This window comes from Chishuiella sp., assembly GCF_032109125.1.
Classification (GTDB): domain Bacteria; phylum Bacteroidota; class Bacteroidia; order Flavobacteriales; family Weeksellaceae; genus Empedobacter.
In genome coordinates, this window is sequence record NZ_DAMCLZ010000012.1 from 1 (window position 1) to 112,726 (window position 112,726).

Genomic DNA, 112,726 nt, shown 5'->3' on the forward strand with positions numbered 1-112,726 from the left:
TCTGACTGTTAATCAGAGGGTCCTTGGTTCGAGCCCAAGAGGAGGAGCAAAAAAAGACAATCATTAGTTTGATTGTCTTTTTTTTATTTGTAATATCTGTACTATCTTAGTTTCAAAATTGTTTGATTCTAAAAAATGAAGATGGAAAGTACAATTAGTATCGTAATTGGAATAATTTTATTAATAATTGTTTTAAGTATAGTTTTTTATATTTTTTTAAAAAAAAAGAAAACTAATTTAATAGTTATAAATAATGAAGAATTAGATGCGTTAGATGATGTAAAAATAATTAAAGAAGAAAATAAGGTACTTCCTGTTGATAAAAAAAATATTGAAGAGCCTAAAAAACTTCTTAATGAAACTGTTCCTCAAGAGGAAGTTTATCCGACAATTAATATTTCATCTAAAACTGAAAAAGAAATTTTAAGAAAATTAGATTTTTTTGAAAAAAACAAAGGTTTTATAAAAAAGGATGTCAATCTAAACTCTCTTTCTAAACAATTTAATACTAACACAAAATATCTATCTGAAATAATAAAAATTCATAGAAATAAACAGTTTAATTCTTATTTAAATGAATTGAGAATTAGTTATATTACGAATAGATTATTGAATGAACCTAATTACATTAAAACAAAAATTACTTACTTAGCAAGTGATTGTGGTTATTCTTCTCATAGTACGTTTACAACTATATTTACACAGATTATGAATGAATCACCATCTGTTTATATTAAGAGAATAAAAAAAGATGTACATTCGAAATAAGTATTTCATAATATACATCTTTTATAAATTTTAAAGTAGAATTATATTAATAACCTTCTTTTGTTGTTTTACCTTTTATAATGGCTAAAGCAGAAGAAGTTCCAATTCTATGAACTCCTAAAGATATCATTTTTTCAGCTTCTTCTTTTGATTTTACACCACCAGAAGCTTTTACTGGTAGTGGACCTGCATTGTCTAGCATTAATTTGATAACATGCTCATTGGCTCCATTTGGTTCTCCATTCGGAGTGATATAAAAACCTGTAGAAGATTTAACAAATACTTTGGCAGCATTTTCTTCCCCTATTTTATCCAAAACAATATCTCTTATTAATTGTGTAATTTGAATAATTTGTTGGTCTGTTAAAGCTGCAGTTTCAATAATCCATTTAATTATTTTACCTTCACGTAAAACAATAGATGTTGCAGTCTCTACTTCTTCTTTAACAGTTTCTATATTTCCTTTTTTGAAAGCTTCGTAATTGATTACAAAATCTAATTCGTCTGCTCCATCTGCAATTGCTCTCTGAGCTTCTCTTAATTTTTCATTTAAATCAAAAGAACCTTCAGGAAACCCTATAACAGTACCTAAAATTACATCTGATTTCTTTGTATTTAATAATTCGCGTACAGATCGCACATAATCTGGACGAATCATTACAGCATAGATACTATTATCAATAGCCTCTTGAGCTAGCTCGTGTACCAAATCTAATGTATCTGAATTTGAAATACCTGCTTGTTCAGGTGTTTTAAGATACGTTGAATCTAAATATTTATTAATATTCATTTGTATATTAAAGTTTTATTTGTCTAACTATCGGTTGCTCTAAAGATATTATTGTTTCTGTTCGAGTGACTCCTTCAATTTGTTGAATTTTTTGATTTAAAACATTCATTAAATGTAAATTATCTCTACATAATATTTTTAAGAAAATACCATAATTCCCAGTTGTGAAATGAGCTTCTATAACTTCAGGGATTTCCTCTAAAGAATTTAGAACTAATTTATAAGATGATGGTTTGTTCATGAAAACACCAACAAAAGACATTGTAGAATATCCTAAAACATTAGGATTAACAATAACCTTCGTAGAATTGATTACACCAGAAGTTTCTAGTTTCTTAATACGTTGATGAACTGCAGTGTTGGAAATTCCTAAATCTCTTGCTAATTGAGATACAGGAATATTTGCATTTTCCATAAAGGCATTAAGAATCATCTTGTCAATTCCATCAATTTTTATTGGACCATTTTCCTGAGATCTCACTTTTCTAATAAATTATACCGAGTACAAATTTAATATTTTAAAATGGTATAAATGGGAAAATGATCACTATATCCACCGAAATATTTTCTACCAACATATGTTCTATATGGTAAACCATTTGATTTTCCGTTACTATTCTTCAAAAAGCTAGCATCAAAAATTTCTGTTTTTATATATTTTAACGTTGAATTTTGTTTTAAAAAATCATTTGAAAAAAGTTGTTGATCGAATAACATCCATTGTTTTTTAAAAACCAAAGAACCTCTTTTATATGACTGTATATATACCATAGGGTTATACAATTCTTTTCTGTTTACCTCTTCTTGTTTAGATCTTGTGTTTAATTCTTGAATTATATCATCTGTTGTAGGGGAATCATTAAAATCTCCCATAATGATAATTTTTTCAGAAAAATTTTCGGTTAGTATATTATTAATTCTTTTTCTCAGAGAATTTAAGATTGATTGTCTTTTAAATTGGTTGATTTCTTTATCAATTTTTGAAGGTAAGTGTAGGATAAAAAAATGTATCTGTTGATTAAATAACTTTCCTTTTACATATAATACATCTCTAGTATAAGTTTTTATATCATTTTGATCTTTAAAAACAAATCGAATTGGTTCACTTTCTTCAACTTTAAAATGTTCTTCACGATAAATTAACCCTACATTGATCTTGCGTTCATCTAAAGATTCGTAAATAAGTGTTTTATACTTTCCATGTTTCAAATAATCATTATTCACTAAATCTTCTAAAACATCATTATTTTCAATTTCTGCTAATCCAATCACGGAAGGAAGCTCATCAGTTTCAGTTTTTCCAATTTTTGATAAACAAAAAGCGATTTGGTTTACTTTTTTATCGTATCTACTTTCTTTCCATTTATTAAAATTGCTAGGTAGAAACGAATCTTCAGAATATTTTGAGTAAAAATTTTCTACATTATAAAAAACGATGGTTGTCAAATTTTGTTTCAAATTTTTTTTGCTAAAATAAGAAAGTTTATTTTTTTTTGATTTTAAATAACTTCAACATATTTTTTTTAATCAAGATTTAAATCAATTTAGAAATTATCAAATCAATAAATTATCGATTTGAACAATTTTATTTTAAAATATTATCAACTTGTATTTTTATCAAAATTTGTAAATACATATTGGTAAAATTAATGCAAATGATGTACTTGTGTCAGTGTTAAAGTCTATCAAATTTTATATATTTGTAAAGTTTGTAGTTACTGCAAATGATAAATGAAAAATTTATTTTTAATTGGTTATTCATGATGAATAATCTCAAAAAAATTTAAAGCATAATGTCAAAAATTCATTACACACTTACGGATGAAGCTCCGATGTTGGCAACACATTCTTTTTTGCCAATTGTACAAGGATTCACTAAAACAGCTGATATTACAATTGAAGTTCCAGATATTTCTTTAGCTGGACGTATTTTAGCAAACTTTCCTGAATTTTTAAAAGAAGATCAAAGAATTCCTGATGCTTTAGCAGAATTAGGGACATTAGCATCTACTCCAGAAGCTAATATTATAAAATTACCAAATATTTCAGCTTCTGCTCCTCAGTTAGATGCTGCAATTGCTGAATTACAAGCAAAAGGTTTTGCTGTACCAAACTATCCATCTGAACCAAAAACAGAGGAAGAAAAAGAAATTAAAGCTCGTTACGGAAAAGTTTTAGGTTCTGCAGTAAACCCAGTATTACGTGAAGGAAATTCGGATCGTCGTGCTCCAAAAGCTGTTAAAAATTATGCAAAAGCTAATCCTCACAAAATGGGTGCTTGGGCAAAAGACAGTAAAACTGAAGTTGCTTACATGACAAGTGGAGATTTCTACGGTACTGAAACTTCTACAACTTTAGAAAACGCAACTGAATATACAATCAAATTTTACGGAGATAACGGAGAAGAAAAAGTTCTTAAAACTGCTGCTCCATTAAAAGCTGGAGAAGTTATTGATTCTTCTGTAATGAATTTAAATTCATTAAAATCTTTTGTAAAAGAAGCTATTCAAGAAGCAAAAGATAAAAATGTATTATTGTCTGCTCACTTAAAAGCAACAATGATGAAAATATCTGATCCTATTATGTTTGGTGCTATTGTAGAAACTTTCTTCAAAGATGTTTTTGCTAAATATGCAGATACTTTCAAATCGTTAGATATTAATCCAAATAACGGTTTAGCTGGATTATTAGATAAAATTACAGGTCAACCTCAAGAAGCAGAAATCAAAGCTGCAATTGAAACTGCATTAGCAGAAGGACCACGTGTAGCAATGGTAAATTCTGACAAAGGAATTACGAACTTCCATGTACCATCAGACATTATCGTTGATGCTTCTATGGCTGCTTTAGTAAGAAACGGAGGAAAAATGTGGAACAAAGATGGTGCAGAAGAAGATACTGTAGCTATTATTCCAGATCGTTCTTACGCTGGTTTCTACGAAGCTGTTGTAAATGACATGAAAGAAAACGGAACATTAGATCCAACAACTATGGGTTCTGTACCAAACGTTGGTTTAATGGCTCAAAAAGCAGAAGAATATGGTTCTCACGACAAAACTTTCCAAGCTCCAGCAAACGGAACTATCAAAGTGGAAGATGCAAACGGGAATGTATTATTAGAGCAAAAAGTTGAAGCATCTGACATCTTCAGAATGTGTCAAACTAAAGATGCTCCTATTCAAGATTGGGTTAAATTAGCTGTAAACAGAGCTAGATTATCTGATACTCCTGCAATTTTCTGGTTAGACAAAGGAAGAGCTCACGATCAACAAATCATCAAAAAAGTAGAAAAATACTTACAAGATCACGATACAACAGGATTAGATATTCGTATTCTTGATGTAAAAGATGCAATGAAAGAAACATTAAGTCGTGCAAGAGAAGGTAAAGATACTATTTCTGTTTCTGGAAACGTTTTACGTGATTACTTAACAGATTTATTCCCAATTTTAGAATTAGGAACTTCAGCGAAAATGTTATCTATCGTTCCATTAATGAACGGAGGTGGATTATTCGAAACTGGTGCAGGAGGTTCAGCTCCAAAACATATCGAGCAATTTATCGAAGAAGGATACTTACGTTGGGATTCTTTAGGAGAATTCTTAGCATTACAAGCATCTTTAGAGCATTTATCTCAAACACAAGGAAACGCAAAAGCTCAAACTTTAGCAGATGCTTTAGACGAAGCTAATGCAAAATTCTTAGCAACAGATAAATCTCCAGGTCGTAAATTAGGAACAATCGATAACCGTGGTTCTCATTTCTACTTAGCAATGTACTGGGCAGAAGCATTAGCAAATCAAACAAAAGATGCTGATTTAGCTACTAAATTTGCTCCTGTTGCAAAAGCAATGCAAGAAAATGAAGCAAAAATTAACGAAGAGTTAATTGCTGCGCAAGGTCAACCTCAAGAAATTGGTGGTTACTACAAAACAGATTTTGCTAAAACAACTTCTGCAATGCGTCCATCTGCTACATTAAATGCAATTGTTGACGGAATATAAATAACCAATTATTTATAATATTTCAATCCCCGATTTATCGGGGATTTTTTGTTTTATTTTTTTGGCAACTAATATGGCTTTCCACTATATCTTTTGTTCGCTAAATCGCTCGCAAAAGGATGCCGTTGCAATCCATGTTGCAAGTTCAAAATATATATATTCAGGTGATTAATTTTCAGAATTATGTTTTTAGAAATAGCTTAAAACTTTTATATAACGAATTGCGTTAGGGATTGCAGTTAAAATCCTTTTTCCTCAGAAAAAGATTGTAACGAAAAGCCCGACCGAAGGGAACGCCCAACTTAAGGAAATTTAGAAGTACGAATTTTGAATTATGAAGTTAGGAGTACGAAACTAGAAATTAGAAACTAGAACTTGATAATTTTATAAACATAACAACATAATCACTGAAAAACTTTTGTACTGACGTTGAATAACGGTAAAAAATTAAAAGAAAAATTCTAAAATAACTTCTCGTAGCGTTTTTTCTAATTTGTATGTATCTTTGCACAAACAGAACAAAAAAACAATGCAAACTTTAAATGGTATTAAACTAGCAAAAGAAATCAAAGAAGAGATTAAAGAGTTAGTTGAAAGCTACAAGAATCAAGGACAAAGAGTGCCACATTTGGGTGCGATATTAGTAGGAAGTAACGGTGCTTCTCAAACTTATGTAGACAATAAAATAAAAGATTGTCAATTCGTAGGTTATGAATCATCAGAACTTCGCTTGCCAGATACTATTTCTCAAGAAGAATTAATTGCAGAAATAGAAAAATGGAATAATGATGATACATTAGATGGTTTCATCGTGCAATTGCCATTACCAAAGCATATCAATCAGGAGGCAGTTATTAACGCAATTGATCCTAACAAAGATGTTGATGGTTTTCACCCAATGAATTTTGGAAAAATGGCCTTGGAAATGGAAACTTTTTTACCAGCAACTCCATTTGGAATTATGGAAATGTTGGAAAGATATAAAATAGATACTGTTGGGAAACATACGGTAGTTATAGGACGTTCTCGTATTGTTGGTCGCCCTATGAGTATCTTGATGAGTAAAAATGGTAATCCTGGAAACAGTACGGTTACATTGACACACTCGAAAACAGAAAATTTAGAACAATTTACAAAAGAAGCTGATATTGTGATTACAGCATTAGGAGTTCCTGGTTTCTTGAAGGCAGACATGATAAAAGATGGTGCTGTTATTATAGATGTAGGAATTACTCGTGTAGATGATTCATCTAATCCAAGAGGATTTGTACTAGCTGGTGACGTAGATTTTGATAACGTGAAAGAAAAAGCATCTTGGATAACGCCTGTTCCTGGTGGAGTTGGGCCGATGACACGTGCTATGTTGTTAAAAAATACATTATTAGCATACGATAGAAGAAAAAAATAAAAATATTATGATACACATTGCATCTACAACTGCAGAAGAGCAAAGTTTACTAGAAAACGGAAAATTATTACCTGTTATGGAGCATTTCTATACCATTCAAGGGGAAGGAATGTACACAGGTGTTGCATCATATTTTATTCGTTTGGGTGGTTGCGATGTAGGTTGTCATTGGTGCGATGTAAAAGATAGTTGGGATGCTGAAAAGCATCCCTTAACAAATGTTGATGAGTTGGTTGAGCTTGCTACTTCGCAAGCAAAAACCATCATTATTACTGGTGGAGAGCCTTTGATGTGGGATTTGACTTACTTGACTAAAAAATTACACGAAAAAGGTGCTCGTATACACATAGAAACTTCTGGTGCTTACCCATTGAGTGGAGAAATTGATTGGGTATGTTTATCTCCTAAAAAAATGATGTTACCATTGGATGAGGTTTGTGAGGCTGCAAATGAATTGAAATGTATTATTTTTAATAATCATGATTTTAAATTTGCTGAAGAACAAGCTGCACGTGTTGGTGAAGATTGTACTCTTTTCCTACAAACTGAATGGAGTAAACGAGAAAAAAACCTTCCTTTGATTGTAGATTATGTAAAAGAAAATCCGAAATGGAGATATTCTTTACAGACACATAAATACCTTGATATTCCTTAGGAATTTATCAATTTAATAATAAAATATATCTGGCTAAAATCATAGGTATTCTTATTCATTCTAATTTTTTGAGTGATTCAAAATCATTATCTTTATGAAAATATAGATTGATTATGAAAAAACTATTTTTACTTAGTTGCACAGCTCTATTTATTATGAGTTGTGGAGAATCTAAAAAAGCAGACTCAACTCAACCCGAAATTGATTATAGCACAGCTACAGATAGTAACGAAGCTGAAGCTACACCAGCTGTTGCAACAAACAATCATATTGTTTTGAAAGCTGGGGATGATATGCGTTTCGATAAAACGGATTTTACTGTAAAAGCAGGTGAAGAAGTTACATTGATATTTATGAATTCTGGAGAGATGTCTAAAGAAGCAATGGGACATAATTTTGTATTATTAAAACCAGGTTCTGATGCATCTGCATTCGCTAGTGATGCAGTTTCTGCTAAAGCAACGGATTATATTCCTACAGACTTACAAAGTGAAATTATAGCTCATACCAAACTATTAGGTGGTAAAGAGAATGATCAAATAAAATTTACTTTAGAGCCAGGAACTTATGATTTTTTATGTTCTTTCCCGGGACATTTTGGTTCTATGAATGGAAAAATTACAGCTGTTAAATAAAATATTTGTAGATACTGAATGTATTTCCGAAATAATAAACCCTACATTTTGTAGGGTTTTTGTTTTGATTAAATTTGATTGTTAAAAAATAATAGTATATATTTAATTTATTTGCAAGTATTTATGAATATTAGATTTACTGTAATAACAATTATGTTATTCATTTCAACTTTTAAAGTTTACAGTCAAAATACAAATTTTTCTTTGAAATTAAATTTTGAAGAAAAATTTAAAGATGATTCTATATTAATAAGTATTCCTGATGGAAAAAATAACTTTCAGAGTCTTTTTGATATTTCTTTTAAAGAAAGTAAATATGTAAAAATACCTATACCTGAAATATCTATATTAAAGTTAAATAATGAAAATAAGATATTCGGGAACATTTCAAATCCTACACCATTAATAATTATTAAACCTAATACTGAGGTATCATATTTCGTGTCTAATATTTTTTTTGTAGAAGAAGGAAATCAAATTATTAATATTTATAGTAATAATAATTCTCTTACAGTAAAATCTTCAAATAAAAGTAATTTAGAATTTTTAGAACTTAGAAAAGTATTAAATAATAATTTTAATTTTGAATCAATAGAAAATTATATAAAGAAAAATCCTAATTCCTTTGTAGCTTTTTGGGAAATTGCTTTTGATTATAGTAAAAATGGTTATAATGGAACTTATAAAAGCTTGTTGAATTTATTTTCAAAAAAAGTAAAAGAATCTAATTCTTATCAGAAATTAATTGACCTTATTAAGATTGATGAAGAAACAAAAATAGGAAATTATTTTCCTACTATTAATTTAAAAGATATTACCTTAAGTAAGGATTCTTTTAAAGAAAATAAACTAACTCTTATTGATTATTGGTCTACAACTTGTGCTCCGTGTATAAAAAGATTTCCAGAGTTAGTTAATCTATATAGAAAGTTTAATAAAAGTGGTCTAAATATAATAAATATAGCAGATGAAAAAGGAGCTAAAAGACAAGACCTCGCGGTTAAAATCTTAAATGATAATAATATTATTTGGAAAAACTATTTTGATGAAAAAAACGAAATTCTGAATAAGTTAAATATTTATGGATATCCATATTTAATTTTAGTAAATAATAAAGGTGAAATAATTGAAAGAAGTTTTGGAAGTGATCATAAAAAGATAGAAAAATTTATTTTAGAATACTTAAAATAAATTTAATTTTTATTTATTGGTTACCATTATGCTTCTTGTATTCATTATGAGCTAGTCTTATTTATTAATTGAGAAATCCACTAATTTATAGATCTATGTTAATCAATCGATTAACAATTTTTTATATAAATTTTGTAAAGATTTTGTACTGAGTTTTTAACAAGTAAATATTCACTCAGTTAATATGAATAATAATTATTTTAATAAGTTTTTAAATTTATAATGATCTTTAATTAATTTGTCTTTGTGTTTTAAACTTGGAAGACCAATACTTTTTCTATTTGCATTTATTTTCACTGAATCCAAATATGTATCATCCATAAATAGGCGGTATTCACCAAAAATTAACTTATTATTATTTCTTGATTCATATCTATCAATCATTGAGGCGTATATCTCTGGAGGGCAGTCTCCACTTTTTACATATTTATATAAATTTTGTTTTAATAAAGGGTATTCTGTCGATTCAGCCATATGTAAAAATAAAGCGTTCATAACAATTTGATTATTTTTATCTTTTCCAAAGCCTATTTTATAAATAGAAGGATATCCATAATTTTCAAAAGTCCATTTTAATAGATTAGTATTTTTTTTATCTTGTTTAAGAACTTCATCCCAATCTGCATTTTTACCACTTCTATACATTTGATCCCTAATCATAGCATTAGAAAAAGAATCTAAAAGAATGTGATTCTTATTATTTTCCCATTTAAGTAATTGTTTTTTTATATCTATACTATCCATTTTATATTTATTAAAAATTGGGTAATATTGTTTTTCCAAACCAAACATAGAATAAGGAGCTATTAAATCAATTAATTTAATGAGACTTTTTTTCCCACCAAATTTTATATTATTCTTCTAAGATAGAACAATAAAAGTTTCATATTCTCTAAAATATTCAGTACTTTTTGGAGGATATTTCTTAAATAATTTTTTATATTTTTTTACAGCTAATATCGGTTGATTTGCAAACCTATATATACTATCTATCTCATTTACTTTATTATAATAATCAATGTAATTTAATTGAGATTTATTACATGCCAGTAAAATAAATAATGCAAATAAAAATGCAAATACAATTTTCATAGACTTATATATTTTAAAACTTTTATTCATATTATTTTATTTATTTTCATGTATTTATGATAGATATTAAAGATAATAATATAAATATCTCAATTGAAAATAATCAAGTAAAATTTTCTATATTTTTATAAATTTATTTGCAATAAATCAATTTTAATAAAACATAAAAAAACCGTAGTAAATAATATTACTACGGTTTATATATTTCTAAGAATTAATTATTCTTATAAATTAATTGAGAAATCCATTAATTCATGGAATTTTCTTAATCTATTGATTAATCCTTCTCTGTCTAAATTTTGTAAAGATTCTGTACCAAATTTTTCACAAGTAACAGATGCTAAAGCAGAACCATAAACAATAGCTCTTTTCATGTTATCAAAAGAAAAATCGTTTGTCTTTGCTAAGTATCCAGAAAAACCTCCAGCAAATGTATCTCCAGCTCCTGTAGGATCAAATACATCTTCTAATGGTAAAGCTGGTGCAAAGAAAACTTGATCATTTTGGAATAATAAAGCACCATGTTCACCTTTTTTGATGATTACAGTTTTTGGCCCAAAATTCATGATTTTTTTAGCAGCTTTTACTAAGCTATATTCTCCAGATAATTGACGAGCTTCTTCATCATTGATAGAAATTACATCAACATCTTTTATAACGTCCATTAATTCTGGTAAAGCACAATCCATCCAAAAGTTCATTGTGTCTAAAACAACTAATCCTGGACGTTTGTCTAATTGTGTTAAAACTCCTTTTTGTACTAATGGGTGTAAATTACCTAACATTAAAACATCTGGAGATTTACGATTTTGTGGTACAATAGGATTAAAAGTTTCTAAAACATTTAATTCTGTAACTAAAGTATCACGTGTATTTAAATCGTTGTGGTATTTTCCTTCCCAAAAGAATGTTTTCCCTTCTTTTACGATTTCTAAACCATCTAAATTAATTCCTTTAGAAGTTAATAAATCGATATATTCTTGTGGAAAATCTCCTCCTACTACAGAAACAATAGCTGTATCAACGCCTAATAAAGAAGACGCCATTCCGATATATGTAGCGGCACCTCCTAAGATTTTGTCTGTTTTCCCAAATGGAGACTCTAACTTATCAAAGGCAACTGTACCTACTGTTAATAAACTCATTTTATATATTCTAAATTAAATAGTTTGCAAATATATTGAACTTCTTTCAATTATAAGGCATTAGCCAAATCTGAAAATGCAATTTCTGTTTGTTCTCCAGAAATCATATCCTTCACTGTTGCTTTTTGCTCTTCAATTTCTTTTTCTCCTAAAAGAATTACTTTTTTAATTCCTTTTTTATCTGCATATCCCATTTGCTTTTTCATTTTAGCATCATCAGGATATACTTCTGTATTAATACCTTGTGAACGTAATTGTTTTACCAATTTCATAGCTTCTGTAGCTTCTTTGTCTCCAAAGTTGATAAATAAAGCTTGAATGTTTGTTGAATCTTCTAACGCAGGAAAAAGATTATTATCTTCTAAAACAAGATAAATACGATCTAATCCAAAAGAAATTCCAACACCAGAAATATCTTTTAATCCAAAGATTCCAGTTAAATCGTCATAACGACCACCTCCACCAATAGATGAAGAAAATTCTCCGATTTTAGCTTTTACTTCAAAAATAGCACCTGTGTAATAATCAAGTCCACGAGCCAAAGTAAGATTAAGAATTAAATCAGCTGATTGTAATCCTAATTTTTCTGTATTTTCAAAAACGAATTCTAATTCTTCGATTCCTTTTAATCCTGTTTCAGATGATTTTAGAATTTCTTTTAATTGAGAAAATTGTGTTTTATAATCTCCATTCATCGAAAATAAAGGAGATAAAATTTCTATAGCTTGTTCAGAAATACCTTTTCCTCGCATTTCTTCTTTTACAGCTTCTTCACCAATTTTATCTAATTTATCTAAGGCAACAGTAAAATCGATTAATTGTGCAGATATATCTGCAACCTCTGCTAATCCAGATAATATTTTACGGTTGTTGATGTGTATTTCTACAGGAGCGTTTAATTGTGTGAAAACAGAATCATATAATTGTACAAAATCTACTTCTTGCAATAAAGAATCAGAACCTACAACATCTGCATCACATTGAAAAAATTCACGGAAACGTCCTTTTTGTGGACGATCTGCTCTCCAAACGGGTTGAATTTGAAAACGTTTGAAAGGAAATGTTATTTCGTTTTGATGTTGTACAACGTAACGTGCAAAAGGAACAGTTAAATCGTAACGTAAAGCCTTTTCTGAAATTTTTGAAATTACTTTTTGGCTATTTTTTTCTGCCAATAATTGTTCATCAACTTTAGATAAATAATCTCCCGAGTTAAGAATTTTAAAAATTAAACGATCTCCTTCTTCCCCATATTTACCAGTTAAAGTAGATAAGTTTTCGAAAGATGGAGTTTCTATTGGAGAAAAACCAAATAACACAAACTGTTTTTTGATTGTGTTGATGATATATTGACGACGATTAACTTCTAAAGGAGAAAAATCTCTTGTTCCTTTAGGAATCGATGGTTTTTGAATTGCCATTTTGTAAAATTGTATTTTAAATATCAAAAGTTATTTTATAAAAATATTCCGTTGATATAGCTCGATTCGCAATGTAACTTCTCTTTGTGATTATTTGAAAAATGACTTGCTTGATGAATTTCGAGTTTAAAACCTCAACAACAATATTTAATATTGTACAAAAATAAGGCTTTTTAAACTTTTTATAATTTTAAATCTTTAATTTTTGAGTTGTTTTTATAGAGTTGTTAGTAAAAATGAAGTGTTTACAATAAACATCTATACAACGTTTATTTCTCTAAACTAAATATTAAATTGTAAATTTGAGTAAGACCATTTACTTAAAAACGATTATTATGACTAAAATCCTATTTCCAACAGATTTTTCTAAAACAGCAAATAATGCATTCTTATATGCGCTTCATTTAGCAAACGCTTTGAATTTTGAAATAAAATTAGTTTCAATTCATTCAAGTCTTACAAAACATCTTGAAATTATAGAGGAAAACTTTAATTCTCATATAGAAGGTTTAATTAAACTAGCAAAAGATAATGGATTAGAACATGTGAAAATAGAATCTAGTATGATTATTGGAGATTTATTATTAACTATTTTAGAAATTATAGATAGAAATGATATAGATTTTGTTGTGATGGGAACAAACGGGGAAAATAGTTTTGATAAGAAACTATTTGGCTCAAATACTGTGAATGTGATTAATAATTCTCCTGTTCCTGTTCTTGCTGTACCAAGTAATGTTCATTATAAAAAGGAAAGAAATTTTGCATATGCTACACTTTTTAATGAAAAAGAAAATCATGCTATCCAAGAAATGTTGAGATTTACAACAAGAAATGATACAACATTAAAAATTGTGCATGTCGAAAATAAATTATTAACCCAAGATATGCTAGCAACGAAAGAATATTGGGAAAATAATTATCAGGGTATTCAGATTCTAATAGAAAATAGTGAAGATGTAGAAACTGGATTAATAAACTTTTGTAGAAGAAATAAAATTGATGTTTTAGGAATTACACACAGAGAACTATCTTTCTTGAAAAGATTTTTTTCTACGAACCATAGTAATCAATTAATTCAGATAGGAGATATAGCAATAGTAGTTTTTAAGGAACCTTAATACGAAAAGAAAATTGAATAATGACTGAACAAGAAAAAAAGAAAAGTTTACAAAAACATAAAGCAATAGCTACAGGGTTATTTTTATTAATGGCTTGTATTTATTTCTTAATGGTTTATTTAGGTTTACATTCCAATAGAAAATGGATTGGTTATGTAGAGGCTTTTTCCGAAGCTGCAATGGTTGGTGCATTAGCAGATTGGTTTGCTGTAACAGCACTTTTTCGTTATCCTTTAGGACTTAAAATACCACATACTAATCTTATTGAAAATAGTAAAAATGCGATTGGTGATAATTTAGGACAATTTGTAACAGAAAATTTTTTAACTCCATCAACAATTCGTCCTTATATAGAAAAATTAGAAGTTGTAAAATATGCCTCTGATTGGTTGAATAAAACACAGAATCAAGAATTATTACAAAAAGAATTAATTCTATTTGTAAAAAAAATACTGAATGATTTAGATGATAAAACGGTTGTTGATTTTATGACAGTAAAAGGTTACGAAATTCTTCAACAATTCAATTTGTCTGAATTAGTTTCATCAGGATTAGAATATGTATTAGAAAAAGGGAAACATGACGATTTTTTAGAATATATAATCCCTAAAGTAAAAAACTACATTCAAGAAAGCGATATAATTATCAAAGATAAAATCAATGAAAAACATCCTGTTATTTCATTTTTTGCAGGAAAAAAAATATCTAAAGGAGTAATAGATGGAATAATAAGTTTTTTGGATGAAATAGAAACCGATAGAAATCATCCAATCCGTATTAATTTAGAAAATAAGATAAAGGAGAGTATTACTGATATTAAAAATTCGCCTGAATGGAAACAAAAATTAGAAGGAATTCGTGATGAATTTATTACAAAAGAAAAATTAATTGATTATGCTTCCGATTTTTGGAGTTCTATAAAACAAAATCTTAATGATAGTTTTGATAATCATAATTCAACATTACAAGTTTATGTACACAACAATATTTTGAAATTAAGGGATAACCTTAATAATAATCAGGAAATGATTGATAAAATAAACGGTTGGATTAGACATTTTATTTATCGAATGATTTTGAAAAATGTAAAAGAAGTTGAAGAATTGATTAGTGGGACAATTGATAAATGGGAAGGAAAAGAATTAAGTGAAAAATTGGAATTAGAAGTAGGTAAAGATTTACAATTTATTCGAATTAATGGGACATTAGTTGGAGGGTTAGTAGGTCTTGTTATTTATGCAATTACTCATTTGATTTTTCATTAAAATTAATCTATACTTAATGTTTTCTTAAACTAGAAACCAAAGAATAATTGTAGGTTTACAAAAGCATACTCCTCATGTGTTAATCAATTTATTTTTAAAAAAGAAAAAAAATACTTCTCTATTCGGGAAGTATTTTTATATGGTATAGTTTTATAAAAAGAATTTTATTGTTTTATCAAAACAAATTTAGCAGAATCTGCAGTTTCTATCTTTTCTCTATTTTTATTTAATTGAACTATTTTTCCTTTTTCTATAGAAAAACCGTTTGGAACGTTTGCAATCTCAGGTAGTACAATCGTATTACTGTCTTTTTCGTATTCAAAAACTCCAGTTGTTTTCAAAAATTCTTTATCAACTCCTACTCGTTTTGTCGAATAAACATACCCTTGATGAGGAAGTAATTCAACTTCCATTTCTACATCTTTACAATCTTTTTCGAAACAAGGAATTGTTCCCTTGTATTTTCCTTCGTAATTAATAGGTTCGTTTCCTGTTTCTAATTTTATCATTGTAGAGTCAACTACCTCTTGTTCATTTTTTACTTGTTCATTTTTATTTTCACAACTTATTACAGATAAGGAAAAAATTGCAAAGGATGCTAAAATTACTTTTTTCATTATTTAGAATTTGAATTAAAGGTAATGAAATTTTAAAGTAAAAAAAATCCTCTCAAAATTTTTGAGAGGATAAGTTATTTATTTAATATAGTTTTTTACAAAAACTAATTAGAATATTTCTTTTGCAGCAAAATGAAATGCAGCTTCAATAGCAGCGTTTTCATCAGAGTCAGAACCATGTACTGCATTTGCATCAATAGATTCAGCATATTTAGCACGGATTGTTCCTTCAGCAGCTTCAGCTGGGTTTGTAGCACCAATTAAAGTACGGAAATCAGCAACAGCATTATCTTTTTCTAAAACGGCAGCAACGATTGGTCCAGAAGTCATAAATTCAACTAAATCATTGAAAAAAGGACGTTCTTTGTGAATTGCATAAAATGCTTCAGCATCTTGTTTTGCTAATTGAGTCATTTTAGCTGCTTTGATTTTGAAACCAGCGTCTGTAATATCTTTTAAGATATCTCCGATGTGACCTTTTGCAACAGCATCAGGCTTAATCATTGTAAATGTAATGTTTGACATTTTATATAATTGTATTTATTACTAATAAATTCTACTATACAAAATTACGAAATTGAAATATATTATTTACTTATTCGATAAGCTATTTTATGAAACATAATATTATTCATAAAATAGCTTGTAAATCATTAATTTATAATATGATTTCGATAAAAAATAAATGACTTATATTAAATAATACAAGTCATTTATCTGAAATTAATAGTTATTTAGGTGTTTAGTAAACAATTTTAAATTAAGACCAAACTTCTTTCGCTATCTCTTGAATTAGTCGAATTTTTTTCCATTGATCTTCCTCTGTAAGAATATTTCCCTCTTCTGTAGATGCAAAACCACATTGTGGACTTAAACTTAATTGTTCTAAAGGAATGTATTGACTTGCTTCTTTAATTCTTTCTATAATAGATTCCTTGTTTTCTAAAGTAGCACTTTTACTAGTTACTAATCCTAAAACAACATTTTTATTAGCAGGTACATGTCTTAATGGCTCAAAGTTACCTGAACGATCATCATCAAATTCTAAATAAAAATTTCCTACATTTTCTTTTGCAAATAATGTAGAAGCTACAGGCTCATATCCTCCTGAAGTCGCCCATGTAGAATGGTAATTACCTCTACAAACATGAGTAGAAACTCTTAAATCTTCAGGTAAATCTTTTAATGCTTCGTTATTTAATTTTAAATAGATATCTTGTAATTCTTGAGGATCATAATTATCTCCAGCCATGTTTTTCCAAAAATTTTGGTCACATAACATTCCCCATGTACAATCATCTATTTTAATATCTCTACAACCCAATTCATATAGTTTTAAAATTGTATCTCTATACGCTTTAGATATATCTGTAAATAAATCTTCTCTATTTGGGTAAAATTGATTTACTTTTTCTTCGTTTGATTCACGAACTAACTCTGCGTAAAATTGAGCAGGAGCTGGAATACTTTGTCTTGCTTGTACTTTTCCATCAGTAATAGATTTTAAGAATGAAAAAGCTTTTAAATATGGATGGTTTTCAGAAAAAGATACTTTTCCAGTTAAACGAGCTGAATCGTTTCTTGTTTCTTCTCCATGAAATAAATAACCTCTTTCCATTAAATTGTGTTCAACGCCATTAAATCCCCAAAAGAAATCTAAATGCCAGTAACTTTGTCTAAATTCACCATCAGTTACAGCTTCTAATCCAACTTCAATTTGTTTTTCAACAATGTTTTTAATTTCTTCATTCTCTATTTTTTCTAATTCTTCTTTAGAAATTTCATTGTTTTCAAATTTAGTTCTTGCATTTCTTAATTTTTCTGGACGTAAAAAACTACCTACAGTATCTACTTTTAATTTTTGCGTTGTGCACATGTTTTATTAATTGTATTTTGTCTATACAAATTTAATAATTCAAAATATATTGTTGTAAAATTTTAAAAAATAAGATATTTAATCTTTTTTAAATTAATTATTTAGTTTTAATAACTTTTTATAATGCTAAAATTATCTCAATGAAGAATAATATTCTGAATACGATTATTGAAAAAAATGATTATAATAAAAAATTTAATATTAATTCCTAAATTATATTTGTTATCTTAATAATAAGATATATTGTGATTAAATGCCTTTTGGTTTGATAATTGTGATACAAAAAATACTATTACCTAGTTATGAAAAATAAAATCATTGGAATTATTGTTATAGCTTTTTCTTCTTTCTTTTGCGGAATACTTATTTCTATAATGTCTTACATGAATAAATCGCATGTTAATGCTTCGTATTTAGAAAATCCTATTTTTTCATCATGGTGGAAAATGGGTTTAATTTTCTTTATAATACAATTTTTTATTTTTAGTTGTTTTATTTTACTAAAAAATATAAGGCAAAAAGTTTGAAATATAATTGATTAATTGAAAAATGTAGAAAGAGTTGAATTTTAATAAATAAAAAAAGACAATCAAACTAATGATTGTCTTTTTTTTGCTCCTCCTCTTGGGCTCGAACCAAGGACCCTCTGATTAACAGTCAGATGCTCTAACCAACTGAGCTAAGGAGGAATTTGTTTCCTTTATTGTGATGCAAATATAAATGATTTTTTATTACTTCCAAATCTAAAACTTAAAAAAAATACTTTGATTTTATTATTTTATCATCAACTATTTGAAAATGAATAATAAAAAAAATTATCTGTAATGATAAAAAATCCCTTGTTGTGTAGCGGTCCATAAAGGAGCTTTTTGATTTGCGTGTTTTAATGCATTTGCTGCCCATGTATTGCATGTATAAAAAATACTATATGTTCCTTTTGCTTCATAAAAAGAATCATTTTCCCCATATAAAGCATCAGTTTTTATATATCTAACTTTATTATTAGAATCTAAATCAAAAGAATTTTTGATATAATTTACAAGTTGTTTATAATCTTCTTTAGATATTTTAATTTGCTTACAATTTTCCCCTAGATAAATATCATTATAAAAAGTTACATGCATTGCTGTTGATCCAATTCCAAATGCAGCATTAATTGCAGTTGATAATTTTAAATCACTCCATTCAGGAGTATTGAGATAAAATCCTTTGTCTCCCCACCCAAATGCGATATTGTCATAATGTTTTTTAGATTTTGTATCACTATAAGGAATAATTTTGGACCAATCCATAATATCTGTTTTTACAGGAACAATGATATCAGTATGCATTCCATTAGTTAGAATATATATATACATAGAGTCATCCAATTTTTTCCCTTTTTTATTATTTATACCAAAAAGAGGTAAAATAATAATAGCAAAGAGATAAATGATTACTAATGATATTATAGATACTACTACTCTAAATAGTATTAAAATAAATTTTCTCATGTTTATAAATAGGTTATTATTAAACAAAACTAAATTATTAATGAAATATAATAATATTTAAGATTTTTATTCAAATTTTATAGTTAACATAATTTTATGTTAACTTTTTTATAGATTATGTTTATGAAATTTTTATTGAAAAATAATATTTTTCTTAATTAGTATTATTGATTAATTTGTAATTAATTGTTTTTTTGTTATTAGTATTTTTTTTGAAGTATCAATAATTATTTTATTTAAATAATGTAAATTTAATATTTAACATTAAAAAAATTATTTAACATTTTTTTTTCTTAAAAAAAAGTTAGAGTTTTGTTTAAAATGTTATAAAAAAATAAACTATGAGGAGAAGATTAACATCTCTGAGCTTTTTAGCATTCCTAGGATTAGGAACTATTGCTTTTGCTCAAGTTACGGGAGTAGTTAACGATGCGAATAATTTCCCTGAGTCTGATGTAGAAGTTACTGTAAAAGGAACTAATAAAACTGCAATTACAGATGAAAATGGAAATTTCAACATTGATGCTAAAGTTGGGGATACTTTAGTTGTTAATGGAAAAGAATTTAAAGTTACGTCAACTAATTTAGGTGCTTTAAAATTTGGTACAGATGAAAATGTAGATTTAGATGAGGTAGTAGTTACAAGTATATTTGAAGCTCCTCAAAAAGCAGGTCAAACAATTGTAAAAGCAGATCAAATTAAAGATTTCAATCCTAGTTTATCTGTCGATCAAATGCTTGGAGGGAAAGTTTCAGGTTTAGTTTCTCAAGCACAAAATGGTGCACCTGGAAGTACTGCCAATGTTACAATCCGTGGAGCATTAGGATTAAACGGAGGAGTAAAATCTCCATTATATGTTGTTGACGGAACGTATATGACAGCTACGGATGTAAATAGTATAAACCCATCTGATATTGAAGATGTGAAAGTTTTGAAAGAAGCTTCTCAATTAGCTATTTACGGTGCTCGTGGAGCAAATGGAGTAGTAATAATTAAAACAAAGTCTGCTAAAAAAGGTGGTGTTGTAGTTTCTTATTCTGGAAGAATTGGAGTGACATCAATGATGGATTTACCTAACATTGAGTTAATGAATTCAAAAGAATTATTGGGCTATCAAAGAGAATTGTATGATTCAAATAATGCCTTAGGTTTAGCATGGTCTCCTACTCAAATTGAAACTCTATCTAAAACAAATACAAATTGGCAAGATGCAATTTATCGTAATGGTATAATTTCATCTAATTATTTTTCTATATCGAATAATCAAGGAGATTTAAGTCAAAATTTCAGTATTGGTCATGATAAAGATAATGGTGCTGTTAATTTTTATAAAGGTTTTGAAAGAATAACATCATCGTATAATTTTAATGGTAAAGCTTCAGAATCATTTAGATATGGAGGAAATGTGAATGGTGTTTATCAAACATTAGATTCTCCTAGAGATAGATTTAATGGACAATCACCTTTTAATGTTGCATTAATGGGGGCTCCTTATCGAAATATCTATACTCTTGATGCTAACGGTAATGTTCAATATGACGTAGATGGTTATCCTATATATAATCCAAACAATGGTGCTGGTTATCCTGTTTTAGATGAAATGCAAAAATCATACAATAGAACAAGACAATTTAAATTATATGGATCTGGATTCTTAGAATTAGATTTATTTAAAAATGTAACAGCAAGAACTACATTTGGTGCAACTTATGTTCGTTTACAACAAGAAATTTTTAGTAGATCAAATACTTATTTAGCAGGTATTTTAGGATCCCCAGCATCTAAAACAGACAATTCTAGAGATAATTTAAATTATAACTGGAGAAATGAAATTAATTATGTAAATAAATGGGATAAACATAATTTACGCGTTACAGCTGCATCTGAATATCAAAAAGATAATCGTTATAGAATTTTAATGTCTGGAAGAAATTTTCCAAATAATATATTGATGACACAAAATCTTGCTCAACAAATTGTTGGAGAAGGAAGCTCATATACAACTAGACAACAAATTGCTCGATTTGGTTACATTGGAGCATTATCTTACGATTATGATCGTAAATATATGTTAGATGTGTATGTTAGACGCGATGGAACTTCATTAGCAGGATGGGATAACATGTATGGAACTTTCTGGGGAGCTTCTCTTGGTTGGGATTTAGCTAGAGAAGAATTCCTTAAAGGTAATAAAATCATTAATAGTTTAGTTTTAAAAGGATCTTATGGAGAAGTAGGTGATGATTCTGCATTAGATATCTATTCTAATCTTAATTTAATGAAATTAGGTTTCTATAATTCTCAATTTGGAGCTACTCCTAGAGAAGACTTAAATGGAAATAGACTTTATGCTACTCCAAATACTAGTTGGGAAGTAAATAAAAAATTAAATTTAGGCGTTGATTTTGCATTACTGAAAAATACTATTTCAGGATCAGCAGCTTATTTTCAAGATAAACGATCAGACTTTTTATTTGATTTATTCTATTCGCCTACAGCAGGAGGTTATAAAACAACTTTAAATGCAGGACAATTAACAACTAATGGTTTTGAATTTGATTTGAATTATGATGTTTTAAAATCTAAAAACTTTGATTTATCCCTTTATGGAAATTTAACAACGTTAAAATATAAAGTTAATAGCATAAATGACGGTAAAAGTGAATTATTTGTTGATGGAGGATCTAACACTTTTATTCATAGAGTTGGAGACGCTCCGTATCAATTTTATGCTGTAAGATATGCAGGTGTTGACTCACAAACAGGAGATAATTTATACTATGATAAAGATGGGAATATAACAAATGTATATTCATCAGCTGATGCTGTTGCAACTGGAAAAACTCCTTTACCAAAAGTTTTTGGTGGTTTTGGATTAAATGCGAAAGTATATGGGTTTGATGTGAATGCTGATTTTACATATTCAGCAGGAGCGTATTCTTATAATAACGTATACGAATGGTTAGTAGATCCTACTATGAATACACAGAATAGAGATAAGTCAGCAAATAATTATTGGAGAAATCCAGGTGATAATTCTCGATTTGCAAAACCATCAGAAGATGGAATAATGGCTTCAACTCAATTCTTAGAGAAAAGTGATTATGTATTATTTAGAAGCTTATCTGTGGGATATACTTTTGGGCAAGATATCTTAAAATCTACACCTGTGAAATCTTTCCGTATTTATGCTCAGATTCAAAACTTAGGTTTATGGACTAAATACCATGGTAATCCAGTTCAAGGAACAGGGTCTTCAGAAACATCTGCAGTAACTGATGCTGGATATGTTTCAAATTCATTCTCTGGATTTGGATATCCTATGACAAGAACATATTCTATAGGAGTAAATGTTTCACTTTAATATTTAGAAAAAATGAAAAAAAATATATTTTTACTATCATTAGTTGCCATGTCATTTACATTTACTGGAGCTTTAACGAGTTGTAGTGATGATGACATAAAATTAGAATCTCCTAATGATATTGATCAATCAAATTTTTATAAAACTGAATCTGATTTTCAGACAGCAATTTTAGGTGTTTATAATGATTTTAGAACTAATGGACTTTATGGTAATACTGGAAGTTCTAATGATATTGTTATTTTAGGTGATTTATTATCTGATAATTTAATTTTTAATCCTTTTGGACGTAGAGGAAACTTCAATGCTTCGAATTGGATTTATACAGGTAATTCAAATGGAACTTCTTTATATGAAAATTCATATAAAATTGTTTCTGATGCTAATTTTTTATTATCTAAAATAGATAATTTACCATCAGACAGTGATGTTAGAAAAAGAGTTACAGCAGAAGCAATTGCTTTAAGAGCAATTGCACATTTTGAAGTAGCTAAATTATTTGCAAAAATACCAACACAATCCGCAGATGCTTCAACATCACAAGGAATTGCATATTTAACTGAATTTAATTTTACAGCAGAACCTTCTAGAGAAGAAAATATAGGATTGGTATATAGTAAAATTATTGCTGATTTAGAGAAGGCTCTACCAAATTTACCTACAGGATATTCTCCTACAGGAAATGGTATATATAGATTAACACAAAATTCTGTTAGAGGAATTTTAGCTAAAGTTTATTTATTTAATGGTAATTATTCAAAAGTAATTGAATATGCTACTCCAGTCGTAAATAGTGTTTCACCTACAAGTAAAGAAAATTTACAAGATTTTTGGAGAAGTATAACTAATGAAGGAGCTTTATTTGTTTTACCTTTTGCAAAACCTAATGATATTGCTATTGGAGGTAATTATAGTCAAGGATTAACTCCAGCAACTTTTAGAGCTGAATATGTTGTAGATAAAGATTTTGCGGAATCTTTTAATCAAGAAACAGAATTAGAACGTTATAATGCAAGTATTATTACTATTACTCAAGAAAATTATGATGAGGAAGGTCCTGTTTACGCCGTAAAAAAATATATGCAAGGTAAAGACGGATATAATGCTGGAGTAAATGATGGACGTTATTTACGAGTTGAAGATGTTATATTAACATTAGCAGAAGCTCAATATTTATCAGGTAACCAAGCAGATGCTTTAACTACTTTAAATATATTAAGAAATGCTAGATACTCTTCATATACAGGAGGTGAATCAGGTGATAATTTATTTGAAGCAATTATAACAGAAAGACGAAAAGAATTATCTTTTGAAAATGGAGATCGCTTCTTTACTCTTAAACGTCTTTTAGGTGTATCTGGAATCCCTGCTAAATACTCTCAAGGTATTCAACGCTCAGGAGAAGGACACAGAGCTGATGGTTCAGGAAACCCTTCAGTTGTTCAAACTCTTCCTGCTAGTTCAGTGAAATGGCAATTACCTGTAAAACAAACGACTTTAAATTTAGATAAAAACATAGGTCAAACAGACGGTTATTAAAATAACATTGCTAAACACTCCTCAGTTGAGGAGTGTTTTTTTATTGTTACTTTTTTTATTTAACATCAACAATATATTACTATATAAAAAATCAACGTTTTATGAAATATTTTATTATAATTTTAGTCCTCTTTACTAACCTAGAAACTCAAGCTCAAGAAAATACAACTAAGATGACTACAGGTTTTTTTGGCGTTGAAGTAAAAAATCATTTAAAAGAAATAAAAGGTACACCGTATCTTGATGATAACTACTCCATTTATACAATTTCTGGCGCTAAAGTAAATGATATAAAAATGTTGAGATACAATCACTATTCTGATCAAATGGAATATCTAGACAACGGAGTTTTATATGATTTGAATAAAATTAATAAAATGGAAATATTCTTAAAGAAAAGTAATAAGAAATATATTTATGAAAATTACTTTGATGGCTCTACAACAGAATATGGTTTTTTAGAATTATTAGTTTCAGAAAAAAACATAAATTTATATAAAAAGGTACGCGTAGTTTTAAGTGATAGAATTGATAAGAAAGATTTAACTGATGTAGGAAAAGTTATACAAGAATATACTCCATTAAAACCACAGTATTTCTTAAATATAGAAAAAGAAAAAATTATTAGTATCCCTCAGAAAAAAACAGATTTTATTAATTTATTTGATAATCAATTAATAAAAGAATTTATAAAAAAAGAAAAAATACAACCCAACAAAGAAGCAGATTTAGTCAAACTTATTAAATATATTAGTAATTTAAGCTAATTAAAAATACACTATTAGAATTTTTTTTAATAAACAAAAGAAGGTTGTCATTAATGACAACCTTCTTTTGTTTTTAACTAGATTTTTTATTTTCCCAAAAACATATAACTTTCAGATAAATAGTTTGATATATCTGAAGCTATTAAGGAATGTGGGTGAATGTTTTTTATGGCTAAATCTCCAGCTAAACCATGTAAATAAACGCCTAAAATACAAGCTTCGTGAGAAGAATATCCTTGTCCTAAAAGTGATGCTAATATTCCAGAAAGAGTATCTCCAGATCCTGCAGTTGCCATTCCCCAATTACCTGTAGAATTAAAATAACATTCTCCAGTTGAGAGAACACTTGCTGTATATGCACCTTTTATAATGATGTTTATTTGATATTGTTTTGCAATTTCTTTTACTTTTTCAATTTTTTCAAAATCATTATTCCATTTTCCTATTAATCTTTCTAATTCTTTTGGATGTGGAGTTAAGATAGATTCCTTGGGAATAATTGCAAACGGATTTTTCTGTTTTGATAAAATGTTTAATGCATCAGCATCAATAACAAAATTTTTATTTGGAATATTTTTAAAACAATATAAAATTGCATTTTCAGTTTCTGTATTCTGACCAATTCCCATCCCGATTGCAACAGAATTATATAAAGATAAATCAGGAATTTCTGTAATATCATTTTCTGCTTTATCAGTAATACACATAACTTCAATAAGAGTTGATTGTACAATGTTATAGCCACATTTTGGAACATACACAGAAACTAATCCACTTCCTGTTTTCAATGCTGCTTTAGCACTTAAAATTGGAGCCCCGATTTTTCCATAACTTCCCCCAATAATCAACGTATGTCCAAAATTACCTTTGTGAGAAAATTTAGAAATCGGTTTCAAAATGTTTTTGATCATTAATTGATCAGCATAAAAATAATTTGATGAATAGGCTTCTCTAATATCTTTATCCAAATCAATAGTTAAAATGGTAAAGTCCTTTAAGTAGTTTTGAGAAGATGGAAATAGTAAAGCAAGTTTTGGGATTTCAAATGTAAGAACTAAATCAGCTTTTATACATGGAAAATTCTCTTGCATAGCAAAATCGGATAGAAAACCAGAAGGTAAATCTATACTTATAATTTTATAAGGTTTAGATTTTTGTATTTGTAAGAATATATTTTGCCAATCGTCATCTAATTTCTTATTGAAACCTGTACCAAAAATAGCATCTATAATTACACTTTTATTATCAATATCTATTTTATCATGAATGGTAAAAAATGAAATTTTAATTCCTAAATCTTTTAATAATTTTTGATTTTGAAGATTATCAATAGAATAACTTTCAGCTTTTAATAAGAATACTTTTACATTAAATTTTTTCCCGGAAAGTAATCTTGCAATAGCCAAGCCATCACCTCCATTATTTCCTTTTCCACAAAAAATATTAAATGATATATGAGAAGATTCAACGTATGATAAAATATATTCTGTAGCTTTTAAAGAAGCTCTTTCCATAAGATCCCATGATGATATATTTTGTATTGCTATCGTCTTTTGATTTAATTCTCTTATTTGTGCTGAAGAAAGAATTTTCATTGTTTTGATAATTTTTGTCTAAATAAATTTAGTCATTATTACTTAATAAAGATTCTTTTCTAATAGTAGTTAATCGAAATTGTTTAAACTATTTTTTGAATAATCTCTCTATAATTCATTTATTATTAGTCATTCATTTGCAATAGTGATTGAAGCGACATCCTTTTTAGATTGGTCATTCATTTCGATTTTGCTCAATGACCAATCTAAAAAGATATAGCGAGAAAGCACGGTGCGAAGCAATTGCCCAAGAAAAAATAAATATAATTTTAAAAGTTTAAACAGTTTTATTATTAAAAAAATCTAACATAAATGATAAAGCATTTTTATTGTGCATTTTTTCTCCATTATCCAATGATAATTGTGTTATTTTTAAAGATCTTTTTCTCATCTTTATTTCATATTCTTGGAACAAACTATTTTCTGAAATAAGATTTTCGCTTAACTCTAAAGCATCTAACATCGCCATGTTAACTCCTTCTCCTGCAAAAGGAGGTATTACATGAGCAGCATCACCTATAATAGTTAAATTTGGTTGAGTTATCCAATTCTGGTCTAACGGCATATAGCAGATTGGACGAGGAATTATAGGTTGCTTTGCATTGATTAATAACTCTTCCCAAATTTTGAAATTCCAATCCTTATATTCTTTTTTGAACCAATGGGTTAATTGTTCTTTGTCATTAAAATCGATTTTGTGAGAAGAAAAATAATTCTCTTCTATTTTGAGACTTATGTAAAATCCTATTGTATTATTTGCTTTCTGACCTATCATTATATTCTTACCATTTCCAAAAGCCATAATTTTACCACCTTCTAAAAAGGAATTAACAATAGGTGAATTAATAGTTGCATTAGAAATATTACCTTCTAACATTGTTATTCCAGAATAAATAGGTTTAGTAGGTGTTAAATAAGAACGAATTTTTGAATTTGCACCATCAGCACCTATAACAATATCTGCATAAACAGAATCTTTATTTTCGAAATTTAATGACCAACCATTTCCCTGTTTACTCATTGAAAGAAAATGGCTATTCCATACAACTTTATTTTTATTTAAAGAGTTTAATAATATTTCTCTTAATGCTCCTCTATCAATTTCTGGTCTAAAAGATGGATTTTCAAAATTTTCTTCAAGCTTTTTATTATGATCATTAAAATGAATGGTACCGTTTTTACCCATAATTTTTAATCTATCTGCTCCAAGCATATAATTCTTCTTGAATTCCTCTAATAATCCTGCTTGTTTTATTGCAGCCAATCCAGATTCTTCATGTAAATCTAGTGGAGCTCCTTGTGGGCGAATATTTTCATTTAAGTCACGTTCATAAACTTTCACACTTAAACCTTTCACTTGTAATAGTCGCGCAAGAGTTAATCCTCCTGGTCCTCCACCTATGATAGCAACTTTTTTATCCTGTATTTTCATTTTGTTTATTTTATAACAAAATTACTTTAGTGGAATTACTGAAAATTGTATAAATCGGTCGTTTTCATTTTTTTTCAATTCTTTTGGAGAAACACCAGCTAGTTTTTTAACCTCTTTAATAAAATGAGATTGATCTGTGAAATTTTGTTGAGGAAATAATTTTCCTTTTTTTATATGTTCAAATGAAGCTTTAAAACGTAATATTTTATTATATTTTTTCAAAGAAATTCCAAATCTTTGATTAAAGTAACGATTAATTTGCCTCTCACTCCATGATACTTCTTCAGAAAGTTCTTTTATACTTATTTCTCCATTGTTATCATAAATTAATTTAAATAGTTTTTCTTTTCTATTATCGATTTTTTCTGGAAGATGTTCTTTAATTTTAGAAATAGATTTTTTACAAAAAGAATTAAAATCATTTAGATCTTCTTCTTTAAAATTCCAGAAGTTTACTGGAAGATAAGTTGCATCATCTATAATATTAGCTATAGAATCATGAAAAATATATTCTATAGAAAGTAACTTAAAACTAATTGCAAAGATAATTGTATTGGCTTGTAGAGTTACTGTTTGAGGATAGGTTTCTAGACCTGATCGTACAATCCTAAAATTATCTTTAGAAGAGCGAGAAATAGTAAAATCAACTCTTCCATCAGGCATTATAACAATCTCTTTATCTTTAGAAGAATTATTTTTTATGAACCAAAAACTTTCTACAAAATCTGAAATAGATTCATCAGGTTGTTTTATTTCATAATTAATTTCGAGGTTATCCATTAGTAAATCTTTAATTGATAAGGAGCTGATTTTTTTTCTTCATGTTCTAATAACCATTTTTTACGTTCTATTCCTCCACCATAGCCAGTCATCTTTCCATCTTTCCCAATTACTCTATGGCAAGGAATGATAATTGAAATTCTATTATGCCCATTGGCAGAGGCTACAGCTCTTATTGCTTTTGCATTATTTAATTTTTCTGCTTGTGTTTGATAACTTACTGTTTTTCCATAAGGTATATCTTGAAGGATAGTCCAAACAGAATTCTGAAAATCTGTTCCTGGAGTTACAAGTTTTACTGTAAATTCCTTTCTTGTACCATTAAAATATTCATCTAGTTCTTTTTTAGCTAATTTTATATGGTCATTTTCTCCAGTAACAATAACTGCATTCAATTTATTCTGTAGATCTTTAAATTCCGTTTCTAGCATTTTTCTATCAACAAATTCAACTAAACAAATTCCATTTTCTGTCGCACAAATAAACATTGGACCAATTGGAGTTGTGTGTCTACTTATTAAAATTACTGTTTTATCTTCACTATTTTTAGGTGAATTTCCCATAATTTTTTTAAATGTATAACCAAAACCACTTAATGATTCATAACCAGAATCAAACGCTGTATTTGTTGTGTTTTTTCCGTTTTTTAATTCCTGAAATGCACTATTTATTCTATACATTCTCTGGAAAGTTTGATAAGTTATACCATAGTTTTTTTTGAACCATCTTCTTACAACTTCAGGGCTTATACCAATCTCTCGTAATTGATAATCCTTTATTTTTTGCTTTGGATTATCTTTTACTAACTGAATCGCAGTTTCTATTTGTTCAGGTGTTTCATTTGCATTTTCTGTCGGTTTGCAAATTTTACAAGGTCTGTAACCATTATCTAAAGCATCTTTAAAAGAACTAAAAAATTCTACATTTTCTTGCTTAGGTTTCCTAGCTCTACATGTTGCAATACAAAAAACAGATGTTGTTTTTACGCCAACAAAAAAAATACCTACAAAGCTTTGTTCTCTATCCACCAAAGCTTTGTAGTATTCATTTATTTTATGTTTATCTGTTATTAACATTAAAATATAGATTTAAACGATTTGTTTATTAAAACATCATTTTCTAATTCTTTGAAATTCTGGTACATTTTATCAAATAAAAAATTTCCCATACTTATTCTCTTTACACCTAAATTTTTTAAAATTTCGAAATCAGGGAGATTAGGCAAGCACATTACATTAATTGGTAATCTTGTGTAATTTACAATTTCTTGTATATCTTCTAAATTCTCTATACAAGGTACAAAAATTCCATCAGCTCCTGCTTTAGTATATAAATCTATTCTTTTTTTTGTTTCATCTATAACATTAGGAACTCCAAGCAAAAATGTATCTGTACGAACATTCATAAAAACATTTTTATTTTCTGCCCTAAGTATAGTTTTTATTTCTAATAATTGCTGAGCAAATTTTTCTGCATTTATCAGTTCTCTTTTTTCATTTACCTTACTATCTTCTATATTAATTCCAACAATTCCTAAATTAACTAATTTGATAATATTGTTGGCTATAGTATCTGTATCATCAGAATATCCAGATTCGATATCAACAGATAATGGAAGTTGAGTAGTTGCACGAATACGTTTTACCATATATTCTAATTCGGAGAAAGACATATCTTCTCCATCATTATAACCAAAAAGAGATGCTATTGCTGCACTTGATGTTCCTATTGCCTTAAACCCTAATTCCTCTGCAATTTTTGTACTTGGTATATCCCAAACGTTTGCTATAAGTAAAGGGTTATTTTGTTGATGTAATTCTGTAAAGTTCATTTGTTTTATTTTTTTATACAAAAGAACAACTGAACGAGACTATTTAGCAACCGAAAATTGGACGAGTATTTTTTTATTTTATAAAAACTTATTTTCGAATAATTTAAATAGAATAGCAATAATTAAGGCTACTATTAATAAAGGAATATTTTTATTTTTTCGATTAATACGAAACAATTCTCTGAATACTTTTTTTACTTTTTCTTTATCAAAAATCAGTATTATTATAATTAATAATTGGTAATAAATAGCTGTATTTAATGCTTTTATCTCATATAAATAATCTTGTAAAATTATATTAGAAAGTAGAATAGTAAGTAGTATACAACCAAAAATTCTTGTTCTATTAAACAATAAAAATAAACCTCCTATCAATTCGCATATTCCAATAACAATAGGATAAGTTGCAGAATAAGAGTAGAAAGACCACATTAATTTGTGTCCTTCGGATAAACCAGAGTTATTATTTATAGGGAAAGATTCAAATTGAAATGGTTTTAAAATTCCATAGATAATCATAGAACTAGAGGAAATAAAAATTATAATCCAATAGATAATATAAGTTAATTTTTCTTTTATTGTTTTCATTAAAATTTAGTGGATAACCAATTTACAATTAATTTCCTACAATAGTTATTTTGTCATTGGTTTGTATTGTTTCATCTCCCCAATTAGCAATAGCATGTAATAACGGGATTAATGTTTTTCCAAATTCAGTTAATTCATAATCTACTTTTAGAGGAGGTTTTGTTGTATAAACAGTACGTTTAACCAAACCATCCGCTTCCAGCTCTTTTAATTGTAGGCTAAGTGTTCTTTCAGAAATATTAAGACACGTTTTTCTTAGCTCACTGTAACGTTTTTTCTCTATTAAGTGGATTAGAATTACAGCTTTCCATTTTCCCCCAATATACTTCATTGTTATACTTGTACTACAAGGATATGTTTTTTCATCTAAACTATACATCAGCTACTATCATTTATGACCGTTATTGCAAATATATTAAACTTAAATTAGTTTTGTAACTATAAAAATTACAGTATAAAAATAAAATAATAAACGTATGAATTTTTTAGAGTTAGCAAAAAAAAGGTATACAACAAAAAAGTATGCAAGTGATCGTAAAATTTCTGATAAAGAAATTGAAGAATTAAAAGAAATTCTTCAACTTAGTCCATCTTCAATTAACAGTCAACCATGGAAATTTATTTTTGTTTCTGATTATGATATGAAACAAAAATTAGCTGCAGCATCTTCTTTCAATGGAGAAAAAATAAACGATGCAAGTCATGTCGTTGTTTTTAGTGCATTAGATAATATAGAACTATTCGAAAAGCAAATAAAAGAATATTTACCAGAAGGAAATATTAATTATTATTTCACGAATGTGAAAGCAAAAGGGGAAGCATTTACAAAATCTTGGTTACAACACCAAGTCTATCTTTCTTTAGGATATTTTCTTTCTGCTTGTGCAAGCCTTGGTATAGATAGTACTCCAATGGAAGGAATTTCAAATGAAGAATTTGATGAGATTTTAGAATTAAAAGATTATAAAACATTATTTGCTGTGGCTATAGGATATAGAAATCCAGAAGATACTAATCAGCCAAATATTACATCAAAACAACGTTTACCAATAGATCAAGTAATTCAATCCATTTAAAAAATAAAAAACTACATTATTTTAGATAATGTAGTTTTTTTTATAAAATTATTCTGTTAATAATTTTTCAAAACAAATGCTACTTTCTTCAGAAGCATATTGTCCGTAATTCGGAATTACAACAAAATTATTTTTTTTATAAAGTCCAATTGCCTCAATCATTTTATCTCCAGTTTCTAAAACACATTTCTGATAACCTAATTCTTTCGCCCAAACTTGTAATTCTTTTAAAATTTGACCAGCAATTCCTTTTCCTCTACATTCCAATGGAACAAACATTCTCTTAATTTCCATTGTTCCATCTTCATATTCTTTCATTGCACCACAACCAACAACAACATCATTGTCATAAGCGAGTATAACATTTTTGATGAGGTCAATTTTGTTGTACTGAGCAAAAAAATCATTTTTTTCGCCATTTTTTGCAGCTAAATCTTTGTCAAGCTCAATAACTAATTTCTCAAAATCAGGATGATTAGAATCTGTTCTTACTAATTTATTCATTGTTTTTTATTGTTTTGGGCGACCGGGCAGGCTTTTCATTTCAATCTTTTATAAAAATAACTCAGTTATTTTTATAAAAGGATTTCCACTACAATCCTTGTCGCATTTTAAGTTAAATATCTTCTTTTCGTTGCAAAGTAGTATCATATCTCAGTTTTCTGAATACATTGATTAATGTTATAACATCTTTTTCGCAATAATCTTTTATTCTTTCTAAGTTGTTTTCGTTGTAATAAACATGAGCAACCTGTGAGCCATCAATATCATCTTTTGGAGTAGGAATGTCTAAAACATTAGCCAGTAAATCAAGCGATGTATAGTTCTTATAATCACCAAATTTCCACAACTCCATTGTATCTAAATGTTGTATTTCCCATGGTTTTTTACCAAACAATTGTAAAATGGAAGGAATTTCAACTTGGTTAATAATCATTCTTCTTGCGATGTATGGAAAATCAAATTCTTTTCCATTGTGCGCACATAATATATGGTCAGGTTTAAAAAAGTTTTCAATCAAAAGCGTATTAAAACCTTCAAGAATTTTTCGTTCGTCATGTCCGTAAAAACTTTTTATATGTATAAAAGAATCCTTTACAATAATTCCGACAGAAATACATATAATTTTACCAAACTCTGCCATTATTCCAGCACGTTCATGATAAAATTCTTCAGGAGAAATTTCGTTATTATTTCGTTGAAAATTAGTTTTCTTTTCCCACAAAGTTTTTGTTCTATCAGGTAATAGATTCCAATCGTCTGTTTGTGGAACAGTTTCTATATCTAAAAATAAAATTTTATTGTAGGGTATTCGTTGTATCATTTTCTTTATTATTTATTCGCATTGCTTCATCAACCAATCGGTAAATATCTCCATCTTTTAGAGGATTATTTTTTGGTGTGTCATTATGGGTTTCTCCTGTTCTTACAATAACTAAATTTTCATTTGGAACAATTATAATTCGTTGTCCTAAATGTCCTAACATTGCATAAAAAGGCGTTTTGTAGTTATAGTCCATCCAAATAGAGTAACCGTATGTTTTATTCTCGTTTGTAGCAAATGCTTTAGTGTTTGGAGTAATCATTTTTTTCACGAAATCAGCATCAAGAATTTGTTTTCCATACCAACTTCCTCCATTTAGTAAGAGTTGTCCAAGTTTTGCATAATCCCTTGCAGAAGCATTAAAACAACAATATGTTTTTTCCATTCCGTTTGGATTATCTTTTGACCATTGGGCATCTAATTCCATTCCCATTGGTTGCCAAAATTCTTCCTGAAAATATTGTGATAATGATTTATTTTTTATAGCTCGTTGTATAACAATACCGAGTAGTTGTGTGTCACTCGATTGATATTTAAAATGTTGTCCTGGTTTAGAAACAAACTTTCTGTCTAACATTTGTTTTACTATATCATCACCGTAATAAGCTTTTGCAGTTGGGTTTAAAGGGAAATAATAATTTTCATCCCAGTCATATCCAGATGTCATTGCAGATAAATCACCAACAGTACATTCAGCGCCAAATTTATCATCTTTAAATTCAGGTAAAAAATCTATAATTTTTTGATCTAAACTTTTTATGTAACCTTGTTCAATAGCTTTTCCTAAAAGCATTGTCGTGAAACTTTTTGCCATAGAGAAAGAATTGGTAATACTATTTTGTACATAACCGTTAAAATAATATTCACTTAATAGTTGATTGTCTTTTATGATAATAAAGCTAGAAGATTTATAATCATTCATTTCTTTTTCAAAATTTTTTGACAATGGAAATTCATTATAATTGATATGATTCTGCCATATTCGTGGAGCACCTGCCAAAATAACATTATTATCAAAATCTTTATAATCATTAATATTTGCAGTTTTTAAACCTTTAAGATAGGTTAACTTAACTCCTCTAAAAATATAACTATTTCCTGTAGCATAAAGAATTAAGATTATTGTACAGATAAAAATAATGAACCATTTGATGATTTTCCAAGCTATTTTCATTTCTATAATTTTTTAGATTTTACTAAAATAAGATTTTACTATTAAATATTGTTAAAAAATCTATAGCTTCGGAATTATTTTTGCTTAAATATCCGTATATTTATAAAAATAAATAAATCTAAAAAAATAAATATTATGGCTTTTGAATTATCAAAATTACCTTATGCATTTGATGCATTAGAACCTTATATTGACGCAAAAACAATGGAAATTCATCATGATAAACATCATGCTGCTTATACAAATAACTTAAATGCTGCAATTGAAGGAACAGATTTAGAAAATGCTACAATTGAAGAAATTTTAGCTAAAGGAACAGATAAACCAGCTGTACGTAACAACGGAGGTGGTTTTTATAATCACAACTTATTCTGGGAAATTTTAACTCCTGGAGGAAGTAAAGAACCTACAGCAGAAGTAGCAGAAGCTATTAACGCTGCTTATGGATCTTTTGAAGCTTTTAAAGATGAATTTTCTAAAGCTGCTGCAACTCGTTTTGGTTCAGGATGGGCTTGGTTAATCGTAAAAGATGGTAAAGTTGTAGTAACTTCTACTCCAAACCAAGATTCTACATTAATGCCAGTTGCTGATGTACAAGGTTTTCCTATTTTAGGATTAGATGTTTGGGAACATGCTTATTACTTAAACTACCAAAACCGTCGTCCAGATTATATTGAAGCTTTTTTCAGTGTAATTAACTGGGATAAAGTTGCTGAAAGATTTGCATCTGCAAAATAAGAAAGTAATAGACTTTTAAATATAAAAAAATGGATTGAATATTTATTCAATCCATTTTTTTATTGAAGTTGTTTGTATTATCTATTTTAAAAAATCTCTACTCATGGTTTTTAGTATGTAATTTATTTATCCTTCATTTGCAATAGTGATTGAAGCGACATCCTTTTTAGATTGGTTGTATCTAATTGGTTGTATTTGAATTCGATTAATATACAAGTCGAAATACAATGACAAATCTTTAAAATGTAACAACCAATTTAAAAAGATATAGCGAAAAAGCACGGCCTAAAGGGATTGCCCAAAGAAATAAATATAATTTTAAAAAGCTAAAATATTTCTATCATTTATATTTTTGGAATAGCTTCAATAAGTTCTTTGGTATAGCTTGTTTTTGGATGTAAATAAACTTCATCAGCATCATCTAATTCTTTCATTTCCCCATGTTGCATTACTAATAATTGATCACTCATGTATTTTACAACAGCCAAATCATGCGATATAAAAATGTAAGTGAATCCAAATTCAGATTTTAAATCATTCAATAGATTTAAAACTTGTGCCTGTACAGAAACGTCTAATGCAGAAACAGATTCATCACAAATAATAAATTTAGGGTTCAATGCCAAAGCTCTTGCAATTCCTATACGTTGTCTTTGTCCGCCCGAAAACTCATGTGGATATTTTCTAAGATCAAGAGCAGATAATCCAACTTTTTCTAATAAGTCGGAAGCTTTATTTAATCGCTCTTTTTTTGAATTTCCAATTTTATGAACCTCCATTGGTTCTGTGATTATTTGAGCAACTGTTTGTCTTGGATTTAAACTTGAATAAGGGTCTTGAAAAATAATTTGTATTTCTCGTCTTAGTTTTCTTATTTCTTCCTTTTTTAATTTTGTGATATCTATACCATTAAAATATATTTCTCCTTCTGTGGGTTTTTCTAACAGTAAAACAGTTCTGCTTAAAGTTGTTTTCCCTGAACCAGATTCACCAACCAATCCCATTGTTTCTCCTGGATAAACTTTAAATGAAATATCATCAACAGCTTTTACACTTGGCATTGATGATTCTCCAAAAAAAGCAGATGAATAAAAATATTTTTTTAAATTCTTGACTTCTAAAATAGGAGCAGAAGAATAAATTTTTTCATGAAATTTAGTTCTTGCTTCACTTGTATAAATTTTTGTTTTAAAATCAGGATTTTCTAAATAATCTTTTACAGTTGGTAAACGTATAGTTCTTTCATCTAAACGAGGTCTACAAGCAATTAGTCCTTTGGTATAGTTTTCTTTAGGATGGTTAAAAATTGTATCAACATTTCCTTGTTCAACAACGTTTCCTCTAAACATAACAAGAACTTCTTCGCAAATATTTGCAATCACACCTAAATCATGAGAAATAAATAAAACGCTCATGTTGTGTGATTTTTGTAAATCCTTTAGTAAATCTAATGTAGCCTTTTGTACTGTAACATCTAATGCTGTTGTAGGTTCATCGGCAATTAGTAATTTTGGCTCACAAGAAATAGCCATAGCAATCATAACACGTTGTTTTTGACCTCCAGATAATTCATGAGGAAAAGCATTATATATACGTTGCGGATTAGGTAATTTAACTTGCTTGAATAGAGAAATGACTTTTTTTTCGGCATCTTTTTTCGAAAGTTTTAAATGCAAACGAACAGCTTCAGCAACTTGTTCACCACAACGAATACTTGGATTTAGAGATGTCATAGGTTCTTGAAAAATCATTCCAATTTCATTTCCTCTTATTTCCTCTAATTCTGTTTTAGATAGTTTTAATAAATCAATCATTTTATTGTTATGACGAAATAAGATTTCACTTTCTTTATGTATTTTAGCTAAAGGATTTAATAAACCCATTATAGCTAAAGAGGTTAAAGATTTTCCCGAACCAGATTCACCAACAATTCCTAAAGTTTCCCCTTTTATAACATTAAAATTGATAGAATTTAAAACTTTTTTTTCACCAAATGAAATAGAAAGGTTCTTAACTTGTATGATATAATCTAAATTTTGCATTTAATTTCTAAGATTGAAATAGTTTCGAAATTTACTAAAATTTTCAATTCTTTTTTGAAAATCAGTTAATTCTTAAATTTCATATTGATAAATTTTATAATTTTGCATTAAATCAAAGCATTGTATTTTTAAAATTATTTATTAATTTAGATGTAATGATTTACTGGTCATAAAAAAACTTATAACAAAGCCAGTTATTAAATTCAAAGAATGGATACATACTCCCAGATTTCGACATTGTTTTTAGTTGCTAATCACAATGTCGCCGACGAGATATCTGTAGCAAAACTTTTGCTTACAGTATTTCTTGTATTGTTAAATGGTTTTTTTGTTGCAGCTGAGTTTGCAATTGTAAAAGTCCGATCATCTCAAATTGAGGTTAACCAAGATATTAATGAAAGAACATCAAATGCAGCAAAATTAATTGTAACGCATTTAGATTCTTATCTTGCAGCTACACAGTTAGGTATTACATTAGCTTCTTTAGGATTAGGTTGGGTAGGAGAAAGTTCTCTTACTCCTGTAATTGTTAAGCTTTTTGAAGTTATTGGTTTAACTTCTCCATCTTGGGTGACAATTGCCCATAATGTTGCATTTCCTGCAGCATTTGTAATTATAACAATTTTACATATTGTTTTTGGAGAGTTAGCACCTAAATCGCTAGCAATTCAATACCCTACAAAAACTACTTTTACAGTAGCTTGGCCATTACGTATTTTTTATTTCATTTTTAAGCCTCTTATTATGTTGATGAATGGTTTGGCAACTGTAATTCTTCGTGCTTTTGGAGTTCATCCTATTCATGGTGGTGATATTCATACAGAAGAAGAGTTAAAGATGATTATTACTGAAAGTACTGAAGGTGGAGCTATTGGAGAGTCAGAAAGAAATCTAATTCAGAATGTTTTTGAATTTGATGATAGACGAGTAATGAATATTCAAACGCTACGAAAAAATGTTTCTGCGATTAATATTAATACAAAAGTAAAAGACGCTTTAGATTTTGCGATTAACGAAGGTTATTCTCGTTATCCAGTTTATGAAGAAGAGTTTGATAATATTAAAGGAGTTATTTATGCAAAGGATTTAATAAAGCAATTGTTAGAAAATCCTAACCAAACAGATATAGCAGGGTTATTAAGAGAACCAATTTTTATTTCGGAAAATGCACTTATTAAAAATGTAATGAAGCAATTTCAGAAGAAACATATGCAAATTGCTATTGTTACAAATGAAGTTGGAGAAGTTGCAGGGATAGTTTCTATGGAAGATATTTTAGAAGAATTAGTAGGGGAAATTCAAGATGAATATGATAATGAGGATCCTATTGTTTCGAGAATATCAGAAGGGGTTTATAATGTTAATGCACATAATGCTATTAGTGATATTAATAGGCTTATGCCTTTTAAATTTGAAGAAAGTGAACATTATGATACTTTAGCTGGATTAATTTCTGAATATTATCCTGATAAGGAGCTTATGGAAGGGGATTTAATAGATTTAGAGCATTATTCTGGTACAATAATAAAAATGTATCGAAATTCTGTTGAACAAATACAATTAAAGGTAAAAGATGAATTAATTGAGAATTTACTTGATGATTCAGATTTTGCTAAAGAAGATGAAAATTAATTAGGTATCTAAAAAAAATATTTTATAATCCGAAAATTTAAGAATTTTCGGATTTTTTTATTTCGAAAAATAAAAAAGAATAAATAAAAAAAACCTCAAGCATTGCTTGAGGTTTTAGCAGTGGTGCCTCCAGGAATCGAACCAGGGACACAAGGATTTTCAGTCCTTTGCTCTACCAACTGAGCTAAGGCACCGCCTTAATTGTGATGCAAATATAGAACGAAAATTCATATCTCCAAACCTTTTTTTAAATATTTTTTTTAGTAAAATGTTATCTCATTCATTTACCGTGAAATAAAATTGAAAATTCTTTAAAAAAAAGTGTTTTTTATGTTTTAATAGATAATTAACAGCTCATTTTTGTAATCAAATTTTTCCAATTCATAACAAATCATCATATTTGCGTCTTAGAATTCTATTATAACATTCATAATGAAGTGGATTATTTGCAGTTTATCGCTTTTAAGTGTGGTAACAATTAAAGCCCAGAACGTATCAGTATCCCCTTATTCGGCCTACGGATTAGGAGATCAAATGTTTGATAATAATACTGAACAAGGAGGAATGGGAGGAATCTCAACAGTTCCAACAAATCCTTTTGGTCAAAGTGCTAATTTCTCTAACCCAGCAGCGAATCAAAATTTACGCATGACAAATTTTAATGCTAGTGCAAGTGGAGCAAATTATAATTTTAAATCAACATCAGATAAACAAAGCGCTGGTCGATTTAATGTTTCTAATATATCATTAGCATTTCCTGTAGGAAATAAAGGTAGTTTTGGTTTAGGTTTTCAGCCTTACACTGGTTTAGGATATGATATTCAAAATACAAGTGAAAAAAATAATGTTTCACAAACTAGTCAATTAAAAGGTAATGGAGGTCTTAATAGTATTCATGCTTTTTACTCTAGAAACTTAGCAAAAGGCTTTTCTTTAGGTTTACGTGTTAATTATTTATTTGGAGAGTTGACTCGTCATGAGGTATTAGCTATAGATGGAGCTAGTTTAGCAGTAGATTATAGTAATAAATCTAATTATAGAGGTGCTCAATTTACTTTAGGTTCTATGTATGCAAAAAAAATAGGTAAAGTTCATAATCTTAATATTGGAGCAACTTATACAGTAGGAACTAATCTTAGAACAGATTATACTGATTTAACTACTACATATACATATGTAGGAACTACTCAGTCTTCTTTAGATACTATTTCAATTGCTAGAAATAGTAATGCAAAAACAAAGCTGCCTCAAACTTTTGCTTTAGCTACATCTTATTCTAAAGATAATACTTGGTCTATTGCATTTGAAGCGAAGTATAATACTTGGTCAGATTTTAAACAACCTTATTTAAGTAATAATACGACTTCGTTAAGCACTAAGTATAAAAATAATGTAAGATTGGCTCTTGGAGGATATTGGGTTCCAAACTTCAATAGTTATAAAAGTTATTTAGATCGTGTAACATATCGAGGTGGAATATATTATCAATCTGCACAATATTCTATTTATGGTACAGATATAGATTCTTACGGAGCATCAATTGGATTAGGATTACCTGTTGGTAAACAAAATGATGCATCTATGATGAATATTTCATTAGAATACAACGAAAGAGGAAAAACAAAAAATAACTTGATAAAAGAAAATTATATCGGAATCAAGATAGGTTTTGATATTAATGATATTTGGTTTAGAAAAAGAGTTATTGATTAATTTTGGATCAAGAGAATATAAAAAATAAAAAAAAAATGAATAAAAGTGTATTTAAAATATCGAATATGTTTTTCGGTTTTTTATGCATTTTTATTCTTCTTTTTTCTTGTAACAAGGGAAATCCAAATACGTTAAAGAAAAAAGTTGTATTTCCTAACCGAACATTGATTCATGCAAATATAATTACTAAGGACTCTGGTCGAATAACCGCTAATGTACATTCTCCGTTAATTGAGGAATACACAACGGTTGATTCACCTTATACGGTTTTTAGAAAGGGACTTCATCTAAATTTTTACCAAAAGGGACAAGAAAAACCAGGTTATTTTCAGGCAAATTGGGCTAGATTAAGTGATGCTACGGGTATTTATGAGGGGAGAGGAAATGTAATAATAGTAAATGAAAAAGGTGATTCGTTGAAAAGCGAACAAATATTTTGGGATAAAAAAAGAAAAACAGTTTATACATCAAAAGTTGTTTATTTAATAAGTAATAAAGGTGATTCTTTGAAAGCTAGTAATGGTTTGCAAGGGACGGATGATTTAGAAAATTATACTTTATTTAATAATCAAGGTTACATGTATGTTGACGATAAGGATCAAAAATTTTAAAAATCATTAAAAAAAGGTTATTCTTGTTACATCTTCTATTTTATTTTTCAATGTATTGTCGTATTTTCGCCACCTAAATATAGAAATAACATTAAAAAAAAATAATGGCAGTTTTAGGAGAAATTCGTAAAAAAACTTGGCTTGTCTTTGTTGTAATCGGACTTGCAATGTTAGCTTTCGTTGCAGGAGATTTATTCGGAGAAAACTCAAGAATAAAACAATTATTCACAGGAGATCCGTCTGTAGTAGGTAAAGTTAATGGTGAGCCTATTGGTATTGCTGAATATCAAAGTGCATATGATGCTACGCAAAAAATGTACGAAAATCAAGGTCAGTCTGCTACTCCAAATCAGATTGCACAACAGACTTGGAATAGCTTAGTTAGCCAAAAAGTATTAAAACAACACGCTGAAAAATTAGGCTTAAAAGTTGCTGATGATGAATTTTGGAATTATGTTGCACAAAACTTTGGAATGTCTTCTGGTGCTGAAGCTCAACAACAGATAGCTCAATTAGAGGCGAGTGCTGCTACTAATCCTGAAGCTCAACAACAGTTTAGAGGTTGGTTACAAACTTCAGAACAAATAAAATTACAGTTATTGTCTCAAAAGTATTTTAGCTATGTAATGGCAGGAACAGCTGTAACGAATAAAGAAGCTGATATTCAACAAGCATTTAATATTTCTAATGCAAATATTCAATATGCTTTTGTAGATTATGCTAGTTTAGCTAAAAAATTAAATGTAAAAGTTACAGATGATGAAATTTCAGCCTATGAAGCTAAATTTCCAAAGTTATTTAAAGCAGAAGGTCTAGTGAAATTAAGCTATACATATTTTCCTGCAGGAGCATCTGCAGCTGATCAAGCTGTTGCTGATGCTAACATTAGAAAATATTTATCTACACAAATCATTCATGATGATGTTAATAATGTTACTGATACTATACAGGCATTTGGAGCAACGAAAAATGATTCAATTTATGTAACTCAAAATTCAGAAAAACCATTTATATCTAATTATTTTACTAAATCTGAATTAGAGCAAGCTCAATTAGGTCCTGAAGCAACAAATTTCTTAAAGACAGCTGCTATTGGCCAAGTAGGAGGTCCATTTAAAATTGGAAATACGTATCAGTTATATAAGCTTTCTAAAGCTAAAGAAGTTAAAGATTCAGTAAAATCGAGTCATATATTGATTACTTTCCAAGGAAGTAATGCTTCTAATCCTATAAAAAGAACGAAAGAAGAAGCTAAAAAATTAGCAGAGCAAATATTAGCACAAGTAAAGTCAAATCCATCTTCATTTGGTGAATTAGCATCAACAAAATCTGATGATAAGTCTTCAGCAGTTAAAAATGGAAGTATTGGTTGGGTTGGTAAAAACAATCAATTAGATCAAACTTATAATGGATTTATTTTTTCAAAACCAGTAGGTACTGTTGATATGGTAGAATCTCAATTCGGATACCATATTATAAAAGTTGAAGATGCTAAAAATAAGACTGCTTATCAAGTTGCTAACATTGTTAAGACAATAGAACCATCTAAAGAAACAACAGAAAAAGCATTTACAAATGCTAGAACTTATGTTCAAAATGTTGAGAATAAATCATTGAATGATTTTAAAAATATAGCTAAAAAGTCTGGTTATTTAAATAATACAACAGAAGGAATAGAACGCTATGCATCTATAGGACAAGATATTCCTAATGATCAAGATGCAGATATTTTAAAATGGGCATTTGATAAAAAATCAGAAGTTGGAGCAACAAACTTATTTACATCTACTACAGGTGATTATATTGTAGTTCATTTAGTAGAAAAATTTGATAAAGGTTTAGCAAATCCAAGTGTTGTTCGCCAGTATGTAGAACCAGTATTGATGCATGAAAAAGTAGCAAAATTGGTTGATGAACAAGTTGCAAATGGAGGTTTAAACGCTTTCGTATCTAAATATGGAGCTAAAAAAGGTAATGCAACAGTTAATTTTTCTAATTCTAATTTAGATGGAGTAGGTTTAGAACCTAAAGTTGTTGGGGCTGCTTTTGGAGTAAAAGTGAACCAATCATCTAAAGCAATTGCTGGTAATGCAGGTATTTTCTATATTATTCCTGTTGCTCAGCAAATTGAAAAAAATCAGAAAGGAACAATGATATTAGAGAACTTAAACCGTCAATTACAAGGTGAGTTTCAACAGACATTATTACAATCACTGATTCAAGCTGCTGATGTAGTTGATAATCGTGGTAGAGCTTTAAGATAATAGAAAGTTTAATTTCAAAACTATAGCCATCAAAATTAGAATTTTGATGGCTTTTTTATTTATTAATAATTTTTTTACGATGATTTAGTCCCCAATTGGCAATAACTTGTGTTAATTCTTTTAAAGAAGCTCCATATTCTGTAATTTCATATTGTACTGAAATTGGTTTAGATTGAAGTACTTTTCTTTCAATTAAAAGGTTCATTTCTAAATCTTTTAATTCTCGACTTAAAACTTTTCCAGAAATCCCTTTTACCTCTCTTAATAATTCTGAATATCTCATGGACTTATAGCATAAACACGCTATTATAGAAACTTTCCATTTTCCATTTAAAACATCCATCGTGTCGTGAATAGCAAGTATTGTCTGTCCACATTCTTTTATTATATGATTATCTTCATTCATGCTGGTTACCTAAATGTCACTATTACTTTTTGTCACAAAGTTACAAAAGGATATAATAACTAGTTAAATTTGCTGTAACAAAATAAATAAATGATGGATTTAATACAAGATCTTAATTGGAGATATGCAACAAAATCTTACACAAATAAAATTGTTTCAGATGAAAAAATAAATTTTATATTAGAAGCAATAAATTTAACTGCATCATCTTGTGGGCTGCAACCTTATAGAATTTATTCAATTAGTAATAAAGAGTTACAAGAGAAGCTTGGAAATAATTCTTTTAATGAACAAATATCAACATCCTCTCACTTACTTGTTTTTGCAGCTTATAATAAAGTAACAACAGAGCATGTAAAAGACATGATTAATTTGATGGCAAGTGAGAGAAATATTTCTAATGACTCGCTTAAAGGTTTATTTGATATGATGGATTCTTATTTTAAAAGTAAATCAGATGAAGAAAATAGAAATTGGGCAGATAAGCAAGCTTACATTGCATTGGGTACAGCTCTCATTGCTGCTGCCAATCAACGCTTAGATTCAACACCTATGGAAGGATTTGATTCAAAAAATTTTGATAATATATTAGAACTTGATAAACAGGATTTACATACATCTGTTATTCTTTCTGTAGGGTATAGAGATGAAGAAAAGGATTATTTATCAAAGACTAAAAAAGTTAGAATATCAATTGATGAAATGGTAAAGAAAGTTGATTAAAAAGTATTTTCTTTGTAATAATAAAACCTGTTATTATAAAATTGATTTTATAGAATAAGATAAATTCTTTCACTACGTTTTATTATTTGTAAATCTTCTATAGCAAAATTTTTTTTCAAAGAAAAATTAGTTATAATACTATACTAAAGATTCGTAGATGATAGTTTTGGTATTTAAATAATAGTTTTGGTATTGATGGTAAGATGGTATTGAGTTCAAAAAAATCTTTAATTTATATTTTTAGATGCTTTTTTAAGAGTAAAGACTTATTTGAATTAATTACTTTATTGTTTTTATTTACTGTTGAGATTATTGAAATATAAAATTTAAAAAACTTTTATATATAAAAAGAGGTTTACATTTGTAAACCTCTTTTTATATATATTATTGATTGTTAAAATAATTTTGATTTGAATTGCTCTAAGAAACGTTTATCATTCTCCGTATATAATCTGATATCTCCAATTTGATATAATAATAACGCAATACGCTCTATACCCATACCAAATGCATAACCAGAGTATTTCTCCGGATCTATATCAACATTACGTAATACATTAGGATCAACCATTCCACACCCCATAATCTCTAACCATCCAGTTCCTTTTGTCATACGATAATCAGTTTCGGTTTCTAATCCCCAATACACATCAACTTCTGCTGATGGTTCAGTGAATGGAAAATAAGAAGGACGTAAACGTATTTCAGACTTTCCGAATAATTCGGTTGTAAAATAACTTAATGTTTGTTTTAAATCAGCAAAAGAAACACCCTCGTCAATGTAAAGACCTTCTATTTGATGAAACATCATATGAGAACGTGAAGATATTGCTTCGTTACGATAAACTCTTCCTGGTGCTAAAAATCGCATAGGAGGTTTATGAGTTTCCATATGTCGTATTTGTGTAGAAGAAGTATGAGTTCTAAGTACAATATCTGGATCTTTTTCTATGAAAAAAGTATCTTGCATATCACGTGCGGGGTGATATGTAGGTAAGTTTAATGCTGTAAAATTATGCCAATCGTCTTCAATTTCTGGTCCTTCTGATACACTAAAACCAATTCGATTAAATATTTCTATAATTCGATTTTTAGTAATATTAATTGGATGACGAGATCCTAAAGAAAAAGGTTCACCTGGTTTAGTTAAATCTAATGAAGAATCTGAATGACCTTCATTTAAAATATCATTTTTAAGAGTTGCAGATTTTTCTGTTGCTAATGTTTTTAATTCATTTACAACTTGACCAAATTCTTTTTTTTCTTCGTTTGGAACTGATTTGAATTGTGTAAATAAATCAGTTAAAATTCCTTTTTTTCCTAAAAATTTAATTCTGAATTCTTCAATTTCAGACGCATTAGTTGAATGAAAGTTTTTTACTTCCTCAATATATTTTTTGATTTGGTCAATCATAATTTCCGATCAATTTGATTACAAATTTAACAGTTAATAGGCTTATAACAAATTATTCTATGATTTTTATATTCTTATTTTAATTGTTGATAAAAATATAAAGTATAATTAGGGAATAATTCTGGATAAAATATTTTCCCAAGATCATTTAAAACAATATCCGGTCTTATAATTCCTTGTTCAAAATAATCGTTCGAACCTTTAGCATTTATGCGTTTATTGTATGCATAAACATTTCCTTTTTGATAAGCATCAAACCAAGTATAATTAGTATTTGTAGCTTTCATTTCTGATAATGAGTTTACATTTGAAACATTTATCCAATACACCGCATTTTTTGCTTTTTTATATACTTCTTCAAATGTTAAGCTAAAGCTATTTGTACCTTGATAATCATTAAAAATATAATTGCCTTTTGCATCATTAATTAATTTAGCTTGAAGTAAATCTTTCGATGGTAAATACCAAACATCTCCGTACATTGTATTTACAAGTGTTGATACATTTCCTTTTCTATTAATTTGAATGATATTTTTGATAGAGTCATATCTTTCCGTAATTAAATCTACAATTATATTAGCTCTTTCATTTTGATTAAATAATTTTCCAAAAACTTTTAAATATTCAACCTGACCAATAGGTTTTTGTTCTTTGTATTCGTCTAAATATAAAATTTTTATTCCATTTTGTTCTAACTGTTGATGGTATTTAGCTAAAACAGGATTAGAATTTGCTATAATTAGTTGAGGCTTATTTTTAAGAATTAGTTCTATATTTAATTCATTTGAATTTCCTATTTCTAAAATTGATTTGTTATTAATTGCTTGCTGAATTTTAGGATTATATATAAAATTTGCATCTGTAACACCTTTTATAAATTTAAGAAGACCTAATTTATCTAGGTATGTGACAGCTGAAGACGTTTCTACCATTACATTTTTAATGGGTAAATCTTTTTTATCAAATGATAATTCGTTCCCATTTGTAGAAATTGAAATTATTTTTTCACTTTCATTAATTGAGATATTTTTTGCAAAATGAAAAACATCGTTTCGTATGACTTTTTTTTCATTGTTTTCTTTCTTACAACTATTCAATAAACTGATGCAAATAAATAAATAGAGAATTTGTTTTATCATAAACCTAGTAAATTTAATGATTACAAGATAATCATTTTCTGTTTTTTTCAATAAAAATGTTTTTAAATTGTTGATTGTTTGTGTATTATAATTTATTCTGAAAAAATACGTAGAAACAGTAGGAAAATAAATAAAAATAGCTTTATATTTGCATTCGAAAATAAGGAAATATATTTCTTTTTTGAAATGGCCGAGTGGCGCAACTGAATAGCGCACTTGATTACGGCTCAAGAGGTTACAGGTTTGAATCCTGTCTCGGTCACAAAATGCTCAGTGTCTTACGCTGAGCATTTTTTAATGAATATTAAATTCTATTGTTAGTTATTCAATAAAAAAGTCCATCTACATATTGTAAATGGACTTTTTGGTTATTGATTATTTCTTTCTAAAATAAACTTCAATAGGAACACCTTCAAAATTAAATTCCTTTCTTAATTGATTTTCTATAAATCGTTTATAAGGATCTCTAATGTACTGTGGTAAGTTACAGAAAAATGCAAACTGAGGAGTTTTTGTAGGTAATTGTGTTACGTACTTAATTTTTATGTATTTACCTTTTACAGCAGGTGGAGGAGTGATTTCGATAATCGGTAATAAAATTTCGTTTAATTTACTTGTTTTAATACGACGACTACGATTCTCGTATACCTCAATGAAAGTATCTACAGCTTTTAAAACACGTTGTTTTGTTAAAGCAGAGATAAATAAAACAGGAACATCAGTAAATGGAGCAATACGACGAAGAATTTGGTCTTTGTATTCCTTCATAGTATTTGTTTCTTTTTCTAGTAAATCCCATTTATTAATCAAGATAACAACCCCTTTTCTGTTACGTTCAGCAAGATAAAGTATATTTAAATCTTGAGCTTCAATTCCTCTCTCAGCATCAATCATTAATACACAGACATCACATTCTTCAATAGCTCTTACAGAGCGCATAACAGAATAGAATTCTAAATCTTCGCTAACTTTACCTTTCTTACGCATTCCAGCTGTATCAACTAAAACAAACTCATGTCCAAACTTATTATATAAAGTTTCGATTGAATCTCTTGTTGTACCAGCTATATCAGTAACAATGTTACGTTCTTCTCCTAAAAGAGCGTTAATTAAAGTAGATTTTCCAGCATTAGGACGACCTACGATCGTAATTTTAGGTAAACCTTCAAATGGATCAATATGATCTTCTTCAGTGAAAGAATCAACAACATCATCCAGTAATTCACCAGTTCCACTACCACTCATGGCAGCGATTGTGTACATTTTATCGAATCCTAAGTTATAAAACTCATAAGAATCTTCAATGTTTTTGTTGGTATCGACCTTATTAACAACTAAAAATGTAGGCTTTTTAGTGCGTCTTAAAAGGTTGCCAACTTCCTTATCCATATCCGTTAAACCAATTTGGTTATCAACCATAAACAAAATAACATTTGCTTCGTCGATAGCTAACTCAACTTGTTTACGAATTTCTTCTTCAAAGGTATCATCAGAACCAACGACATACCCTCCGGTATCGATAACAGTAAACTCTCTTCCATTCCAATCAGATTTTCCGTAATGACGATCACGTGTAACACCAGAAGTGTCATCTACGATAGCTTGTCTTTTTTGTATTAAACGATTGAAAAAAGTAGATTTACCAACGTTTGGTCTTCCTACAATTGCAACTATATTTGACATTTTGCAAAGGTAAACTATTTGATTAATATTTTTATATTAATTTTTTGATAGTTAAAGTTTTGTAATAATAAAAAAAGAGATTAAACTATTTAATCTCTTTTTTTATTATTTAGCTATTTTTAATAACTCTTTTTCTGCAACAACTTTTCTTAATCCAGAACTAGAAAATCTATGATCTCTGGAATTGTAATAAAGTTCAATACCTTTTTCTTCGCAGTATTTTCGACCAGTAAAATTATGATCTTTATATTCGATTCCTAATATGCGAATATCTATATCAAAAGATCGTAAAACATCTTCCAAATCTTGTTCTGTTGCATATGGAACAATTTCGTCAACAAATTTACATCCTTTTAACTGTATGTATCTTTCTACAACAGTTTGTGTAGGTTTATTTTTTTCCGGTCTATCTAATGTTGGGTCAGTTTGTAGGCCAACAATTAAATAGTCGCAATTTTTTTTGGCGTCTTCAAGCATTTTTACATGACCAGCATGTAATAAATCAAATGCACTAAAAGTTATTCCAATTTTCATAGTATAGTTTTTTTAGTATTTTAGGATTTTTAATCGTTACTATTACGATTGTAATCATCTTCAATTCGAATGATATCATCTTCTCCAAAATACGTACCATATTGAACTTCAATAAAAATTAATGTTTCAGTACCTATATTTTGAATACGATGTTTTGCGTTTAGAGGGATTTGAACAACCTCACCAGCTTTAAATTTAATATCTTCTCCTTCAAGAGTAACTAGAGCTTCACTTTGAACTATTGTCCAAACTTCTGCACGATGTTCATGATATTGGTAAGATAATCTTCCTCCAACATTAACTTCAATTCTCTTTAGTTTATATATATCAGTATCTTCTAATACATAGTAAGAACCCCAAGGTTTATTTCCTATTTCCATATTTATTGCAAATTACTGAATATTTACATTATTGTGATAACGTATATTCAATTAATAAATTGTGATTTTATTTTAAATAAAAAAACCTCAAACATTTTGTTTGAGGTTTTTTAGCAGTGGTGCCTCCAGGAATCGAACCAGGGACACAAGGATTTTCAGTCCTTTGCTCTACCAACTGAGCTAAGGCACCGCCTATTTTGGATTGCAAATATAAGGTAATGTTTGTTGTTTTACCAAATGTTTTTTATTGTTTTTTTTAAAAAAAATAAAAATAAAGTATATCTATTTATTATATAGTGTTTTAAATATTCATTTTTTTGTTAAAAAAAAATATTATTACTTTTGGATAGGTATAAAAAATAGATTTTTTAAATGGATACATTAGATAATATAGATTTAGAACTACTGAGGGTTTTACAAAAGGATTCTAAATTAACTGTTAAAAAAATTGCTGAAATGGTGAATCTTTCTCCATCTCCAGTATTTGAAAGGATAAAAAGATTAGAACAGCAAGGTTATATAAAGAATTATAGAGCAGTTCTTGATGCAGAAAAGTTAAATAAAGGTTTTATTGTTTTTTGTAATATAAAATTAAAACAACATGATAGAAATATAGGGAATAAACTGGTGGAAGATATTATGTTGATTGATGAAGTTGTAGAATGTTATAATATATCTGGAGAATATGATTTTATTTTGAAAGTTCAAGTTTTAGATATGAAACATTATCAAGATTTTGTATTTAATAAATTAGGAGGCTTAGAAAGTATAGGAAGTACACATAGTTCTTTTGTTATGGCAGAGATTAAGAATACTTATGGAATTAATTTTTAATAAATAAAAACCATTAGATTAAATTTCTAATGGTTTTTATTTATTACATATTTTTTGTGATTAAGAGTTTTCTTTTGCTAATCTTTCCATTGCTTTTTCATGAGCAGATTTTACATCATTCTTAATTTTTTTATCTTGAGTTGATTTTCGGATTTTTTCAGCATGATAGGCTAAATCATCTAATGTCATTTTATAACTAATATAAAAACCTCTATTGTATCTAGAATACGATGATAATCCCCAATTAGCAATTAATTGATTTTTTATTTTTTTAGTTTGATATTCATTCAAATATCGTTGTATTTTAGGAGATAATTCATCTTTAGTTATTGATTTAATAGAACCATCCATTCTACTGAACCAATATTTGTTATCTAATTTAATATATGATTTAGTTCCTAAAATACTTTTAAAAGCTAAATCTCCTAATAAAAGTACTTTTTCAAATTCTGTCTTTTCATTATTCATATAATCCCAATACATTTCAGAAGTCATTCCTACCATTGGACTTTTGTTTACAGTAGAATCATATAATTCTTTCCCACTTTGATAAGAAGCAGCAACATTTTTAAATTCAATTCCAAAGTCTTCACATGCTTTCTGGTATCCAGTAAATGATCCAGAATATTTTTCGAAGTTATCTATGAAAACTCTATAAATACAATAATGTGATATATTAATTAAAACTTTTTTAGTATCGTCTAAAAAACCTTCTATTAATTGAATCGGAAAATTGTAATATTCGTACGAACTCATAACAATTGATTGTTCTAAGGTGATATTAATTTTATCGACTAATATAAGGTAGTTTTAATAAAGTAAAAAATCTTAAATAATTAAGATTAAAGAATAAAGGTAAAATAGAATAAAAATCATAAAAAAGAGGTTTAAAAATTAATTTCAAACCTCTTTTATAAATTGTATTAATTAGAAAAAATTATTTCCAATAATTCCAAACTTTTCCATCAAATATAGCAATTGAATTTCGTGTTGAATCATAACATATCATTCCTGGAAAAGGACTTTTTACATTTTTTTCAGGCATATCAATATATGGTAAAACCATAGCTTTATCTTCTGACTCTAAGACTAAAACGCCTTTAGCATTACTAGAATCTGCACCAATGATAACTCCTGTTCCAATTTCATTAGAAGTGTTGTTTAAATTCATATTAGAAATAGAAGAACTATCTCCAGAATCAGATAAATCAATCCAAGAACCATTTTCATACATTTTTACTTTTGAATCTGTTTGATCAAAAATAAATGTACCTCCATTATTTGTAGCATCTAAATCAGCAGGTGTTGTTGTTACAGCTGGTAATATGATTCCATTTGTATTTTTTACATTATTGAAATCGAAAATAGTACTAGCTCCTTCTGATTTTTCTTTGCCTATTGATACTTGACCATAGGAGATAGAGAATGAACTTATTAATAGAGTGCTATATATTATTTTTTTCATATTTTCTTTTTAATTATTACAAGTTTTTTTGATACAATTCCAGTTAGTTCCGTTGTATAATTTTACACAAAGGTCAGTCTTGTCATAAATAACCATTCCTGGTTTAGGTTCTGTTATTTTAGAAGAACTTGTAACTCTTGTAATAACAAAGCCCTTTTGAGATGATTCTAATGCAATAAAACCATTAGGAATTGTAGTAGGCCAATTGTTTAATTTTTTAGATTTTGTAGAAACTCCAATATTTGTAAATGAATCAGCAATTTCTGTATTAGGTTCTTTTGTACATGTACATGGAACAACTTTTAATCCAGATCCGTATCCATCCATAATAGTTGCTCTATCAACAAGTTGTGTTGCTATAATTTCATTTTCTTTGTCGCTATACCAACTAATTGTGTTGAATGTGTTATTAAAAATCTCTAGCTCTTCTAAAATTATTGATGTAGATGTTCTTTTTCCGTATATTTTTATATTACCATCTCCATCAATAATTACACGAATAATAGGAGTAGAGCTTGCATTAGTAGCTTTTGTTGTGCTAACTGATGTTTTGTTGCTATAAAGAGTATAGATTGCAGGGACATTTCCATCTCCCCATTTAGCTCCATCGCTTTTAAATCTTATATTTTGAACTAAACCTTGAGTTCCTTGAAATTGTATTTCATTTTCAGCTAACTTAGTCCCGTTAATCTGAAGATTGAAAGAATTATCTAATTCATATATGTCAAACTGAAAACCATAATCTGCTGCAGGCATATTAAATGTGTGAGAAACAATTGTTCCTTTTGGTTTTGAACCGTTTGGATAGTTCATAGAAAATGTACTTCCGTTAATGTTTTCCGTACATGGATTTTCAGGAATAGAATTTTCATCTATAGTTACATAAACTTTTTCTTTGTTCGATTTATTTCCACTATTATCAGTAAAAAAGTACTCTACAGAAGTAGCTATACCAGTAAAATCAGAGTTTGGTGTAAATATTAATTGTTTATTTGTTGAGTCAATAGTCCAAATACCTTCTCCTTCTATTGTTAATGGTCCACTTGTTTCTAAAAGGTTTGTTGGATTTATTAATGTAATTGATTTTACATTATTTACATTTTCTGCTTTACCATCTGTTCCTAAATCATTTTTTAATACATCAATTTTTAATGGATTTCCTTTTATTCCTGTAACATTATCAGAATTTGCTACAAGATTTCCTTTATATGTAATAGATATTTTCCCTGCATTAGAACTACCATTACTTGAGTTATCAGTTAGTCTATAATATATAGGTGTAGGATTTCCTGTAAAACTACTTAAAGGTACAAATGTAGTACTACCATAATTACCTGAATCTATATTTATAGTCCATGTTCCTTCATTCGGAACTGTTATTACGTATGGGGCGGCATCATAGTATCTTAAACCAATTGAAGATCCAATTGGAACTAGAGGTTTGAAAGATGAATTAGTAGATGTTGGTTTTGTTTTTCCATCAGATAGTAAATCATTATTAAAAATGTTTAATGTAACAGATTTTCCTTTAGTATTTTCTAAATTTTCATCGTCATTTGCTGTAGGTTCAGCAATATTACATTGTATTTGAGTTGCTGTATTTACGTTTACGCCAGATGGTAGAGCATCATATTCTTCAACTAATATATCATCTATAGCAAAATCATTACCTCTATCTGCAGCAATAGCGCTTTGCATAGCAAAAGAAAAATTCTGTTGATCACATGAATTGCTAGCTAAATAAAACCAGTATGTTTGTTCTTGCCAATTATTAAAACCATTGCCAAAAGAAGGACTTTCCTTTAAGGCAACAGTTGTATTTCCTGAGGGTGAAATTACTCTGTGATTTATTTTTACAGTTCCGTTTTCAACAAATAATTTATAAGTTAATTTATAATATTTTCCTGAAGTAAGTATTGAATTCCCCACAACAATATTTGCAAATGTTGTTCCTGCATTAATTATTAATGCACCTCCGTTACCGCTTTGTCCTACAGTTGCATCTCCTAATTTAATAATGTTAGGCCATACATCATAATAATCTGATGGTAAAGGGTAGTCAAGACCTATAGATTTGTAAATATATTTAGGTCCTACTACTGCATAAAAATTATTTTCAATAGCTTTTGCTTCAGAATAATTGTGATTACCAATATTTTTTGCGTTTGGGTCTGCAAAAATAAAGGTATTATAATCAGTCCCCATTAAAGGAAATACTTTTCTAACAGCTGAATTATCAGTTGGTTTAGTTAAACTTGTAGGAGGTACTCCGAAATTTTCCTGAAATAATATCCTTGAAGTTTGGGCGTTTACAGTCATAACCAAAGTTGTCAAGACTAAGGTTACTAATGTTTTAAAATTGTTCATTGTTATTTTTACTATATTATATTTTTGAAAATGTCATATAGTAGTAATTGGTGGTAAGGTATATTTAGATATTAAAAGGTGGCGGACGAGAAAAATTATGTTTAATATCAAATTTATCTATATATTTTTCTTGATACAAAAAGTGTATTGATTCTTTGTAAACAATAAATTTAAATAATTCATTGTATCCGATTATATCGATTTTTTTTAAATTAGATTTAATTTTTTTGCTAGAAGTAATTTCTATAGCTACATTATTTCTGGATTGTAAAACGGAGATTGAACTAGATGAATTATTTTTAGAAATAAAGATTTTAAAAGATGGTTTTAGTTGTTTTTGGATTTGCTTGACAATTTCTACTTTTTTCTTTATTTTAGAAAAGTTTTTTTTATGATTACTTTTCTTTTCAGTTACTTTTTCTGTAGAAGTTTTTTTTACAGCTTTATCTAAAAAATTCGTTTTTGTACCCTCTACTATAAATATTTTAGTATTATTAGTTATATATACAGAATCATTATTGTTACCAAAAACAGTAATGTTGTACATAAAAAAAACAACAAATGTAAATGTATATTTAATAGCGTTCCTCATTAATCTCTCTAGCTTATTTTTGAGATATTTATATATTCTCAAAAATGGGATGCAAATATATAAACTATTTTTATACTGACAATACTATTGTTTGTTTTTCAGTAAATTAATGATTAAAAAATATAAAGTATCTTTTGGCATAGAAATTGTTTATATTAAAGTGTATAAAATTTAGTAGAGTAAATTTTGTCCTCATGTGTTAATTTTAAGCCTGTTTTCTTTGAACAGGCTTTTTTATTTCCTTACTTCTATTTTATGATAATATTAGCATCAATAATGTAATATTTAACATAACTTTGCCCTCAGTTTTTTAATTATTTTTTATATTGTAGTACTAACAATATAAAACTTATGTTATGGGAAAAAATGTTTCAAAACAAATTGTAGAGCTTTTAGAAAAAGCAAGTATAAAAAGGGTTTATGCTGTCACTGGTGATAGTTTAAACTTTTTTAATATTGCAGTAAAAGAGAGCAAAAAAGTTGATTGGGTTCATGTACGTCATGAAGAGGTTGGTGCATTTGCAGCAACTGCAGAATCTGAACTTGAAGGTATAGCATGTTGTGCTGGTAGTTCTGGCCCTGGTCATGTTCATTTAATCAATGGTGTTTATGAAGCACATAAAACAAGAACTCCTCTTTTAGTTATAGCATCAACATTACCTACAACAGAATTTGGGACTGATTATTTTCAAGAAACTAATACAATTAAATTATTTGAAGACTGTAGTTGCTTTAATCAAGTTGTGACTCGTCCAGAACAAGTTTCAAGGATGGTACAAACAGCCATTCAACATGCTATTTCAAAAAAGGATGTAGCAGTTATTGGTCTTCCTGGTGATATAGCTGAGATGGAAGCTGTAGATAATGTACTAACCAATAGCTTCTTTTTTAATGAGCCTGTAATTACTCCAAATCAAGGTGAATTAGACGAAGCAGTTAAATTAATTAATGACGCTCAACGAGTGACATTATTTTGTGGAATTGGAGCTTCTGATGCAAACAAAGAAGTTGTTGAGTTTTCAAAAAAAATAAATGCTCCAGTAGGTTATTCCTTCAAAGGAAAGATGAGTATTCAGCCTAATAATCCAAATGAAGTTGGTATGACTGGTCTTTTAGGTCAACCTTCAGCATATCATGCAATGCATAAATCAGATTTAATTATTTTGGTAGGAACTGATTTTCCTTATAAAGATTTTATTCCAACTGATAAAAAAATAATTCAAATTGACTCAGAAGGTTCTAAATTAGGTCGACGTGCAAAAATAGATTTAGGTTTAATAGGTAATGCTAAAGATACTTTATCTGCTTTAATACCTTTAGTTAATATAAAAGAAAATCGTGATTTTCTTGATAGTCAATTAGATTTATATAAAAAAGTCATTGAAAATAAAATGACTTATGTGCTTGATAAAGGAAAAGAAAATGCAATTCAACCAGAATATGTTGCATATATTTTAGATGAATTGGCGAATAAAGATGCTATTTTCACTGTTGATACAGGTATGTGCTGTGTTTGGGGAGCTCGATATATTACAGGGACAGGAGAACGTAAAATGTTAGGTTCTTTTAATCATGGTTCTATGGCGAATGCAATGCCTCAAGCAATAGGAGCTCAGTTTACTTATCCTGAAAGACAGATTGTAGCAATGTGTGGTGATGGAGGTTTATCTATGTTACTAGGTGATTTAGCAACAATAAAACAATATAATTTACCAATAAAAATAATTGTTTTTAATAATAGAGCTTTAGGAATGGTGAAACTTGAAATGGAAGTGTCAGGTTTACCTGATAACGAAACAGATATGGTGAACCCAGATTTTGCTCTCGTAGGAAAAGCAATGGGAATAGAAAGTGAAGAAGTTCGAAATCCTGAACAAGTGCCAGATGCAATAGGTAGAGCATTTGCGTACAATGGTCCTTATCTTCTAAATATTTTTACAAATCCAAATGCATTAGCTATGCCACCAAAAATTGGTTTAGACCAAATGGTAGGAATGACAAAATCAATGGCAAAATTGATGCTAGGAGGTAAAATGGATGAAGTTATGGAGACAATAAAATCTAATTATAAACATTTGAAAGACTTATAAGTGAAAAATTCAACAGTATCAGTAACTCAAACCAGCAAAAATCTATTTATAATTGCCTGGGTATTAGGCTTAATTTTTTATTTTATTGATTATGTAACCAGGTCGGCGCCATCATTAATGTTGACGGATTTGGCTAATAATTATTCAATCTCTGAAGAAAACTTAGTGTCATTAGTAGGGTCATATTACTATACATATGCAATTTGTGCTCTTATCGCAGGTGTATGTTTAGATAAGTTTGGTGCTAAAAATTCAATGTTTGCAGGTTGTTTTATACTAGGTATTGGTTGTATTATTTTCGTTGTTTCTTCTCAATTTGTTGGAGAAGTAGGTAGATTATTACAAGGGGCAGGTAGTGCGTTTGCTTTTCCAGGTTGTGTGTATTTAGCTTCAAAAGGATTTTCTAAAAAATTCTTAGCTACAGCAATTGGTTTTACACAATGTGTAGGTATGCTTGGAGGGGCAGCAGGACAATTTTTAGTATCGCCTTTATTAGATTCCTTTATGGATTATAAAACATTTTGGGTTGTATCTGGAATTTTATGTATTATTCCTGCAATTGCAATGTTATTAATGATTCCTAAACCAACAAGTGAAGAAACATTAGGTAATGAAAAAGCTTCATATATTGAACCTTTTAAAGTTATATTTAAAAATAAGGATTCTTGGTTAACAGGGTTAATTTCAGGACTTTTATTTGCTCCAACTACAGTTTTTGCAATGACTTGGGCAGTTAAATTCTTTAAAATGGATTTAGGTTACGAAGCTCACGAAGCAGCAATAACAGCATCTATGGCAGCATTAGGTTGGGTAGTAGGTTGCCCGCTAATGGGAATGTTATCAGATAAATTAGGATTAAGAAAACCTGTTATTATTTTAGGTTGTTTGGGAATGATTATTTCTTTATTACAATTAGTTTATTTACCTGATTTATTTAATGCAAAACTTACTTTCTTTTTATTTGGGATATTTTCTGGTGTAGCAATGATTCCTTATTCTGTAATAAAAGAAGCAAATCCAGACAATGTAAAGGGCTCTTCTACAGGAGTTCAAAATTTTATTACGTTTGGAGTTACATCTCTTTCAGCTCCATTGTTTGCATCAATGTATGGTAATGATTTAACATCTATAACTGACAAATTAGGTCACTATCATAACGCAATATGGTTTTGGATTATAGGGATTATAATAGCAATTGTTTTAACATTTTTATTAAAAGAAACAGGAGAAAAAGCAAATAAAACAAGTTAATAGTAAAATTAATTTATCATAAAAAAAATAGTCAGTAGAATTTCTACTGACTATTTTTTTTGAATGAATTGAAATCGATTATATTTAAAATGTGTTTTTTTTGATAGAATATAATTATGGAAATAAAGGTTAGTGTTAAACAATTAGGAAAAAAATACCCTATTCTTGCTGAAAAAAAAATAGAAATTGATTATCATGAAAATACTATTTCAGTCGAAACTTTATTAAAGCTATTTGTAAAAGAACAAGTAGAAAAATTTAATAATAAGTCATTTGAATTGGAAGATGAGGATTATAAAAAAGAACCTCAAAATAATTACCTTAATATTCTAACAGATACAGGGAAAGTAGGTTTTAATAGTATTTATAATGAAAAAAAAGCTGATTTAGATAAGGCACAAAAAAATGCAATACAAGCTTTTGAAGATGGTATTTTTGCGGTGTTTTATGATGATGAACAGTTGGAGCAACTTGTACAAATTATAAGTTTAAATACAGCACATTCTTTTACTTTTATTAGGCTTACTTTTTTAGCAGGAAGTTATTGGTAATATTAATTTATGATAGAATAAAAAAACAATGGAAATAAGTGAAAAATTAAAATCGAAAATAGTTGTCGATTATTATAAAAATTTAAAAAAGGATTTAAAAGAATTTGTTGAAAAAGGATTTGTAGCAAAACTTTTCTCAAAACCTAAACTAAAAAAAGAAGTTGCTGAATTAGGTTTATTATTACTTGGTCCTGATAATTATTATAATGAAATATCATTAGGATCTTCCGAATTTGAAAAAGTCAAGGAACATATAAAAAATAATATTTGGGAGGATAAAAACTATTACGACTTATTAATATACTGTTTTGGAGATAATGCACATTTAGTAAAATATGCATGGGAAAAAATGCCTTATAAAATGTATCAATCGGGATATGAACGTCGTTCTTTTCGAGCTCCAAATAACGAAAATTTTATAGTTCTTAATCAAGTAAATTTAATAAGGCATTTACTTAAACTATCTAGTTATTATTCTTATAATTCGGGGAATTATTTCTATAATCTTTCTTTAGAAGAACAAATTATATATGATACTCAGCTATCAAATAATCCTAGTCAATTTTATATTTGGTCTGCGGCTATAGATACAGGAAATACAAAAATTTATCAATTATTAGAAGACATAATTTATAATAAACATCAAGAAGGTAAAGTATCAAGAAATATTATAAAAGCATTACTTAATAGTAAACAGCAATACTGTTGGGAACTTGTAGAAAAACTTTTACTCGCAGCACAACGTCAAGAAGGTCTTAGACAAACTATTTTTGAATCTTTGGACGAGAGTAGTGTAGAGGCGTTGCAATATATGATTAATGTAATTATAGAGAATAAATTAACTCGTTTCTCATCTGTTTTACGCGCTGTAGATACATGGACAGGTCTCGGTTGGTTGGCAGAAAAAGAAGCTGTAGTCAAAAATATTGTCTCATTAGCAAATGAATATTTTACCAATCCCGAAGAAATTTCTAAAGCTGTAAAAAGTAAGAATAATAACGAAGTTTATATGGCTCTTTGGGTTCAAGGTGTTTTAGATGTAGAAAAAACAGTTCCTTATTTACATCAGCTTCTTGACAAAGGAAGTATTGAAAAAAAATGTCTTGCAATAAAATTTGCAATAGAAACTCAAGATCCTTATATCCAAATGCCATTATATTATAAAGCAATAATTAATGGAGATATACAAGTTTTATCATTTACAGGAAGTGCTATATCAAATCTGCTAAATGCAAACACAAAATCAAAGTTTTACATAGATAATCAAGATTATCCTGATTTGTTTGAAAGGCTTCATGAATTAACTCAAAAAATTGATATTAAAGAAAAGAAATTTGAAGGAAAAGTTTTCTCTTGGCTTGACACAATTTTTAAAAAGAGTGATTTATATGCATCTATGTTTTGGTTAGTTGGTGAGAATACTGAAAAATTAGATTTGGTTCTTTCTTATTTTGAACAATTTGATTTGACTTTAAGAGAAAATTTAACAAGAAATATTTTAGGAGATTTATACCATTATTCATACTCACCTAAAAAAAATAAAAAAGATGTAACTCCTTTTCAAAAAGAATTTGCGTTTAAAATTATTAAAGATAGAGGAGAAACATTGGTTACTTCTGCAATTAATGTTTTACAACAAGATCCATTAAATAAAGAGGAGGTAATGTCTTTCTATGATTTATTTAAGAGAAAAAATGGAAATCTTAGAAAAAAATTAATTGAGTTAGTAGTAAAACAAGAAGATAGTGTATTAACATCATTGGTTGATGAATTAATCACAAAAGGAGATATAGAACAAAGAACAGCTTCTTTAGATATTATAATTCAACTTGAAAAAGAAAAAAGAATTTCAAGTCAAATAAATCAATGGCTTCAAAACTATTCAGAGAGATCAAGGATTTCTGATAGAGAGCAAATTCTGTTAGATCAGTTAAATTCTTCTGAAGATAAAGAGCTTCTTTCTGTACAAAATGGATTTGGATTTTATAAGCCAACTATTATTTCAGAATATAAATTACCAGAAGTTAATACAGATTCATTTTATAAAAAATCTACAAAGAAGGATAAGTACGGTTTTACTCAACCTATCTCTCATATAAAAGAGGAATTAACGAAGTTAAATGATTTATTTTTAGAAAATAAAGACCACGAATATGAGGCAGAAGACTGGAATGGATCTATGATAAAAGTATTATTGGGGAACGATTTTTCACAGATTAAAAGAAATACTGAAGGTTTTTTAGGACAACAATTAGCTGAGAATTATCCTTTGTATGAAATTTGGGAAAAATGGTATAAGGATTCTAACTTACAATCGATAGATTTATTTTTATTGACATTTGCAGATAGTTGTGATCGTAAAAAGTTTAGAGATGTTTTAGAAGATTATGTATTTTATAATAAAAGTTTTATTCCTAATCCTATTACAAATGGTTATTATTGGAATAATCCTATTCGAAAAATTTTAACTTCATTAAACTATAAATTTGTATTTGAAGAATATATCGATTTTTTAATTGATGCTTGTAGTAATTTATTTGTCCACCTTCCAAATGATATAATTAATTATAAAGGAAAACAGGAAGATTATTACTATAGTCGAGACGAAGGAAATGGTTGGCAAAGAGAAGGATTTTTTAATGTCTTTTTAAATGCAATTCCATTAAAAGAATTAAATGATGAGCAGTTTATAAAAGTTTGGAATTTGTATAGATGGATGCAATTTAATGGATTAGAAGAAAATATAAAACACACTGTTCCTAATCTGTATTTATTTTCTAGAGCTTACGAATTAAAAATTATTACAAAGGATGAACTATATGAAGGTATTTTAACAAAGCAAGGAAATATAAGAGAGTTAACAACAATTAAATCGTATAATAATAATGAAAAAAATATCGATACGTTTTCTTTTCTTAGACCAATAATTAATGAGATTAGAGACAAATTTTTAGATATAGAATTAATACGTGGTGATGCGAATACTTCTGTTTCTCATTTTGTACAAGAATTTCAATCTATATACGGAACTAAACGATTTGTACAAATTTTAAAAGGCTTAGGCAAGGTTAAGTTATATGCCAATTATATTTATAGCTATAATGGAGATAATATGACTAAACAAAAACTGTTTTCTTTTCTATTATCCAATTGTTATCCTCTAGAAACAGACACTCAGGAAGAATTTAATAGGATTGTTAAAAAAGAAAAAATAACAGAACTTCGTCTTATTCAAGCTGCTGTATATGCTCCACAATGGCAAAAATTTATTAGTGATTATTTAGGTTGGAAAGGCTTAGATTCTGCTATTTGGTGGATGCATGCACATACTAAAACAAGTTCTTATCAGGTTAAAGATTCTGGATTAGAAAGTGAAGTAGCAAAGTATTCTTCAGTTGATATTCAAGATTTTCAGGATGGAGCTGTAGATAAGGATTGGTTTGCAAAAGCGTATAAAGAGCTTGGTAAAACACGATGGGAAATGTTATATGATTCTGCTAAATATATTTCAGATGGTAATGGTCATCGTAGAGCAAGATTATATTCAGATACATTATCAGGAAATTTAAAAATAAAAGAAGTTTCTACAAGAGTAAAAGAAAAAAGAGATCAGGATTATCTTCGTGTTTATGGATTAGTACCTCTAAGTAAAGCTAATCCACAAAAAGATGTCTTGAATAGATATGAATACATTCAGCAGTTTAAGAAAGAAAGCAAACAGTTTGGTTCAATGAAACAAACGAGCGAGGCTTTGGCAATTCGTGTTGCTTTAGAAAATTTAGCTAGGAATGCTGGTTATCCAGATCCAATTCGATTAACTTGGGCAATGGAAACGAGACAGATTCAGGATATTTTATCTAAGGAAACTCAAATCACAATTGATGGAGTTACTGTAGGCTTAATTATAGATGACAATGGTAAGGCTGAATTAGTAGTTTTTCGAGATGATAAACAACTAAAATCTATTCCTCCAAAAATTAAAAAAGATAAAAGTATTATTGATTTAACTACTACTAGAAAAATAATGCGAGAGCAGTGGACTCGTTCTCGTAAAGGATTAGAAGAAGCAATGATAAGAGGTGATGAGTTTCTTTATGCTGAAATGAAGAATCTTTTTGAGCATCCAATTATTGTAAAACATTTAGAAAAATTAGTCTTTATATCTAATAATAAAATAGGATTTTTTCGAAATGGAAATTTAGTTGATGCAAATGGTGAAATATATGAATTAGATGAAAATAATACAGTAAGAATAGCTCATTGTGTCGATTTACATGATCAATCGGTTTGGAGTGATTTTCAACACTATTGTTTTAAAGAAAAATTAATTCAACCATTTAAACAAGTTTTTAGAGAGTTATATGTTCCTACACCTGATGAATTACAAGAAAAATCAATATCTCGTAGATATGCAGGACATCAAATTCAAACAAAACAAACTTTAGCATTATTAAAGACAAGAGGTTGGAAAGTAGATTACGAAGAAGGACTACAAAAAGTTTATCATAAAGAAGGTTTTCAAGTAAAATTGTATGCAATGGCAGATTGGTTTTCTCCTGCAGATGTAGAAAGTCCAACGCTTGAGACAATTGAATTTCATTCTTTAAAAGATTATAAAAATATTCCTTTTACGGACATTAATCCAAGAATATTTTCTGAAGTAATGCGAGATATAGATTTGGTAGTTTCAGTTGCTCATGTAGGAGATGTAGATCCAGAAGCTAGTCATTCATCTATTGAAATGCGTTCTGTCTTAATGAAGGAAACAGCTAGATTATTTAAAATTGATAACATAAAAATTGAAGGCTCGCATGTTTTAATCAAAGGTGAAATGGCAGATTATAGTGTGCATCTAGGAAGTGCGGTTGTACATCAAGTTCCTGGAAAATATTTATCTATACTTCCTGTTCATTCACAGCATAGAGGAAGATTATTTTTACCTTTTGCTGATGATGATCCTAAATCTGCAGAGGTCTTATCTAAAGTTTTATTATTAGCAAAAGATAATCAAATACAGGATCCAACGATACTTTCACAAATAAGTAGAAAATAATATATAAAATTTTGATATTGTAAGTTGATTCATAAAAAAAATAGTCAGTAGAAACTCTACTGACTATTTTTTTGATTTAATCTTTTTTATTTTTTACATATTTTTCTAACCATTGATCTTGCTCCCAAAGAACATGTAATACATTTTCTTTCGCAGAGTAACCATGAGATTCTTTTGGTAATAAAACAAAACGAGTTGTAGCACCTAAACCTTTAAGAGCATTAAAATATCGTTCAGATTGCATAGGGAAAGTTCCTGTATTATTATCAGCATCTCCGTGAATTAGTAATAAAGGCGTTTTCATTTTGTCAGCATTCATAAAAGGAGACATTGTAATATAAACTTCTGGTGCTTCCCAATAATTTCTTTGTTCAGATTGAAAGCCAAAAGGAGTTAATGTTCTATTATATGCACCAGATCTTGCTATACCTGCAGCAAATAAATTTGAATGAGATAATAAATTAGCGGTCATAAAAGCTCCATAAGAATGTCCACCTACAGCAACTCTTTTCGTATCAATATAACCTAAAGCATTAACAGCGTCAATTGCAGCTTTAGCATTGGCTACTAATTGAGGAATAAATGTATCATTTGGTTCTTCTTTACCTTCTCCAATAATAGGGAATGCAGCATTATCTAAAATAGCATATCCTCTTAAAGCCCAGAAAACAGGTCCTCCATAAGATGGGGATGTAAATTGATTTTCTGATGTAGTAACTTGTCCAGCTGTAGCAGCGTCTTTAAATTCTCTTGGATAAGCCCACATTAACATAGGTAACTTTTCCTTTTTCTTTTTATCGTAATTAGGTGGTAAATATAATGTACCAGATAATTCAACACCATCTGCTCGTTTATAAGTTATTAATTCTTTTGAAACATTGTTCATTGCTTCAAAAGGGTTTTTTCTAAAAGTTACTTGTTTTGGTGCTGATTTCTTTTTATAAATATCTCTAACATATAGATTAGGATAATTTGTTTTTGATTGAACTTGTTCTAAAATAATTCCTTTTTTAGGATCAATAACTCGAACAATAGCTTCTAAATCATTTGATTTTTTTGCTCTCCATAATCGATTAGTTTTTTGAGTTTTTATATCAAATTCATCAACAAATGGTAAAATTCCTTCAGGAGAAATACCTTCTCCAGTTAACATTAATTTATCTTTATTAATGTATAGAACATTATATCCAAATTCATTTTCATTTGTAACAAAATTACCAGGATTATTATAAGCATCTTGGGTATTACGTTCAAAAAAGCGAATAGGTTGTTGTGTGCTATTTGATGGATTAAATAAATAATAACTCTCACTTCTTGAATTATACCAAGAATCACGAACTAATGCAATATCATTATTCCCCCAAATTATACCACGATATCTATCTTTTACCTTTACTAATAATTCACTATTCCCATTAAAAGGAGCATTTAATTGATAAACAGCATCTCTGTATTCTGCTGGTTTATTTGCATCACCTTCATCTAGCGCTTGTACCCAATATAAAGTAGAAGGTTTATCAGCTCTCCAATAAAGGTTTCTTTTTCCTTTTGTTGTAGATGCAAAGCCTTTTGGAACGACTTCTTGTAATTCTTGTTGATCAACTTCTTTAATTAATTTTCCATTACTATCATAAACGGTTTCTGTAGAAGGAAACCTATAGTAAGTTACAATGTAAGAGAAAGGTTTTTTGATTTCGTTAATTAATATATATTTTCCATCAGGTGAAGTAGAAATGTTTGTATACATTCCTTGATCCTTCCATTTACTTTTACTTCCTGTTTCAATATTTATTTTTACTAATTCTGATAATGCTAATTGTTCAAAATTAAATTCATCATTTTTATTTTTTAATAAATCTTGATATGTTCTATTTTGCGCTTCTTTACCATCGGAAACAGAAACAGTAGGACCTGTTGCTACAGCATCAGCTGTATTGATTAATTCTTTTCTTGAAGCTGGGATTACATTTACGATGATTTCATTATCTGATGTCCAACTGTATGGAGATCCTAAATTTGCATTTAATTTATCTTCATAAACTTTTTTTGCAACTAATGTATTTACATCAATTATCCATAATTCAACACCTTTATCCGTTGTATTAGTAACAGCGTATTTAGTTTGATTTTTATTCCAAGATTGATTAGAAAAACGTCCAATTGTAGGTAAACCATTAATTGTTTTTTCTTGAGAAGTTTTTAAGTCGTAAAACGTTATTTTTTCACTAAATAACTCTCTAGAATTAATATTTGTTATAGGATTAATTCTTAAACCGGCTAATTTTAATTCAGGTTCTGATAGTTCTTGAATTGTTTTGTAACGGCTTTTATAAGATAAAAAACTGTTTTCTGCTTTTCGATCTGTCGAAATTACTGGAGGTAATTCTGCATCGGCTAATTGTAGTATTTCTTGTGGTGGAGTTTGGTAAGTAATGTTCTCCTGTGCTTGTAAGGTAGAGCTGAAAGTCATTGCTAAAAATAGTAATGAGTATATTGTTTTTTTCATGAAATGTTAATTTAATACTAAGATATAAAATTAATATTAAGCATATTTATTACTTTCTATGAAATGTTTAATCAATTAATCATTATATTTTATTTTCTGTAATATAGAGTAGAAAAAGAAATATAAAATAATGCAGAGCAAAATAAAATACTATATTTATTTTTTATTTAAAAACACATTAATGAACTCTAGAATTTTGTATTTCATCTTCTGTATTTTATCTATATCTGTTAATGCTCAATCAAGATTAGATTCCGCAATTAAGATTCTTGAAGAAAAATATACACAAGAAAAAGTTTACCTTTTATTTGATAATGAAAACTATACTGCAGGAGATAATATTTGGTTTAAAGCTTTTGTATTCAATGGCTATAAGCCCACACAAATTTCTACAAATTTATTTGTAGAATTATATGATAAAGATAAAAATTTATTAGATAGAAAAATAGTTCCTATTACTGAAGGTCAAAGCGAAGGGACAATAACTATGAAAAAGGATATTTCTGAGGGTGTATATTTTATTCGTTCATATACACCATACATGACTCTTTTTCCTGAAGAATTTCAGTATATTAAAGAGGTTAAAATTTATAATCCGAACTCAAAATTAAAATTAGTAAAAAATGATACGAATAAATGGCAAGCCGAGGTAATTTCAGAAGGTCATAATTTTGTTGAAAATCAAACAACTAAATTTGCTGTAAGATTAAAATCAGATGGAGATTTGCCTAAAAATTGGGAAGGTTTTGTTTTTGAAAAAGACAATCCATCTAATCAATTAGTTTCTTTTAAGAATTTAGATGAAAATGTATCATCTTTTCACTTTAGAGCAGATTCTGATAAAGCATATCAATTGCAAATTGTTGATGATAAAAATAATAAACAAATTATAGATTTACCAAAAGCAGAAAAAAGTGGATTATTATTTAAGGTTGTTAAGAATAATGATGATATTGCTTTACAGTTAAAGGGTGTAAATTTACCTCACCAATTATTAAATTATAAAATTATTGGAACAATTAATAATCAACATGTATTTGATGCTAAGATTGTAAAAGAGGTTGCGTCAATTTCTAACATAATTCCAAAAGATATATTGCAAACATTTAATGGAGTTATAAATTTTACAGTGTTTAATGAAAATGATGAGGTAGTTGCAAATCGTTTACTTTTTATAAATAAAGATAAATTAAGTACGAAACCTGATATAGAGTTAGATATAAATAAAACACCTCGCTCAATTAATTCTATAAAAATAAATAATCAAGATCAAGTACAATTGAGTTCTGTAATTAGAACAGAGTCTGATAATGATAATTTATTGTCATCAATGTGGTTAACAAATGATTTTACATCAAAAATATCAAATCCAGCTCAATATTTTATCAATAATGAAAGTGATGAAGCATTAGATGCTTTATTAATTTCAGAGAATTGGAAAAGATTTAATTGGAATGAATTACTTGAAGGCAAATCCCCTACAATAACAGATTATTATAACCATTATTTGTCATATGTTGGAAAAACATATTTAAATGGAACAGAATTAAGAAATTCTTCATTAAGTATAGTTTTGAAACCTCAAGATTCTGAAAAAGAATTTTTTGTTTCAGAAACAGATTCTGAAGGTAATGTTACATTAGATAACTTGTTTTATTATGGACCAATTGGTTTGAATTATTTTTTAAATGAAAAAAGTTTAGGAAGTGGAAAAAGTTTAGTTTTCTCAATGTTTCCAACTTTTAGAAATTTTAATTATCGTTCAGAATTACCACCAACAAATTATTTATTAAAAGAAATTAAATCATCAGATTTACCAAAAGATATAAAAGATCAAATAACGACAATTGATAATGCGAAACGAATAAATAAAAAAACGATTCAATTAAAAGAAGTTCTTGTTCGATCTGATAGTAAAGCAAAAACAAATAAGTTAAATGACGAATTATCAACAGGAAGATTTAGAAGCTTAAATGAAAAAATTATAGACTTTGTTAATGAGGATCAACCTGTGCAAGCCTATTCCAATATAATTGATTTTTTAGTAGGTAGAGTTCCAGGTCTTACAGCTTCTAAAGGTCAGTCTGGAGAAAGTATACCTATGATTAGAAATTCTGCAGCAGCTGTATATGTTGATGAAATTAATGTTTCTCCTGATAACCTTACTTCTATTAATGTTAACAATATAGCAATGGTAAAAGTTTTTAAGGGATCTGGTTTATTGGGAAATGCTATTGCAATTTATACTAAAAGAGGTTCTGATAGAAAACCTGATCCTATGGATAATTTAATGAGTACAACCAATTATATACAATTACAAGGTTATAATAAAGCATTACCATATTTTAATTTAGATGATTACGAAATGTTTTATTCTGAACTTGATAATGATGTGAGAGATGTACTATATTGGAATACAAATATTGATACTGATAATGATGGAGCAACTATTGAATATTACAATAATGATAAGCCTAAGGATTATAAATTAACTGTAATTGGATTTAAAATTGATGGAACTCCAATTTTTTATGAAGGTAAAATAAATTAAAATTTAACTTAGTTCTTAACTTTATAAAGTTAAAAAAGCATTTCTTCTTATTAAGAAATGCTTTTTTTATTTTTGAAAACGAATCTATTGTTTTATAATTTTTTTTGTTATAACCTCTTTATCAGTTTTTATTTTAATAATATAAACTCCGGATGATAGTGATGATACATTAATTTTTTCTGAATTTGTTGTCGAAATTAATTTTCCCGATATATCAATTAATTGAACTGTTTCAATTTTATCTTCAGTTTTTATATTAACAACATCTTTTGCTAAAGTAGGATAAATTGTTAAAACGTTTTTTGAAACAATAGTTGATTTATCTTCTTGTGCACCAGTAATTAATAGTGTGTAAATTTGATTAGAACTGGTTCCGTTATTATCAACTAATGTATTTTTGTTTGAAATAATAATTTTATATTTTCTTCCTGAAATAGGGGTTTTAATTAATATTTGCTCAATATTATCTACAGTATTATCTCCTTTTATAGCAGCACCAGTTACATTAGATAAATCTAATTTCCATGGTAAATATTCATCATTTGTTTCTGTGTCAATTAGTCGAATATCTAAATCATTAATAAGTTTAGATGAAGTGTCATTAATCAATCCTGTTATCATTTTTTTATAATTGGAAGTAGGAGGGTCTATCCATGTAATTGTAGCCTTTAATTCTTCCCCAACTTTTGAGGAAATTAATTTTTCCTGATTAATTCCCGAAATTTTTTCATTTCTCTCAAAAATTATTTCTTTATTATGCGCTGCTAAAACAACTTCAGCCGCTTTTTTCCCATCTAAAAGTCCCCATCCAAATTTGTTGTCAGGTCCATCAAACTCTCCAGCTTTTTCTGTTGTATGTAATAGTATAGCTCTTACTTCATCTGAGTTAAAGTAATAAGTGTTATCGCCAGTTAATAATCGTTTTAGTTGAGTGATAGCACCAACAACCCCAGTTACTTTTGGAGCAGAGTATGATGTACCACTACCTATATCATAAGCATTGTTTGAACTACTTGTAGGGGATATGACCCTTGTACCAACAGCAACTAAATCAGGTTTTATAGCTCCATCTTTTCTTGGTCCAGCGCTACTATAGCTTGAATGTATAATTTGAGATGGCGATGTAAATTTGAAATTACTAGAAGTAGGTATGTCTACAGAGCCAACTACAATTATATTTTTTGCTAGTGAACCAAAGCTGATACAATATGCACCAGATTGACAATTATCTTCAGGGATTAAATCTCCATCTGTAAACTTAGTGTCATCACTTTTATATAAATTGAAATTATAACGAGCATAACTATTTGGCCCATCTCCGTATTCATTACCAGCAGATTTTACTATAGTATATTTAGGAAAGTTATATCCTATGGCATCATAATTATAGTCATTTGAATAATATGCACCATAAGCACTCTGTTGGGGAGACGTAAATGATGTTGTTGATAGATTATATTTTAAAGCATATCCTAAAGCATTTGTATTATCCTCTATTAATTCCCATCCTAAATTTGTTCCATAAGAATGATTAGAAATGTATTTATCAAAATTTAATAATTTTTCGAAGATAGTTAAATCATTTACCGTTTTAAACCCAGCAGTTGTAACTCTAGCATTAGGTAAAACACCTTTCGCACCATTAGGAAATGTAGCAGTAACAGTACCTGTTACATTATCTGTTTGAGTAATAGTATTAACTCCTTCAGCAGCAATAAAACCAGATACAGCAGTAGAATGATTACTTATACTTTCAGCTCCATTCTCTAAATCTGATACACGACTTTTCCCAGAATTTTCTTTATCGCTAAATTCTACATGTGTTGTTAATGGAGCACCACCATCAAAAATAGTGATTTCCATGTTTTGTCCATTTAGATAGAAATTGCCAATTTGCCCATTTTGTAAATCTTCAATATTAGAGGCAATATTAGCTCTATTATCTAATAATTTATTATAAACAATAAACTCATCTGTAGCTGCAGCAATAGATGAAATTTCTTCATTTTTATTAAGTTTACTTTTTTTACTTTGTTTTCTATTGAATATCGCTTCATTTTGCTGTTTTTCTAATTTAAATTTAGTCAATAATTGTTCTTTATTTTGAGCAAAATTTATATTGCATAATATAGAAAATAGTGCTATAGATAGTAATTTTTTATTCATATTTTTTCATTAATCATTTTTAATAAAATGAACAATAGGTTAATAATTATACTTTGTTTTGAATAAAGTAAACTTAGAAAGTTATTCTTCCACAATACTAAATTTTAAGGAACAATATAACTAAATTATAGTATTATTTTAAATAAATCCTTATCTTTGCACCTCAAATTTGTAAAACGGGACGAGTTCCCTAAATAATTAGTTATAATATGGCTACAAAAATTAGATTACAAAGACATGGTCGTAAAGGAAAACCATTCTTTCACATCGTAGTTGCTGATTCAAGAGCAAAACGTGATGGTCGTTTCATCGAAAAATTAGGTACTTACAACCCTATTACTAACCCTGCAACAGTTGAATTAAACGTTGAAGCAGCAGTAAAATGGTTACAAACAGGTGCTGAACCAACAGATACGGCTAAAGCTTTATTATCTTACAAAGGTGCTTATATGAAAAAACACTTATTAGGTGGTGTTGCTAAAGGAGCATTCTCTGAAGAAGAAGCTGAAAAACGTTTCGCAGCTTGGTTAGAAGCTAAAGATGCTAAAGTTCAAGCTAAAAAAGACGGTTTAACTTCAAACGCTGCTGCTTCTAAAGCTGCTGCATTAGAAGCTGAAAAAGCTGTTAATGCTGCTCGTGTAAAAGCTGCTCAAGAAGCTGAAGTTGCTGCACAAGTAGAGGAAACTCCTGCTGAAGAAGCAGAGGGTACAACTGAAGAAGTTGCTACAGAAGAATAATTTTAAAGTTCAGAAACGTTCCAATGACAAAAAATGATTGCTACTATTTAGGAAAAATTACCAAGAGACATGGTTTCAAAGGTAATGTAATCATCTATTTGGATACGGACGAACCAGAATTATACGATACTTTGGAAGCAGTGTACATCGAACAAGATGGTGCACTGGTTCCATTTTTTTTCGAAACTGCTCAACCTTATCAAGGAAATAAATTATTAGTGAAATTTGAAGATGTAGAAGACGAAACAGTTGATAAATTAATCAATCGTGAATTATATCTACCTTTAAAATCTTTACCAAAACTAACAGGAACAGATTTTTATTACCACGAAATTATAGGTTTCACCATCTATGACCAATCTAATACAGAGGTCGGAACAATAAAATCTGTAAACGATTCTGCTGCACAAGCTTACTTTGAAGTGGATGCGCAAGGAAAAGAAATTCTTATTCCAATGATTAATGATTGGATTCTTGAAGTAAATCGCGAAGAAAAAGCAATGTTAGTTCAAATCCCAGACGGTTTACTAGAAATCTATTTAGGGTAATATTATTTTTTGGGCGTTCCCTATCGGGCGTGCTTTCCGTTGCAATCTTTTATAAAAAAAGAAAACAATAGCAGTTATTGGATGTTATATTATTTTTTATAAAAGGATTTCCACTACAATCACTAACGCAAGCATTACGGTTAAAACTTGTTAATATAACCCAAGTTTATCAACTCATTTTTATTTTTCAAAAGAAAAAAGATGACCATCTTTCAAATAGTAATTTTTGGTTGAAAGTTTTAGTACATGATTATAGTGATGGTCAGAAATTATGATATTTTTTGTTTTAAATTTATACAATGATTTCATAATATATTTGTATAAATAAGCTAAAATATTATGATAGAAAACTTAACTGAGCAAGAGGTAAAAAAATCTACTTTTAGAATTAAAGAATTTAATGGAATTAATTTATTATATAATAATGAAGGTAATTCAAGTTATATATTTGATTTTCATGGAAATATTTCCGATATTTTATTTAATCCTAATTCTGATGTTAGTTTAATAGAGCGGCATAAATTAAATAATTTAATAAAATGGAACTCCGAAATAACAATAAAAGTAATTCATTTAAAAAATACTTTTATTTATATGTCAACTTACTTAGATAGATATAATGCTTCAAAAAATTCTTCTGATTTACAATATTTTCGATACTTTGCTGAAGTAATATCATATTTTATAATTTCTATTAGAGATTGTATTTTACAGCTAATAAATTCATTTACAGGTGTTTTTATAGAGGAACGTAATGTGACTTTACCAAGGTTAAAAAATAAACTTGAAGGAAAAGAAGATTCTACAAGTTCTAAAATTTTAGAAGCTTTAAATGAATTTGAAAAAGAAACAAAAATATTTAGAGAAAAAATAAGGAATAGTTTTACTCATAGAACAAATCCATTTAATGGATATTATAAAACAAGTTTAACTGATAAAGGTTTAGAAATAAAAATAGAAGAAAATAAAACTGATGTTAGTAATGATGAATTTTATAGTAAATGTTTATTAACAATAAGTTCCTTAAGTAAATATATTGAAAATTTAAGAAAGATAATGTGTTGTTAAGTGTTTTATATCCAATTAATTTATATTATTTCTAAAATAGAAAAATAAATTTAATTATCGTTAATTTATTCTTTTCTGGTTCTGAAAACCAAACTTTCAATTTTATATATATTTCTTAAAAATAGAAGTATTTAAAATCATATCTAAATTAGTGATTTTTTGTACCTTTGCACACTCAATCGTAATTAAGAAATGGAAGAAGAAAAAAAATCATTGAATTTTATTGAGCAAATCATTGAAGATGATTTAGCGAATGGGATGCCAAAAGAAAATTTACGTTTTCGTTTCCCTCCAGAACCAAATGGTTATTTGCATATAGGACATGCAAAAGCAATCTGCTTAAACTTCGGTTTAGGACAGCGTTACAATGCACCTGTAAATTTACGTTTTGATGATACAAACCCTGAGAAAGAAGAACAAGAGTTTGTAGATTCTATTCGTGAAGATGTAAAATGGTTAGGTTTTGAATGGGCAGAGGAACGTTATGCTTCTGATTATTTCCAGCAGCTTTACGATTGGGCTGTACAATTAATCAAAGAAGGAAAAGCTTACATCGACGATCAAACATCGGAATTGATTAATGAGCAACGTAAAACTCCTTTCGAACCAGGAGTTAATTCTCCTTATAGAGATCGTTCTGTAGAAGAAAACTTAGAGTTATTCGAAAGAATGAAAGCTGGAGAGTTTGAAGAAGGTTCTCATGTTTTGCGTGCAAAAATAGATATGACTTCTCCGAATATGAATATGCGTGATCCAGTGATGTATCGCGTTTTAAAACGTTCACATCACCGTACTGGAGATACATGGAAAATGTATCCAATGTACGATTGGACACACGGAGAATCTGATTATATAGAAGGTATTTCGCATTCACTATGTTCGTTAGAGTTTAAAAATCACCGCGATTTATATGAATGGTATGCAAACAATGTAGAGTTACCAAATCAGCCTCAAAAACCAAAACAGCGTGAGTTTGCTCGTGGAAATGTTTCGTACATGATAACAAGTAAACGTAAGTTGATGAAATTGGTACAAGAAAATGTGGTTACAGGATGGGATGATCCTCGTATGCCTACAATTTCTGGATTACGTCGTCGTGGTTATACAGCAGAATCTATCAAGAATTTCTGGAACACAGCTGGTGTAGCAAAACGTGATAATGTATTGGATATTTCTTTATTAGAATTTTCGGTTCGTGATCATTTAAATAAAATAGCTCCTCGTGTTTTTGCAGTAATTGATCCTGTAAAAGTAGTGATAGAAAATTATCCAGAAGGACAGATAGAAGAATTGGAAATAGAAAACAATCCAGAAGATGAAAATGCAGGTTCTCGTATTGTTCCTTTTACAAGAGAAATCTATATAGAACGTGAAGATTTTATGGAGGAAGCTCCTAAGAAATTTTTTCGTTTGTCATTAGGAAACGAAGTTCGTTTAAAAGGTGCTTATTTCATAAAAGCAGAAAGAGTGGAAAAAGATGCTGATGGAAACATTACAACTATTTTTGCGACTTACGATCCTGAAACAAAATCGGGAAGCGGAACAGAAGCGTCTAAACGTAAAGTGAAAGGTACTTTACATTGGGTTTCTGGAACAGAAAATACACCAATTGAGGTAAGACAATATGATAGATTGTTTACTGTAGAATCTCCTGATGCTGAAAAAGATGTTGACTTTTTACAATTTGTGAATCCAGATTCTTTGGAAGTGAAACAAGGTTTTGGTGAACCATCTTTAAAAGAAGCAAAAGTTGAAGATAAATTTCAGTTTCAACGTATTGGATATTTTGCTTTGGATAGAGATACAACAGCTGAAAAATTAGTATTTAACAGAACAGTTACGTTAAAAGATACTTGGGCAAAAGTAAATAAGTAATTGTTTACGATTGATGCAATAGTGATTGCAGTGAAAATCCTTTTTCCTTAGAAAAAGATTGTAATGAAAAGCACGGTGCGAAGCAATTGCCCAAATAAAAATTAATAAAATATAATAAGCTCGAACAGAATATGTTCGAGCTTTTTTTATTATCTTTCTGATACCAAAATAATTACGCTATGACTACCTACTCAGAAAATAATAGTTCTATAAAAAATTGGAATGAAGACGATAGACCAAGAGAAAAATTGGCAACAAAGGGACGAAGTTCTTTGTCGGATGCAGAATTGCTCGCTATTATTATGGGAAGTGGAAGTAGAAATGAATCTGCAGTTGAGTTGGCAAAGAGAATTTTGAAATCTGCAAATAATAATTGGAATGAATTGGCAAAATATTCTATTACTGATTTGTGCCTTTTTAAAGGAATAGGCGAAGCTAAAGCAATTTCAATAATTACAGCTTTGGAAATAGGACGAAGACGTAATACGCAAGATGTTTTGGAGCGAAAAAAAATTTCTTCGAGTAATGATGCTGCAATTATTTTGCAACAACAAATAGGAGATTTACCCAACGAAGAATTTTGGATTATGTATCTGAACCAAGGAAATAGGATTATAAAAACAGAACAAATTTCGAGAGGAGGAATCACACAAACTTCTGTTGATGTACGGTTGATTTTTAAACGTTCATTGGAATTGATGGCTACAGGAATTATTCTTTCTCACAATCATCCGTCTGGGAATTTGGTACCTAGTGCAGCAGATAAATCCATTACACAAAAAATAAAAGAAGGAGCTTTGCTTTTGGATATTCAGGTTTTGGATCATGTGATTGTTTCGCAAAAGAATTATTATTCATTTGCTGATGAAGGATTAATTTAATTATCTTTAATCTTTATTGAATAGTTTATTTTGAACCAAACAGTTGTCATATTTACCGAAAAAATTACAAATAGAATTGAGTACATTTTCGATTTTATATTTTCGGACTTTCTAGGACTTAAATATGAAATAGTGATTTCTAAAAATATTTTTGACGAATACAATGGACCAAAAATTAATTTCTCTAATCAGTTTTTAGAGCATGAGATTAATTTTAATGTTGATGAAATTTTATTGGAAAATGATATTAGGACAACAACAAATTATTCGACTTTAAGTGAAGTTGGAAAATGTTTTTATTGGCTTTCTAGATATGAAGAATATATTGCAGAATCTTATTTGTTCGATGAACATCAACGTTTTTTAGGTTCAGATTTAGATTATTCAAAACCTATAGTTGATTTAATTTGTATGGAGATACAAAAGCAGATTTCTATAAAATATTCTCAACTTATTTTTAAAGAAAGAGTTTTTGAGCAAATAAATACGCATGATGTTGATTATGCTTGGAAATATTTGCATCATTCGCCTAAAATAAAAATAGGTTCTATTGCAAAAAAGCTCTTAAATGCTAATTTTAGAGAAGGCAAAAAACAAATTAATGTATGGTTGGGAAAAGAAAAAGATCCCTATGCTACATTTGATTATTTGAAAGATTTAGCTCGAAAATATGATGTAAAAACTGTATTTTTTTGGTTATTGGGAGATTATTCTACTTTTGATAAAAACCATGATTGGAAAAACAAAAATCAGAAAGAGTTAATAAATGATGTTGTTCGTTGGGCAACAATAGGAATCCATCCTTCATATGAGTCCAATAAAAATGTTAATTTATTGCAAACTGAAATAAATCGTTTGGAACTGTTGACGAATAAATCAGTAAAAAAATCTCGTCAGCATTTTATAAAACTTAATTTTCCACAAACATATCAACAATTGTTGAAAAGTGGAATAGAGGAAGATTATACAATGGGATTTGCAAATAGGATTGGGTTTAGAGCAGGAACTTCAACACCTTATAAATGGTTTGACTTATCAAGAAATGAACAAACATTGTTAATAATATATCCTTTTGTAGCAATGGATGTTACGTTGAGAAATTACATGAAATTAACAACTGATGAAGCTATAAATGAACTAAAGGAATTGAAGGATACAATTAAAAGTGTGAACGGAACGTTTATAACTTTATTTCATCAATCAAACTTGAATGAAGATTGGATTGGATGGCGAAAAGTATATGAAAGTATTTTTGAATGATAAGACAAGTTTCTCGACAAAAATTAGCAGTAGATAAGTATACAGATTGTTTAAAGAAATCTGTAAATTATCGTGTTTATGCCGAATTTTGGTATTTAGATACGTTGTTAGGAGAAAATTGGGATTGTTTGGTTTATAATGATTACGAAGCTGTAATGCCTTTACCTTTCGTAAGAAAATTTGGAATAAAATTTATAAATCAGCCTCTTTATTGTCAACAATTAGGTGTTTTTCATCGAGAAAATTTTTCTGAACGTATTTTTAAAGAATTTGAAAAGAGATTACATCGAAAATTAGTTCGTGCTTATAATTTTAATGAGGAAAATACAGCAATGTTTTCTCCGAAAGGTGAATTGAAAGTAAATCAAGTTTTGGATATTTCAAATTCTTACGAAGAATTATACGATAATTTTAGTTTGAATAGAAAGAGAAATATTAAAAATAATTCGTTTAATAAACTGAATATTGATCAATCTTTTTTTGATGTAGAATGGTATTTTGAAGCATTAGAAAAGTATTATGCTTATTCAAAAACAATTAATTTATCTCTTTTTAAAGAAATTATCAATAAAAATATACAACGAAAAAATTGTATACAATACTTTCTCTTTGATGAAAATAAAACAATTATTTCTTCTGTTTTTGTACTACATTCATCAGAGAGAATAATATTACTTAGTTCCGTTAGAAATAAAGATATAGAGCCAAAAGGTTCTTTTTCTTATTTGTTAAATTATATTATAAAAGATAATTGTAATCAATCTTTAATTTTTGATTTTGAAGGCTCAAATATCAAAGGAATACAAGATTATTATGCAAGTTATAATTCTGAAATAAGATATTATTGTAGTTATAAAAATTTTTTATGAAAAAAAATATTAAATTTAAAAATATAAATTCATTTTCAGTTATTTAAACAGTTTGAAGATGTGCGATAGATACTATTAAACTTATGAAATTATTAAAAAAAAGTTTTTGGCTTGGATTAGCAATAATATTCTTTAATAAAAGTTTTTTTCCTAATCAAAATACAGAAATTATAGATTATATAGCTCTAGCTATAATACTTACAAGTTTTTATTTTATAAATATGATTAGTTTCAAGAATAGAGATAAATAATTATATTTTCTTTAAATAATTATAGAATATAATTGCAGAGCAAAATCCCATTGTTATAAATGTAATTGCAAGAGAAATTGCTGCCCCTAAAATTTCATATTTAGGAATTAATAATAATCCTAAAACAAGCATAAGAAGAATAGAAGAGATAGATATTATCGAATTTTTTTTAGCTAAACCTACTGCAGATAATAAATTCCCATATAAATTCCTAAAACACATATTAAAACAAATTGCTGTAAGTATTATAAAGAAAATCCAACCATTGTTTGCGTAATTGCTTCCAAAAATAAATTTTAAAATAAAATCTTTTATAAAGAATCCTAAAATTAATATACTTAGAGAAAGAGGGATAAATAATTTGTAATAATTAGAAATATAGTAATTAAGATATTTTTTGTCGGTTGATTTTGATATTATTTTCGGTAAATCAGTTTGCATAAAAATCATAGGAAGAAACATTAAATTCATCGGTAGAATAATAGCAACTTTATAATTTGCAACATCTGCTTCATTTAATAATAATCCTATAATAAAAACATCAATCATAAATAATATTTCAGAAAAAAAATAAGTTATTGATGAGTTGAAGGAATAATTCCAAAATTCCTTCATATTTATTGTACTTATATTGCTTTTAAAAGATGAAAAAATCTTATTGTTATAAAAAAATAGAGATAACCAAGGAGTTATAGTCAGAGCTATTAAGTAGCCATATTTTCCGTATAGAAAAGTAAGAAATAGTAAAATACATAAACCAATCAAATTAATGATAATTGATATTGATGAAAATTTATCATTCCTATTTTGAATTCTATAGTAACATTGTATAAAACTGTAAAAATATGTTCCAAGCATTCTGATAGCAAAAAACAAAATAACCACCCAAATCATTTTATATTTAATCTCATAAAAATATGCTATAAAACAAAATAAAGCAATTAGAATAATTTGTTTTTTAAGACCAAGGAAAAAAATTGTTTGAGCTAATTTATTTTTAGCTTCTTCAGTTTTTTCTAAAGCACCAAACCGAAGTAAGCCTTGTATTGTTCCAAATCCGTTTAGTGTAATAAAAACTCCAAAAATTGATGCAATGATTGTAATTAAACCATAATCATCTTCAGATATCATATGAACAATAAAAATAACATTGATAAGACCAATGATTTTTTCGAGTAGAAAAGAAGAAAAAATGAGTAAACCTTTTCTATTATAAAAATCCTTTAAAAATGAAACAAAATCATTCACTAAAATAATTTTTTACAATTGATAAAACAGTTAAAGCAGTTGTTTTTTCGATAAAATCTCCATTATTGTAAGTGTTAATAATATCAAGTTTTAATTCTTCAGATTTTATTAAATGAATAGAATTTTCAAAATAAGAATCCATTTTTATTTTATGTTTATTATCCTTTTGGTAATAGTAACTATATGCAGTCATTTTACCAATGTTTGTTTTCTTTAGAATTCTATTTAATAATATATTATACGATCTTTTTACAAATTTATCACCAATTACAGTATTTCTTTTATGAGTAGGTTTTAGTAAAGTCCTTTCCCAAATATATTTTGTAGCATCTTTATGATATACATTTATCCAATCAATATATAATTCTTGATTGTACTTCCATTTTTCGGGTAAACTATGAAGAAATTTCAGAAAATTAGAATTCATGAAAGGAGAAGCTTGGTAAGAAAATTCTTCTGCCATGTATGAGCCAAGCACTGTTCTGTTATAACCAACGTTTCTTGTTAGAAATATTTCTTCGCTATCATAGTTAGAAATAATTTGATTGAAATCTTTTTCAAGCTTAGGAAAAAGGTCATTGTGAACAACAATTTTATTTTTGGTTGGAGGAGTTTTAAAACGATGTTTATTGAACATACCAAAGACTCCATCGCCCAATTGTCCACTATGAATTAATCCAAATCGGGTTTTATCAATAAATTGATAAGCATAATTGGTATGCAAAGCTCCTGAATAGATTCCTAAACCATGAGAAATATTAAATATTTCATCAATTTCAGAAATATATTCTCCTCCATTTAGATCTATAAAATGAAAAGGAACGTTGTAATCTTTTGCTATTTTTTTTGCTATTAATTCATCCCAATAATTCTTTTGTGAAAAACAAAACGCTTCATTAATGCAAAAGCCATTTTTTAAGGCTACTAAAAATGTCATTCTAGAATCTAAACCTCCACTAAGTAGAGCAAAAGTATCTTTTTTTAGTTCCTTATCTTTATTAAATTCTAAACAAACAGCTTCATTAAATAATCGATTAATCTCTTCTAAAGCTTCATTTTTAGATCCAATAAATTTATTATAATAATTATAATATGATTGAATGTTTGTGGTTAAATCTTTAATATTAATTATTAATAATTGTGCGTCATTTAGTTTTTTTATTTCTTTTATTGGAGTATAATCTTCTAATGTATTATCACAAATTAATAATTGATACATAGTAGAATTGTCTAAAGAAAAATATAACTTTTCTTTTTTCAAAGTTTTTGTCAATAGAATTAAACTTGTATCAATTACAATTATATTTTCTTGTTTATAATAAAATAGTTTTTTTGTTGCTGTAAAGTTTGTGAATGTGTATAATTTATTTTTAAGTTTATCATAAATAAATCCAACAAATTCACCTTCTAATTTGCTGATAAAATCAGTATCAAACAATTGATACAATTGATGTAAGTAATTGTTTTTTAAATTGTAATTATTGACTAGAAAAGTTTTGTTTAAAATAACACCTTCTAAACAAATTACAATTTCATTATCATCTATAAGATAGTTATCAAAATATTCATTTTTGAAGCGAATAGTATAAGAAACAACATTCTTTTCTATTTTTATTTGAAATCCTTTCATTGTAGCATTTTGTTATAAATGTCATTGTATTTTTTTGAAATGATAGATGATGAAAAATGATTAATAGCAAACTCATTTAGTTTAATACTATTTTCAAATTCTTTTCCATTAATTACTTCTTTCATAGCATCGTATAATTCATTTTCATTATTTACTAGAAAGCCAAAATTGTCAGGAAAAAATTCTGAAATTCCTCCAACATTTTTAGCAATTACAGGAATTCCACATGCAAATGCTTCTATTTGCACACAAGGTTGATTTTCGTAATTACTGAATAAAACAAAACAATCTACAGAATTCATTTTTTTACATACTTCTTGATGTTTTAATCGGTTAAAAACTTTTATACAATTTTGTAAATTATTTTTATTTATAAAATCTGATATGTAAGTAGAATTACCATTCCCTCCGATATGAAATTCGAATTTATAACCTTCATTATATAACTTTTTAGAAGTATTCAACATTGCTGAAATATTTTTTACTTTATCATCAAGATTAGATAAATGTAAAAATTTTTTAGGTTCATTATTTTTATTATTGCTGATTTTAAATAAATTAAAATTAACAACATTAGGAATTATTTCATACTTCTTCTCTTTTATTATTTTATTGATTTCATTCATCAAATACATTGAAACTGGAGAAATAAAATCAACTTTTCTAAATATATTTTTGATGAAGAATTGTTTATATGCTGATATTTTTTTGAAATTATTTTCATGTAATCCTGACCAATGTTCAGTTAAAAGAATAGGTTTTTTATACTTACTTTTCAGATATAATGCAACTAAGCCAGCAGGATAAATAACATTTAGATGAATAATATCAAAATTATTAACTAATGAAACTCCTTTTAAATAGGCTTTTATTTGTTTGATAAGATTAAATGGACGAAAAACAGATGGTTTAAAATAAATGATAATTTCTCGTATTCCTTTATTTGTTGAATCTAATATTTCATAATCCTTTTGTAAATTTTTATCCTTAACGGCATGAATAAGAGTTACGCTATTTAGTAAAGAGATAGCTTGGAGATGCCTTTGAATAAAATCTCCGTTATCTAGGAATATACGACTTGGATACCAAGAAGCTAAAGCAAGAATATGTTTTTTATTAGTTGTCAACTTTATTTTTATACCGTTTCAATTCTTTCATCACAAAAAATAATTGTATCAAATAACCAATTCCAGCAAAGAAAGAATAAAGAGATAACGTTAAAAGTAAATTTTTATTTAGTCCTCCAATTAAACAAGTTAAGAAAGTAATTAGAACCAAGTAGATATTAAAATAAAAAGCATAATGATTCTTTTTAATAACGACCACAATTTGCTGAATAGGATTTAGTGCAGAACGACATAAAATCCAGAAAGATAAAATCCATGTCATGATATGTAAACCTTTCCATGCAGGACCAAGAATCCATTCTAAAATAAAAACACCAATAAAATTCATTAATAATAAAAATACAGCAATAGCACCAACATTATATAAGATTACTTTTTTTGATAAATCATACAATTGATGTGCACGATGGTCAATCATTCCTGCTGATTTCTGAAAAAATACTTTCGACATAGAATTAGAAAGTAAAATCAAAGGAGTTACTAATACCTTTGATGCATTTCCATAAAACCCCACATCTTCTTTTAAAAAATAAAAAGCAAGCATTATAGTCATTAGGTTATTAGCAATTGCATTTAAAGATTCGGATGGTAAAGTATATTTTATTATCTCTTTATTTTCTAAAATAGTTTTTTTAGCAAGCCTAAAATCGATTGTCGAAAATCGACCTTTTGTTATCGAAAAATAATAAGCACAAGATAAAACAGTTCCGAATATAGTGCCATAAATAAGACCAGTTTCTTTATAGCCCATATAATAAAATATTGCCTGAAAAATAACAGAAAATATAGCGTTAATAACTAATCCTTGCGAAATATGTTTGAAAAATTTATATTTTGTAAACAATGATGTTTGTACATTATTCCAAGCAGTGAATAAGCCGGCTATACAACTAAGAAAAACAATAAAAAGAGAAGTTTTCAGTGTGAAAATATTTTCAATAATAGCATATCCTAAAAAAAATAAAGCAGTAGAAATAGCACTTACTAAAAGTAATGTAGTAAATAGATTTCGAATAGCTTTAGAAGATTTAGAGATAACAAAAATATTCTCTAAACGGAAAGTTGTCAAAATAGAAAGAATAGCAATAAAACTAAGAAAAGCATTGTATGTACCAGAAGACTCAGGACCATATAATCTTGCTAATGCCAATCCACCAGCAACCATTATTACTTGTGCCACAGTATTACCAGCTAATAAGGATAAAACCCCTTTAGCATTCTTTGTCTTAAATTTTTCTAATCTAGTTTTCAATTGATTTTTTATTGCTTAGCAAATCTACATAAAATCCTTAGCTTTGCATTTATGAACACAATAAAACACGTTTTTTTCGACTTAGACAATACACTTTGGGATTTCAGAAAAAATGCAAAATTAGCTTTAGAAAAATTATATATAAAGTACGATGTAGAGAAAAAGTATAACTTTACATTCGATCAGTTTCATCCTTATTATCATGATAGTAACGAAGGTTTATGGGCATTAATTCGTGATAAAAAAATTACAAAAGAAGAATTAAGAGCTCGTCGATTCAAAGAGGCTTTTGATAATTTAGGGATTAATAATGATGAGCTTGCGGCAATCTTTGAAGATGAGTACATGGAAACAATCACAAATTATAATGAGGTTGTAGACGGGGCAATGGAGTTATTAGAATATTTAAAACCAAAATATAAATTACATATTATTACAAATGGATTTATAGAAGTATCTAAAAGAAAGATAGAAACTTCTGATTTGAATGGATATTTTGATACCGTAACTTATGCTGATGAAATAAAAATATTAAAACCAGATCCTCGTATTTATACATTAGCTATCCAAAAAGCAAAAGCAAATGTAGAAGAGTCTATTTATATTGGAGACGATTGGATTGCTGATGCCCTTGGAGCAAAAGAATTTGGAATGTCATCAATTTTCTTTGATCGTTTAGATGATAATTTTTCACAAGAAGGAATTGCTACAATTACGCATTTAGACGAAGTAAAAAAATATTTATAAATTTTTTAAAAACTATTTTGAAATTTAAAAATAGTTCATATATTTGCAATCCAAAATAAGAACAATAGTTTTTTATTTCAAATGGCCGAGTGGCGCAACTGAATAGCGCACTTGATTACGGCTCAAGAGGTTACAGGTTTGAATCCTGTCTCGGTCACAAAAAGCTCATCAATTATGATGAGCTTTTTTTATTTATAAATTTTCTGTTTTATCTATTTTCCAAAACATTACAAAAAAAGATACACAATTAAGGAGCCAAGTTGCCCAAAATAAATAAAATCCTGAATGAAAACTTATTTTTAATAATCGGTGAGATGTTTCAGTAAAATCATAGTAAGTATAATATAATCCTAAGATTCCTAGAGCAAAAAATAATGTAGGTAAAATAAATCTAGCTTTGGTTTCAGAATTTCTAAATTGCCATAAACTTAAAATAATATGTAGAAAAGCTTGAATAATAAAAAATAACAAAGCTGTTTTCCACCAAGTTTTTAAAAGTATATATTCTGTATGTATAATGGATATTCCAATTTTACCAACAAATGACATCTTGGAAATTAATATTCCAGATATTAATGATGAAAGAGCAAGTGTTAAAAAGCAGATGATTCTATTTTTCATAAATAATGTTAATCTAACCTTATATACTTCAATTTTTAAACCAAAAATTTTAAATGATTATAAATAGATTAGCTATCAAAAATTGATAATGCCTCTAATTAATCATTGTTCAATTAGAGGCATTATAAAAAAGAGTAGGTATTTACTGATTAGTTAATAGAATCAATATAATTTTTTATATAATTTGAATAATCTCCTTCTGCTTTTTCTAAAATTCTTAAGAAAGCACTTCCAATAATTGCCCCATTAGCAAATTTCCAAGCCTTTTCAACATCACTTTTAGTAGAAATTCCAAATCCTATTTGATGAGGTTTTGTAAGTCCTGTGTTTTTAATTTTTGTTAAAAAATTCTCATTAAAATTAGATGTTGTAGATCCTGTAGTTGCAGAACTAGAAACTATATATATAAATCCTGTTGTAGCATCATTTATCTCTTTAATTCGTTTTTCACTTGTTAAAGGAGTGATTAGGAATGTTACTTTTTGATTGTATTTTTCAAATAAACCTTTATGTTTTTCTAAGTAAATATCATAAGGCATATCAGGTAGAATAAGACCTGAAATTCCATTTGACTCACAATTTTGTAAAAATTTTTCTAAACCAAAAGTCATTACTTGATTGTAGTAACCCATTAAAACAACAGGAGTGGAAATTTCATTTTTTATAGAGTTTAATTGTTCAAATAAAATATCAAGTGTCATTCCGTTCTTTAAAGCCTTTTCACTTGTTTCTTGGATTGTAGGACCGTCAGCCAAAGGATCGGAATAAGGTATTCCAACTTCAATAATATCTACATTATTTTTATCTAATTCTCTTAAAATAATAGGGGTATCCTCTAAATTAGGAAATCCTGCTGTTGTATAAATTGTAATAAGATTATTTGTCTTTTTATCTAATACTTCTTGTAACTTATTCATGTTATTTTAAATCTTTTAATAAAATTGTATAAACAGGGAAATGATCAGAATACCCATTAGCTCTATATGTATCTCCACTCCACATACGATTAGGAGCTCCTTTGTAAGCACCTTCTGTTGCTTTTAGATAATCTCTATTGTAAACTTCTGTTTTATAAATTTTATAAGATGAGTAATCTTTGTCTTTCGTTGTTAATGATGAAGTTGAAATAAATTGATCAAATAAATTCCATGCATCTCTGTAAGAAAGTGTTCCTATACCTTTTTTGAATAAAGGAATCATGGGATCGTAATAACTATTTTTTGTTATATTTTTAATTTCTCCAATTGGGTTAAAAGTATTTTTTATACTAGCAGATGTAGGGTCATCATTAAAATCTCCCATTGCAATTATTTTAGCTTCTGGGTTTTTAGCTTTTATATCTTCAAAAATACCTAACATTACTTTGGCTGCTTCTAGTCGAAAAGGTTGAGATGTTTTTTCACCTCCACTTCTAGAAGGCCAGTGGTTAACTAAAAAAGTTATTTCTTCACCATCTAGTAATCCTGTTACCTGTAAGATATCTCTTGTGTATTTTCTTTGCCCATTTGTATCATAAATATAAATAGGATGTGGTAGAGCATTTAAAACTTTAAAACGTGATTTTTGATATAATAAACCTGTGTCTACACCTCTCGCATCGAATGAATTGAAATGTACTACATCATATCCATATTTTTTTAAAGCTTTTGAATTTGCAATATCTTCTAATACTTCTTTTGTTTCTATTTCACATATTCCAACAATTGCAGGAGCATCACCAGTAATATCGCGACCAAGTTCACTAATTACATTTGATATATTATTAACTTTTTGAAAATATTTTTCAGAATTCCATCTTTTATTTCCATTTGGAAGAAACTCCTCTTGTAAAACTAATGGTCTAATTATTTTTTTACCCTTAATGTTTTCATATGTATAAGCTTGTTTGAATTCTTGATGTTCGTAGTTATCAATATCTTTTTCTGCTATTTGAATATGATAATTAGGATTGTTAAATGGAAGATTTCCATTAATGTAACCAACAGATTTTATGGTGTCAAATAAATTTTCAACATTATAAAAGGCAATTGTTGCGCTTTTATATTTATTCTGAGCTTTTGCACTATAATTTACAAAAACGAATAAAATCATAAAATAAGTTAAAAATTTATTAATATTTGTCATATATTATTAATTATGAATTTGTTATTTTTGATTTCTTGTTTTAAGAGATAGCTAATTTATAAATAAAAATTCGTTTTGAATGAACAAATTGTTGTTAAGTCTTTCATTATTTATAACTACTGTAGTAGTTATTCATGCACAGGTAAAAATTAACGGAGTTGTAAAAAATGGAAGTACTGGAGAAGAAATTTATAATCTAACTGTTCGTCTTAATGGAGGTCTTGTAAATGAAGCTGTAATAACAGATCGTATTGGTTATTTTCAGTTTGTAGATATCCCTGAAGGAGAATATAAATTGCAAGTTTTTGGAGTTGGATATGATTTATTTGAAAAAGATATTACAGTCACAAATGGAAAAGAAATTGATTTAGGAGATATTAGTTTAACTTTTAATCCAAATACAGCAGAGATAGGAATTATAACACTCTCAGATGATGAATTATCAGATGATGAAAGTTCTACAGCTTCAAATTCTGGAATTTTACAATCTTCTAGAGATGTTTTTGCCAGAGTATCAGCTTATGAATTAGGATCATATTGGTTCAGACAAAGAGGATTAGATAATAAGTATACAGATGTTCATTTTAATGGTGTTAGAATGAATAAAATTGATAATGGACGTGCAACTTTTAATAATTGGGGAGGTTTAAATGATGTTACAAGACGTCCAGATGAATTGACTTATGGAATTGAACCTTCAAGTTATGCTTTTGGTAGTTTGGGAGGAGTTACAAATTTTGATACTAGACCATCCACAATGAGAAAAGGATCTAGTTTAGCTTATTCAAGTACGAATCGTTCTTATAAAAATCGTATTATGTTTACTTATAATACAGGTTTAATGGAAAATGGTTGGGCATTTATGTTTTCAGCTAGTAAACGTTGGGCTGATGAAAGTATTATCAAAGGAACATATTATGATGCGTATTCTTATTTTATAGGAATAGAGAAAAAAATTAATGAAAAACATACTTTAAATTTTACAAGTTTTGGAGCTCCTACTCGTAGAGCAGTGGGATCGGCAAATACACAAGAAATAGTTGATTTAAAAGGTATTTATTACAATGCATATTGGGGATGGCAAGATGGAGAAAAGCGTAATGAACGTATAAGAAAAACATTTGAACCAATGAATATGCTTACTCATCATTGGAATATAAATAATAAGACAAAATTAGTAACAACCCTATCTTATCAATTTGGGAAAGATAGTAGTTCAAAATTAGATTGGTATAATGCTTATAACCCATCACCATTATATTATAAAAATTTACCTTCTCAAGCTAATAATACAGAAGAATGGTTGAATGGTTCGGCTTCGCAAATAAATTGGAATTCATTATATGATTATAATAAAGGAGTTAAAGATGGTTATTCAGCATTTTGGATAGGTAGTGATGTAAATAAAGATAAAACGTATTCGGCTTATACAAACTTTAGTACAGAGTTAAATCCTTATATAGATCTGATTTTTGCAGCTTCGTATCAAAAAACTAAATCAGAATTATTTCGTCGAGTAGATGATTTGTTAGGTGGAGATTATGTTAAAGGAGAAGATTCCTTTAATAGACATTCAATAGATTTGAATAATCCTGATATGAAATCGTATAAAGGTGACCGATATGCTTATAATTATGAGATTAATAGAGATTATGCTGATTTATATGCTGAATCGAAAATAAAAGGGAAGTTGCTTGATGTTACGATAGGAATGAAAGCAGCTATGACAAAATTTTATAGAAATGGTAAGTACAAAAATGGTATTTATGAAAATGATTCATATGGTAGAAGTAAAACATATGATTTCTTAGATTTCGGAATAAAGTCAAATTTTTTGCTAAAAATTGATGGACGAAATTTTGTTCAAGCCAACATAATGTATCAAACAAATGCTCCTACATCTGATGAAATTTTTCCAAATGCTCGTGTAAATGATGTAACTGTAGATGGCGTGAAAAGCGCGAAACTTTTTTCTAGTGATTTATCTTATGTACTCAGAGCTCCAAGGATTAAAGCAAGAGCAACAGGTTTTTACACTAGAACAAAAGATGAAATAAAAAAATCTTTTGGATATATAGATGGTACAAATGATCAAATATTTGTTTCAGAAATCTTAACAGGAGTTGGTAAAGAATATATAGGTGGAGAATTTGCTATAGAAACTCAAGTGATTCCAGTTTTAACAATATCAGCAGTTGCTTCTATAGGACAATATATTTATAAAGATAATGCTGATTATAATTTATATTCTGATGAATATGCAAAAAATGAAGGAATTGCCTATAAAAATCTTGGTATAGCTTATATTAAAAATTATAAACTAGGAGGAGGTTCACAAACTGGATTTTCTCTTGGTGCTGAATATCGTGATCCTAAGTTTTGGTGGTTTGGTATTTCAGGAAATTATTTAATGAATAATTACATAGATATAGCTGCTTATAGAAGAACAGATAGATTTATAAAAGATGATAATGGCTTTCCTTTAGCAGGAGTTACTGAAGAAGGATTGAAAGAGATTCTAAAGCAAGGTAAAACAAAAGATCAATTTATGTTGAATCTTAATTTAGGAAAAACTTTTCGTATTGGTAAATACTCTGCAGGAATATCTGGTAGTGTAAATAATGTACTAAATAACCGCAAATATGTTACAAGTGGATTTGAGCAAATGAGAACAGGTAAATATTCAAATGCAATAGATTCTAATTATCAAAAAACTTTTGGACCTAAATTATGGTATGGAATGGGAGCTACTTATTTCGCTAATATTTATTTCAGATTTTAATTAATAACCAATAATAATTACTATGAATACAATACATAAATTAATAATAGCAACTGTTTTAAGTTTTAGTTTGTTTGTCATTCAATCTTGTGTTAAGGATGATGATTATTCTGTTCCTTCTTTAGCTTGTCCTCAAAAAGTAACAGCTACAACTACAATAAAAGAGTTAATAGCTCTTGTGAATTCAGGATCTTTAAAAACAGATGATAAAGGATTTGTATCAGAAGATTTAGTGGTTGAAGGTATTGTTAATGTAAGTGATGAATCAGGTAATATTAGTAACAGTATTTCTTTTCAAGATAAATCTGAAGGAGCTACAGCTGGAATACAAATAGAGTTGGGAGAAAGACCATTATATGGGTTTTATCCTATAGGAAGTACTATTCAAGTTCATTTGAAAGATTTGAAAGTTGCTTTAGATAGAGGTGTAGTGAAAATAGGAACTAAATTAGAGGGAGTAGATGCTACATCTTATGATTTAGATCGAATTCCGAAAGATGTACGAGAAAAAAAGTTAATAAAGACATGTGATGCAATTGTAGAATTAAAACCAAAAGAAGTTAATTATATTGAAGAGGCTTTAACTCAAGAAAACATAAATACTTTAATAAAAATAAAGAATGTACAATTTAAATCTCCAGAAACATCAATTACATATTATCCTACAGGAGCTACATCAACAACTAGTAACGTTGCTTTGGTTGATGCGACTGGTGATCAGGTAAATTTGAGGGTTAGTAAATATGCAAGCTTTAAGGATGATAAATTACCAACAAATAGTGGAGAGATAACAGTTTTGGTTTCATACTACAGTTCGGGAAATAGTTCAGAGTATCAGCTTTTTATTCGAGATACTGATGATGTAAATTTTACTCAACCTCGTATAAATGAATTTTCTGCAGCTTGTTCAGAGTTATCTACACCAAATATAATTCTATCTGAATTAATAGATAAGGTAGATAAAGGCTCTATAGCATTAAATGATGATAAAACAATCGCAGAAGATTTATTTGTTCATGCTTATGTAGTTTCAAGTGATGAAACAGGAAACTTTTTTAAAACTATTTCTTTACAAGATTCTCCTGAAAATCCAACAGCTGGTATTCAAATAGAAATAGATAAATCAGATTTATATACAAGTTATCCTTTAGGATCAAAAGTTCAAGTTAATTTAAAAGGATTATTTGTCAATTTTGATAAAGGAGTTTATAAAATTGGTACTCCAAATTCAGATGGGGTAAGTGTTTCCCGTATTGCATCTACAGATGTTAAAAAGTATTTGATAAAATCTTGTGATCCAATTCGTACGATTATACCAAAGAAAATTTATAATTTACAAGATTTATTAAATCCTGCATTGATTAATACATTGATTACAGTTGATGATGTTCAATTTAAAAATCCAGATACTGATAAAACTTATGGAGTTGCTAATACAACAGTTAATCGAGTTTTAGAAGATAAACTAGGTAATGTATTGGATTTAAGAAATTCAGGTTATTCAAAATGGTATACAGAAACTTTGCCTACAGGAAGTGGGGCTATTACTTTTGTTTTAGGTAGGTATAATACTTCTTTTCAGGCCTTTATTCGAGATACTAATGATGTTATTTTTAATAATCCTCGATTTGATAGTTATCAAGAAGATTTGGATGAGATTATTGGTTCTTTAGAAAATTTTGAATCAGCAAGAAAAACAAGTTATGCAATGAATGATATTACTTTATCTACTGGTGTATGGACAATAAGCGATGGAGGTGTTTTTGCAGCAACAGAAACAAAAGACTTAAAGAGTTCTGGTTCTGGTTCTGTACGTCTTAGGGGATCATCTAGTACAGAAGGTTATATTCAGTCAAAATTTTTTATAAAGGGTTTAAAGACTTTGAAGTTTTATTTTGGAGGAACTGATTTTGATGAAGGGTCAGATTCTGAAAAAGAAATTAAAATAGAAATTTTTATTTCTACAAATTCTGGTTCTTCTTGGAAATCTGTTGGATACAAAATAGGTGAAAAAGGGAAAATGAATTTATTTGAAATACCAATTAATTCTTCTCCAGATGATAAAGTGGTTGTTAAGTTAGTTAACGAATCTTATATGAGATCTACAAACAACAGAATAAGAATTAACATTGATGATGTAGAATTTATAAAATAAAAAAACTTAAAGTCATTAGAAAAGACATCTATATTTATAGATGTCTTTTTTAATATAACTTATTGTAAATTAACTAAAAATTAAGTTAAAATAAAATTCTAACTTTGCATTGTGAAAAAAATAGCAATTGTAGGAGGAGGAGCAGCAGGATATTTTGTTGCTGCTAATCTAGGTAAAAAGTTAGGAGAACAAACAGTTTTGTTTGAACAAGCTAATTTGCCTTTACAAAAAGTTCGTATTTCTGGAGGTGGAAGATGTAATGTAACACATGCTTGTTTTGATCCTTTAGACTTGGTAGAATATTATCCAAGAGGTAAAAAAGAGTTGTTAAGCGTTTTCTATACTTTTCAACCTGGAGATACAATGGCTTGGTTTTCTGAAAGAGGAGTAGAGCTAAAAATAGAAGATGATAATAGAATTTTTCCTACAAGTGATTCTTCACTTTCTATAATAAATGCTTTGACAGATGCTGTAGAAAAAAATAAAGTTCAACTTAATTTTTCAGACGGTGTACAGGAGATTAATAAAATAGAGAGCGGATACGAATTAGTTACAAAATCAGGAAAACATTTTTTTGAATCAGTAATTGTTACAACTGGTAGTACTCCTAAATTTTGGAAGAGTTTAAAGAATTTAGGTTTAAAAATAGTAAATCCTGTTCCATCTTTATTTACTTTTAATTGTAAAGATTCTAGAATAGAAGGGTTAATGGGAATTTCTTTTGATGATGTAACAGTAAAAATTAATCAACAAAAATTAAATACAGAAGGACCTTTACTTATTACTCACTGGGGATTTAGTGGGCCAGCTATTCTTAGGTTGTCTGCTTGGGGTGCACTAAAATTGAATGAATGTAATTATAAGTTTGAAACTGAAATTAATTTTATTAACCAATCTAAAGAAGAAACTATTGATTTCTTGACTAAGAAAAAAATAGATGATGCAAAAAAGAATATTCATAAAAATAATCCATTTAGTTTTCCTAAAAGATTTTGGTTGAGTATACTTAATTACTGTAATATAACTGAAAAAATGGTTTATGCAGATCTTTCTAAAAAACAAATCAATTTTATTTCTAGTGAATTAACAGAAGGTAAATTTCAAATTAATGGGAAAAGTACATTTAAAGACGAATTTGTAACAGCTGGAGGTGTTGATCTTAAGGAGATTGACTTCAATAGAATGGTTGCAAAAAATTCTCCAAATTTATATTTAGCAGGTGAAGTGTTGAATATTGATGCTATTACAGGAGGATTTAATTTTCAGGCATGTTGGTCTGAAGCATATATAATAGCAGAAGAATTAAAAAAATGAAATTTATAGTGTTTTTTTTACACTAATATTTTTTGTATTTTTTGCATTCAATAATAGTTAGTTAAAAAAAATATAAACGTTAACATAACATTGTAATAAATAATGTTATTTTTGTTTAAATGATAAAATTAAAACGTACCAAAATATGAGAAAAATAATTTTAACCATGGCTTTATTCGGTCTTGCGTCTTCGGCTTTTGCAGGAGGTTACCGAGTAGCTTTACAAGGTGTTCGTCAAGCAGCTTTAGGAGGGACTTCTGCTACACAAACACATGATGCTTCAGTGGCATTTTATAATCCAGCTGGTTTAGCTTTTGTTAAAAGTAAACTGAGTATTGCAGTAGGTGGTTTTGGTGTGCAAACAGACGTTAAATGGCAAGATGCAACAACAATGCAAAAAGCTAAAACAGATAGTAAATTAGGAACACCAATGTACCTTGCAGTTAGTTATAAACCTTTAGATGATTTGGCTATTGGTGTTAGTGTTACAACTCCATTTGGAAGTTCAGTTACATGGCCAGATGATTGGCAAAATAAATCTAATATTACTCATATAGATTTAAAAGCATTTAATATTCAACCGACTGTAGCTTATAAATTTACAGATTGGTTTAGTATTGGTGTAGGTTTTATATACACACATGGAACTGCTAAATTAGAGAAGGTTCAAACTGTTGCGGGTAATGATATAAAATTAAAACTAGAGGATAAAAATGCACATGGATTAGGATTTAATTTTGGAGCAATGTTTAAGCCTACAGATAAATTAGGTATAGGTTTAGCTTACCGTTCTAATGTAGATGCGAAAGCAAATAAAGGAGATGTAACTTGGAGTAATTTGCCTTCAGGGATAGCTTCTAATGTTCCATTTAATACTGATAAGTGGAATACTGTATTACCTCTACCGTCAGAATTCACATTTGGAGTTTCTTATAAAGTTTTACCACAATTAGAATTATTTGGTGATGTAGTATGGCAGAATTGGACTCGTTATAAAAGTTTAGATATAAATTTATATAATGATGCTTCAAATACTTTTTATACTTCTTCATCGCAAAAAAGCTGGAAAGATAATACGATAATTCGCTTCGGTGCTGAATATACATTTAGTAATTTTATTGTAGGACGTTTAGGTTATTATCATGATCAATCACCAGTTCCTTCTGCTTATTGGTCATCAGAAACGCCTAGTGCTAATCTAAATTCATTTTCAGCAGGGGTAGGATTTAGATTTAATTCAGGGTTTAATGTTGATTTGTTCAGTTCTTATGTTAAGGGAGAAGAAAGACATATTAATAACATTGAACAAAATTTCCAAGGAGATGTTAAGTTAAGAGCAATTAATTTCGGTGTTGGAGTATCTTATAACCTTAAATAATACAAAAAAATGAAACATTTAAATAAAATTTTATTAGCAGCATTAACGGTAACAACCTTTAGTTGTAATGATGATTTTGACCATCCAATAGAGGATATTCAAGTTACTGCAGGAGAAGCTGATTTTTCAAAATATATTGCCTTAGGAAACTCATTAACTTCAGGATATAGAGATAATGCATTGTATCAATCAGGTCAAGAAAATTCTTATCCTAATATATTAGCTGGCTTGATGAAAGCTGCTGGAGGTGGAGATTTTAAAATTCCTTATATGCCAAACAATGTAGGTGGGTTTACAAATCTGCCAGGCTTTCCAGGTAAATTAGAATTAAAAATAGTTAATGGATCATTAAGCCCAGTTGCTACAGAAGCTTTAGTGGCTCTAGATAATGTATCTTCTCAAGGTCCATATCAAAATATGGGTGTTCCAGGTGCTAAATCATATCATTTAATTGCTCCAAATTATGGAGATCAAGCAGGATTATTAACAAGTCCAGCTACAGCAAATCCTTATTTTGTTCGTTTTGCTTCTAATGCTACAACGTCTGTTATAGAAGATGCAGTTGCTCAAAAGCCAACCTTCTTTTCTTTATGGATAGGGAATAATGACGTATTAGGTTATGCTACTAGTGGTGGAGTTGGAGTTGATCATAATGAAACAAATAATTTGGTTCCTAGTACTTATGGAAGTTCTGACATTTCTAATGTTAATGTAGTAAAGGCTTCTATTAATGAAGAATTGAAAGCTTTAACAGCAATAGGTGCTAAAGGTGTAATCGCAAATATACCTTCAGTAAGTTCTGTTCCATATTTCACTACTGTCCCATATGCACCATTATCTCCAGCTAATCCGAGTTTTGGACCTTTAATCGATGAATTAAATTCAACTTATGAAGGTTTAAATAAAGTATTTGATGCATTAGGGGCTTCTGATAGAAAAATATCTTTTTCTAAAACAGCTGCAAGCGCAGTTGTGATAAAAGATAAAGATTTAACAGATCTTTCTGCTCAAATTACAGCAGCGCTTACACCTCAATTAGGTTTAGCAACGGCTACTTTATATGGTATGACTTATGGTCAAGTAAGGCAAGCAACAAAAAATGACTTATTGGTATTATCATCTTCTTCAGTTATTGGTAAAGTTGATGAAACGAGATTAAGTAATTTAATCGCAGCAGGTTTGTCACAAGAACAAGCTGCTAAATTATCAGTTGTAGGAGTTAGTTATCCAATGGTAGATAAATATGTTCTAACTCAAAAAGAAACAGCAAAGGCAGAAGCAGCTGTCTTAAAATACAATGCAGCAATTGCTGAGTTAGCTACTGCTTATAATATAGCGTTAGTTGATACTTATTCAGAAATGCAAAAATTAAGTTCATCTACTGGAATAAAGTATTATGGACAAACATATACAACTACCTATATTTCTGGAGGTGCCTTTTCTTTAGATGGGATCCACTTAACAGGTAATGGATATGCAATTGTAGCAAATATGTTTGTAGATGCAATCAATACAAAATACAATTCAACATTAAGAAAAGTATATCCAGCAAATTATCCTGGAATAGCAATTCCTTAGTAAAATTTAACTCAGGTTATAAATAGATTAAAGCAAGCTTTTTAGCTTGCTTTTTTTAGCCAATTCCTTCGGTGCGCGCTTTTTGTTACAATCTTTTTCTAAGGAAAAAGGATTTTCACTTCAATCGCTATTGCAAGAAAGTAATTTTATAAAAAAGCCTGTATTCTATAGAATACAGGCTTTTGAATATATTATTCAGAATGAATTTATTCTACTATTAAAATAAAATAATTCTTTTTCCCTTTTTGTAATAAAACATATTTGTCAGCAATCAAATTGTCAGTTGTCAAAACAAAATCTTCTCCAATTTTCTCTTTATTAACAGAAATAGAGTTAGCTTTTAATTCACGACGAGCTTCAGAATTTGATTTTAAGAAACCTGTTTTTTCTGCTAAAGTAGCAACAATATCAAGTCCGTTTTCTATTTCTTCTTTTGCAACAGTTGCTTGTGGAACACCTTCAAAAACAGATAAAAAAGTATCTCCATCTAATTCTTTTAAATCTTCAGAAGTAGATTTTCCAAATAAAACTTGAGAAGCTTTTTCAGCTTTGCGTAATTCGTCAACACCATGAACTAAAATTGTAATTTCAGTAGCTAATTTACGTTGTAATTCGCGTAGATGAGGTTCTTGACGATGACGTTCTATTAAGTCATCAATAGTTTCTTTATCTAAGAAAGTATATATCTTAATGTATCTTTCAGCATCAGCATCGGCTTGATTCAACCAAAATTGATAAAATTTGTAAGGAGAAGTTCTTTTTTTGTCTAGCCAAATATTTTCTCCACCTTCAGATTTACCAAATTTAGTTCCATCTGCTTTTGTAGTTAATGGACAAGTAAAAGCAAAAGCTTCTCCTTGGGCTGTACGGCGAATAAGTTCAGTTCCTGTTGTTATATTTCCCCACTGATCAGAACCACCCATTTGTAATTTAGCGCCTAATTCTTTATATAAATGTAAATAATCGTAACCTTGAATTAGTTGGTAAGTAAATTCAGTAAAAGACATTCCTACATTAGATTCAGAAGAAAGTCTAGATTTTACAGAATCTTTAGCCATCATATAGTTTACAGTTATGTGTTTCCCTACATTACGAGCAAAGTCAATGAATGAAAAATCTTTCATCCAATCATAGTTGTTAACTAAAACTGCAGAATTTCCATTGTTAGTATCAAAATCTAAAAAACGAGATAATTGTGCTTTTATACCAGCAACATATTTATTTAATGTTTCAACGTCTAATAAACTTCTTTCAGCAGCTTTTCCAGTTGGATCACCAATAAAACCAGTAGCTCCACCAACCAATGCGATAGGACGATGACCGTGTCTTTGTAAATGAACCAATAAGAAAATAGGAACTAAACTTCCTACATGAAGAGAATCTGCTGTAGGATCAAATCCTACATAACCAGAAGTTATTTCTTTATTTAATTGTTCTTCTGTTCCTGGCATGATGTTGTGTACCAGTCCTCTCCAAGTCAATTCTTCAATCAATGGATTCATAATATTATTTGTATATCTTTTTTTAATTTTTTCGAAGTGTAAAGTTAAGATATTTCTATAGAATAATGAATTTTAAAATGATAAGATAAAAAAACAAGGTTTCCATAATAGGAAACCTTGCTCATGTTATAAAATAAAAATGAGGATATTTTATAAATTATAATATGATTATGAAGGGTTTTGAACAATCAATGGATTTGAGTTAATTTCTGATTGTGGGATTAACCATTGCCATCTATTATCAGTTGATTCAATTGTCATTACTCCATTGGTAACAGTAGAATTATGGTTAGCACCTGTTCTATCAAGTTTTTTACCTAAACGTTTTAAATCAAACCAACGGAATCCTTCTCCCCATAATTCAGCACGACGTTGAATATATATATCTTCTAAGTATGCACTTCCAGTAGTTGTGAATCCAGTAAATGAACTATCTCTTTTTTGAGCTAATTCAGTTAAAATAGATTTAGATCCTGCTTCGTCACCAGATAAATATTTAGCTTCAGCTTCAATCAAATACATCTCAGCTGCTCTCATGAAAACAACATCTCCACGACTATCTCCAGTAGAAATAGATAAGAATTTTTGAGAAGTATAAGGAAATTTAGAATAATTAGATGGTAAATCTAAATCTGTGTGTTTTCCAGTTGGGTCTACTAATTGTTTTCTAACATCAGTATCTGCTAATTTAGCATATAATGCTGAGTTGAAAGCTTTAGGGTTCTGACGGATATTCGTTGAATTGTAATTACGAGACATATAAGCCATGAAGTTTCCGAAATAATCTGATTGATCAGACACAATATTTATACCCCACATCCATTCATCGTTTGTATAATCATTGAATCCAGATTTATAAGTTCTTTCGTCCATTAAAGAATGATTTTCTCTGGCTAATACAGCATATTTTGAAGCATTTTCATAATCTTGTTGTACTAATGCTACTCTAGCTTTTAATCCATAAACGTTGTTTATAGAAAAGTGAGAATTATTGATGACTTTTTTTCCTTCTAATAATTCTTCTGCTTTATTTAGATTTTTCCATATTTCTTGGTAAACTTCTTCAACTGTAGCTCTTTCTTTAGGGGCATTATCTTCAGAATCATCTCTTAATACAATTCCTAAATTAGAATTATCACCTCCTTTAACATAGCGTTTTGCATATAATTGTACTAATTGAAAATAACCAAAAGCTTTATATGCATAAGCTTCTCCAAATGCTCTTTCCTTTGTATCGCTATCTCCAGTAGCATTAGCTCCTTTTACTATGATTTTGTTTGCATTTTTGTTCATAGAATACCAAAAATCCCATGCATAAGCTACAGAAGAAGCATTAACATTTGCAGCATCTAACCAACGTAATTGGCTGACAAACCAACTATTACCAGTAGAAGGAAAAACAACATCCTCAGCCATAACATCTGCGATAATCATCTGAGATGTATAACCATTTTGTCCTTGAGAAGAATTTTGTCTGTAATACATATTTCTATGCATTCCATTTATAGCTGACATTAATCCATCAGCAGTAGATAAAACCAAAGATTCATCTACAGATTGGGATGGTTCAGTGTTTAAAAAGTCTTCACTACAAGAAGTAATGAAAATAGAAGATGTAATTATTAATGATGTTATTAATATTTTTATATTTTTCATATTATTTTAATTAAAATGATAGATTAATTCCGAAACTAACTATTCTTGAAGGAGTGTAACGATAAGTTGTTGTTCCGTTAAAAGATTGAACAGGTTCTAAACCTTTTTTTGCAGTAATAGCGAATAAATTTTCACCACTAATGAAAAGTTTTAAATTAGACAAACCTATGCTTTCAATATCTCTCTTGTTAAATGTATAACCTAAAGTTGCATTTTTTAGCATAAAATAATCAGCATCTTGCAAAAATCTAGAAGATTGTGCAGCAGCAGCAGTGTAATTTTGAGTGCTTAATACAGGAACATCTGTTATATCACCTGGATTTTTCCAAGCCTTTAAAATATCTTTATGTAGTGCTTGTCCTTGAGGATAACCAGACATTAATGTAGCATAATTACTGTCATAAACTTTTCCTCCTATCTGATATGTAAATAATGTTGTTAATGATAAATTTTTGTATCTGAACTCATTATTTATTGATCCATATAAATCAGGGATAGATGAACCAACATAAGCAAAGTTTGCATTATTGTGGTTTGTTGTGTATTTTTTGCCATCTATTACTCTTGTTGCTGATGTATCAGCTTTTGTTGGGTCTTGAACAAATAATGGAGCTCCATCTGAAGGGTCTACACCGTACCATTCTCTAAGCCAAAAGTCATAAAGAGAATGTCCTTTAGAGAGTCTTTTTGTGCCATTAATTAAAGCATCTTGTCCATCAGGCATTTTTACAATTTCATTTTTAAATGTAGTTGCTGTAACACCTAAGTTCCATGAGAATGAATCTGAACGAATTATACCAAAATTTAAACCAAATTCCCAACCAGTATTTCTCATTGTACCAATATTTTTAAATATTTGGTTTTCTGGTTCTCCTGCAGAACCAGGCTGTGGTTCAGGGAAAATCATGTTTTTAGTTTCTCTTCTAAAAAATTCTACAGATCCTGTTATTCTATTATTAAATAAACCAAATTCAATAGCTTGATCAAATTGAACATTAGTTTCCCATGTTAAATCAGGATTTCCTGTTTGACCTAAATATACACCTGGCTCGCTTCCATTGAAATAATTTCCTAAATTATATAATGTTAAATCTGCAAAGTATCCTGGGTTTTCATCAATACCACCATCGTTACCTACTTCACCATAAGACCCTCTGTATTTTAAATAATTAACAACTTTTGAATCTTTAAGGAAGTTTTCTTTGCTAATATTCCAACCTGCACCTACAGACCAAAAAGTTCCTTTATTTTTACCAGGAGCAAATCTTGATGATTGATCTTGTCGAATAGATCCAGATAGAATATATTTCCCAGAATAGTCATAATTTAATCTAGCAAAATATGACTCTTTTGTTAAAGGTAGATTATAGCTTGTGTTAGTCCCATTTTGTAAGAAATTATTAAACTCATAAATACCTTCAATAACTTCAATTGTTTTATATCTTTCAGAATAATCAATTTGTCTATCGAAAGATTCATGACCTGCTAAAACATCAAAGTTATGTTGTCCAAATGATTTCGTATAATTTAATAATTGATTAAAAGTGATAGATTGAGTTTTTCTTGCTATTTCTTCTAATGAACCTTGACCTGCAGCATCTCCAATATATTTATTACCGTATGATCTTAAAGAATAATTTCGAACATCATAACTTAGATTTGTTAAAAATGTTAATCCTTTAGTTATTTTGAATTCTGCAAAAGCACGACTATTAACAGTGTTAGTATTTTGTCTTACATTATTTAATAAAGTTTCTTCAATAACATTTCGTCCACCGCTAGCAGATGCACCTCGTCCTCTAGTTTCAATTCCATCATAAACAACGTTTCCATTTTCATCATAAACTCTATTTCCATTATCATCATATAAAAAAGGAGAATATATTGGTCCCATCGTTCTACTAAAATAAAATGGATTGATATAAGAAGATCCTCCACTGTCATTTGCTTGATTTGATTTTGTTAGATTGCCACTTAAATTAACACCTAGTTTTAACCAATCTGTAACTTGGCTGTCACCAGAAACACGAGCAGTATATCTTTCAAAATCTGATTTTATAACATAACCTTCTTCTTTGTTATAGCCAAAAGAGGCAAACATTGTAGAGCGATCCGTAGCATCACTAAAATTTAAATTGTAATTCTGTGTACTTCCAACTTTATTTAAATATTTATCCCAATTAAAATCATTATATAATTTCTGAGCATTAGGATTTAAAGCTCCATCAATTACAACTTGATTATCAGCAACATTATAAATGTTATTTTTTAACACACCTGAGATTAAATTATTTGAAGCATATGTGTTTGCTCCAGATAAACCTCCAGAAGGATTTGTTACTAATCTACCATTTCTAAGAGACTCCCAAGTTGCTACATAGTAATCGTCAGCACCAATTCTTTCATACTGAGGAATGCTTCTAGTAACTACACCAGTATTACTAGTGAAATTAAACGCTCCTTTTTTTAATTTAGACCCTTTTTTAGTTGTGATCATAACAACACCATTTGCTGCAGATGAACCATATAAAGATGTAGATGCTGCATCTTTTAATATGTTAAGTGATGCAATATCGTTTGGATTTAAATCTGCTGGATTACCAGCATAAATAGCACCATCAACAATATATAAAGGTGAATTAGATAAATTATAAGAAGACATACCTCTAATTTGTACATTGATTCCACTTCCTGGTTGACCAGATCCAGTAGAAACTAATACACCTGGTGCTGCACCATCTAATGCTTTTACAACATTTGATATTGGTCTATCTTCAATTTTTTCTGATTTTATTTCAGCATTTGACCCAACTACTGTTTCTTTTCTTTGAGAACCATAAGCGGTAATTACAGTCTCTTCAAGATCAACAGTTTCATTTTTTTTAGGTTTTAAAATTCCTAAATTAGTGCTTGTGACATTATATTCGATTCCATTTACAATTAAAATATCACCAACTTTTGCATCAATATCAAAGTTTCCGTTTTCATCAGTGAAAACAGTTTTACTTGTTCCCTTTACTGATATTTCGATATCTGCTTCAGGAAAACCATTCTCATCATTTACTGTTCCCTTAGTTTGTGCAAATACAGCTGTACTTAATCCTAAAAAAGCTAACAGACTTAAAGAAGTTAATTTTTTTCTCATGTGTTAATAAATATATTATTCAATATTAACAATTAATTATGTATTTAGTAACATAAATTAACAATTAATTTTTAAATTTTGATGAAAATTAATTTTTTAAGTAATTTTTATTAAGTTATTATTAATAATAATGTTAAAAATTATAATAAATATATTTATTTATATTTTTTATTGTCATAATGTATCTTTAAATAAAATTTTTAATAAAAAAATATATTGTAATATATTTGATAGATGCAAACTCTTTTTGAAAACGATAAATTCAAATGGATTAATTTACACAATCCAACAAAAACTGAATTAGAAGAAATAGCAGTAAAATATTCATTTCAAAAATTAACAATAGAAGATAGTCTAGAACCAGGGCATTTACCAAAATACGAATCTGGAGAAAACTCAACCTCTTTTCTTTTAATACGTTTTTTTGGAAAAGAATCTCCATTTCAAAAAAACACAATTAAGGAATTTAGTCATAAAATAAGTATATTTATAGGTCCTGATTATATTATTACAGTTCATCAACAGGAAACAAAAATATTTGAGAATATTGTAAATAAATACTTGAAGAATACAGATGTTGGTAAAATAACAATTAAAAATATTTTATACAGAATAATTTTTGCAACACTAAAATCTTACGAAGCGCCAGCTTTTGAAATGGATGAAGAAATTAATCAACTAGAGCATCTAATTTTTACAGATGACCTTAGAAAAATACAGATTCCTAATCTTTATAAATTAAAAAGAGAAGCTACAGCCTGTAAAAAAATTCTTGATTATACATTAGAAGTAATTAATGAATATAGATTAGATAATAAGAGAACAAGTTCTGCACAAGATTTATATGAAGAAAATATAAAAATGCTGCATTTACATACGCAAATTGTTGATGATGCACAAAGTTTACTATCAACATATCTTTCTATGAATGGTCAAAAATCAAATGAAATAATGCAGACTTTAACTGTTTTTTCTGCTTTTTTCTTACCGCTAACTTTTATCGCTGGGATTTATGGGATGAATTTTGAATTTATGCCTGAATTAAAATATAAATGGAGTTACCCTATTTGTTTATTTGTAATGCTATTAGTGGTATTTTTTATTTACATTTGGTTTAAGAAAAAAAGATATTTATAAATTTTAGTATGATTTTCGTAACAGGAGGAACAGGACTGGTTGGTAGTCATTTATTAGTTGAATTAGCAAAAAGAGATCAGCCTATTCGTGCATTAAAACGAAAAAAATCTAATACAAAATCTGTTGAAAAACTTTTTTCTGATAGAAATCTCTTAAATCTTTACAAAAAAATAGAGTGGGTTGATGGAGACTTATTAGATGTTACTGAACTTCCTAAGTTACTTAGAAACGTATCTTCAATTTATCATACAGCAGCTTTTGTTTCTTTTGATAAAAAAGATGAAAATGAAATATTTAGTACTAATATATCTGGAACAGAAGCATTAGTTAATGAAGCAATAGATTCAAAAGTTAAAGAGTTCTTTTTTATAAGTTCTATTGCTACAATGGATGATTTAAATCCTGTAACTAAAATGATTAATGAGCTCTCACCATGGAATAATGCTATAGAACATTCTGCATATGCTATTTCTAAATTTAGAGCAGAAATGGAGGTTTGGAGAGCATCCCAAGAAGGTCTGAATGTTATTATTGTAAATCCAGGTGTTATTATTGGAGGATTAGATGGAAAAAGAGAAAGTGAAAAATTGTTTGCTCAGGATTCATTTATTAATAAATATGCACCTACTGGAGGAACAGGTTTTGTGGATGTAAGGGATGTCATTTCTATTTTATTAGATTTAGTTGATAAGAAAATTTACAATCAAAAATTTATTCTTGTTTCAGAAAATAAACATTATAAAGAAGTATTAGGTTTTGTTGCAAGTAAAAGTAATAAGCAAGTAAAACTATTATCAAATTTTGTTTTAAAAGCTCTAAGAATTTTATCCAATATAAATAGACTTTTTGGAGGTGTATTCATCTCTAAAGCAAATTATAATTCATTAATTACTTTTATTCAGTATGATAATACTAAAATTAAGGAAACTTTAAATTATAATTTTATTCCAGTTAGCGAAGCACTTGATTATCATTATTCAAATTATAAAAAATACAATTCCTTAAAATAGCTTATTTTTGTTTTTATGGAACAACAATTCATATCAAACCTTTCTACAACTTCTTTTTCGATAGAAGAAGGAAGTGTTAATGCCAAAAGTCCTTCTAATATTGCTTTAATAAAATATTGGGGAAAAAAGAAAAATCAAATTCCAACAAATAGTTCAATAAGTTATACATTAACTAATAGTTATACTGAAACTGAATTAAAATTTAAGAAAAAACAATCTGATAATTTTGAAGTTGAAGTTTATTTAGAAGGAGAAAAGAAAAATAGTTTTTCACCGAAAATTATTACATTTTTTGAACGTATAATTGATTATGTTCCTTTTTTAAAAGGATATAAATTTACAGTTCATACACACAATTCTTTTCCTCATAGTTCTGGTATTGCATCTTCGGCATCAGGAATGTCTGCTTTAGCATTATGTTTGGTACAAATAGAAAATAATTTAGGAGCAAATCTTTCTGAAGAAGAATCATTGAAAAAAGCTTCTTTTCTTGCTCGTTTAGGTTCTGGTAGCGCTTGTCGATCTGTTTTTAAAGGTTTAGTAGAATGGGGTGAAAATAATTTTATAAAAGGTAGTTCTGATCTTTATGGAACAAAATATCCAGATACTGAAATTCATGAAGTTTTTAAAACTTTTCATGATACAATATTATTGATTCATGAAGGACAAAAATCTGTTTCATCTACTGTTGGTCATAATTTAATGAATAATCATCCCTACGCAGAACATCGTTTTGTAGAAGCAAATGAAAATTTAGAAAAATTAATTCCAATTTTAAAAAATGGAGATGTAAAAGCTTTTGGAGAATTAGTAGAACACGAAGCATTAACATTGCATGCAATGATGATGATGTCTAATCCTGCATTTATTTTAATGAAACCAAATACAGTTGCAGCTTTAGAAAAATTATGGGAATACCGTAGAGAAACAGATAAACAATTGTTTTTTACATTAGATGCTGGTGCAAATATTCATTTATTGTATCCTGCCTCAGATGCATTAGAAATAGAAATATTTATAGAAAAAGAATTAAAAGCTTTTTGTCAAAATGGAAACTATATAAAAGATAAGGTAAATTTCTAATTTACTTAAAATTTAAAAAGTAAAAAAACGCTTATGATATAACATAAAGCGTTTTTTTATTCAGTTGCTCAAAAGTAATTAATCAATTACTTGAACAGGATTTTTATTTTCATCCAAAGCAACAAAAGTAAATACACCAGAAATAGCTTTTTGTCTACTATCGTCACTATACATACTTTCAATAAATACTTCAACTTGTACATCTAAACTTGTACGCCCTACACGAACTACTTTTCCTATCAATTCAACTAATGTTCCTCCAGGAATTGGTAAATTGAAATCTATTTTACCGCTACTTACAGTTACCAAAGGTTTACGACAAAATCTAGTTCCTGCAATAAAAGAAGTTTCATCCATTAAGGACATAACTCCTCCTCCAAACATTGTATGGTGATGATTTGTATCACCAGGAAAAACAACTTTAAAAACACTAGTTACAGAATCATTAATACGTTGTTCAATTAATTGTTCTCTATTATTTTGATCAATATGCATTACTATTTATTTAAATAAACATTTTAAATTATATGATTTCGAATTATAATTCTGAAAATCATACAAAGATAATTTAGATTAACAATTTATTAGATATGAATATTAAGTTTTTAATTAAATAATGTAACTTCAATTTTCAATAAATTATGATTAATATAACAATATAATGAAAATAAAACCAATTAAAAACCTAGTACATAATCTACATGAGTGGAAAGATCTTATAGAACAAACAAATGATTTAACTAATATAGTTATTCAAGATGTCAGTTTTATAAAACAAAGTATTCATTGGGATGACTATATTTTAAATAATACATCTTTTTTAGGGTGCAAATTTAAAAAGGATGAAGCAATAAGTCTTATTGAACGAGGAGCTTTTGTATATCCTAAATTTGATAAAATACCATACAATCCATATAGAGGAAAATTGTATACATGGCAAGAACTGATGGAAGGTTTTAATCCAGAAGATGATAAAAGTAAAGATTTAGAAATTTATAAACATTTTGTTAAAAATAAATATAATTTATCCTTGTCCGAAGCTCTTTCCCAAAGGATACATGATTTATCAATTGATGATGGTTTACGTCGAATTTTACATTATGATAATAATGGAATGACAAAAAAGAAAGTTATAGGTTTTATGGGAGGACATTCTACTGCTAGAAACTCAGAATTTTATAATAAAGTAGCTTTTGCAGCAAAATGGGCAACAGAAAAAGGTTATTTTATAGTCTCAGGAGGTGGGCCAGGGATTATGGAAGCAGCAAATTTAGGTGCTTATATGGCAAAATATTCGGATGGAGACTTAAAAAATGCAATCTCTATTTTAGCAGATTTAGATTTGGTAGATGAAGAACAAAAAGAATATCTAGCAAAAAAATATATTACAAATGCGCAAAAAGTACTAGAACTTTATCCAGATGGAACAGAAAATCTAGCAATTCCTACATGGTTTTATGGACATGAACCTAGTAATTTATTTGCAACATATATAGCAAAATATTTTTCAAACAGTATTCGAGAAGATATGTTGCTAACTATTAGTTTATTTGGTTTAGTTTATGCTCCAGGAAGTGCAGGTACAACACAAGAAATTTTTCAAGAAGCTGCCCAAAATCATTATGGAACTTCAGGTTATTATAGTCCAATGATATTTTTAAGCAAGAAAAGATATGTAGAAGATACAGCAATTTATTCTGTATTGCATCAACTAGCAAAAGACCAAGAATATAAAAATTTACTTTATTTGACAGATAGGTCAGAAGCTGTTGTTGATTTTATTATTAATAATCCACCTATTCCAGTATTACAAAATAAATAAAAGTTAGTATTCAATGTATTTGGGTAATTTTATTACAATATCTTAAAAACGGTAAAGTTTTATAAACTTAAAAAAAACTTTATAATAGGATTTTAATGTCAATCGGTATTATAAATAAAAATTATTTCTAAAAAAAACATTTAATAAACAAGATTGTATGTGTTTGATATGTATAGTGTTAATTTTTTTTAATCAATAGTAAAATGATTAACTAAATAAAATTATAAAAATAATTTCATATTTATTTGGTGTTTTAAAATTAGTTTGTATATTTGCAATCCAATAACGCGAGATGGAGCAGTAGGTAGCTCGTCGGGCTCATAACCCGAAGGTCACAGGTTCGAGTCCTGTTCTCGCTACTAAATCGCGAGGTGGAGCAGTAGGTAGCTCGTCGGGCTCATAACCCGAAGGTCATCGGTTCGAGTCCGGTCCTCGCTACTAGCAAGAGAGTTTCTAATAAGAAGCTCTCTTTTTTTATGTCTAATAATTATTTATCATTTATTTTTGTACTATGAATTTAGAAGAATACAAAAAACAATATAAAAAAGATCAAGCCGTAGGTGCTTTATTTATAGAGAATCGATTAAAAAAAATATACGGAGACTTAGAGCCTAGATTTTATTCTCCTAAAGTTATGTCTTTTCAGGGAGGTGAAGATCCTATTGATGGAGTAGCTGTGTTTGATGTTGATGATTATAGACATTTAGTAAGTTATGGTATGTCTCATTTATACTATTCGGAAGAAAGTGTTGGTGAAGAATTTAGTAAATGGGGATTTGAATTTTCTTTTCGTGTAAAAAAAGTAAAAGAAGATAAAGATGAAGATCCATTTTGGGTTGTGCAATTGATGAACAATTTAGCACGATTTGTTAATGAGACAAAAGTTTGGTTTGATGAATATCAATTTTTACCTCTAGGAGGTCCTATACGCTCCGATTCGGATACTGATATAGTAGGATTAGCTTTTATTAAAGATGGTGATTTAGATGAGATTGAAACACCTCATGGTAAAGTTATGTTTTTACAATTAGTTGGATTGAATTCCCAACAATTAAAAAGATTAGAAGAAAATTCGACAAAAGAAGAAATAAAGTCAGTATTGGATGAAATAAAGTCAGAAAATCCTAAATTTATTTGTGAATTATAATGTTTTTTTTAACATTAGAACTTATTAAAACTTAATTTGTGTTAAATGTAATGTTCAGTGTGTCAGTATTTTAATATTGGTATTTTATTTGATTATTCTAATAATAGAAATTGTTAGTAGCACTAACGATAGAATAAATTTTTCATAGGTTAGGTTAGTAATTAGTGAAAGCTAATTATGAAAAAGCGCTTCTTCGGAAGTGCTTTTTTGTAAATTTGATAGAAGAACAAAAAATATGTTTAAAAACTTTTTCAATAAAAAAGATAAATCAATAACACAAAATAATAGAACAATGACTTTCGAAGAAATTATAAGTTCAGATAAACCTGTTTTATTGGATTTTTTTGCTACTTGGTGTGGACCTTGTCAAATGATGGGGCCTATCTTACAGCAAGTAAAAGAAGAATTGGGAGATGAGGTTAAAATATTAAAGGTAGATATAGATAAATATCAGGATTTGGCTGCTAGATATCAAGTAAAAGGTGTTCCTACTTTTGCTATATTTAAAAATGGTGAATTATTATGGAAAGAAAGTGGAGCTCGACCAAAAGAACAATTGGTGGATCAAATAAAAAAATATATTTAATAAAAAAGAGAGACCATTTAAATAGTCTCTCTTTTTTATTATTTCTTTTTAGCTTTTACGAATATATATGAAATATAAAGTAAAATCATCCAAATAGGGATTAATTCTACAGAAATTTTAAGTCCTGTAAACCACATAATAATTAATATACCCAGTAAAAAAAGAATGGAAATATAATTGCTTATTGGATATAAGAATGAAGGAAAGAGAGTTTTGTTATTCTCTATACTTTTTTGTCTTCTATATTTTAAGTGAGTAAAGGAGATCATTACCCAATTTATTACTAAGCAAGAAACAACTAAGGACATTAATATTTCGAATGCACTTTCAGGTATAAGTTTGTTAATAACAATGCAAGCTGCTGCAAATAAGGATGAAACTAATATAGCCATGATTGGAACATGATTTTTATTTAGTTTTTTAAGAAAACTAGGTGCATTTCCTTGTTCTGCTAATCCATAAAGCATTCTACTATTACTATAGACAGAACTATTATAAACAGATAAAGCAGCAGTTAGAACAATCAAGTTTAATGCGTTTGCAATGATTTTAGAAAAAGCAATTGTGTGTCCAAATAAATTGATGTCAATTGAATTTAGATTATTAAAAACCATTACAAATGGACTACTTTTGTCTGTTATATTTTCCCAAGGAGATAAAGAAAATAAAATAATCAAAGCTCCTACATAAAAAATAAGAATTCTATAGATGACTTGATTTGTTGCTTTAGGAATATTTTTTTCTGGATTTTCTGCTTCTGCAGCAGTAATTCCAATTAATTCTAACCCTCCAAAAGAAAACATTATTAATGCCATGGCAGAAAATAATCCTTGAAAACCATCTTTGTTATTTCCTGATAAAAAACCTTTAGGAAAAAATCCACCATTGTTCCATAAATTTTTGATAGTAGCTTGTTCTCCTCCATTACCACTAAATAGTAAATATGTACCAAATGCTATCATTGCTAGAATAGCAACGACTTTTATAATAGAAAACCAAAATTCAGCTTCTCCATAAACTTTTACAGAAGCTAGATTTAATAGGTTTATTATAATAAAAAAGAACAAGCTAGAAGACCATAAAGGAATTTCTGGCCACCAAAACTGAACGTAGATGCCAATTGCAGTAAGTTCAGACATGCTTACTAATATATAAAGAATCCAATAATTCCATCCAGAAGCATAACCAGCAAAAGGTCCCCAATATTTATAAGCAAAATGGCTAAAACTTCCAGAAACAGGTTCATTAACTACCATTTCTCCTAATTGTCTCATGATAAAGAATGCTATGATTCCAGCAATAGCATAACCTAAAATTACAGAAGGTCCTGCGAGAACCGCAGCTGGACCTATACCTAAAAATAAACCAGTTCCAATTGCTCCTCCAAGAGCTATTAATTGGATATGTCGATTTGTAAGTCCTCGTTTTAATTCTTTTTGATTAGAATTTTCTTTTGTATTCACTTATAATAAATTAAAGTTTAAATATATAAAATATGTATTTATAAAAGCTTGCTTGTATGATTTAAAAATCAATAGGATCAGGATATAATTGTTTTTGTATCATAAATATTCCCATTATAAAAAATGTACTCATTATAAACGTTGCTAATGGTAAATGTTCTATAGTTTTTTCTGGCATAATCATAGGTAAAATTACCATTGCAAAAGCTGGAGGTAATCTTAAGTTTAAAAAAAACAATAATGATGAAACAATCATTAAATCTATAAAACTAGCTAATAAAAAATTATTAAGATATTTTATAGTTAAACAGCCAATTATGCTAGATATAAAAAGTGCTAAAATACGTTTTAATCGAACTTTTAATTTTAGTGCTGGATTATTTAATGATTCAAAAGCAACAACAATTACTGGAGGAATTGCTGCATAGTAATTATAACCAGAAAAGTGGCAAATCACACTCCAAATTAAAAATAGACAAATTAATAATCTATTGTGACTTTCATATATTACGGGAGAGGTTTGTTCTGTTGGTTTTATTTTAAATAATTTAATAAATATAAATAATAAGAACACGAACATAAAAATAGCAAATAAAAATAAAAATGAATGTGCATTTGTTACTATTGGTAGTAAGCCAGTGGCTAAAGAAGGTGCTAATTGACTTTTAAAAATTCGAAGAATTAATAACATAGCAATTAAAATAATTATAAGTTTCAATAAAAATGGAATAGCAAGAAAATTTATTCCAAAACCTAGTATTGCTGTAATTGAGGGGAGTAAAAATATATGAAATGGTTGCTGTAACCATTTATTTTCTCTGAAAGTAAAAATTCCTATTGACAATGCGGCAATTTCTGGAAGAATAATTTCTTTATCATCAAAATAGAGAGAAGAAATAACCATGATTAATATGAATGAAAATCCAAAAATATATGATTGTACTGATTCCTTTTTACCAAGTATTGAGTAATCCATAATTATAAAAATAAAAAAAGCCTTTGTAAATCTTACAAAGGCTTTTGTCGGGGTGGCAGGATTCGAACCTGCGACCTCCTGCTCCCAAAGCAGGCGC

Annotated in this window: 91 protein-coding genes and 7 tRNA genes; 48 read left to right on the forward strand and 50 right to left on the reverse strand. The window is 28.3% G+C overall.

From position 1 onward, the window contains the following. Positions 1-135: 135 nt before the first annotated feature. The gene (locus tag RT575_RS11970; protein WP_313581138.1) at positions 136-768 is read left to right on the forward strand and encodes a helix-turn-helix transcriptional regulator; all 633 of its coding nucleotides are present in this window, start codon (positions 136-138) and stop codon (positions 766-768) included. A gap of 46 nt (positions 769-814) precedes the next feature. Here RT575_RS11970 and deoC read toward each other — a convergent pair whose 3' ends face one another. From deoC to RT575_RS11985, 3 genes are read right to left on the reverse strand one after another with little or no spacing between them, the layout of a single operon-like run. Continuing rightward, positions 815-1,558: a deoxyribose-phosphate aldolase gene (gene deoC, locus RT575_RS11975; protein ID WP_313384988.1), complete on the reverse strand. Its 744-nt coding sequence runs from the start codon at positions 1,556-1,558 to the stop codon at positions 815-817. A 7-nt stretch (positions 1,559-1,565) separates the two neighbouring features. Next, positions 1,566-2,039 (reverse strand): Lrp/AsnC ligand binding domain-containing protein, encoded by a 474-nt coding sequence (locus RT575_RS11980; RefSeq protein ID WP_313581140.1) that lies wholly within the window; start codon positions 2,037-2,039, stop codon positions 1,566-1,568. A gap of 29 nt (positions 2,040-2,068) precedes the next feature. Next, entirely contained in the window at positions 2,069-3,016 is a 948-nt protein-coding gene (locus RT575_RS11985; protein WP_313581142.1) for an endonuclease, read from the reverse strand. Between the two features lie 335 nt (positions 3,017-3,351). Between RT575_RS11985 and RT575_RS11990 the strand changes: the two genes are divergently transcribed. The 5 genes from RT575_RS11990 to RT575_RS12010 all read left to right on the forward strand — a co-directional run bounded on the left by RT575_RS11990 (position 3,352) and on the right by RT575_RS12010 (position 9,451). Then, positions 3,352-5,562, forward strand: coding sequence for an NADP-dependent isocitrate dehydrogenase (locus RT575_RS11990; protein WP_313581144.1), 2,211 nt, complete (start codon positions 3,352-3,354; stop codon positions 5,560-5,562). 529 nt (positions 5,563-6,091) lie between these two features. Then, positions 6,092-6,970 carry a bifunctional 5,10-methylenetetrahydrofolate dehydrogenase/5,10-methenyltetrahydrofolate cyclohydrolase gene (locus RT575_RS11995; protein WP_313581146.1) on the forward strand — a complete coding sequence of 293 codons (879 nt, stop codon included), beginning with the start codon at positions 6,092-6,094 and terminating at the stop codon, positions 6,968-6,970. A 7-nt stretch (positions 6,971-6,977) separates the two neighbouring features. Further along, on the forward strand, positions 6,978-7,625 hold the full coding sequence (locus RT575_RS12000) for a 7-carboxy-7-deazaguanine synthase QueE (protein WP_313581147.1): 648 nt from the start codon (positions 6,978-6,980) through the stop codon (positions 7,623-7,625). A 113-nt stretch (positions 7,626-7,738) separates the two neighbouring features. Then, a complete protein-coding gene (locus tag RT575_RS12005; protein ID WP_313581149.1) occupies positions 7,739-8,260 on the forward strand; it encodes a plastocyanin/azurin family copper-binding protein in 522 nt (173 codons plus the stop codon). Between the two features lie 204 nt (positions 8,261-8,464). Further along, positions 8,465-9,451: a TlpA disulfide reductase family protein gene (locus RT575_RS12010; RefSeq protein WP_313581151.1), complete on the forward strand. Its 987-nt coding sequence runs from the start codon at positions 8,465-8,467 to the stop codon at positions 9,449-9,451. A 195-nt stretch (positions 9,452-9,646) separates the two neighbouring features. Here the strand turns inward: RT575_RS12010 and RT575_RS12015 are convergent, their stop codons facing one another. From RT575_RS12015 to hisS, 4 genes are all read right to left on the reverse strand, one after another. After that, the gene (locus tag RT575_RS12015) at positions 9,647-10,195 is read right to left on the reverse strand and encodes a hypothetical protein (RefSeq protein WP_313581153.1); all 549 of its coding nucleotides are present in this window, start codon (positions 10,193-10,195) and stop codon (positions 9,647-9,649) included. A 117-nt stretch (positions 10,196-10,312) separates the two neighbouring features. Beyond that, entirely contained in the window at positions 10,313-10,543 is a 231-nt protein-coding gene (locus RT575_RS12020) for a hypothetical protein (protein ID WP_313581155.1), read from the reverse strand. Between the two features lie 224 nt (positions 10,544-10,767). After that, positions 10,768-11,688, reverse strand: coding sequence for a PfkB family carbohydrate kinase (locus RT575_RS12025; RefSeq protein WP_313581156.1), 921 nt, complete (start codon positions 11,686-11,688; stop codon positions 10,768-10,770). Positions 11,689-11,738: 50 nt separating this feature from the next. After that, positions 11,739-13,109, reverse strand: a complete 1,371-nt coding sequence (gene hisS / locus RT575_RS12030; protein WP_313581158.1) for a histidine--tRNA ligase — start codon at positions 13,107-13,109, stop codon at positions 11,739-11,741. 335 nt (positions 13,110-13,444) lie between these two features. Here hisS and RT575_RS12035 point away from each other — a divergent pair, with 335 nt between their 5' ends. Together RT575_RS12035 and RT575_RS12040 are read left to right on the forward strand one after the other, a co-directional pair. Then, entirely contained in the window at positions 13,445-14,230 is a 786-nt protein-coding gene (locus RT575_RS12035) for a universal stress protein (protein ID WP_313385006.1), read from the forward strand. A 20-nt stretch (positions 14,231-14,250) separates the two neighbouring features. Beyond that, positions 14,251-15,495 (forward strand): DUF445 domain-containing protein, encoded by a 1,245-nt coding sequence (locus tag RT575_RS12040; RefSeq protein WP_313581160.1) that lies wholly within the window; start codon positions 14,251-14,253, stop codon positions 15,493-15,495. A 164-nt stretch (positions 15,496-15,659) separates the two neighbouring features. On the opposite strand, the gene RT575_RS12045 is transcribed toward RT575_RS12040, so the two are convergent. The 5 genes from RT575_RS12045 to RT575_RS12065 form a co-directional block, all read right to left on the reverse strand. After that, the gene (locus RT575_RS12045; RefSeq protein ID WP_313581162.1) at positions 15,660-16,112 is read right to left on the reverse strand and encodes a copper resistance protein NlpE N-terminal domain-containing protein; all 453 of its coding nucleotides are present in this window, start codon (positions 16,110-16,112) and stop codon (positions 15,660-15,662) included. Between the two features lie 108 nt (positions 16,113-16,220). Continuing rightward, positions 16,221-16,637, reverse strand: coding sequence for a nucleoside-diphosphate kinase (locus RT575_RS12050; protein WP_313385010.1), 417 nt, complete (start codon positions 16,635-16,637; stop codon positions 16,221-16,223). Between the two features lie 235 nt (positions 16,638-16,872). Then, the gene (locus RT575_RS12055) at positions 16,873-17,988 is read right to left on the reverse strand and encodes a 5-methyltetrahydropteroyltriglutamate--homocysteine S-methyltransferase (protein WP_313581163.1); all 1,116 of its coding nucleotides are present in this window, start codon (positions 17,986-17,988) and stop codon (positions 16,873-16,875) included. Between the two features lie 615 nt (positions 17,989-18,603). Continuing rightward, positions 18,604-18,677, reverse strand: a tRNA-Asn gene (locus RT575_RS12060). Positions 18,678-18,803: 126 nt separating this feature from the next. Then, the gene (locus RT575_RS12065; RefSeq protein WP_313581164.1) at positions 18,804-19,481 is read right to left on the reverse strand and encodes a TIGR02117 family protein; all 678 of its coding nucleotides are present in this window, start codon (positions 19,479-19,481) and stop codon (positions 18,804-18,806) included. Between the two features lie 341 nt (positions 19,482-19,822). On the opposite strand from RT575_RS12065, the gene RT575_RS12070 reads away from it, so the two are divergent. The 3 genes from RT575_RS12070 to RT575_RS12080 all read left to right on the forward strand — a co-directional run bounded on the left by RT575_RS12070 (position 19,823) and on the right by RT575_RS12080 (position 25,152). Further along, positions 19,823-22,846, forward strand: a complete 3,024-nt coding sequence (locus tag RT575_RS12070) for a SusC/RagA family TonB-linked outer membrane protein (RefSeq protein WP_313581166.1) — start codon at positions 19,823-19,825, stop codon at positions 22,844-22,846. A gap of 12 nt (positions 22,847-22,858) precedes the next feature. Further along, positions 22,859-24,385, forward strand: coding sequence for a RagB/SusD family nutrient uptake outer membrane protein (locus RT575_RS12075; protein WP_313581168.1), 1,527 nt, complete (start codon positions 22,859-22,861; stop codon positions 24,383-24,385). A 101-nt stretch (positions 24,386-24,486) separates the two neighbouring features. After that, positions 24,487-25,152 carry a hypothetical protein gene (locus tag RT575_RS12080; RefSeq protein ID WP_313581170.1) on the forward strand — a complete coding sequence of 222 codons (666 nt, stop codon included), beginning with the start codon at positions 24,487-24,489 and terminating at the stop codon, positions 25,150-25,152. A gap of 86 nt (positions 25,153-25,238) precedes the next feature. Here RT575_RS12080 and RT575_RS12085 read toward each other — a convergent pair whose 3' ends face one another. From RT575_RS12085 to RT575_RS12115, 7 genes are all read right to left on the reverse strand, one after another. Then, entirely contained in the window at positions 25,239-26,747 is a 1,509-nt protein-coding gene (locus RT575_RS12085) for an NAD(P)H-hydrate dehydratase (RefSeq protein ID WP_313581172.1), read from the reverse strand. Positions 26,748-27,024: 277 nt separating this feature from the next. After that, positions 27,025-28,179 (reverse strand): NAD(P)/FAD-dependent oxidoreductase, encoded by a 1,155-nt coding sequence (locus RT575_RS12090; RefSeq protein ID WP_313581174.1) that lies wholly within the window; start codon positions 28,177-28,179, stop codon positions 27,025-27,027. A 21-nt stretch (positions 28,180-28,200) separates the two neighbouring features. Further along, a complete protein-coding gene (locus RT575_RS12095; protein ID WP_313581176.1) occupies positions 28,201-28,959 on the reverse strand; it encodes an AraC family transcriptional regulator in 759 nt (252 codons plus the stop codon). Next, positions 28,959-30,035: a methylated-DNA--[protein]-cysteine S-methyltransferase gene (locus RT575_RS12100; protein WP_313581178.1), complete on the reverse strand. Its 1,077-nt coding sequence runs from the start codon at positions 30,033-30,035 to the stop codon at positions 28,959-28,961. Before RT575_RS12100 ends, RT575_RS12095 begins: the two co-directional genes overlap by 1 nt. Continuing rightward, positions 30,035-30,790: an isocitrate lyase/phosphoenolpyruvate mutase family protein gene (locus tag RT575_RS12105; RefSeq protein ID WP_313581180.1), complete on the reverse strand. Its 756-nt coding sequence runs from the start codon at positions 30,788-30,790 to the stop codon at positions 30,035-30,037. Before RT575_RS12105 ends, RT575_RS12100 begins: the two co-directional genes overlap by 1 nt. A gap of 78 nt (positions 30,791-30,868) precedes the next feature. Beyond that, entirely contained in the window at positions 30,869-31,378 is a 510-nt protein-coding gene (locus RT575_RS12110) for a hypothetical protein (protein WP_313581182.1), read from the reverse strand. Positions 31,379-31,406: 28 nt separating this feature from the next. Then, a complete protein-coding gene (locus tag RT575_RS12115; protein WP_313581184.1) occupies positions 31,407-31,757 on the reverse strand; it encodes a helix-turn-helix domain-containing protein in 351 nt (116 codons plus the stop codon). A 97-nt stretch (positions 31,758-31,854) separates the two neighbouring features. Here RT575_RS12115 and RT575_RS12120 point away from each other — a divergent pair, with 97 nt between their 5' ends. Continuing rightward, complete coding sequence (locus RT575_RS12120) at positions 31,855-32,454, forward strand: nitroreductase family protein (protein WP_313581185.1); 600 nt, start codon at positions 31,855-31,857, stop codon at positions 32,452-32,454. 48 nt (positions 32,455-32,502) lie between these two features. On the opposite strand, the gene RT575_RS12125 is transcribed toward RT575_RS12120, so the two are convergent. From RT575_RS12125 to RT575_RS12135, 3 genes are all read right to left on the reverse strand, one after another. Then, positions 32,503-32,958 carry a GNAT family N-acetyltransferase gene (locus RT575_RS12125; protein ID WP_313385030.1) on the reverse strand — a complete coding sequence of 152 codons (456 nt, stop codon included), beginning with the start codon at positions 32,956-32,958 and terminating at the stop codon, positions 32,503-32,505. A gap of 112 nt (positions 32,959-33,070) precedes the next feature. After that, the gene (locus tag RT575_RS12130) at positions 33,071-33,778 is read right to left on the reverse strand and encodes a 3'-5' exonuclease (RefSeq protein WP_313581187.1); all 708 of its coding nucleotides are present in this window, start codon (positions 33,776-33,778) and stop codon (positions 33,071-33,073) included. After that, a complete protein-coding gene (locus RT575_RS12135) occupies positions 33,753-34,952 on the reverse strand; it encodes a serine hydrolase (protein WP_313581189.1) in 1,200 nt (399 codons plus the stop codon). The genes RT575_RS12130 and RT575_RS12135 overlap by 26 nt, the downstream gene beginning before the upstream one ends. Before the next feature lie 135 nt (positions 34,953-35,087). On the opposite strand from RT575_RS12135, the gene RT575_RS12140 reads away from it, so the two are divergent. After that, positions 35,088-35,690, forward strand: coding sequence for a superoxide dismutase (locus RT575_RS12140; protein ID WP_313581191.1), 603 nt, complete (start codon positions 35,088-35,090; stop codon positions 35,688-35,690). Positions 35,691-36,034: 344 nt separating this feature from the next. On the opposite strand, the gene RT575_RS12145 is transcribed toward RT575_RS12140, so the two are convergent. Continuing rightward, complete coding sequence (locus tag RT575_RS12145; protein WP_313581193.1) at positions 36,035-37,732, reverse strand: ABC transporter ATP-binding protein; 1,698 nt, start codon at positions 37,730-37,732, stop codon at positions 36,035-36,037. A 210-nt stretch (positions 37,733-37,942) separates the two neighbouring features. Here RT575_RS12145 and RT575_RS12150 point away from each other — a divergent pair, with 210 nt between their 5' ends. Continuing rightward, the gene (locus RT575_RS12150; protein ID WP_313385037.1) at positions 37,943-39,364 is read left to right on the forward strand and encodes a hemolysin family protein; all 1,422 of its coding nucleotides are present in this window, start codon (positions 37,943-37,945) and stop codon (positions 39,362-39,364) included. A gap of 121 nt (positions 39,365-39,485) precedes the next feature. Here RT575_RS12150 and RT575_RS12155 read toward each other — a convergent pair. Further along, positions 39,486-39,558: transfer RNA gene (locus tag RT575_RS12155), tRNA-Phe, on the reverse strand. 238 nt (positions 39,559-39,796) lie between these two features. Between RT575_RS12155 and RT575_RS12160 the strand changes: the two genes are divergently transcribed. From RT575_RS12160 to RT575_RS12170, 3 genes are all read left to right on the forward strand, one after another. Beyond that, entirely contained in the window at positions 39,797-41,077 is a 1,281-nt protein-coding gene (locus tag RT575_RS12160; protein WP_313385038.1) for an outer membrane protein transport protein, read from the forward strand. 35 nt (positions 41,078-41,112) lie between these two features. Beyond that, a complete protein-coding gene (gene lptC / locus RT575_RS12165) occupies positions 41,113-41,688 on the forward strand; it encodes an LPS export ABC transporter periplasmic protein LptC (RefSeq protein ID WP_313581195.1) in 576 nt (191 codons plus the stop codon). A 104-nt stretch (positions 41,689-41,792) separates the two neighbouring features. Then, positions 41,793-43,952: a SurA N-terminal domain-containing protein gene (locus RT575_RS12170; protein WP_313581197.1), complete on the forward strand. Its 2,160-nt coding sequence runs from the start codon at positions 41,793-41,795 to the stop codon at positions 43,950-43,952. A gap of 55 nt (positions 43,953-44,007) precedes the next feature. Here RT575_RS12170 and RT575_RS12175 read toward each other — a convergent pair whose 3' ends face one another. Beyond that, on the reverse strand, positions 44,008-44,358 hold the full coding sequence (locus tag RT575_RS12175; protein WP_313581199.1) for a helix-turn-helix domain-containing protein: 351 nt from the start codon (positions 44,356-44,358) through the stop codon (positions 44,008-44,010). Between the two features lie 90 nt (positions 44,359-44,448). On the opposite strand from RT575_RS12175, the gene RT575_RS12180 reads away from it, so the two are divergent. Next, positions 44,449-45,081, forward strand: coding sequence for a nitroreductase family protein (locus tag RT575_RS12180; protein WP_313385045.1), 633 nt, complete (start codon positions 44,449-44,451; stop codon positions 45,079-45,081). A gap of 394 nt (positions 45,082-45,475) precedes the next feature. On the opposite strand, the gene pheS is transcribed toward RT575_RS12180, so the two are convergent. Both pheS and RT575_RS12190 read right to left on the reverse strand, forming a co-directional pair. Then, entirely contained in the window at positions 45,476-46,495 is a 1,020-nt protein-coding gene (pheS, locus tag RT575_RS12185) for a phenylalanine--tRNA ligase subunit alpha (protein ID WP_313581201.1), read from the reverse strand. 74 nt (positions 46,496-46,569) lie between these two features. Continuing rightward, on the reverse strand, positions 46,570-47,685 hold the full coding sequence (locus RT575_RS12190; protein WP_313581203.1) for an ABC transporter substrate-binding protein: 1,116 nt from the start codon (positions 47,683-47,685) through the stop codon (positions 46,570-46,572). A 137-nt stretch (positions 47,686-47,822) separates the two neighbouring features. Here RT575_RS12190 and RT575_RS12195 point away from each other — a divergent pair. Then, a tRNA-Arg gene (locus RT575_RS12195) sits at positions 47,823-47,896 on the forward strand. A gap of 113 nt (positions 47,897-48,009) precedes the next feature. Here the strand turns inward: RT575_RS12195 and der are convergent. From der to RT575_RS12215, 4 genes are all read right to left on the reverse strand, one after another. Then, positions 48,010-49,317 (reverse strand): ribosome biogenesis GTPase Der, encoded by a 1,308-nt coding sequence (der, locus tag RT575_RS12200; RefSeq protein WP_313385051.1) that lies wholly within the window; start codon positions 49,315-49,317, stop codon positions 48,010-48,012. Between the two features lie 105 nt (positions 49,318-49,422). Further along, the gene (locus tag RT575_RS12205) at positions 49,423-49,851 is read right to left on the reverse strand and encodes an adenylyltransferase/cytidyltransferase family protein (protein ID WP_313385053.1); all 429 of its coding nucleotides are present in this window, start codon (positions 49,849-49,851) and stop codon (positions 49,423-49,425) included. A gap of 29 nt (positions 49,852-49,880) precedes the next feature. Beyond that, a complete protein-coding gene (locus RT575_RS12210; protein ID WP_313581205.1) occupies positions 49,881-50,231 on the reverse strand; it encodes a phosphomannose isomerase type II C-terminal cupin domain in 351 nt (116 codons plus the stop codon). Positions 50,232-50,348: 117 nt separating this feature from the next. Beyond that, positions 50,349-50,421: transfer RNA gene (locus RT575_RS12215), tRNA-Phe, on the reverse strand. 182 nt (positions 50,422-50,603) lie between these two features. On the opposite strand from RT575_RS12215, the gene RT575_RS12220 reads away from it, so the two are divergent. Then, positions 50,604-51,065, forward strand: coding sequence for an Lrp/AsnC family transcriptional regulator (locus tag RT575_RS12220; protein ID WP_313385055.1), 462 nt, complete (start codon positions 50,604-50,606; stop codon positions 51,063-51,065). 60 nt (positions 51,066-51,125) lie between these two features. Here the strand turns inward: RT575_RS12220 and RT575_RS12225 are convergent, their stop codons facing one another. The 4 genes from RT575_RS12225 to RT575_RS12240 all read right to left on the reverse strand — a co-directional run bounded on the left by RT575_RS12225 (position 51,126) and on the right by RT575_RS12240 (position 55,489). Continuing rightward, the gene (locus tag RT575_RS12225) at positions 51,126-51,821 is read right to left on the reverse strand and encodes a hypothetical protein (RefSeq protein WP_313581207.1); all 696 of its coding nucleotides are present in this window, start codon (positions 51,819-51,821) and stop codon (positions 51,126-51,128) included. A gap of 181 nt (positions 51,822-52,002) precedes the next feature. After that, a complete protein-coding gene (locus RT575_RS12230; protein ID WP_313581209.1) occupies positions 52,003-52,530 on the reverse strand; it encodes a hypothetical protein in 528 nt (175 codons plus the stop codon). A 9-nt stretch (positions 52,531-52,539) separates the two neighbouring features. Next, positions 52,540-54,897 (reverse strand): Ig-like domain-containing protein, encoded by a 2,358-nt coding sequence (locus tag RT575_RS12235; protein WP_313581211.1) that lies wholly within the window; start codon positions 54,895-54,897, stop codon positions 52,540-52,542. A 64-nt stretch (positions 54,898-54,961) separates the two neighbouring features. Beyond that, a complete protein-coding gene (locus RT575_RS12240; RefSeq protein WP_313581213.1) occupies positions 54,962-55,489 on the reverse strand; it encodes a hypothetical protein in 528 nt (175 codons plus the stop codon). A 356-nt stretch (positions 55,490-55,845) separates the two neighbouring features. Here RT575_RS12240 and RT575_RS12245 point away from each other — a divergent pair, with 356 nt between their 5' ends. From RT575_RS12245 to RT575_RS12260, 4 genes are all read left to right on the forward strand, one after another. After that, a complete protein-coding gene (locus RT575_RS12245; RefSeq protein ID WP_313385062.1) occupies positions 55,846-57,579 on the forward strand; it encodes a thiamine pyrophosphate-dependent enzyme in 1,734 nt (577 codons plus the stop codon). Beyond that, entirely contained in the window at positions 57,580-58,830 is a 1,251-nt protein-coding gene (locus RT575_RS12250) for an MFS transporter (protein WP_313581215.1), read from the forward strand. It begins immediately after the preceding gene. A 116-nt stretch (positions 58,831-58,946) separates the two neighbouring features. Continuing rightward, positions 58,947-59,381 (forward strand): hypothetical protein, encoded by a 435-nt coding sequence (locus tag RT575_RS12255; RefSeq protein WP_313581217.1) that lies wholly within the window; start codon positions 58,947-58,949, stop codon positions 59,379-59,381. Positions 59,382-59,409: 28 nt separating this feature from the next. Next, positions 59,410-64,434, forward strand: a complete 5,025-nt coding sequence (locus tag RT575_RS12260; protein ID WP_313581219.1) for a DUF4132 domain-containing protein — start codon at positions 59,410-59,412, stop codon at positions 64,432-64,434. Between the two features lie 76 nt (positions 64,435-64,510). On the opposite strand, the gene RT575_RS12265 is transcribed toward RT575_RS12260, so the two are convergent. Further along, positions 64,511-66,940, reverse strand: a complete 2,430-nt coding sequence (locus tag RT575_RS12265) for a prolyl oligopeptidase family serine peptidase (RefSeq protein WP_313581221.1) — start codon at positions 66,938-66,940, stop codon at positions 64,511-64,513. A 181-nt stretch (positions 66,941-67,121) separates the two neighbouring features. Here RT575_RS12265 and RT575_RS12270 point away from each other — a divergent pair, with 181 nt between their 5' ends. Beyond that, entirely contained in the window at positions 67,122-69,491 is a 2,370-nt protein-coding gene (locus RT575_RS12270) for a hypothetical protein (protein WP_313581223.1), read from the forward strand. Between the two features lie 84 nt (positions 69,492-69,575). On the opposite strand, the gene RT575_RS12275 is transcribed toward RT575_RS12270, so the two are convergent. Next, positions 69,576-71,657, reverse strand: coding sequence for a S8 family peptidase (locus RT575_RS12275; protein WP_313581225.1), 2,082 nt, complete (start codon positions 71,655-71,657; stop codon positions 69,576-69,578). A 209-nt stretch (positions 71,658-71,866) separates the two neighbouring features. Between RT575_RS12275 and RT575_RS12280 the strand changes: the two genes are divergently transcribed. From RT575_RS12280 to RT575_RS12315, 8 genes are all read left to right on the forward strand, one after another. Next, complete coding sequence (locus RT575_RS12280; RefSeq protein ID WP_313581227.1) at positions 71,867-72,394, forward strand: 30S ribosomal protein S16; 528 nt, start codon at positions 71,867-71,869, stop codon at positions 72,392-72,394. 23 nt (positions 72,395-72,417) lie between these two features. Then, positions 72,418-72,942 (forward strand): ribosome maturation factor RimM, encoded by a 525-nt coding sequence (gene rimM / locus RT575_RS12285; protein WP_313377019.1) that lies wholly within the window; start codon positions 72,418-72,420, stop codon positions 72,940-72,942. Between the two features lie 339 nt (positions 72,943-73,281). Next, positions 73,282-74,010: a Cthe_2314 family HEPN domain-containing protein gene (locus tag RT575_RS12290; RefSeq protein ID WP_313581229.1), complete on the forward strand. Its 729-nt coding sequence runs from the start codon at positions 73,282-73,284 to the stop codon at positions 74,008-74,010. A 192-nt stretch (positions 74,011-74,202) separates the two neighbouring features. Then, on the forward strand, positions 74,203-75,885 hold the full coding sequence (locus tag RT575_RS12295) for a glutamine--tRNA ligase/YqeY domain fusion protein (protein ID WP_313581231.1): 1,683 nt from the start codon (positions 74,203-74,205) through the stop codon (positions 75,883-75,885). A 179-nt stretch (positions 75,886-76,064) separates the two neighbouring features. Then, positions 76,065-76,766: a RadC family protein gene (radC, locus tag RT575_RS12300; protein WP_313385073.1), complete on the forward strand. Its 702-nt coding sequence runs from the start codon at positions 76,065-76,067 to the stop codon at positions 76,764-76,766. A gap of 30 nt (positions 76,767-76,796) precedes the next feature. Continuing rightward, positions 76,797-78,026, forward strand: a complete 1,230-nt coding sequence (locus tag RT575_RS12305) for a polysaccharide deacetylase family protein (RefSeq protein WP_313581233.1) — start codon at positions 76,797-76,799, stop codon at positions 78,024-78,026. Then, positions 78,023-78,895, forward strand: coding sequence for a hypothetical protein (locus RT575_RS12310; protein ID WP_313581235.1), 873 nt, complete (start codon positions 78,023-78,025; stop codon positions 78,893-78,895). Before RT575_RS12305 ends, RT575_RS12310 begins: the two co-directional genes overlap by 4 nt. Before the next feature lie 83 nt (positions 78,896-78,978). After that, positions 78,979-79,146, forward strand: a complete 168-nt coding sequence (locus tag RT575_RS12315; RefSeq protein WP_313581237.1) for a hypothetical protein — start codon at positions 78,979-78,981, stop codon at positions 79,144-79,146. Here RT575_RS12315 and RT575_RS12320 read toward each other — a convergent pair whose 3' ends face one another. From RT575_RS12320 to RT575_RS12335, 4 genes are read right to left on the reverse strand one after another with little or no spacing between them, the layout of a single operon-like run. Beyond that, positions 79,147-80,394 carry an oligosaccharide flippase family protein gene (locus tag RT575_RS12320; protein WP_313581239.1) on the reverse strand — a complete coding sequence of 416 codons (1,248 nt, stop codon included), beginning with the start codon at positions 80,392-80,394 and terminating at the stop codon, positions 79,147-79,149. Next, a complete protein-coding gene (locus tag RT575_RS12325; protein ID WP_313581241.1) occupies positions 80,387-82,024 on the reverse strand; it encodes an asparagine synthase-related protein in 1,638 nt (545 codons plus the stop codon). Before RT575_RS12325 ends, RT575_RS12320 begins: the two co-directional genes overlap by 8 nt. Continuing rightward, on the reverse strand, positions 82,021-83,151 hold the full coding sequence (locus RT575_RS12330) for a glycosyltransferase (RefSeq protein ID WP_313581243.1): 1,131 nt from the start codon (positions 83,149-83,151) through the stop codon (positions 82,021-82,023). The genes RT575_RS12325 and RT575_RS12330 overlap by 4 nt, the downstream gene beginning before the upstream one ends. Beyond that, positions 83,141-84,403: an oligosaccharide flippase family protein gene (locus RT575_RS12335; RefSeq protein ID WP_313581245.1), complete on the reverse strand. Its 1,263-nt coding sequence runs from the start codon at positions 84,401-84,403 to the stop codon at positions 83,141-83,143. The genes RT575_RS12330 and RT575_RS12335 overlap by 11 nt, the downstream gene beginning before the upstream one ends. A gap of 51 nt (positions 84,404-84,454) precedes the next feature. On the opposite strand from RT575_RS12335, the gene RT575_RS12340 reads away from it, so the two are divergent. Both RT575_RS12340 and RT575_RS12345 read left to right on the forward strand, forming a co-directional pair. Then, entirely contained in the window at positions 84,455-85,150 is a 696-nt protein-coding gene (locus tag RT575_RS12340; protein ID WP_313581247.1) for a YjjG family noncanonical pyrimidine nucleotidase, read from the forward strand. 83 nt (positions 85,151-85,233) lie between these two features. After that, positions 85,234-85,307 (forward strand) — tRNA-Arg (locus tag RT575_RS12345). A 35-nt stretch (positions 85,308-85,342) separates the two neighbouring features. Here the strand turns inward: RT575_RS12345 and RT575_RS12350 are convergent. The 3 genes from RT575_RS12350 to RT575_RS12360 all read right to left on the reverse strand — a co-directional run bounded on the left by RT575_RS12350 (position 85,343) and on the right by RT575_RS12360 (position 87,895). Continuing rightward, on the reverse strand, positions 85,343-85,771 hold the full coding sequence (locus RT575_RS12350; RefSeq protein ID WP_313385084.1) for a hypothetical protein: 429 nt from the start codon (positions 85,769-85,771) through the stop codon (positions 85,343-85,345). A 149-nt stretch (positions 85,772-85,920) separates the two neighbouring features. Further along, positions 85,921-86,688: a tryptophan synthase subunit alpha gene (gene trpA / locus RT575_RS12355; RefSeq protein WP_313581249.1), complete on the reverse strand. Its 768-nt coding sequence runs from the start codon at positions 86,686-86,688 to the stop codon at positions 85,921-85,923. 1 nt (position 86,689) lies between these two features. Then, the gene (locus RT575_RS12360; protein ID WP_313385086.1) at positions 86,690-87,895 is read right to left on the reverse strand and encodes an endonuclease; all 1,206 of its coding nucleotides are present in this window, start codon (positions 87,893-87,895) and stop codon (positions 86,690-86,692) included. Between the two features lie 79 nt (positions 87,896-87,974). On the opposite strand from RT575_RS12360, the gene RT575_RS12365 reads away from it, so the two are divergent. From RT575_RS12365 to RT575_RS12385, 5 genes are all read left to right on the forward strand, one after another. Continuing rightward, positions 87,975-90,677, forward strand: a complete 2,703-nt coding sequence (locus tag RT575_RS12365) for a carboxypeptidase regulatory-like domain-containing protein (RefSeq protein WP_313581251.1) — start codon at positions 87,975-87,977, stop codon at positions 90,675-90,677. 22 nt (positions 90,678-90,699) lie between these two features. After that, positions 90,700-92,832: a DUF5689 domain-containing protein gene (locus RT575_RS12370; RefSeq protein ID WP_313581253.1), complete on the forward strand. Its 2,133-nt coding sequence runs from the start codon at positions 90,700-90,702 to the stop codon at positions 92,830-92,832. 111 nt (positions 92,833-92,943) lie between these two features. Continuing rightward, positions 92,944-94,146 (forward strand): NAD(P)/FAD-dependent oxidoreductase, encoded by a 1,203-nt coding sequence (locus tag RT575_RS12375; RefSeq protein ID WP_313581255.1) that lies wholly within the window; start codon positions 92,944-92,946, stop codon positions 94,144-94,146. Between the two features lie 145 nt (positions 94,147-94,291). Next, positions 94,292-95,524, forward strand: a complete 1,233-nt coding sequence (locus tag RT575_RS12380; RefSeq protein WP_313385090.1) for an outer membrane protein transport protein — start codon at positions 94,292-94,294, stop codon at positions 95,522-95,524. Positions 95,525-95,533: 9 nt separating this feature from the next. Beyond that, complete coding sequence (locus RT575_RS12385; protein ID WP_313581257.1) at positions 95,534-97,102, forward strand: G-D-S-L family lipolytic protein; 1,569 nt, start codon at positions 95,534-95,536, stop codon at positions 97,100-97,102. A gap of 206 nt (positions 97,103-97,308) precedes the next feature. Here RT575_RS12385 and tyrS read toward each other — a convergent pair whose 3' ends face one another. The 3 genes from tyrS to RT575_RS12400 form a co-directional block, all read right to left on the reverse strand. Further along, positions 97,309-98,604, reverse strand: coding sequence for a tyrosine--tRNA ligase (gene tyrS / locus RT575_RS12390; RefSeq protein WP_313385092.1), 1,296 nt, complete (start codon positions 98,602-98,604; stop codon positions 97,309-97,311). Between the two features lie 168 nt (positions 98,605-98,772). Beyond that, complete coding sequence (locus tag RT575_RS12395) at positions 98,773-100,260, reverse strand: RagB/SusD family nutrient uptake outer membrane protein (RefSeq protein ID WP_313581259.1); 1,488 nt, start codon at positions 100,258-100,260, stop codon at positions 98,773-98,775. Positions 100,261-100,270: 10 nt separating this feature from the next. Then, a complete protein-coding gene (locus tag RT575_RS12400) occupies positions 100,271-103,405 on the reverse strand; it encodes a SusC/RagA family TonB-linked outer membrane protein (RefSeq protein ID WP_313385094.1) in 3,135 nt (1,044 codons plus the stop codon). A gap of 234 nt (positions 103,406-103,639) precedes the next feature. On the opposite strand from RT575_RS12400, the gene RT575_RS12405 reads away from it, so the two are divergent. From RT575_RS12405 to RT575_RS12415, 3 genes are read left to right on the forward strand one after another with little or no spacing between them, the layout of a single operon-like run. After that, positions 103,640-104,542 (forward strand): CorA family divalent cation transporter, encoded by a 903-nt coding sequence (locus RT575_RS12405; protein WP_313385096.1) that lies wholly within the window; start codon positions 103,640-103,642, stop codon positions 104,540-104,542. Between the two features lie 8 nt (positions 104,543-104,550). Next, entirely contained in the window at positions 104,551-105,552 is a 1,002-nt protein-coding gene (locus tag RT575_RS12410) for an NAD-dependent epimerase/dehydratase family protein (RefSeq protein WP_313581261.1), read from the forward strand. A 15-nt stretch (positions 105,553-105,567) separates the two neighbouring features. Then, positions 105,568-106,635: a diphosphomevalonate decarboxylase gene (locus RT575_RS12415; RefSeq protein WP_313581262.1), complete on the forward strand. Its 1,068-nt coding sequence runs from the start codon at positions 105,568-105,570 to the stop codon at positions 106,633-106,635. A gap of 78 nt (positions 106,636-106,713) precedes the next feature. Here RT575_RS12415 and RT575_RS12420 read toward each other — a convergent pair whose 3' ends face one another. Then, entirely contained in the window at positions 106,714-107,130 is a 417-nt protein-coding gene (locus RT575_RS12420; protein WP_313385101.1) for an acyl-CoA thioesterase, read from the reverse strand. Between the two features lie 166 nt (positions 107,131-107,296). Here RT575_RS12420 and RT575_RS12425 point away from each other — a divergent pair, with 166 nt between their 5' ends. From RT575_RS12425 to trxA, 5 genes are all read left to right on the forward strand, one after another. Beyond that, complete coding sequence (locus tag RT575_RS12425; RefSeq protein WP_313581264.1) at positions 107,297-108,457, forward strand: hypothetical protein; 1,161 nt, start codon at positions 107,297-107,299, stop codon at positions 108,455-108,457. 286 nt (positions 108,458-108,743) lie between these two features. Then, a tRNA-Met gene (locus tag RT575_RS12430) sits at positions 108,744-108,816 on the forward strand. 6 nt (positions 108,817-108,822) lie between these two features. Further along, positions 108,823-108,895: transfer RNA gene (locus RT575_RS12435), tRNA-Met, on the forward strand. A 73-nt stretch (positions 108,896-108,968) separates the two neighbouring features. Further along, positions 108,969-109,604, forward strand: a complete 636-nt coding sequence (locus tag RT575_RS12440; protein ID WP_313385104.1) for a suppressor of fused domain protein — start codon at positions 108,969-108,971, stop codon at positions 109,602-109,604. 235 nt (positions 109,605-109,839) lie between these two features. Next, positions 109,840-110,190, forward strand: coding sequence for a thioredoxin (trxA, locus tag RT575_RS12445; RefSeq protein WP_313385106.1), 351 nt, complete (start codon positions 109,840-109,842; stop codon positions 110,188-110,190). A gap of 38 nt (positions 110,191-110,228) precedes the next feature. Here the strand turns inward: trxA and RT575_RS12450 are convergent, their stop codons facing one another. Both RT575_RS12450 and RT575_RS12455 read right to left on the reverse strand, forming a co-directional pair. Continuing rightward, positions 110,229-111,653 carry an amino acid permease gene (locus tag RT575_RS12450; RefSeq protein ID WP_313581267.1) on the reverse strand — a complete coding sequence of 475 codons (1,425 nt, stop codon included), beginning with the start codon at positions 111,651-111,653 and terminating at the stop codon, positions 110,229-110,231. A gap of 61 nt (positions 111,654-111,714) precedes the next feature. Continuing rightward, positions 111,715-112,726, reverse strand: a 1,012-nt coding sequence (locus RT575_RS12455; protein WP_313581269.1) for a hypothetical protein, incomplete at its 5' end; no start/stop codon positions are given.

Coding starts and splice junctions, on each gene's coding strand:
- RT575_RS11970 (WP_313581138.1), top strand. CDS start 136: ATGAAGATGGAAAGTACAATTAGTATCGTAATTGGAATAATTTTATTA.
- deoC (WP_313384988.1), bottom strand. CDS start 1,558: ATGAATATTAATAAATATTTAGATTCAACGTATCTTAAAACACCTGAA.
- RT575_RS11990 (WP_313581144.1), top strand. CDS start 3,352: ATGTCAAAAATTCATTACACACTTACGGATGAAGCTCCGATGTTGGCA.
- RT575_RS11995 (WP_313581146.1), top strand. CDS start 6,092: ATGCAAACTTTAAATGGTATTAAACTAGCAAAAGAAATCAAAGAAGAG.
- RT575_RS12000 (WP_313581147.1), top strand. CDS start 6,978: ATGATACACATTGCATCTACAACTGCAGAAGAGCAAAGTTTACTAGAA.
- RT575_RS12005 (WP_313581149.1), top strand. CDS start 7,739: ATGAAAAAACTATTTTTACTTAGTTGCACAGCTCTATTTATTATGAGT.
- RT575_RS12015 (WP_313581153.1), bottom strand. CDS start 10,195: ATGGATAGTATAGATATAAAAAAACAATTACTTAAATGGGAAAATAAT.
- RT575_RS12020 (WP_313581155.1), bottom strand. CDS start 10,543: ATGAAAATTGTATTTGCATTTTTATTTGCATTATTTATTTTACTGGCA.
- RT575_RS12025 (WP_313581156.1), bottom strand. CDS start 11,688: ATGAGTTTATTAACAGTAGGTACAGTTGCCTTTGATAAGTTAGAGTCT.
- hisS (WP_313581158.1), bottom strand. CDS start 13,109: ATGGCAATTCAAAAACCATCGATTCCTAAAGGAACAAGAGATTTTTCT.
- RT575_RS12035 (WP_313385006.1), top strand. CDS start 13,445: ATGACTAAAATCCTATTTCCAACAGATTTTTCTAAAACAGCAAATAAT.
- RT575_RS12040 (WP_313581160.1), top strand. CDS start 14,251: ATGACTGAACAAGAAAAAAAGAAAAGTTTACAAAAACATAAAGCAATA.
- RT575_RS12045 (WP_313581162.1), bottom strand. CDS start 16,112: ATGAAAAAAGTAATTTTAGCATCCTTTGCAATTTTTTCCTTATCTGTA.
- RT575_RS12050 (WP_313385010.1), bottom strand. CDS start 16,637: ATGTCAAACATTACATTTACAATGATTAAGCCTGATGCTGTTGCAAAA.
- RT575_RS12055 (WP_313581163.1), bottom strand. CDS start 17,988: ATGTGCACAACGCAAAAATTAAAAGTAGATACTGTAGGTAGTTTTTTA.
- RT575_RS12065 (WP_313581164.1), bottom strand. CDS start 19,481: ATGAGAAAATTTATTTTAATACTATTTAGAGTAGTAGTATCTATAATA.
- RT575_RS12070 (WP_313581166.1), top strand. CDS start 19,823: ATGAGGAGAAGATTAACATCTCTGAGCTTTTTAGCATTCCTAGGATTA.
- RT575_RS12075 (WP_313581168.1), top strand. CDS start 22,859: ATGAAAAAAAATATATTTTTACTATCATTAGTTGCCATGTCATTTACA.
- RT575_RS12080 (WP_313581170.1), top strand. CDS start 24,487: ATGAAATATTTTATTATAATTTTAGTCCTCTTTACTAACCTAGAAACT.
- RT575_RS12085 (WP_313581172.1), bottom strand. CDS start 26,747: ATGAAAATTCTTTCTTCAGCACAAATAAGAGAATTAAATCAAAAGACG.
- RT575_RS12090 (WP_313581174.1), bottom strand. CDS start 28,179: ATGAAAATACAGGATAAAAAAGTTGCTATCATAGGTGGAGGACCAGGA.
- RT575_RS12095 (WP_313581176.1), bottom strand. CDS start 28,959: ATGGATAACCTCGAAATTAATTATGAAATAAAACAACCTGATGAATCT.
- RT575_RS12100 (WP_313581178.1), bottom strand. CDS start 30,035: ATGTTAATAACAGATAAACATAAAATAAATGAATACTACAAAGCTTTG.
- RT575_RS12105 (WP_313581180.1), bottom strand. CDS start 30,790: ATGAACTTTACAGAATTACATCAACAAAATAACCCTTTACTTATAGCA.
- RT575_RS12110 (WP_313581182.1), bottom strand. CDS start 31,378: ATGAAAACAATAAAAGAAAAATTAACTTATATTATCTATTGGATTATA.
- RT575_RS12115 (WP_313581184.1), bottom strand. CDS start 31,757: ATGTATAGTTTAGATGAAAAAACATATCCTTGTAGTACAAGTATAACA.
- RT575_RS12120 (WP_313581185.1), top strand. CDS start 31,855: ATGAATTTTTTAGAGTTAGCAAAAAAAAGGTATACAACAAAAAAGTAT.
- RT575_RS12125 (WP_313385030.1), bottom strand. CDS start 32,958: ATGAATAAATTAGTAAGAACAGATTCTAATCATCCTGATTTTGAGAAA.
- RT575_RS12130 (WP_313581187.1), bottom strand. CDS start 33,778: ATGATACAACGAATACCCTACAATAAAATTTTATTTTTAGATATAGAA.
- RT575_RS12135 (WP_313581189.1), bottom strand. CDS start 34,952: ATGAAAATAGCTTGGAAAATCATCAAATGGTTCATTATTTTTATCTGT.
- RT575_RS12140 (WP_313581191.1), top strand. CDS start 35,088: ATGGCTTTTGAATTATCAAAATTACCTTATGCATTTGATGCATTAGAA.
- RT575_RS12145 (WP_313581193.1), bottom strand. CDS start 37,732: ATGCAAAATTTAGATTATATCATACAAGTTAAGAACCTTTCTATTTCA.
- RT575_RS12150 (WP_313385037.1), top strand. CDS start 37,943: ATGGATACATACTCCCAGATTTCGACATTGTTTTTAGTTGCTAATCAC.
- RT575_RS12160 (WP_313385038.1), top strand. CDS start 39,797: ATGAAGTGGATTATTTGCAGTTTATCGCTTTTAAGTGTGGTAACAATT.
- lptC (WP_313581195.1), top strand. CDS start 41,113: ATGAATAAAAGTGTATTTAAAATATCGAATATGTTTTTCGGTTTTTTA.
- RT575_RS12170 (WP_313581197.1), top strand. CDS start 41,793: ATGGCAGTTTTAGGAGAAATTCGTAAAAAAACTTGGCTTGTCTTTGTT.
- RT575_RS12175 (WP_313581199.1), bottom strand. CDS start 44,358: ATGAATGAAGATAATCATATAATAAAAGAATGTGGACAGACAATACTT.
- RT575_RS12180 (WP_313385045.1), top strand. CDS start 44,449: ATGATGGATTTAATACAAGATCTTAATTGGAGATATGCAACAAAATCT.
- pheS (WP_313581201.1), bottom strand. CDS start 46,495: ATGATTGACCAAATCAAAAAATATATTGAGGAAGTAAAAAACTTTCAT.
- der (WP_313385051.1), bottom strand. CDS start 49,317: ATGTCAAATATAGTTGCAATTGTAGGAAGACCAAACGTTGGTAAATCT.
- RT575_RS12205 (WP_313385053.1), bottom strand. CDS start 49,851: ATGAAAATTGGAATAACTTTTAGTGCATTTGATTTATTACATGCTGGT.
- RT575_RS12210 (WP_313581205.1), bottom strand. CDS start 50,231: ATGGAAATAGGAAATAAACCTTGGGGTTCTTACTATGTATTAGAAGAT.
- RT575_RS12220 (WP_313385055.1), top strand. CDS start 50,604: ATGGATACATTAGATAATATAGATTTAGAACTACTGAGGGTTTTACAA.
- RT575_RS12225 (WP_313581207.1), bottom strand. CDS start 51,821: ATGAGTTCGTACGAATATTACAATTTTCCGATTCAATTAATAGAAGGT.
- RT575_RS12230 (WP_313581209.1), bottom strand. CDS start 52,530: ATGAAAAAAATAATATATAGCACTCTATTAATAAGTTCATTCTCTATC.
- RT575_RS12235 (WP_313581211.1), bottom strand. CDS start 54,897: ATGAACAATTTTAAAACATTAGTAACCTTAGTCTTGACAACTTTGGTT.
- RT575_RS12240 (WP_313581213.1), bottom strand. CDS start 55,489: ATGAGGAACGCTATTAAATATACATTTACATTTGTTGTTTTTTTTATG.
- RT575_RS12245 (WP_313385062.1), top strand. CDS start 55,846: ATGGGAAAAAATGTTTCAAAACAAATTGTAGAGCTTTTAGAAAAAGCA.
- RT575_RS12255 (WP_313581217.1), top strand. CDS start 58,947: ATGGAAATAAAGGTTAGTGTTAAACAATTAGGAAAAAAATACCCTATT.
- RT575_RS12260 (WP_313581219.1), top strand. CDS start 59,410: ATGGAAATAAGTGAAAAATTAAAATCGAAAATAGTTGTCGATTATTAT.
- RT575_RS12265 (WP_313581221.1), bottom strand. CDS start 66,940: ATGAAAAAAACAATATACTCATTACTATTTTTAGCAATGACTTTCAGC.
- RT575_RS12270 (WP_313581223.1), top strand. CDS start 67,122: ATGAACTCTAGAATTTTGTATTTCATCTTCTGTATTTTATCTATATCT.
- RT575_RS12275 (WP_313581225.1), bottom strand. CDS start 71,657: ATGAATAAAAAATTACTATCTATAGCACTATTTTCTATATTATGCAAT.
- RT575_RS12280 (WP_313581227.1), top strand. CDS start 71,867: ATGGCTACAAAAATTAGATTACAAAGACATGGTCGTAAAGGAAAACCA.
- rimM (WP_313377019.1), top strand. CDS start 72,418: ATGACAAAAAATGATTGCTACTATTTAGGAAAAATTACCAAGAGACAT.
- RT575_RS12290 (WP_313581229.1), top strand. CDS start 73,282: ATGATAGAAAACTTAACTGAGCAAGAGGTAAAAAAATCTACTTTTAGA.
- RT575_RS12295 (WP_313581231.1), top strand. CDS start 74,203: ATGGAAGAAGAAAAAAAATCATTGAATTTTATTGAGCAAATCATTGAA.
- radC (WP_313385073.1), top strand. CDS start 76,065: ATGACTACCTACTCAGAAAATAATAGTTCTATAAAAAATTGGAATGAA.
- RT575_RS12310 (WP_313581235.1), top strand. CDS start 78,023: ATGATAAGACAAGTTTCTCGACAAAAATTAGCAGTAGATAAGTATACA.
- RT575_RS12315 (WP_313581237.1), top strand. CDS start 78,979: ATGAAATTATTAAAAAAAAGTTTTTGGCTTGGATTAGCAATAATATTC.
- RT575_RS12325 (WP_313581241.1), bottom strand. CDS start 82,024: ATGAAAGGATTTCAAATAAAAATAGAAAAGAATGTTGTTTCTTATACT.
- RT575_RS12340 (WP_313581247.1), top strand. CDS start 84,455: ATGAACACAATAAAACACGTTTTTTTCGACTTAGACAATACACTTTGG.
- RT575_RS12350 (WP_313385084.1), bottom strand. CDS start 85,771: ATGAAAAATAGAATCATCTGCTTTTTAACACTTGCTCTTTCATCATTA.
- trpA (WP_313581249.1), bottom strand. CDS start 86,688: ATGAATAAGTTACAAGAAGTATTAGATAAAAAGACAAATAATCTTATT.
- RT575_RS12360 (WP_313385086.1), bottom strand. CDS start 87,895: ATGACAAATATTAATAAATTTTTAACTTATTTTATGATTTTATTCGTT.
- RT575_RS12365 (WP_313581251.1), top strand. CDS start 87,975: ATGAACAAATTGTTGTTAAGTCTTTCATTATTTATAACTACTGTAGTA.
- RT575_RS12370 (WP_313581253.1), top strand. CDS start 90,700: ATGAATACAATACATAAATTAATAATAGCAACTGTTTTAAGTTTTAGT.
- RT575_RS12380 (WP_313385090.1), top strand. CDS start 94,292: ATGAGAAAAATAATTTTAACCATGGCTTTATTCGGTCTTGCGTCTTCG.
- RT575_RS12385 (WP_313581257.1), top strand. CDS start 95,534: ATGAAACATTTAAATAAAATTTTATTAGCAGCATTAACGGTAACAACC.
- tyrS (WP_313385092.1), bottom strand. CDS start 98,604: ATGAATCCATTGATTGAAGAATTGACTTGGAGAGGACTGGTACACAAC.
- RT575_RS12395 (WP_313581259.1), bottom strand. CDS start 100,260: ATGAAAAATATAAAAATATTAATAACATCATTAATAATTACATCTTCT.
- RT575_RS12400 (WP_313385094.1), bottom strand. CDS start 103,405: ATGAGAAAAAAATTAACTTCTTTAAGTCTGTTAGCTTTTTTAGGATTA.
- RT575_RS12405 (WP_313385096.1), top strand. CDS start 103,640: ATGCAAACTCTTTTTGAAAACGATAAATTCAAATGGATTAATTTACAC.
- RT575_RS12410 (WP_313581261.1), top strand. CDS start 104,551: ATGATTTTCGTAACAGGAGGAACAGGACTGGTTGGTAGTCATTTATTA.
- RT575_RS12415 (WP_313581262.1), top strand. CDS start 105,568: ATGGAACAACAATTCATATCAAACCTTTCTACAACTTCTTTTTCGATA.
- RT575_RS12420 (WP_313385101.1), bottom strand. CDS start 107,130: ATGCATATTGATCAAAATAATAGAGAACAATTAATTGAACAACGTATT.
- RT575_RS12425 (WP_313581264.1), top strand. CDS start 107,297: ATGAAAATAAAACCAATTAAAAACCTAGTACATAATCTACATGAGTGG.
- RT575_RS12440 (WP_313385104.1), top strand. CDS start 108,969: ATGAATTTAGAAGAATACAAAAAACAATATAAAAAAGATCAAGCCGTA.
- trxA (WP_313385106.1), top strand. CDS start 109,840: ATGTTTAAAAACTTTTTCAATAAAAAAGATAAATCAATAACACAAAAT.